Raw genomic sequence first — 114239 nt, 5'->3', positions numbered from 1 at the left:
CACCCGCCGTCGGTGCTCGACCGCAACCCCGCTGCAACCGGCGACTCACCCGCCAACGAGTCTGGCTCCGCCGATCGTTGATCCTGCGATCCGGGCGAAGTCATGGAAACGCTACGGGGGAGCATCGCCGGTGAAGAGACGTGCGATCGTCTCAGCCTCCGGCTGTTGTTGTTGAGACAATTATGCGTCGGCCCGCCGGGCCGCGACAAGCGGTGCAGTCATCCGACTTTCGGCGCTGATCGCGCGCATGTGCAGCGCCGTGATCGCGATGCGTGCGCCGCGGCGGCGCGCCTGCCGGAACGAGTGTGGGGTTGGCGCATTAGATGTGGGCTCTGGCGCGGGAATGTTAACGGCATGATCGATCGGCAGAATTTCGAACTTCCCGAAACCGGGACGGACGCATCGGTCGGTTCGGTCGGCGAGCCGGGGAGCGTTGCCGAGCTTGCCGAAGACCTCGGTCTGCATCTTGGCGAAGTCGATCATCTGACGATCCGCCGCATCAAGCGCGGCAAGCGATGGCAATATCTGCGCGCCGATGGTTCGCAGGTGAAACAGCAAAGCACCATTCGCCGGCTGAATGCGCTGGCGGTGCCGCCGGCCTACCAGGATGTCCGCTACGCCGCCGATCCGGCCTCGCATCTGCAGGCGGTCGGCCGTGATGCTGCCGGTCGGCTGCAATACCGTTACCACTCGGATTGGGAGAAGGTTAGAGAAGCCCGCAAGGCGCATCGGTTGGCGCAGCTTGTCGGAGCGCTGCCGAAGATCCGTCGCGCCGTTGGCAAGCACCTGTCGGGAGATGAGCCGACCCGGGAGTTTGCGCTTGCTGCGGTCATCGAACTGATCGCCCGCACTGCGATCCGTCCGGGCAGCGAGTCCTACGCGCGGCTCAACGGCACCCGCGGCGCTGCGACTCTGCTGAAGTCCAACGTGGCGATCGATGACGACTGCGTGACGCTGTCGTTCAAAGCCAAGGGCGGCAAAGCGGTGCGCAAGGAATGCGGCGCGGCCAGGCTGGTGCGGGCTATCGGCATCTTGCGCAAGCTGCCGGGCAAACGGCTGTTTCAATACGTCGGCGCCGACGGCGCGGTGCATCCGGTTTCGACCTCTCAGGTCAACGTCTTCCTGCGCGAACTCGCCGGCATCCGGATTTCGCTGAAGGACTTTCGCACCCTGATGGCATCGGCGGTGGTGCTGGAATCGCTGGCGCGGATCGAGCCCGCGACGAGCGCCCGTGGCCGCCGCAAGCAGGTGCTGGAGGCGGTGCGGATGGCCGCCGACGAGCTCGCCAACACCCCTCGATCTGCCGCAAAAGCTATGTGCACACCACCATCGTGACCGCGTTCGAGGACGGCATTCTCGAACGGTTCGCTTCGACCCTGAAGGGCACCCGCTCCCAGGCCAAGCGCGAACAGCTGCTGGCCCAGGTGGTGATGGCGGCCGCGGCCTGAGGCCGCGCGTCAGCTCGGTGTCCAGCCGCAGGCAGCGAGCCGCGGGTGCATATGCGCGGGCGGCGGCGCGGTGACCACCACCGGCGGTTTGTTACGCGACAGCGGGATGACGATCTCGCGGGCATGCAGATGCAGCCGCGGTTCGCCGAACCGCGGCCCGTTGCCGTAGATGTTGTCGCCGAAGATCGGCCAGCCCATCGCGGCGCAATGCACCCGGAGCTGATGGGTCCGGCCGGTGATGGGCTCGAGCGCCAGCCAGGTGAGGTGCGTCGGGGGAGTCACACCGGATTTGGCGCCCGGCTTTCGAGACAGATCGTCACTCTCTCCGCCAGCACTGAGGGCTCCCTCTCCCGCTTGCGGGAGAGGGTTGGGGTGAGGGCGCCCCGAAGTGAGGCTGCCGCTGTGGACCCCCACCCCCGACCCCTCCCCGCAAGGGGGAGGGGCGAGAAGCGCCGTCTCCTGCGCGGAGGAAACATCGGGTGCAGTGAGCCTGACCGCCGACCGCCCCATCACCCGCCATTTCGTCAGCGACGGCAGCCCTTCCGGATCGACCTTCTGCCACCAGCCGCGTTCGGCGTTGAGCTTGGCGATTGGCAGGTGGATGCTGCCTTCGTCTTCGGCCGGGCCGCCTTCGACGATCGCCCAATAGGTCTTGGAAATCCGCGAATGCTTGAACAGCAGCCCCAGCGTGGCGGTGGCCTTGCGATGGCGGCCGAGCACCAGGCAGCCGGAGGTGTCGCGGTCGAGCCGATGTGCCAGCACCGGCGGGCGCGGCAAACCGTAGCGGAGCGCGTCGAACGATGCCTCCAGGTTCGGGCCGCCTTTGGGCCCGCGATGCACCGGCAGACCCGGCGGTTTGTCGATCACCAGCATCAGCCCGTCGCGGTACAGCACGCGCGCCTGGATCTCCTCGGGGGTCAGTTCCGGCGGCTCGAATTGATCTGGGTGGCTTTCGTTCATGGCGCGAAACGGCTAACACAGCGCCCTGATGAGCGACACTCCGGAAAATTCGAAACAGAGCTGGTGGCGACGGCTGTCCAGCGGACTGAAGCGCACCTCGAGCTCGATCGGGACCGCGCTGTCGGAATTCGTTTCCAAGCGCAAGCTCGATCGGGCAATGCTCGAAGAGATCGAAGACGTGCTGCTGCGCGCCGACCTCGGCACCGAAGTGGCGGCACGGATCGCCAAGGCGGTCGGCGAGGGCCGCTACGACAAGATGATCTCGGCCAGCGACGTCAAAGAGATCGTGGCCGCTGAGGTCGAGAAGGTGCTGGCGCCCGTGGCGCAGCCGCTCGACGTCGACGCCGGCAAGAAGCCATTCGTGATCCTGATGGTCGGGGTCAACGGCTCCGGCAAGACCACCACGATCGGCAAATTGTCGGCGCGCTTCGCTTCCGAGGGCCACAAGGTGATGCTGGCTGCCGGCGACACCTTCCGGGCCGCGGCGATCGATCAGCTCAAGGTCTGGGGCGATCGCACCGGCACCCCGGTGGTGGCCGGCGCTCAGGGCTCGGACGCCGCAGGCCTCGCCTTCAACGCGCTCACCGAAGCCAAGCAGCAGGGTCGTGACGTGCTGCTGATCGACACCGCCGGCCGGCTGCAGAACCGCACCGAGCTGATGAACGAGCTCGAGAAGGTGGTGCGGGTGATCAAGAAGGTTGACGCCACCGCGCCTCATGCGGTGCTGCTGGTGCTCGACGCCACCGTCGGCCAGAACGCGCTGTCGCAGGTCGAAGCCTTCACCAAGACCGCCGGCGTCACCGGCCTGGTGATGACCAAGCTCGACGGCACCGCCCGCGGCGGCATCCTGGTGGCGATCGCCGAGAAGCACAAACTGCCGGTGCACTTCATCGGCGTCGGCGAAGGCGTCGACGATCTGTCGCCGTTCACGGCGCGGGATTTCGCCAAGGCGATCGCCGGCACGGAGGCGGCATGACGGACGACCTGCTGAAGCCCAACCGGCCGCACCCGCTGTTCAAGCTGGCGACCGAGCTCGGGCCGCTGCTGGTGTTCTTCATCGTCAACGCCAAGTTTCATCTGTTCGCCGCGACCGGCGCCTTCATGGTGGCGGTGGTCGCTGCCGTGATCGCGTCCTACGTCGTCACCCGGCACGTACCGGTGATGGCGCTGGTCACCGCCGTGGTGGTGCTGGTGTTCGGCACCCTGACGCTGGTGCTGCACGACGAGACCTTCATCAAGATGAAGCCGACCATCGTGTACGCGCTGTTCGGCGCGGTGCTCGGCGGCGGGCTGCTGTTCGGCCGCAGCTTCATTGCCATCATGTTCGATCAGGTGTTCAACCTGACGGCGGAAGGCTGGCGCAAGCTGACGCTGCGCTGGGCGCTGTTCTTCTTCGCGATGGCGGTGCTGAACGAAGCGGTGTGGCGGACGCAGTCGACTGACTTCTGGGTCAACTTCAAGGTGTTCGGCGCGGTGCCGCTCACCATGCTGTTCGCGCTGCTGCAGATGCCGCTCACCAAGCGCTACGCGGCCGAGCCCGCCACGCTCGAACAGAGCGCCGCCGACGAAGGCGACGTGTCGGGGCGCTGAGTCTGCTTGGCCCCAGGTCGTCATTGCCGGGCTCGACCCGGCAATCCATCTTGTTGTGAAGGGATGGATGCCCGGGTCAAGCCCGGGCATGACGTGTTACTTCGGGGCAGGCGCCCCGGCCTCACCTCGATTATTTCTGCTTGGCGATGATCTTGTCCTTGATGCCGTCGTAGGTCTTCTGCGGCACGATCTTCTTCTGCACCAGCTCGTCCTTGCCCTTGTAGGGCCGGCCCTTGATGATAGCAGCGGAGTAAGCCTTGCCGACGCCGGGGAGCGCGTCGAGCTGTTCGGCGGTCGCCGAGTTGATATCGAGGAGCTCGACCTTCTCCGACTTCGCCGGCGCAGCCGCCTTGGTGTCGGCTTTCGGCGGAGGGGCCATCTTGTCGGATTTGGCGGTCGGCGGCGTGGCCGGCTGCGGTGCCTGCGCCATCGCGGGCGCGGAGACGAGCAGGCCGAGCGCGACGGCGGCGGCGAGCGGGGCGAGCGTGAGACGACGGAAAGTCGAGGTACCCATCGGATGTCCCTCCAAAGGACGTTGTTAGTAACGCCCGAAGCTCATCCGGGATTCATGGCGCCGCAATGGCGGTGCGATGAACGGCTGATAAACGATCCGATTTATTTTCGAGGGGTTTTTAGCGGTGCTAACAGGTCGGTCAGCTCTGCGGCGCGGCCAGCGCCTTGCTGATTTCCGGCTTCAGCACCTTCTCGATGTTGTCCGGGGTGATCGGCCCGACCAGCTTGTAGACGATCTTGCCGTCGCGGCCGATCACGAAGGTCTCCGGCACGCCGTACACGCCCCATTCGATCGCGGCACGCCCTGAGGCATCGACACCGACGGCCGCGAACGGATTGCCATACCGGCCGAGGAAGCGGCGGGCGTTGTCGGGCTTGTCCTTGTAGTCGATCCCGACGAGCTGGATGCGGGTGTCCCGCGCCAGCGTCATCAGCAGCGGCGCTTCATCGTGGCAAGGCACGCACCACGACGCCCAGACGTTGACGACGCTGACCTTGCCTTTGAACATCGCCGGATCGAGTCCCGCGACCTGGTTGCCGTCGCGGCTCAAGCCTTCCAGCGGCGGCAGCGGCGTCTGCGGCGCCGGCCGACCGATCAGGGCCGAGGGGATCCGCGACACGTCGCTGTCGCCGAGCCGAAACCAGAACAACACCGCGAGCCCGGCGAACAGCAGCGCCGGCAGCACCACCAGCCAAGAGCGGCGCTTCGGCGAGGCGGGATCGAAGGTGTCGCTCATGATGATCCGTCGGTTGTCAGTGGTCGGTCGCGCTGCGGCCGGAGCGGCGGACGGCGCCGCGGGCTTCGAGATCGCGCAGCCGCGCCTTCTGCTTGCGATAATCCAGCACGACCCAGCCGATCAGCAGCAGCACCACGATCGCGGTCGCGGCGTAGGACGAGACGATGAAGTCCGCGTATTTGCCGAACATCACGCCGCCTCGGCCCGGCTGGCCTGCATCATCTGCAGCGAGCGCACCCGCCGGCGCAGGATCTCGTTCCGCATCGCCGCCAGATGCAGCGTGAGAAACAGCAGCGAAAACCCGATCGCGGTGACCAGGAGCGGGATCAGGAACGCCTTGTCGAGCGTCGATCCGCCCATCCGCACCACCGAGGCCGGCTGGTGCAGCGTATTCCACCAATCGACCGAGAACTTGATGATCGGCAGGTTGATGGCGCCGACTAAGGTCAGCACGGCGGCGGCGCGGGCGGCCCGGGACGGGTCCTCGACCGCGCGCCACAGCGCGATCAGGCCTAGATACATCAGAAACAGCACCAGCATCGAGGTCAGCCGGGCGTCCCATTCCCAATAGGTGCCCCACATCGGCCGGCCCCACAGCGAGCCGGTGACCAGCGCCAGGAAGGTGAAGGCCGCGCCGATCGGCGCCGCGGTCTTGGCTGCGACGTCGGCAAGCGGATGCCGCCACACCAGCGTGCCGAGCGAGGCGACGCTCATCACCCCCCAGACGAACATCGCCAGCCAGGCGTTCGGCACGTGCACGAACATGATCTTGACGGTGGCGCCCTGCTGGTAGTCGTCCGGCGCCAGCATGCCCTGGGTCAGCCCCGCCGCCAGCGCCAATGCGGTCGCGGCCGCCAACCAGGGCAGCAGGCGCCCCGCGAGCGTCAGGAACCGGGTCGGATTGGCGAGTTCGGTCAGCTTCATCGCGTTCCTGATATCGGGGCTGAGGGCCGCAGGCAATGACGCCGCGTAAGGGTTGCTGCGGAGTTGATCGGGGCAGCCCCACAGGTGATCGCTGTCGCAGTGCAGCAAACTAGCCGCTGCGGGTGCGCGGCGGCATTCGGGCCAAACCGGAGATGCGGCCGATCGCGATCGCGCATCAGCGGTTCCAGAGTAAGCCGTGCATTCGCGGATCGGCGTCGAATGCGTCCCGGCCGAAGGCGAGCGAGCCGCGTGGTGCTTCGCAGAAGGCGCGCGCCCCGTTGCGGTCGAGATGGATGCGCCAGCTTTGGCGTTCCACCGGCGCCGTGCTGCGGAACGCGCGCGGTGACAGTACCGCGACGTTGGCGCCATGCTGCGGGTCGCGGACCGAGGGATATTTGATGATCTCCGCGCCGGCGGCGCGCGCCGCTTCGCTGAACGCTTGTCCGGCGGCGTAGTCCTGCGTGTTCAGGATCGCCGCCAGGTCATCCGACGGCCGTGTTGTGAGATCGAGCACACGCTCCGAACCGAGGTTGATCGAGAAGGCGGTGTATTCCGCGGGGTTCTGCGGCCACGGCGTGCCGGGCGATTCGGCGAAGAAGAGCAGGCGATGAAACACCGCCTCGGCGATCGCCGTCGAGGGCTGCGCGGCGGCATAGAACACGCCCGCTTCGGCATTGGGCCGCCGAAACCGCGAGCCCCACGGGTTGGTCGCGCTGTAGCGGAACGGCGTCATCAGCAGAAAGTCGAGGCCCTCGCAATCCGCCGGGACCGGCGGCTTGGTGTCCTCGATGATGTCTTCCAGCAGCGCCTGCTCCTCGAGCGAGTCGGTCAGCTTCATCGTCGCTGATTGATGCTGCGCCTCGACGATGCGCCAGAACCGTCCTGAGAGCCTCGCCGATTCAGATCGGAGCGCGTCGCGTATCCAGGTACTGGACAACATGAAACAGCCCCGGAATTTTCTGGATCAGCTCGATCGGCGTACCCCGCAGCGCGAGGTTGTCGCTCTTCATCCATGCGCGCGCGGCGGTCTCGTCGCCGGCCACGATGGCGTCCAGCGAGCGGTACAGCCGGACGAACAGCGCGGCGAGTTCATAGGCCTTGCCGCCGTCGAGCACGTAGTCGCCGCTCTTCATCCGCGACACCACGGACTCCGACAGGCCGATGACGTTGCTCAACACCTTCTGCGACAGGCCGAGGCGCTCGGCCGCCTTGAGGGTGGCCTTGGTCAGCACCTGCCCCTTATCGAGGGCGGCCGGGGATCGATTCAGAACAGCGACCACGTTGCGCTCCTCTTTCTAAAGAAAGAATATAATATAATCTTCTCTCACACAAGAGAAGTGGGTCACGCGGAGGTGGTTCCCGCTAGTCGGCTAATCCAGCCCCTGGCGTAGGCTGGCGGCGGCGGCGAACGGGCCGATCACCAGGCTGAGCAGCGAGATCGCGCACAGGATCGAGAACGGGGTGCCGAACGACACCGGGCCGACGATCGCCGCCTGGGAGGCGGAAACGCCGAAGATCAGCACCGGGATCGACAGCGGCAGCACCAGCACGGCCAGCAGGAGGCCGCCGCGGCGTAGCGTCACCGCCAGCGCGGCGCCGATCATGCCGGTGAAGGTCAGCGCCGGGGTGCCGGCCAGCAGCGTCGCCATCACGGCCAGCGAGGCGCTGCCGTCGAGGTTGAGCAATAGGCCCAGCACCGGCGTCGCGACGATCAGCGGCAGCCCTGCCGCCAGCCAATGCGCCAGCGCCTTGGCGGCGCAGGTCAGCTCCAGCGGGGTCCGGCTCATCACGATCAGGTCGAGCGAGCCGTCCTCGGCGTCGGCGGTGAACAGCCGGTCGAGTGTCAGCAGGCTGGCGAGCAGCGCGCCGAGCCATAGGATCGCCGGCCCGAGCCGCTTCAAAAGCGCAAGGTCGGGGCCGACCGCGAACGGCATCAGCACCACCACGGTGAGGAAGAATAATACGCCGATCAGCGCGCCGCCGCCGACGCGGAGTGCGATCTTGATATCGCGGCGAATGATGGCGCCGAGCGCGGTCATGACGCGGTTCCGATCCGCTGCTCGCGCACCGGAATGCCGAGCGGCGTGTGAGTGGCGGCGACGATGATGCCGCCGCGGGCGAGGTGATCCTGCATCAGCCCGACGAACAGCTCCTGGCCTTTGATGTCGAGCGCGGAGGTCGGCTCGTCCAGTAGCCAGATCGGCCGCCGTACCACCAGCAGGCGGGCGATCGAGAGCCGCCGGCGCTGGCCGGCCGACAGATACGCCGCCGGCAGTTCGGCGGCGTGGCCGAGCCCGACCGCCTTGATGGAGGCGCTCAGATCGGTGCGCTCGCCGCCGAGAAAGTCGCGCCAGAAGCCGAGATTTTCAGCGACGCTGAGCGACGGCTTGAGCGCGTCGCGGTGGCCGAGATAGTGCGCCTGTTCGGCGACCGGCGTATCGGGTTCCCCGCCGTCGAGCGTGACGGTTCCGTCCTCAGGTGTCAGCAGCCCGGCGATCAGCCGCAGCAGCGACGTCTTGCCGGCGCCGTTATGTCCGATCAGCGCCAACGCCTCGCCGGCGCTTGCCTCGAAGGCCAGTCCGGCGAATACCTCGCGGCCACCTCGTACACACCGTAAGTCGCGCCCCGACAGCCGCATGCATCCCAACCTGTTCCGCTCCGGGATCGGAACGGCCTGCTCACAAATCGATGCGCTCGCCTGTCATTGTCGAACTGGCGGCGCAATTGGAAAGGTTCTATAAGCCGGAACTTGATGCAGCACACGATCGGCGCCTGCAAGCCGGACGGCCTGCCCCTCCGGAGCCAGCATACAAGCTCGCCCAATCGAAAACGATAATCTGGGACCCGCCTTACATGACCTCGCTCGACAGCTTCAAATGCCGGAAGATCCTCAAGGTCGGCAGCAAGTCTTACGTCTATTACAGCCTGCCCACCGCCGAGAAGAACGGCCTGAAGGGGATTTCCCGTCTGCCCTACTCGATGAAGGTGCTGCTGGAGAACCTGCTGCGCAACGAGGACGACCGCACCGTCAAGAAGGCGGACATCATGGCGGTCGCCAAGTGGATGCGGAAGAAGGCGCTGGAGCACGAAATCGCATTCCGCCCGGCGCGCGTGCTGATGCAGGACTTCACCGGCGTGCCGGCGGTGGTCGATCTCGCGGCGATGCGCAACGCGATGCAGAAGCTCGGTGGCGATGCCGAGAAGATCAATCCGCTGGTGCCGGTCGACCTCGTCATCGACCACTCGGTGATCGTCAACTTCTTCGGTAACAACCAGGCGTTCAAGAAGAACGTTGCCGAGGAGTACAAGCAGAACCAGGAGCGCTATGAGTTCCTGAAGTGGGGCCAGAAGGCGTTCTCGAACTTCTCGGTGGTGCCGCCCGGCACCGGCATCTGCCACCAGGTCAATCTCGAGTACTTGGCGCAGACGGTCTGGACCAAGAAGGAGAAGATGACGATCGGCCGCAAGACCGGCACTTTCGAAGTCGCCTATCCGGACACGCTGGTCGGTACCGACTCGCACACCACCATGGTCAACGGTCTCGCCGTGCTCGGCTGGGGCGTCGGCGGCATCGAGGCGGAAGCTGCGATGCTCGGCCAGCCGCTGTCGATGCTGCTGCCGGAAGTGGTCGGCTTCAAGCTCAAGGGCGCGCTCAAGGAAGGCGTCACCGCCACCGACCTGGTGCTCACCGTCACCCAGATGCTGCGTAAGCAGGGTGTGGTCGGCAAGTTCGTCGAATTCTTCGGCCCGGGCCTCGACAATCTCTCGGTCGCCGACAAGGCCACCATCGCCAACATGGCGCCGGAATACGGCGCGACCTGCGGCTTCTTCCCGGTCGACGGCGAAACCATCGATTACTTGAAGACCTCGGGCCGTGCCTCGGCGCGGGTCGCGCTGGTCGAGAAGTACAGCAAGGTGCAGGGCCTGTTCCGCACCTCCAAGTCGCCGGACCCGGTGTTCACCGTGACGCTGACGCTGGACCTCGCCACCGTCGAGCCGTCGATGGCCGGCCCGAAGCGCCCCGAGGGCCGCATCGCGCTGTCGTCGGTGTCGGAAGGCTTCGCCACCGCGATGGCCAACGAGTACAAGAAGGCGCTTGACGGCGCGCGCTACAAGGTGGAAGGCCGCAACTTCGATCTCGGCCACGGCGACGTGGTGATCGCGGCGATCACCTCGTGCACCAACACCTCAAACCCGAGCGTGCTGATCGGCGCCGGCCTGTTGGCGCGTAACGCCGCGGCCAAGGGCCTCAAGGCGGCGCCGTGGGTGAAGACCTCGCTGGCCCCGGGCTCGCAGGTCGTCGCCGAGTATCTGGCGAATTCGGGTCTGCAGAAGGATCTCGACAAGGTCGGTTTCAACCTCGTCGGCTTCGGCTGCACCACCTGCATCGGCAACTCCGGGCCGCTGCCGGAAGAGATCTCGAAGTCGATCAACGACAACGGCATCGTCGCCGCGGCCGTGCTGTCGGGCAATCGCAACTTCGAAGGCCGCGTCTCGCCGGACGTGCAGGCCAACTACCTGGCCTCGCCGCCGCTGGTGGTCGCCTATGCGCTCGCCGGCTCGGTGACCAAGAACCTCGCGGTCGATCCGATCGGCACCGGCAAGGACGGCAAGCCGGTGTACCTGAAGGACATCTGGCCGAGCACCAAGGAGATCAACGCCTTCGTCAAGAAGTACGTGACCTCCAAGATCTTCAAGGCGCGCTACGCCGACGTATTCAAGGGCGACACCAACTGGCGCAAGATCAAGACGGTCGAGTCCGAGACCTACAAGTGGAACATGTCGTCGACCTACGTGCAGAACCCGCCGTACTTCGAAGGCATGACCAAGCAGCCGGAGCCGATCACCGACATCGTCGACGCCCGCGTCCTGGCGCTGTTCGGCGACAAGATCACCACCGACCACATCTCGCCGGCCGGTTCGATCAAGCTGACGTCGCCTGCTGGTAAGTACCTGACCGAGCGTCAGGTGCGCCCGGCCGACTTCAATCAGTACGGCACCCGCCGCGGCAACCACGAAGTGATGATGCGCGGCACCTTCGCCAACATCCGCATCAAGAACCACATGCTGAAGGGCGCCGACGGCAATATTCCGGAAGGCGGCCTGACCAAGCACTGGCCGGACGGCGAGCAGATGTCGATCTACGACGCCGCCATGAAGTACCAGGAAGAGAAGGTGCCGCTGGTGGTGTTCGCCGGTGCCGAATACGGCAACGGCTCGTCGCGCGACTGGGCCGCGAAGGGCACCCGTCTGCTCGGCGTCCGTGCCGTGATCTGCCAGAGCTTCGAGCGCATCCATCGCTCGAACCTGGTCGGCATGGGCGTGCTGCCGCTGACCTTCGAAGAGGGCACCTCGTGGGCCTCGCTCGGCCTCAAGGGCGACGAGAAGGTCACGATCCGCGGCCTCGAAGGCGACCTCAAGCCGCGGCAGATGCTGGAAGCCGAGATCACCTCGGCCGAGGGCAAGCGCAAGCGCGTGCCGCTGCTGTGCCGCATCGATACGCTCGACGAGCTCGATTACTACCGCAACGGCGGTATTCTGCACTACGTGCTGCGCAAGCTCGCGGCCTAACAGTCGCGATCTTCGTCGATAGGCTCAGAATGCCTCACTGCGAAGTGAGTGGCAGGTGAACGGAAGGCGGCCTATGCAAATGGCCGCCTTTTCGTTTTAAGGCTCCTCGATGGATGGCGGCGTGCCGCCGTCCCGAAGCATTCGGCAAAGGCGGTTCGGCAAACGACGATGAATGGTGTTGGTGGATTTTCGCGGTGGTCCGGCGCACTCGGCCTGTGCGTGACGATCGCGACGGCCGATCTTGCTGCCGCCGAGCCCCGCGCCGTGGTCGAGCTGTTCACCTCGCAAGGCTGCTCGTCCTGTCCGCCGGCGGACAAAATCATCGGCGAACTCGCCCGCGATCCGTCGGTGATCGCCCTCAGCCTTCCGATCGACTACTGGGACTATCTCGGCTGGAAGGACACGCTGGCCGACTCCCGTTTTACCGCTCGCCAGAAAGCTTACTCGCAAGTGCGAGGCGATCGGGACGTGTTCACCCCGCAGGTGATCGTCAATGGGTCGGCGCACCTTGTCGGCAGCAACCGCGCCGGCATCGAGGGCGCGATCAAGACCACCGACAAGACCGCCGGGGTGATGACCGTGCCGGTCTCGGTGGCGGTCGAAGGCAAAGAGATCAAAGTCTCGGTCGCCGCGGCGCCTCAGGGCGAGACGACCAAGAGCGGCGAAGTCTGGATCTGCGCGGTGTCCAAAGCGATCCCGATCGAGATCGGACGTGGCGAGAACCGCGGCCGGCACGTCACCTACCACAACGTGGTGCGCAATCTGCTGAAGGTCGGCGATTGGACCGGTGCGGCGGAGCACTGGACGGTGCCGCTGGAGAACGTTGTCGGCGACGGCGTCGATGCGGCGGCGGTCTATGTGCAAAACGGCAGCCGTGAGAAGCCCGGCGCGATGCTCGGGGCCGCGTTCACGTCGCTGAACTGACCGTCTGCCGGGTGAGATTTAGCGGACAATCGTCGGAGCTGATTTGCGCGCCTTGGCTGCGGGCTTCACGATCGGAAGCGAGCCGGCCCCTCAAAACAAAAAAGGACCAACTTGCGTCGGCCCAGGAGGGGGATCGAGGTTCTGCGTACAGGCCCGATCCCGACTGCTTCGGGGGGCTGGGGGCTGAGGAATCCGAAGCCGAAGGGACCGGGCCAACGCAGTGATAGCGTTATCGCAAGCGGGCTTGGCGGGCGCTGGGCGAAAATCGGGCGGCAATAAGAATTCGGCTAACGAAGGCGTGAGCCGCGTGCGCAAGGGCGCTGTTTCGGCGCCTGCTGCTTTCGGTCCCCTTGCGGCCCGTCGCCGGCGGCGCAATCATGTCAGCGTCGTGACAGGAGGCGCCGATGGATATGATTTCCGGGGAGGCTGACCCCAGCGAGAGCCGCGCAGCGGAGCGCCCAGGCACCGCACCGCTGCAGGGACTGGTCACTTTCAACCGCCTGGAGCTTAATCGCATCCTCAATCTCTATGGCCGGATGGTCGCGGCCGGCGAGTGGCGCGATTACGCCATCGACTTCCTGAAAGACACCGCGGTGTTCTCGATCTTCCGCCGCGCCTCGGAAGTCCCGATCTATCGCATCGTCAAGGATCCGCGGCTCGCCCGTAAACAGGGCGCGTATTGCGTCATCGGCGCTTCCGGCCAGATCCTGCGCCGCGGCCATGAACTCGAACGTGTGCTGCTGGTGATCGACCGCAAGCTGGCGCTGGTCTGACCTCAACGCGGCGGAGCTGGGTCGGGGCGAAGCGTCTCGATGGCCCCCGTCTTGTCCGGGCGCCCCAATATCCCAGAGCGCCAGGGATCAGCGTCAATTGTCTGGAATACTGGGCCCTCCGCTTTCGCGGAGAGTTACGGCATTATGCGCTGTTCGGCCGTGCTTCTGCTTCGGGCACCGTCTGTCCGCCGTCGCCCAGCGTCCGCTGCATCAGCACCGAGTCCAGCCAGCGACCAAACTTGAAGCCGACGTCGGTATGGGTGCCGATCGGCGCGAAGCCGGCCTTGCGGTGCAGGGCGATCGAGGCGGCGTTGGCGGAATCGCCGATCACCGCGATCATCTGCCGGAAGCCGCGCTCGGTGCATGCGGCGATCAGGTCGTGCAGCAGCGCGCTGCCGATGCCGCGGCGGTGCGCCGCCGGATCGAGATAGATCGAGTTCTCGACCGTGAACCGATAGGCCGGCCGTGGCCGGTAGGGGCCCGCATAGGCGTAGCCGGCAATCGCCCCGTCCGCCTCCGCGACCAGATACGGAAAGCCGGCTTCGGTCAGAGTGCTGAACCGCCGCGTCATCTCGGCAAGGTCGGGCGGGGTCAGCTCGAAGGTCGCGGTGCCGAAGCGCACCGCCTGCTCGTAGATCGCGGTGATGGCCGGCAGGTCGGCGGTGGTCGCCGGGTGGATCAGGTGGTCGGACATACGGAATTCGGACTCGGAGCGGATCGCCAATCTCAGCGGCACCTCATACGCGGGCTTGACCCGCGTATCCATCCTCTTCGCCATGACGCTTGGCTGGCTTGCAGGAGGCTGCCTGCAGCAGGATGGATCGCCGGGGCGAGCCCGGCAAGGACGGGCGGTTGCTGTGAGGCGCTTTGCGCGAGTCCCTTGGTTCGGGACGTTTGGTCCGCCCAAAACAAAAGCCCCGGCGCTGGGCCGGGGCTTCGAGCTGTCAGGTCTGGGAGGAGACCGTTATTCCTTCTGTCCGAGCAGCTGGAGCAGCAGCGTGAACAGGTTGATGAAGTTCAGGTAGAGCGACAGAGCGCCGGTAATGGCGGCCCGCTCGGCGACGTCGCCGCCCATCGAGCCGTAGCCGTAGATGTAGTCGTTCTTCAGGCGCTGGGTGTCCCAGGCGGTCAGGCCGGCGAACACCAGCACGCCCACCACCGAGACGATGAACTGCAGCATCGACGAGGCGACGAACAGGTTCACCAGGCTGGCGATCACGACGCCGAACAGGCCCATGATCAGGAACGAACCCATCCCGGTCATGTCACGCTTGGTGGTGTAGCCGTAAAGGCTCAGCGCACCGAACGCGGCCGCGGTGATGAAGAACACCCGGACGATCGAGGTGTGGGTGTAGACCAGAAAGATCGACGACAGCGAGATGCCCATCAGCGCCGAGAACGCCCAGAACAGAAGCTGTGCGGTCGCCGGCTTCAGGCGGTTGATGCCAAAGGAGATGACAAACACCATCGCCAGCGGGGCGAGGATGAAGACCCACTTCAGCGGGCTGACGAACATCGCCACGCCGAACGAGGTCAGCATGGTGTTGCCGACCCGAGCCGCAGCCGCGCCGGCGTCCGTGGTCACGGCGCCCATATAGACGCCGAGCGCCGCCAGGCCGGTGATGGCCAGGCCGATCGTCATGTAGTTGTAGATGCGCAGCATGTAGGCGCGCAGCCCGGCGTCGACGGTCGCGGTTTCGACGCGTCCGGCGGCCCGGCCGAAGGGAGAAGTGTAGTTGCGGTCCAAGTCCGACATGGTCGAGATCCCGAGTTGGTCTGGCCGGTCGCGAAGGGTGGCGAAAGCCAGTACTAATTTATCCGGACGGTGGCGAAGAATGTGCGCTTAAAGTTGAGCCAAGATCCTAGTCAGGACCCAAAATTAACGTCTGTTCATCGAGCCGTCCGACCCATGCTGATATGTGGGAAACTAACACGGACGGGGCAAGCTTTAATGCGCGGCTGAATGTCGCTCCGCTCTGAAGGGTAAAGAAATCGGCGTCCGACCTTGGTCGAAAATGGCCATTTCCCAGTCCTAACAGGACCCGCCAGAGCGGTGCGCCAGCGCGCCGCGCCGCCCGTTCCGCCGGCGCTGCATACTATAAATTTCGCAAAACGGAAGCTGGTTTCTGGTTGAGCGCCAGCCACGTGCCGATCAGTCCGAGGCCGACCGTGACCACCAGGGCGGCCACCACCACGCCGGCCGCCGAGCCGGCCTGCCAGGCGAAACTCAGCGTCATTAATCGTGTGACAATCAGCCACGCGGCGGCCGAGCCGGCCAGCACGGCGAACGCCGCGGTGGCGAGACCAATCAGCGCATATTCGAGCGCGAAGGCCCCGATCAGCCGTGCCCGGGTGGCGCCCAGCGTCTTCAGGATCACCGCGTCATAGACCCGGTGGCGATGGCCGGCCGCGAGCGCGCCGCCCAGCACCAGGATGGCGGAGATGAGCGTCACCGCGCTGGCGCCGCGCACCGCCAGCACCAGGTTCGACACCACGCCGCCGACCGTCTCCAGCGCCTCCCGCACCCGGACCGAGGTCACCATCGGAAACCGGTCGGCGACCTGCTTGATCACCGCGGCGTCGCTCTGCGGCGTGCTGCCGCTCTCGGTCAGCGTGGCGATATGGGTGTGCGGCGCGCCGCGGAAGGTGTCCGGTGAAAACACCAGGACGAAATTGATCCCGAGGCTCTGCCAATCGATGCTGCGCAGGTTCGAGATCGTGGCGGTGATCTCGCGGCCGAGCACATTGACGGTGACCTTGTCGCCGATCGACAGGCCAAGTCCCTGTGCCAGCTTCTTGTCGAACGACACCAGCGGCGGTCCGCTGTAGTCCTTGGGCCACCACCGCCCCTCGACCACCTTGGAACCGGCCGGGACATCGGCCGCATAGGTCAGGCCGCGATCGCTCTGCAGCACCCACTCGGCGTCCGGCGCCGGCTTGAGGTCTTCGGCGCGAACGCCGCGCGCGGCGACGATCCGGCCGCGCAGCATCGGCACGTCTTCCAGGGTGGCGTTCGGCGCGATCTGGCGCAGGAATGTGCCGAATTGATCAGTCTCGCTGGAGGGGATGTCGATGAAGAAGAAGGTCGGTGCCTTCTCGGGCAGTGCGGCGCTGAACTGCCGCCTCAGGTTACCGTCGATCTGCGAGACGGTAACCAGGACCGCGAGGCCGAGACCCAGCGACAGGACGACTGATGGTGTCAGCGCGCCGGGGCGGTGAATGTTGGCGACGGCGAGCCGCAGCATGGTGATGCGCGACCGCGGCAGCCGGCGCGCGATCGCCATCAGTCCGGCGGCGACGCCGCGCAGCAGCACGAAGATCGCCAGGGTGGCGCCGATCACCGCCAGCGCGACGCGCTTGTCGTAGGCGAGCCCGATCACCACCGCGAGCAGCACCGCGACGACCGCGGCGATCAAGGCGATGTGCTTCAGCCGGGGTCGGTGGCCGTCGGCGGTCGCGGCCTCGCGAAACAGCGCCGCCACCGGCACGTCGCGCACCTGCGCCAGCGGCCATAATCCGAACGCCAGCGCGGTGAGCAGGCCGTACACCAGCGACAGCGCCAGTTCGCCGGGATGCAGCGCCGCCACCACCGGCAGCGGGAGTAACTGCCCGAACAGCCCGACCAGCGCGAACGGCATCGCGGCACCGAGCGCCAGCCCGATCGCCGCGCCGATCAGCGCGAGCACGATCACCTGGGTGAGATAGATCGCAAACACGTCGCGCCCGGTGGCGCCGACCGCCTTCAGCGTCGCGATCACGTCGCGGCGGCGATCGATATGGCTCTTCACCGCATTGGCGACGCCGACGCCGCCGACCACCAGCGCGGCGAGGCCGACCAGGGTCAGAAATTGAGTGAAACGGGTAATGGTGCGTTCGAGCTGCGGCGAGGCGTTGCCGCGGGTGCGGATTTCCCAGCCGGCCTGCGGCAGTGCCGCGCGGGTGTCATCGACCAGCCGCTGCGCTGCGCGATCGTCGGTGCCGTTGTCCGGCAGCCGGACCCGGTAGGTCCAGCGCACCAGGCTGCCGGGCTGCAGCAACTGGGTCGCGCGCAAGCCGTCGTCGCTGATCAAGAAGCGAGGACCGAAGCCGATGTTGCCGGACAGCTTGTCCGGCTCGGCCGCCACTGCGCTGCGGATCTGGAAGGTGGCACTGCCGATCGTGACCTTGTCGCCGATCTTCAGATCGAGCCGCGCCAGCAGGGCTGGGTCGGCGGCGGCCCCAAAGGCATCGTCCCGCCGGGCGAGCAGGTCGGCAACCGGCATCGGCGGTTCGAGTTTGAGCTCGCCGAGCAGCGGATAGGCGCCGTCGACCGCCTTCAGCTCGACCAGAGCCGAGCGGCCGTCGTCGGTCCGTACCATGCCGCGCATTGTGGTCGCGACCGAGACATCGCCGCGGCTGCGCAGGAACGCCACTTCGTTCGGCGTTGCTTCGCGCTGGATCAGCGAAAACGCGGCGTCACCGCCGAGCAGCGTGCGGCCCTCGCGGGCGAGCCCGTCGCCGAGGCTGGCTGCGACCGAACCGACGCCGGCGATCGCCATCACGCCGAGCGCGATGCAGGCGATGAAGACGTAGAAGCCGTTCAGCCCACCGCGCATCTCGCGCAGCGCGTAGCGCTGCGGCAGCGACCACGAACGGATGCGGGGCGACGTCTCGGTCAGGACCGTCATCGATCAAGCCGACCGTGCGCGTGCCGCGGAGCCCGGCTGCGTGGTGTCGATCCGCCCCGAGCGCAGCCGCACCACTCTGTCGCAGCGCTGCGCCAGTCCGGAATCGTGCGTGACCAACACCAGCGTCATGCCGCGTTCAGCATGTTTGGCGAACAACAGGTCGACGATCTGCTTGCCGGTGGTCTCGTCGAGATTGCCGGTCGGCTCGTCGGCCACCAGGATCGCCGGGTCGGGCGCCAGCGCGCGGGCGAGCGCGACGCGCTGCTGCTCGCCGCCGGAGAGCTGCGAGGGGTAATGGTGCAGCCGTTCGCCGAGACCGACCGAGGCCAGCTCGCGGGCCGCGCGGTCCGCAGCACCGGCCTGACCGGCCAGCTCCAGCGGCACCGCGACGTTTTCGAGCGCCGTCATGGTCGGGATTAGATGGAAGGACTGAAACACGATTCCGATCTGGCGGCCGCGGAAGCGGGCCAGCGCGTCCTCGTCCAAACCATTGAATGAGGTGCCGTCGACCACCACCTGACCGCTGTCGGGCCGCTCCAGCCCGGCCATCACCATCAGCAGGGTGGACTTGCCGGAGCCGGACGGGCCGATCAGCCCGATCGTCTCGCCGGTGCCGACGCGCAGGCTGATATCCTTGAGGATGTGCACCCGCGCGGCGCCGCTGCCCAGCGATAGGTTGACGTTGGAGATCGCGATGCTGTCCGGCGCGCCGCCGGCCAATGACGAGGGTTCAATGAGACTGTCCATGGCTGCCTCATATGGCTATTCAATCGTGGCGGTCGAGGGGTGGGCGCGCACGATCGCGCTGGTCCTGGGACTTGGAATGATGGCGGCGTTGCCTGGACAAAGTGCGCGGGCCGAGACCGCCGCAAAGCCGCTGAAGGTGGTGGTGCTCGGGGACTCGCTGACCGCCGGCTATGGCCTGCCGGCTGCCGATGCGTTTCCGGCCAAGCTGCAAAAGGCGCTCAAAGCCAAGGGCATCGAGACCGAGATGGTGAATGCCGGCGTGTCGGGTGATACCGCCAGCGGCGGCCTGGAGCGGCTCGACTGGTCGGTGCCGCCCGATGCCGATGCGGTGATCGTCGAGCTTGGCGCCAACGATGCGCTGCGCGGCACCGATCCGAAGGTCCCGCGCAAGGCGCTCGACGAGATCCTGAAGCGGTTGAAAGCGCGCAATCTGCCGGTGCTGCTCGCCGGCATGCTGGCGCCGCCGAATTACGGCAAGGACTACGCCGCGCAGTTCGACGCGATCTATCCGGACCTCGCCAAGCAATATGACGTGCCGCTGTATCCGTTCTTCCTCGATGGCGTCGCGGCAGTCTCGAACCTCAATCAGGCCGACGGCATTCATCCGACCGCGGCGGGCGTCGACATCATCGTCGAGCGGATTTTGCCCAAGGTCGAGGCGCTGCTCCGCCCGCTCCTGGTGCAAAGCCGCTGAGAAAGTGGCAGTTCCGCCTTAAGGGCCGGATTGCCCTCAGCTTTCTGGGCCCCGCGAGGGCTGCGCTGTAGCGCTGTTACACAAACGCGCTACACAATCGTATCGTTGATTCGCCGGACGTTTTGCGGACTGCCGTGCCCCACGCGGGACGGTCCCCACGATCGGGATAGGCAGCCGCAATCGGCCTCAGGTTCGAGGGTGTGCCGATGCCGCGTTTGTTTACGGGACTGGAGATTCCGGCTGAGATCGGCCAGACCCTGTCGAGTTTACGTGGCGGACTACCGGGGGCGCGCTGGGTCGACCCGGACGATTATCATCTCACCTTGCGGTTCATCGGCGATATCGACGGCGTCACCGCCAACGAGATCGCCTCGACGCTGTTTCGGGTCAATCGCAAGCCGTTCGAAGTCACCCTGCAGGGACTGTCGAGCTTCGGCGGCAAGAAGCCCCGCGCGGTGGTCGCCTCGGTGGTGCCGTCGAAGCCGCTGATCGAGCTGCAGGCCGAACTCGAGCGGTTGATGCAGCGGGTCGGGCTCGATCCCGAGGGACGGAAGTTCACCCCGCACGTCACCTTGGCGCGACTGCGCGGCGACGTCTCCAGCCGCGATGTCGCCGACTATCTGTCGATCCGCGGCTACTTCCCGTCCAAGGTGTTCAAGGCCGAGCGGTTCGTGCTGTATTCGGCCCGCGCCTCGACGGGTGGCGGTCCGTATATCGTCGAGGCGCCATACGAGCTGACCGCCTGACGAGGCACCTCGTTATCGCGCATAGCTCTCCGACCGATTCCCGGCTTGCATTTTGCCGCCCGATCAGGCGGTAAAAGGCCGCATGTCCTCGCCGCACTCGCTCCGCCAGCAATATCAATCCCTGATCGCCTCCGGCAGCATCGAAGCCGATCCGGCGCAGGCTCGCGCGGTGCAGGCCTTCACGCTCCTCAACGAGACGCTCGACGGCTATAAGCCACCGAAGAAACAAGGCTTTTTCGGCCGGTTGTTCGGCGGCGGCGATGCCGGCCAGGCCCCCCCGCAGGGGCTCTACATCCATGGCGAGGTCGGCCGCGGCAAGACCATGCTGATGGATCTGTTCTTCGACGCCAGTCCGATCGCATTGAAGCGGCGGTCGCATTTTCACGAGTTCATGGCCGAGACCCATGACCGCATCAACGGCTTCCGCCAGGCGATCAAGCGCGGCGATATTCCGGATGCCGACGTGATGGAGCTGACGGCGGCCTCGATCCTCGACGAAGCCTGGCTGCTCTGCTTCGACGAATTTCACGTCACCGACATCGCCGACGCGATGATCCTCGGCCGGCTGTTCACCAAATTGTTCGAACTCGGCACCGTGGTGGTGGCGACTTCGAACGTTGCGCCCGATGATCTCTACAAGGGTGGCCTCAACCGCTCGCTGTTCATGCCGTTCATCGGCCAGGTGAAGCGGCATATGCGGGTGATCCGGCTCGACGCGCGAACCGATTACCGTCTGGAGAAATTCGCCGGCATGAAGGTCTGGCTGACGCCGGACGATGCCGAGGCGACCGCGACGATTGACCGGGCGTGGCACCGGATCACCGGGACGACGAAGGGTGAGCCGCGCGATATCTCGATCAAGGGCCGCATCCTGCATGTGCCGCAGGCCGACCATCACGTCGCGCGCTTCTCGTTCGCCGATCTGTGCCAGAAACCGCTGGGCGCCAGCGATTACCTGCGCCTCGCACATGAATATCACACGCTGATGATCGATCATGTGCCGGTGATGGACTACGCCGATCGCAATGCCGCCAAGCGGTTCATCGCGCTGATCGATACTTTGTACGACAACTCGGTGAAGCTGATGGCCTCAGCCGCTGCGGAGCCCGCCCGGCTTTACCGCGCCACGGAAGGCTTCGAGGCGCTGGAATTCAACCGCACCGTCTCCCGTCTCACAGAAATGGGATCGGAATCGTATCTGGCGCTGCCGCACGGCCGGCGCGACTCCACTGCGACCGGCGAAACCACTGGACTGGTCGAAACCTAGGTGTGTTCCGAGCCTCCCGCAGTTTGCAGGGCGGCTGGCGCAACAAATGGGCGCTCGCCGACTTGAACGCATGGGACGAAAGCGATAACCACCCAAGCGGATTTCCCACCCTCCCCACCCACGGGCTCAAAGGACTGCTTTCCCATGGCGCGCGATAAGATTGCTTTGATTGGCTCCGGCCAGATCGGCGGTACGCTGGCACATTTGATCGGGCTGAAACAGCTCGGCGACGTGGTGCTGTTCGACATCGCCGAGGGCGTGCCGCAGGGCAAGGCGCTCGACATCGCAGAGTCTTCGCCGGTGGACGGTTTCGACTCCAAGCTGACCGGCGCCAACTCCTACGAGGCAATCGAAGGTGCCCGCGTGGTGATCGTCACCGCCGGCGTGCCGCGCAAGCCGGGCATGAGCCGTGACGATCTGCTCAGCATCAACCTCAAGGTGATGGAGCAGGTCGGTGCCGGCATCAAGAAGTACGCGCCCGACGCGTTCGTGATCTGCATCACCAATCCGCTCGACGCGATGGTGTGGGCGCTGCAGAAGGCCTCGGGCCTGCCGGCCAAGAAGGTCGTCGGCATGGCCGGCGTACTCGACTCGGCGCGGTTCCGTTACTTCCTGGCCGACGAGTTCAACGTCTCGGTCGAAGACGTCACCGCCTTCGTGCTCGGCGGCCATGGTGATACCATGGTGCCGCTCGTGAAGTACTCGACCGTCGCCGGCATCCCGCTGCCCGACCTGGTCAAGATGGGCTGGACCTCGCAGGCGCGCCTCGACGAAATCGTCGACCGCACCCGCAACGGCGGTGCCGAGATCGTCAACCTGCTGAAGACCGGCTCGGCGTTCTACGCCCCGGCGTCGTCGGCGATCGCGATGGCCGAGAGCTATCTGAAGGACAAGAAGCGGGTGGTGCCGGTTGCGGCTCACCTCAACGGCGAATACGGCGTCAAGGACATGTATGTCGGCGTTCCGGTGGTGATCGGCGACAAGGGTGTCGAGCGCATCGTCGAGATCGAACTGGCCGGCAAGGACAAGGAAGCGTTCGACAAGTCGGTCGCTGCCGTTCAGGGTCTTGTCGAGGCCTGCAAGAAGATTGCGCCCGATCTGCTCGGTCGCTGAGGAACGTCTAACCAAACTGACTGCGCCGGCTCATTGAGGGCCGGCGCAGCGTCGCGGTTCAACCGGCTGGATGCGATCTGGCGAGGGGCAATTCCATGAATATTCACGAATACCAGGCCAAGGCGGTGCTGCGCGAGTTCGGCGTGCCGGTGGGGCACGGCTTCCCGATCTTCAAGGCGTCCGAGGCGGAAGCCGCTGCCAAGCAGCTCGGCGGCCCGGTCTGGGTGGTGAAGAGCCAGATCCACGCCGGCGGCCGCGGCAAGGGCAAATTCAAGGAGGCTTCGGCCGGCGATAAGGGCGGTGTCCGCCTCGCCAAGTCGATCGACGAGGTCAAGGAATTCGCCAAGCAGATGCTCGGCGCCACGCTGGTGACGGTGCAGACCGGCGCCGACGGCAAGCAGGTCAACCGCCTCTACATCGAGGAAGGCTCCGAGATCGACAAGGAGTTCTACCTGTCGCTGCTGGTCGATCGCGCTACCTCGCGGATTTCGTTCGTGGTTTCGACCGAAGGCGGCATGTCGATCGAAGACGTCGCCCATGAGACCCCTGAGAAGATCGTGTCGTTCACGGTCGATCCGGCGACCGGCATCATGGGCCACCACGGCCGCACCGTCGCCAAGGCGCTGAACCTCAAGGGCGATCAGGCCAAGCAGGCCGAAGCGCTGGTGGCCAAGCTGTACGCCGCGTTCGTCGCCAAAGACATGGACATGCTGGAGATCAACCCGCTGGTGCTGACCAAGCAGGGCGATCTGAAATGCCTCGACGCCAAGATTTCGTTCGACGGTAACGCGCTGTACCGCCACACCGACATCCAGGCGCTGCGTGACGAGACCGAGGAAGACGCCAAGGAAATCGAGGCGTCGAAGTACGACCTCAACTACGTCACTCTCGACGGCACCATCGGCTGCATGGTCAACGGCGCCGGCCTCGCGATGGCGACGATGGACATCATCAAGCTGTACGGCATGTCTCCGGCCAACTTCCTCGACGTCGGTGGCGGTGCCAGCAAGGAGAAGGTGACGGCGGCGTTCAAGATCATCACCGCCGATCCCAACGTGAAGGGCATCCTGATCAACATCTTCGGCGGCATCATGAAGTGCGACGTGATCGCCGAGGGTGTGGTCGCTGCGGTCAAGGAAGTCGGTCTCGACGTGCCGCTGGTGGTCCGCCTCGAAGGCACCAATGTCGAAGCCGGCAAGAAGATCATCAAGCATTCCGGCCTCAACGTGCTGCCCGCCGACAACCTCGACGACGCCGCGCAGAAGATCGTCGCCGCCGTGAAGGGAGCCTGAGGCCGCTTCTCGGCCTCTCCGCTGCCTCTGACCATTCCGTTCGACCGCGAAAGCATCACCGACCATGTCCATTCTGATCGACAGCAACACCCGCGTTATCTGCCAGGGCTTCACCGGCAAGAACGGCACGTTCCATTCCGAGGCGGCGATCGCCTACGGCACCAAGATGGTCGGCGGCACCTCGCCGGGCAAAGGCGGTTCGACCCACCTCGGCCTGCCGGTTTTCGACACCGTCCGTGAGGCGCGCGACAAGACCGGGGCGGACGCGTCGGTGATCTACGTGCCGCCGCCGGGCGCCGCGGATGCGATCTGCGAGGCGATCGACGCCGAGATCCCGTTGATCGTCTGCATCACCGAGGGCATTCCGGTGCTCGACATGGTGCGGGTGAAGCGGTCGCTGAACGGTTCGAAGTCGCGCCTGATCGGGCCGAACTGCCCGGGCGTGATGACCGCCGGCGAGTGCAAGATCGGCATCATGCCGGCCAACATCTTCAAGCCGGGTTCGGTCGGCATCGTGTCGCGCTCCGGCACCCTGACCTATGAGGCGGTGTTCCAGACCTCGGCCGAGGGCCTCGGCCAGACCACTGCGGTCGGCATCGGCGGGGACCCGGTTAAGGGCACCGAGTTCATCGACGTGCTGGAGATGTTCCTGGCCGACGACAAGACCGAGTCGATCATCATGATCGGCGAGATCGGCGGCTCCGCCGAAGAAGACGCCGCCCAGTTCCTGATCGACGAGGCCAAGCGCGGCCGCAAGAAGCCGATGGTTGGATTCATCGCCGGCGTCACCGCCCCTCCCGGCCGCCGCATGGGCCACGCCGGTGCGATCATTTCGGGCGGCAAGGGCGATGCGGCCTCGAAGACTGCCGCCATGGAAGCGGCTGGCATTACGGTGTCGCCGTCGCCGGCACGGCTTGGCAAAACGCTTGCCGAAAAATTGAAGTCCTAATTCAAACCTTGTGTCGTTCCGAGCTTACATTTCCCTAGAATAGGATAAAAGGTGCACTATGTTGCTGATCCGGTAACCGGATCAGCTTATCGCGATTAAGTCGCGATCTCATAATCAGGAAGCAATCATGTCTCGCCAGGACGCGAATGCCGCTTTCGCCCTATCTTCGTTTCTGCAGGGCGCCAACGCCACCTACATCGACGACCTTTACTCCCGGTATGAAAGCGATCCGTCCTCGGTCGATGCCGACTGGCAGGCATTCTTCCAGAGCCTCAAAGACGCCCCCGGCGACATCCAGAAGAACGCCGAGGGCCCGTCCTGGGAGCAGGCGAACTGGCCGCTGACCCCGCGGGACGAACTAACCTCTGCGCTCGACGGTAACTGGAATCAGGTCGAAAAGGCCGTTGGCCAGAAGATCCAGGCCAAGGCCCAGAGCCGCGGCGTCGAGCTGTCCTCCGCCGACGTGCTGCAGGCCACCCGGGACTCGGTCCGGGCCCTGATGCTGATCCGCGCCTACCGGATGCGCGGCCATTTCCACGCCAAGCTCGATCCGCTCGGCCTGTCGCCGGCGAAGGATCACGAGGAGCTCGACATCCGCTCCTACGGCTTCACCGAGGCCGATCTCGACCGCAAGATCTTCCTCGATCACGTTCTTGGCCTCGAATACGGCTCGCTCCGCGAGATCGTCGCGATCTGCGAGCGCACCTACTGCCAGACCATGGGCATCGAGTTTCTGCACATCTCCAATGGTGCGCAGAAGGCCTGGATCCAGGAGCGGATCGAAGGTCCGGATAAGGAAATCAGCTTCACCCGCGAGGGCCGGCGCGCGATCCTGATGAAGCTGATCGAGGCCGAAGGCTTCGAGAAGTTCTGCGATCTGAAGTTCACCGGCACCAAGCGGTTCGGTCTCGACGGCGGCGAAGCGCTGATCCCGGCGCTGGAGCAGATCATCAAGCGCGGCGGCAATCTCGGCGTCCGCGAAATCGTGCTCGGCATGCCGCATCGCGGCCGTCTCAACGTCCTGACCCAGGTGATGGCCAAGGCCCATCGGGCGCTGTTCCACGAGTTCAAGGGCGGCTCCGCCAACCCGGACGAGGTCGAAGGCTCGGGCGACGTCAAATATCACCTCGGCGCGTCGTCGGACCGTGAGTTCGACCACAACAAGGTCCACCTGTCGCTGACCGCCAACCCGTCGCACCTCGAGATCGTCGACCCTGTGGTGCTCGGCAAGGTGCGCGCCAAGCAGGACCAGCACGGCGATCTGCCCGAGGAGCGCATCTCGGTGCTGCCGCTGTTGATGCACGGCGACGCTGCGTTCGCCGGCCAGGGCGTGGTTGCCGAGTGCTTCGCGCTGTCCGACCTGAAGGGCTATCGCACCGGCGGTTCGATCCACTTCATCGTCAACAACCAGATCGGCTTCACCACCTATCCGCGCTATTCGCGCTCCTCGCCGTATCCGTCGGATGTGGCGAAGATGATCGACGCGCCGATCTTCCACGTCAACGGCGACGATCCGGAAGCGGTGGTGTTCGCCGCCAAGATCGCGGTCGAGTACCGGCAGAAGTTCCACAAGCCGGTCGTCATCGACATGTTCTGCTACCGGCGGCACGGCCACAACGAAGGCGATGAGCCGTCGTTCACCCAGCCGCTGATGTATCGCAAGATCGCCGGTCACCCGACGACGCTGGAGATTTACTCCAAGCGCCTGATCGCCGATGGCGTCATCACCGAGGGCGAGGTCGAGAAGGCGCGGGCCGATTGGCGTGCCCGGCTCGACGCCGAGTTCGAGGCCGCGTCCAGCTATCGCCCGAATAAGGCCGACTGGCTCGACGGCAAGTGGGCCGGCTTCAAGTCGGCCGACCAGGACGAAGAACCGCGCCGCGGCATCACCGGCGTTGATCTTCCGACCCTGAAGGAGATCGGCCGCAGGATCACCAAGGTGCCGGAGGGCTTCCGCCTGCACCGCACCGTGCAGCGCTTCCTCGAAAACCGCGCTCGCGCGATTGACTCTGGCAATGGACTCGACTGGGCGACCGGCGAAGCGCTGGCGTTCTGCACCATGCTGCTGGAAGGCCATCGCATCCGCCTCTCTGGTCAGGACTCCGAGCGCGGTACGTTCTCGCAGCGCCATTCGGTGCTGATCGATCAGGAAGACGAGACCCGCTACACCCCGTTCAATCACCTCTCGCCCGACCAGGGGCACTATGAGGTGATCAACTCGCTGCTGTCAGAAGAAGCGGTGCTCGGCTTCGAATACGGCTACTCGCTGGCCGAGCCGAACGCGCTGACGCTGTGGGAAGCCCAGTTCGGCGACTTCGCCAACGGCGCTCAGGTGTTGTTCGACCAGTTCATCTCGTCGGGCGAGCGCAAGTGGCTGCGGATGTCGGGCCTGGTCTGCCTGCTGCCCCATGGCTACGAGGGTCAGGGCCCCGAGCATTCGTCGGCCCGTCTGGAGCGCTATCTGCAGATGTGCGCCGAAGACAACATGCAGGTGGTGTATCCGACCACGCCGGCGAACTACTTCCATGCGCTCCGTCGTCAGCTCAAGCGCGAGATCCGCAAGCCGTTGATCCTGATGACGCCGAAGTCGCTGCTTCGCCACAAGCGGGCGGTCTCGCGGCTCGAAGAGCTCGGCCCCGATACCAGCTTCCACCGCGTGCTGCTTGACGACGCGCAGACGCAGTCGGACGACAAGACCAAGCTGGTGGCGGACGCCAAGATCCGCCGCGTCGTGGTGTGCTCCGGCAAGGTCTATTACGACCTCTACGACGAGCGCGAAAAGCGCGGCATCGACGACGTCTATCTGCTGCGCGTCGAGCAGCTCTATCCGGTGCCGGTCAAGACGCTGGTGCACGAGCTGTCGCGCTTCAAGGATGCGGAGCTGGTGTGGTGTCAGGAAGAGCCGCGCAACATGGGCGGCTGGCACTTCATCGAGCCGTATCTGGAGTGGGTGCAGAACCAGATCGAAGCCAAGCATCGTCGGCCGCGTTACGTCGGCCGCCCCGCTTCTGCGGCGACTGCGACCGGCTTGATGTCGAAGCACCTGGCGCAGCTCAAGGCGTTCCTCGACGAAGCGTTGCGTTGACGCATCGGGCCGCCGCCTGACGGCGGCCCTTCGGTTTTTCCTGAGTTTGGATCACGGGGCGGGCGCCGGCGCGACAGCCGCGACGCTGCAAAAGGACGAAGACGATGACTGAAATTCGCGTTCCGACGCTCGGTGAATCGGTGACCGAGGCGACCATCGGCCGCTGGTTCAAGAAGCCGGGCGAGGCGGTGGCTGTCGATGAGCCGCTCGTCGAGCTCGAAACCGACAAGGTGACGATCGAAGTGCCGGCCCCGTCGGCCGGTACGCTCGGCGAAATCGTCGCCAAGGACGGCGAGACTGTCGCGGTCGGCGCCCTGCTCGGCCAGATCACCGATGGCGCCGCCCCGGCCAAGCCGGCCGCCGCGGCTCCGGCGAAGGCCGCTGCCCCCGCTGCTGCGCCTGCTCCGGCCCCTGTGGCTGCTCCCGCCGCCAAGGCTCCGCCATCCGACGCGCCGCTGGCCCCGTCGGTGCGCCGGCTGTCGACCGAGAGCGGCGTCGACGCCTCGACCGTGCCGGGCTCCGGCAAGGACGGCCGCGTCACCAAGGGCGACATGCTGGCGGCGATCGAGAAGGCGGCCTCCGCGCCGACCCCGGTCAGCCAGCCCGCCGCCGCCGTGCAGGTCCGTGCGCCATCGCCGGCCGACGATGCCGCGCGTGAAGAGCGCGTCAAGATGACCCGGCTGCGCCAGACCATCGCGCGCCGGCTCAAGGAAGTTCAGAACACCGCCGCGATGCTGACGACCTTCAACGAGGTCGACATGACCAACGTCATGGCGCTGCGCGCGCAATACAAGGACGTGTTCGAGAAGAAGCACGGCGCCAAGCTCGGCTTCATGGGCTTCTTCACCAAGGCCTGCGTTCAGGCCCTGAAGGACATCCCGGCGGTGAACGCCGAGATGGACGGCACCGACCTGATCTACAAGAACTACTACCACATCGGTGTTGCTGTCGGCACCGACAAGGGCCTCGTCGTGCCGGTGGTGCGCGACTGCGACGAGAAATCGATCGCCGACATCGAGAAGAGCATCGTCGATTACGGCAAGCGTGCCCGCGACGGTCAGCTCAAGATCGACGAAATGCAGGGCGGCACTTTCACGATCACCAATGGCGGCATCTACGGTTCGCTGATGTCGACCCCGATCCTGAACGCGCCGCAGTCCGGCATTCTCGGCATGCACAAGATCCAGGAACGTCCGGTGGTGATCGGCGGCAAGATCGAAGTCCGCCCGATGATGTATCTGGCGCTGAGCTACGATCACCGCGTGATCGACGGCAAGGAAGCGGTGACCTTCCTGGTCCGCGTCAAGGAGAGCCTGGAAGATCCCGCGCGTCTCGTGCTGGATCTCTGAGACTGGAGTAAGTGCCGGCGGCGCGTCCCTGCGCGCCGCCGCTGACCTTGGGGGAAACGATGCCGCCGATGCCGACCGAGATCACGGTGCTGGGCTGGAGCGTGGTGCTGCTGATCGTGCAGATGTTCCTGGCTTCGATCCCGACGACCATGGAGCTCGGCGGCGACTATCAAGCGGGGCCCCGGGACGAGCCGCGAACGCCGAAAGGCCGCTTCGCCGGCCGCGCCAACCGCGCCTTCCGCAATCTGCTCGAAACCTATCCGGCGTTCGTTGGTCTGGCGCTGGCGTTGGCGGTCACCGGCAAGACCGGCGGCTACGCCGCCACGGCTTCGGTCGTCTGGCTGATCGCCCGCGCATTGTATGCGCCGCTGTACATCATCGAAATCCCGTTCGCCCGCAGCATTGTGTGGTTCGTGTCGCTGCTGGCGCTGATCGCGATGCTGGTCCGGCTGCTGAGCTGAGGCGCCCATGAACGATCGCGTCGTCATCATCACCGGAGGCAGCCGCGGCATCGGCCGCGCCACGGCGCTGGGTTGTGCGAAGCGCGGCTTCAAGGTCGTGATTGGCTACGCCAGCAATTCCGCCGCGGCCGACGAGGTGGTGGCCGAGATTGCGGCCAGCAACGGAAAGGCGATCGCGGTGAAATGCGACGTCGGGCACGAAGAGGACATCCTGGCGCTGTTCGCAGCAGCGGACGCCTTCGGTCCGCTCGGCGCGCTGGTCAACAATGCGGGCATCGTCGGCCCGACCGCGCGGGTCGACGAAATGTCGGCCGAACGCATCCAGCGCATCATGGCGGTCAACGTCACCGGCAGCATTCTGTGCGCCCGCGAGGCGGTGAAGCGGATGTCGACCCGGCACGGCGGCCAGGGTGGCGTGATCATCAATCTGTCGTCGGTCGCGGCGAAGCTCGGCTCGCCGAACACCTATGTGGACTACGCAGCCTCCAAGGGTGCTGTCGACTCGTTCACGGTCGGTCTCGGTCACGAAGTCGCCGGCGAGGGGATTCGTGTGGCGGCGATCCGGCCCGGCCTGATTGACACCGAGATCCACGCGTCCGGCGGCGATCCGGAACGCGCCCACCGGCTGAGCGTCAACGTGCCGATGAAGCGCGTCGGCCGCGCCGAAGAAATCGCCAACGCCGTCGTCTGGCTGCTGTCGGACGAGGCTTCCTATGTCACCAGCGCCATCTTCGACGTGTCGGGGGGACGATAGTCGCTCCGGCGCCAACTCACAGGATTGATCTATGGCCACCTACGATCTCGTCGTCATCGGTACCGGCCCCGGCGGCTACGTCTGCGCGATCCGCGCGGCTCAGCTCGGCCTCAAGGTGGCGGTGGTGGAAAAGAACCCGACGCTCGGCGGCACCTGCCTCAATGTCGGCTGCATGCCGTCGAAGGCGCTGCTGCACGCCTCCGAGCTGTTCGAGGAAGCCGGGCATTCGTTCGCCAAGATGGGCATCGGCGTGTCGGCCCCGAAGCTCGATCTGCCGGCGATGATGAACTTCAAGCAGCAGGGAATCGACGGCAACGTCAAAGGCGTCGAATACCTGATGAAGAAGAACAAGATCGACGTGCTGGCCGGCAAGGGCAAGATTCTCGGCACCGGCAAGGTCGAGGTGACGGGTGCCGACGGCAAGGCCACCAGCGTCGAGACCAAGTCGATCGTGATCGCTTCCGGATCGGCAGTGGCTCAGCTCAAGGGCATCGAGATCGACGAGAAGCGCGTGGTGTCGTCGACCGGCGCGCTGTCGCTCGACAAGGTGCCGGGCAAGCTGATTGTGGTCGGTGCCGGCGTGATCGGACTCGAGCTCGGCTCGGTGTGGCGCCGTCTCGGCGCCGAGGTCACCGTGGTCGAATTCCTCGACCGCATCTTGCCGGGCATGGACGGCGAGGTGGTCAAGCAGTTCCAGCGCATCCTCGAAAAGCAGGGCTTTGCATTCAAGCTCGGCGCCAAGGTCACCGGCGTCGACACCTCGGGCGCTAAGCTCGCCGTGAAGGTCGAGGCGGCGGCCGGCGGCAATCCGGAGACGCTGGAAGCCGACGTCGTGCTGGTTGCGATCGGCCGCGTTCCCTACACCGAAGGCCTCGGCCTGAAGGAAGCCGGCGTTGCGCTCGACGAGCGCGGCCGGGTGGTGATCGACGATCACTTCGCCACCAGCCTGAAGGGCGTGTATGCGATCGGCGACGTGGTGCGCGGCCCGATGCTGGCCCACAAGGCCGAGGACGAAGGCGTCGCGGTCGCCGAGCTGATCGCCGGCAAGGCCGGCCACGTCAATTACGATGTCATTCCCGGCGTGGTGTACACGACGCCGGAAGTCTCGAGCGTCGGCAAGACCGAAGAGGACCTCAAGCAGGCCGGCGTCGCCTATACGGTCGGCAAATTCCCGTTCACCGCCAACGGACGCTCCAAGGTCAACCAGACCACCGACGGCTTCGTGAAGATCCTGGCCGACGCCAAGACCGACCGCGTCCTCGGCGTTCACATCATCGGCCGCGAGGCCGGCGAGATGATCCACGAAGCGGCCGTGCTGATGGAGTTCGGCGGCTCGGCCGAGGATCTGGCCCGCACCTGCCACGCCCATCCGACCCGCTCGGAGGCCATCAAGGAAGCCGCCCTTACGGTCGGCAAGCGCGCCATCCATATGTGACGGAGAGCCGGCGGTGGCCGGCGCGGCGGATGGTGGCGTGATGAAAGGTCGATTGTGGCAGCCCCTGTGGGTGCTGCTGGCGGTTCTGTTCCTGATCGAGGCGTGGTTCTGGGACCACGTCGAGCCGCTGATCGCGCGCATCGTCGCGCTGATTCCACTGCGCGAGCTCAAAGAGCGGCTGGCGCGCTGGGTCGATCATCTGTCGCCTGCGATGACGCTGCCGGTGTTTCTGGTCCCGGTGGCTCCCCTTTATCCGCTGAAGCTGTTCGCGCTGGCGCTGCTTGCCCAAGGCCACTGGATCGCCGGCCTCGGCATCTTTGCGGCCGCACAGGTGTTCGGCCTCGGTGTCGCCGCCTTCATCTTCGACGTCACCAAGCCGAAGCTGCTGCAGCTTCGCTGGTTCGCCGCCACCTATCGCTGGGTGATCGAACTGCGCGCCAAGGCGCATGCCATTGTGGCGCCGATCATGGCCCAGATCCGGGCCAAGCTCGCCGAGCTGCTGAAGGGTGACGGCGACGGCTGGGGATCGAAGGCGCTGCGCCGCATCGGCGCGCTCCGCCGGCGCATTCGCACGGCGCGGTAGTTTCAGAATTCAAATGGTTTCATTGCGCGAACCGAGGCTCGGTCCGCGCGATGTTCTGTTTGGCTCACATCAGATGCACGGCGTGCGGCGCGAACAGGCCGATCGCCATGAAGCCGAGGCCGCCGATTGCCAAGAGGCCCGACAGCCAAGCCAGCACCATCATGCCGGTGATGATCGTCGCCGACGCCAGCACGATGCCGATCTGGAAGGCCGCCGAGGCGACCTCGTAGTGATGGTAGCGAGCCATCGCCAGGTCGCGATCATGTTCGGCGTGCTTGGCGCGTTCGGCGAGCTGTTCGGAGCCTTCGCCGGTCTCCGGTTCGGAGCGATAGCGCGCCGCGGTCTTCTGCCAATCGTCGATTTGCTTTTGCAGCGCCGCCTTGGTGGCCTCGTCCGGCACGGTGCCGAGGCTGAGTCGCGCGTGTTCGGATACCGCCTGCACCGTGGTGCGACGGATACTCTTGGCCTGGAAGAACGCCCACAAGTTCGAGGCTTCGACGTTCTTGGCGAGAGCTTCGGTCTGCGCACCTTTGCCGAGCGTTTCTGAGAACGCCAGGAACAGCGCGATCACTGAAATCAGCAGCGCGATGCCCTTGTTGGAGCCCGATGCATGCTCGGCATGCTCCGCGTGCTCCATGCTTTCGTGCGCCCCCATCGTCCGGAATCTCCTGTCACAGCAATCATTGCGCCTGCGTCGAGCAGGCCTTGTAGCACCGCGATCTTGTCAGTTGGATAAATGGCAGGGTCAAGGCCGCCGGCACCGGACTAACAGCTTAGCCGAGGCGCGTCCGCTGCTCAGGCCCGGGGATGGGCGCTATTATAGACTTCCAGCAGCCGCTCGGTATCGATCCCGGTATAGACCTGCGTGGTCGACAGCGAGGCATGACCGAGTAATTCCTGGATGGCGCGCAGGTCGCCGCCGCGACTAAGCAAATGCGTCGCAAACGAATGCCGAAGCGCGTGGGGCGTCGCGCTGTCGGGCAGCCCGAGTCCGCCGCGCAGCCGCTCCATCGCCAACTGAATGATTCGCGGGCTGAGCGGGCCGCCGCGGGCGCCGACGAACATCGGCCCATCGGGCGGCAGGTTGTAGGGGCAGGCCGCTGCATACTCGGCGATCTGCTCGAGCACGTTTTGCAGCACCGGCACCATCCGGGTCTTGTTGCCTTTGCCGTGCACGATCAGGGTGTCGCCCTTGCCGGGCGCTGGCACGTCACGACGCTTCAGGCCGAGCGCTTCGGAGATACGCAGGCCGGATCCGTACAGCAGCGCCATCACGGCGGCGTCGCGAATCAGCACCCAGGTCTCGCGCTCCTCGCCGGCGCGCTCGTCGGCGTCGGCAAGCCGCTTGGCGGCGGCGATCGGCAACGGCTTCGGCAGGCTCTTCTTGATCTTCGGCGCCCGCACCGAGGTTAACGCTCCGACCTGGCCCTTGCCTTCGCGTTCGAGAAAACGCCCGAATGAACGCAGCCCCGCCAGCGCGCGCATCAGCGAGCGGCCGGCGATCGCATCCGACCGCCGCGCCGCCATGAAGGCGCGGACGTCGGTCGCCTCCAGCCGCGCGAACCGGCCGAGCGTGACTTCGCCGCCCCAATGCTCGGCCAGGAATTGCAGAAACTGCCGGACGTCGCGCGCGTAGGCTTCCAGCGTCTTGCCGGACAGCCGCCGCTCGGCCCGCAGGTGCGACAGCCATTTCGCCATCTCGGCGGTGAGATCGGCGGCCGCACAGGAGAGTTCGAGCGGCGCAGGCGCGGGGTGGGTTTTGGGCATGTGTCTTGTTGCCGACCAGAACGGATCCTCTCCGTTATTGCGAGCGAAGCGAAGCAGTCCAGCTCAGTGCAGTGGACGTTTGGATTGCTTCGTCGGCTCGCCTCCTCGCAATGACGGGGATAGCGTTTCCGAATCATAGCCGATTTCCTTTCCCATTGATGAAACCGGGCTTTGGCGGCACACCGGGCCGATGGATGATTTGCCGACCAGCAGTCCGGCCTCCCACGCGCCTGCCAGCGTTGTCGACGTGCTGGTGCCGGTCGCGATCGACCAGGCCTATTCGTACCGGGTGCCGCGCGGCCTTTCGCTGAAGCCCGGCGACGTCGTGGCGGTGCCGCTGGGCGCCCGCGAAGTGCTCGGGGTGGTCTGGGCGGAGAATCCGAATCCAGACCCGCGGCTGCACAACCGCCTCAAGGATGTGGCTGAAAAGCTCGACGTGCCGCCGCTGCGCGACGAGCTGCGGCGGATGGTCGACTGGGTTTCGACCTACACGCTGTCGGCGCGCGGGATGGTGCTGCGGATGTGCTTGCGGATGGGCGAGCATCTCGGCCCGGAGCGGCAGCGCCTGGGGGTACGGCTGGTCGGCTCGCCGCCGCAGCGGATGACGCCGGCACGCCGGCGCCTGCTGGAGATCCTGTCGGACGGGCTGCTGCACGGTAAATCCGATGTCGCGAAGGAGGCCGGCGTCAGCCCCGGCGTGATCGACGGACTGGTCGACGAGGGTACCCTGCAGGTCGAGCCGATGCCGCGTGAGAACCCTGCACCGGAGCCCGATCCAGATTTCGCGCCGGCTGACTTTTCACCCGAGCAGGCCCGCGCTGCCGAAACCATGCGCGGCCTGGTGACCGCCGGCGGCTTTCAGGCGGCGCTGATCGACGGCGTCACCGGCTCCGGCAAGACCGAAGTGTATTTCGAGGCGGTCGCCGAGGTGATCCGGCAGGGCCGGCAAAGCCTTATCCTGATGCCGGAGATCGCGCTCACCGGGCAGTTTCTCGAGCGTTTCGCCCAGCGCTTCGGCGTGCGGCCGCTGGAGTGGCACTCCGAACTGACCCCGCGGACTCGCGCCCGAAATTGGGCGGCGATTGCGGCGGGCGAAGCGCGTGTCGTGGTCGGCGCGCGATCGGCGCTGTTTCTGCCTTACGCCGATCTCGGGCTGATCATCGTCGATGAGGAGCACGACCAAGCCTACAAGCAGGAAGACGGCGCGCACTATCACGCCCGCGACATGGCGGTGGTGCGGGCGTCGATCGCGAAAATTCCGATCGTGCTGGCGTCGGCGACGCCATCGGTCGAGACCGAGGTCAACGCCCGCAAGGGCCGCTACACGCGGATTCCGCTGCCGTCACGGTTCGGCGGACAGCACATGCCGCAGATCGAAGCGATCGATCTGCGGCGCGAGCCGCCGATGCGCGGCCGCTTCATTTCGCCGCGGCTCGCCGAGCAGATCGGCTTCGCGATCGAGCGACGCGAACAGGCGCTGCTGTTTCTCAATCGCCGCGGCTACGCGCCGCTGACGCTGTGCCGCGCCTGCGGGCATCGCTTTGCCTGTACCATCTGCGACGCCTGGCTCGTCGATCATCGCTTCCGGCAGCGCCTTGTGTGCCACCATTGCGGGTTCTCAATGCCGCGGCCGCCGGCCTGTCCGCATTGCGGCGCCGAGGGCTCGCTGGTTGCGGTCGGGCCCGGCGTGGAGCGGCTGCAGGAAGAGGCTGCGAGCCTGTTTCCCAACGCCCGCACCATGGTGCTGTCGAGCGATCTGATCACCTCGATCGAGACCATGCGGGCCGAGCTGAACGAGATCGCGGAGGGCCGTGTCGACATCATCATCGGCACCCAGCTCGTCGCCAAGGGCCACAACTTCCCGCGGCTCAATCTGGTCGGGGTCGTCGATGCCGACCTCGGCCTGTCCAACGGCGATCCGCGCGCCGCCGAGCGCACCTTCCAGCTGCTCAATCAGGTGATCGGCCGCGCCGGCCGCGATCAGGGGCGCGGCTTCGGCTTCCTGCAGACGCATCAGCCCGAGCATCCGGTGATGAAAGCGCTGGTCGCCTGCGACCGCGAGGCGTTCTACGCCAGCGAAATCGATATCCGCGAGCGCACGCTGTACCCGCCGTTCGGCCGGCTCGCGAGCCTGATCATCTCGGCCGGGGACCGGCCGACCGCGGAAGGCTTCGGCCGTCAGCTCGCCAGCGCTGCGCCGCTCGATGAGCGGGTGCAGGTGCTGGGCCCTGCCGAAGCGCCGCTCGCGGTGATCAAGGGGCGCTATCGATTCCGGCTGCTGGTGAAATCGGTGCGCGGCTTCGATCTGTCGAACTACTTGCGCTCTTGGCTCGCCAAAGGACCCAAGACCAAAGGTAATCTGAAGCTAGAAGTCGACGTCGATCCGCAAAGCTTTCTGTGATCTTCAGCGCCGCCTGGACGACAAAAGAAAAGCCTGCCGTCATTGTCGACGGCAGGCTTTTGTCACGTGACGTCAGCGCGGCGTGCGGCTTGTTGCCGAACCAATCCGGACGTCAGGTGTTGTATCTGCAGAGGAAGGATAACCGCTTCGCGGTTACATCACTTCCGCAACGACCCGGCCGACTCCCCGGCTGGTCAGGCCGATCGCGCGCGCAGCGCCGGTCGACAGGTCGAGAACACGGCCGCGAATGAATGGCCCGCGATCGTTGATGGTGACGACGACGCTACGGCCGCCATGGGTGACGCGCAGCTTGGTACCGAACGGCAGCGTGCGGTGCGCGGCGGTCATCGCGTTGGCATTCATGCGCTGGCCCGACGCGGTGCGGCTGCCGGACTCATTGCCGTAGTACGAAGCCATACCGGAGAAGCTGCGGCCACCGCCGCTCTCCACCGACGCATTGGCCGAGCGCCAGTCGCTGTGGTGGCTATGGTGGTGGTGGCGGTGATGCCGGCTCTTCGCCGAGGCCTCGCCTACCGATCCGCCAAGGAAGACAGAGGCGACGATCATCGCCGCGGCCGCAGCCGGCCCGGTGGTGAGCAGCGCCGGTGTTTTCTTTCGAACCATATCCTATCCTTAAGTCGAGTATTGCCCCATATGCGGCAAGTGGAACCCCCGTCCCTATGTTCGCGGTCGAACGAGTGGCCTTGTAATGAGGCTGAATATAGGCGGTCAATCCTCCATATTTCGCGCTGCAATATTTGGTGATCCTTCGCAGTACAACGCGGTACTCTGATATTAACAACTATTTTACTTCTCGAATACTTCGAGTGCTTGTCGGATACTGAATTACGAAGTTTTCATGAACGCTGATGGCGAATCGCACAAGTAATCGATCGTTAAGGCTGAGTGCGTGCGTCGACGGCGGTACTGCAACCCCAAATAGAGAAGTTGCGACCGGCGGGATTAGCCCCATGCGTGGCGCGAAGGGGCTCCGAGCCCGTGCTTGGCGCCTGCGAGGTTCCTCTCCGGCTTAGTGGGGAGGCTTAGCGGGCAGGTCTTTCCGCCCTCGCGGCACATCCAGTCCCAGGTCCGTTCTGTCGTCGAACGGTGTGCTCACGACTGATGTGATGCGTTCTGTCGGGCGCCTCGACGATTGATCTGCAACAAGGCGCCGCGGGCTCGTGCCATCGTGTTGCACCTGCGCGCGCGCTATGTTAGCAAAGCCGCGATTTTAAAGGCCGCCGGACCATCGTGCCGGTCAGAAATCGAAGTCCAGCTTGAATTCCAAGGGCTTAAATCGGGGGCGCCGCTTCGTGGCGACGGTTTTTTCCTTGGCCATTTGACAGCAAGAAGAGCGCGCTCGTGGCATCTGAAGATCCATCGGTTTCCGGAGTCTCCGGTCGTTACGCGACCGCTTTGTTTGAACTGGCCCGCGACGAGAAATCCATCGATGCGGTGTTGGCCGATCTGGACAAGTTCAGTGCCATGATGGCGGGCAGCCCGGATCTCGTCCGTCTCGTCCGTAGCCCGGTGTTCGCCTCCGAGGTGCAGGGCAAGGCGCTGGCCGCGGTGCTCGACAAGGCGGGCATCACCGGCATCAGCGCCAATTTTCTGAAAGTGCTCGCTGCCAACCGTCGGCTGTTCGTGGTCGCCGATGTGATCCGCGCCTATCGCGCGCTGGTCGCCAAGTTCAAGGGCGAGGCGACCGCCGACGTGACCGTGGCCGAGAAGCTCAGCGACAAGAATCTCGAAGCGCTGAAGGCGGCGCTGAAGTCGGTGACCGGCAAGGACGTCGCCCTCAATATCAACGTCGATCCGGCGATTATCGGCGGGCTTGTCGTCAAGCTCGGTAGCCGCATGGTCGACAGTTCGCTCCGCACCAAACTCAATTCGATCAAGCACGCGATGAAAGAGGCAGGCTGATGGACATCCGCGCCGCGGAAATTTCCGCGATCCTCAAGGACCAGATCAAGAATTTCGGCCAGGAAGCCGAAGTCTCCGAGGTTGGACAGGTGTTGTCCGTCGGCGACGGTATCGCCCGCGTTTATGGCCTGGACAACGTGCTCGCCGGTGAAATGGTCGAGTTCGAGAACGGCACGCGCGGCATGGCGCTCAATCTCGAAACCGACAACGTCGGTGTCGTGATCTTCGGTGCCGACCGCGAGATTAAGGAAGGCCAGACCGTCAAGCGCACCCGTTCGATCGTGGACGCGCCGGTCGGCAAGGGTCTGCTCGGCCGCGTGGTCGACGCTCTGGGCAATCCGATCGACGGCAAGGGTCCGATCCAGGCGGTCGAGCGCAAGCGCGTCGACGTCAAGGCGCCCGGCATCATTCCGCGGAAGTCGGTGCACGAGCCGATGGCGACCGGCCTGAAGTCGATCGACGCGCTGATCCCGATCGGCCGCGGCCAGCGCGAGCTGATCATCGGCGACCGTCAGACCGGCAAGACCGCGATCGCGCTCGACGCCATTCTGAACCAGAAGTCGCTGAACGTCGAAGGCGCGCCGGAGAGCCAGAAGCTGTACTGCGTTTACGTCGCGGTCGGTCAGAAGCGCTCCACCGTCGCCCAGTTCGTGAAGGTTCTGGAAGAGCAGGGCGCGCTGGAATACTCGGTCGTCGTCGCCGCCACCGCGTCGGACCCGGCTCCGATGCAGTACATCGCGCCGTTTACCGGCTGCACCATCGGCGAGTACTTCCGCGATAACGGCATGCACGCCGTGATCATCTATGACGACTTGTCCAAGCAGGCCGTCGCTTACCGCCAGATGTCGTTGCTGCTGCGACGTCCGCCGGGCCGCGAAGCGTATCCGGGCGACGTGTTCTATCTGCACTCCCGCCTGCTGGAACGCGCCGCGAAGCTGAACGACGAGAAGGGCGCCGGTTCGCTCACCGCTCTGCCGGTGATCGAAACCCAGGCCAACGACGTGTCGGCCTACATTCCGACCAACGTTATCTCGATTACCGACGGCCAGATCTTCCTGGAAACCGACCTGTTCTTCCAGGGCATCCGCCCGGCCGTGAACGTCGGTCTGTCGGTGTCGCGCGTCGGTTCGTCGGCTCAGACCAAGGCGATGAAGAAGGTCGCCGGCAAGATCAAGGGCGAGCTTGCGCAGTACCGCGAAATGGCAGCGTTCGCACAGTTCGGCTCCGACCTCGACGCCGCGACCCAGCGCCTGCTGAACCGCGGTTCGCGTCTGACCGAACTCCTGAAGCAGCCGCAGTTCTCGCCGCTGAAGATGGAAGAGCAGGTCTGCGTGATCTGGGCCGGCACCAACGGCTATCTCGATGCGCTGCCGCTCAACAAGGTGCGCGCGTTCGAAGACGGCCTGCTGGCGCTGCTGCGCGGCAAGGAGTCGAGCATCCTGGAAGCGATCCGCACCAGCCGCGATCTCAGCGACGACACCGCTGCGAAGCTCAAGGCGGTGGTCGAGAGCTACGCCAAGACGTTCGCTTGATGCTGTCATGGCCGGGGTCTTCCCCGGCCATCCACGTCCTCGACGTGGCTATTCGACATCGTGGATGCCCGGGGCGAGCCCGGGCATGACGAATGTGAGGTTCGCGGTCGGATCACAGGTCAGATCGCCGGGGTGGACTGAGAATGGCTTCACTTAAAGACATGCGCGTCCGCATCGCCTCGACGAAGGCGACGCAGAAGATCACCAAGGCGATGCAGATGGTGGCCGCCTCGAAGCTGCGCCGCGCCCAGATGGCGGCGGAAGCAGCGCGGCCCTACGCCGAGAAGATGGAAGCGGTGATCTCGAATATTGCCGGTGCCGCAGCGGGCTCGCCCGGCGCGCCGGTGCTTCTGGCCGGCAACGGCAAGGACCAGGTTCACCTGCTGCTGGTGTGCACCGGCGAACGCGGCCTGTCCGGTGCGTTCAACTCCTCGATCGTCCGCCTCGCTCGCGAGCGCGCGCTCGAGCTGATGAGCCAAGGCAAGACCGTCAAGTTCTTCTGCGTCGGCCGCAAGGGGTACGAGCAGCTGCGCCGCAACTTCGAGAAGCAGATCATCGACAATGTCGAGCTGCGCTCGGTGCGTCAGATCGGCTTCGTCAACGCTGAGGACATCGCCCAGAAGGTGATCGCCCGCTTCAACGCCGGCGAGTTCGACGTCTGCACGCTGTTCTACTCGCGCTTCAAGTCGGTGATCTCGCAGATCCCGACCGCCCAGCGATTGATCCCGCTGGAAGTGGCGGCGCCCGCTGCAGGCGCGGTGGCGACCTCTTACGAATACGAGCCGGAAGAGGACGAGATCCTCTCGGGTCTCCTGCCGCGCAATCTCGCGGTGCAAATCTTCCGCGCTCTGCTCGAGAACAACGCGTCGTTCTACGGCGCGCAGATGAGCGCGATGGACAACGCCACCCGCAACGCCGGCGAGATGATCCGCAAGCAGACGCTGGTCTACAACCGTACCCGGCAGGCGATGATCACCAAGGAACTGATCGAGATCATCTCGGGCGCCGAGGCGATCTGACGCGACTTCACAAGGTTTTACGTCCGGTCGATCGACCGTGGACGGGTTTTCGGACTTCAGGGAGACAGTTGAAATGGCTACACCCGCCAATCAGACCGGACGCATCACGCAGGTGATCGGCGCCGTCGTCGACGTTCAGTTCGAAGGGCATCTGCCGGCCATTCTGAACGCCATCGAAACCAAGAACGGCGACAACCGCCTGGTGCTCGAAGTTGCGCAGCACCTCGGCGAATCGACCGTCCGCACCATCGCGATGGACACCACCGAAGGTCTGGTTCGCGGCCAGGAAGTCACCGACACCGGCGCGCCGATCTCGGTGCCGGTCGGCGACGGCACGCTCGGCCGCATCATGAACGTGATCGGTGAGCCGGTCGACGAGCAGGGCCCGATCAAGTCGGAAGGCCTCCGCGCCATCCACCAGGAAGCCCCGGCCTACACCGACCAGTCGACCGAAGCCGAAATTCTCGTCACCGGCATCAAGGTCGTCGACCTGCTCGCGCCCTACGCCAAGGGCGGCAAGATCGGCCTGTTCGGCGGCGCCGGCGTCGGCAAGACTGTGCTGATCCAGGAACTGATCAACAACGTCGCCCGCGCCCACGGCGGTTACTCGGTGTTCGCCGGCGTCGGCGAGCGCACCCGCGAAGGCAACGACCTCTATCACGAGTTCATCGAATCCGGCGTCAACAAGAAGGGCGGCGGCGAAGGCTCCAAGTGCGCCCTGGTGTACGGCCAGATGAACGAACCGCCGGGCGCCCGCGCCCGCGTCGGCCTGACCGGTCTGACCGTCGCCGAGCACTTCCGCGACCAGGGCCAGGACGTGCTGTTCTTCGTCGACAACATCTTCCGCTTCACCCAGGCCGGCTCGGAAGTGTCGGCGCTGCTCGGCCGTATCCCGTCGGCGGTGGGTTATCAGCCGACGCTCGCGACCGACATGGGCGCGCTGCAGGAGCGCATCACCACCACCACCAAGGGTTCGATCACTTCGGTGCAAGCGATCTACGTTCCGGCCGACGACTTGACCGACCCGGCGCCGGCGACCTCGTTCGCCCACTTGGACGCCACCACCGTGCTCAACCGTGCGATCTCGGAAAAGGGCATCTATCCGGCGGTGGACCCGCTCGACTCGACCTCGCGCATGCTGTCCGCCTCGATCGTCGGTGAAGAGCACTACACCACCGCGCGCATGGTTCAGCAGATCCTGCAGAAGTATAAGTCGCTGCAGGACATCATCGCCATCCTGGGCATGGACGAACTGTCCGAAGAGGACAAGCTGACCGTGGCCCGCGCCCGTAAGATCGAGCGCTTCCTGTCGCAGCCGTTCTTCGTCGCCGAAGTGTTCACCGGCTCGCCGGGCAAGTTCGTCGACCTCGTCGACACCATCAAGGGCTTCCGCGCGATCTGCGAAGGCAAGTACGACCACCTGCCGGAAGCGGCGTTCTACATGGTCGGCACCATCGAAGAAGCGGTCGAGAAGGGCAAGAAGCTCGCCGCCGAGGCGGCCTGAGCCGAGAGAGCACGTCATGGCCGGGCTTGACCCGGCCATCCATCGACTCAAATCGTTTCCTGATGGACCCGCGGGTCGAGCCCGCGGGTGACCGCAGAGAGAGCAGCGAGCATGTCCACCTTCCACTTCGATCTGGTTTCGCCCGAAAAGATCGCCTTCTCCGGCGAAGTCGATCAGGTCGACATTCCGGGCGCCGAGGGTGACTTCGGCGTTCTCGCCGGTCACGCGCCGGTGGTGGCGGTAATCCGTCCCGGCATCCTCACCGTGACGGCGGGCGCCAACAAGCAGAAGATCGTGGTCCTCGGCGGCATAGCCGAAGTGTCCGACAAGGGCCTCACCGTCCTGGCTGATGTCGCCACTGCGGCGCCGGACGTGGATCTGCAGGACTTCGCGGCGACCATCCAGACGATGGAGCAGCAGATCCCCGGCAAGGTCGGCGACGAGCTGGACCGCGCGATCGAGCGCCTGGACCACTTCAAGAGCATCCAGCACGAGCTCAACACCACCGCGATGCACTAACGTCGCGACCGAGTGTTCTGAAGTTTCGAATGGCCGGGCATCGTCCCGGCCATTTGCTTTTTAAGTCTCCGCAGTCATTCCGGGGCGCTCGCGAAGCGAGCGAACCCGGCGACTGTCTCATGTGTCAAGGGTCTTACCTTGATATGGCGTGTCGGCTTTGACGAGTGCGTTGGCTGTGACGAGCAGTTTTCGGGCGATTGCGATGAGCGCGACCTTTCCGGGTTTTCCTTGCAGGCGAAGGGCGTTGTAGTCGTCGCGGAGCTTGGGGTGGTGGCGGGCGGCGACCAGGGCGGCCATGTAGAGGGCGGCGCGAACGCAAGGACGTCCGCCGGCGATGGCGGCGCGAGGCGGCGCTGCGCCGGATTGGCTGACGTGGGGCGCGAGCCCTGCGAGGCTGGCGATGGCCTTGCGATCGCGCTGGCCGAGTTCGGGTAGGTCGGTGATGAGGAGCGTAGCCACCCGTTCGCCGATGCCGGGGATCGATTTGAGGATGTGAAGGACGCGGCGGAGTTCGGCGTCGTCGCCGATGCGCCTGGCGAGTTCGGCCTCGATGGCTTGGCACTGCGCCGACAACGCGGCGATCGCGGCCCGATGACTATCGAGCAGGAGCGTGCCGCGGACCTGCTTCATCCGGGTCTTCTCCATCGCGATCATCTCGGTGAGCTGGCGGCGTCGGAGCGACAACGCCTTCAGCTCGAGTTGGGTGTCGGTCGGCAGGGGGCGCAGGGTCTCGGGCATAGTGAGAGCGAAGCGCGCAATCAGTCGCGCGTCCAGCCTGTCGGTCTTGGCGCGACCGCCTTCGGCCTCGCGGAACGCCTTGATCCGGCGCGGATTGACGATGCCGACTTCGAAGCCGGCGACCGAAAGCGCTTTGACCAGCGGTTCGGCATAGGGACCGATCGCCTCCAGAACCACCCGCCTGACGCCGGAGCGTTCGAGGCGGGCGATGATCTCGGCGATGCCATCGGCCAGATTAGGCATCCGGAAGGTCTGGCCCGACGGAGCCAGCGCGACATCGAGGAAACGTTGGCCGGCATCGACGCCGGCCGCAACCGCAAGCGGCACTGCAATCGTCATGGGCATCGGTCCTGTATGCGGGCGATCACCGCAACGGCAATGCCCGTGCGACTGTTCGATCAAGCAACACCGACAGAGGCGCCCGCACCGGGTTACGGCGAGATGATCGGCCGGGAATCTACCGAGCGGCCTCCGTCGTGCTGACTATGCACCAGCACCTCGCAGATACAGGAATCTCGAGGTTGCCGAGCTCTCGAAATGTGGGGGTCTCGACGTTGATGAAATCTCGGGGCGGCCGGACTTTCGCCGCTTCCGGGGGCCGCTCGCTCGATCACGTCGGGATTCCGGGTTCGCTCACTTCGTGAGCGCCCCGGAATGACGGGGGAGAGGACAATCGCTCGTCTACACGAACCGCGAAAAACTCCGCGCAACCTCGCGATACACCTCGCGGCGGAACGGTACGACGAGATCGGCGACGCGATCGAGGCGCTCCCAGCGCCAGGCGTCAAATTCCGGCGGCATACCGTTGCGGACGGCGAGCGGATCGATCTCGGCCTCGCTGCCGGTGAAGCGCAGCGCGAACCATTTCTGGCGCTGACCGCGAAACACGGCGAGGCGGTGGGCTGGGCCGTCGTAAGGCGGGAAGTCGTAGCTGACCCAATCTGTCTCGCCGAGGATCTTGGCGTTGGTCACGCCGGTCTCTTCCCAGAGTTCGCGCATCACAGCGATCCGCGGCTCCTCGCCTTCGTCGATGCCGCCTTGCGGCATCTGCCATTCGAGGCCCGGCAGAATGATCTCCGGGCCGTCGTCGCGAAACCGTCGCCCGATCAGAACGCGGCCGTCGCTGCCAAACAGCGCGATGCCGACGTTGCGGCGATACGGGAGAGACTCGACGGGCGGGCGCTTGGTCACGACGCCATCAGGGCGCGGAAGTAGCCGATGGTCTCCTTGAGGCCGTCGGCGAGCGGCACCTTCGGCTCCCATCCCAGCTCGCGGCGGGCCAGCGAGATGTCGGGCTGGCGCTGGCGCGGATCGTCCGACGGCAGCGGCATCATCACCAGCTTCGACTTCGAGTCGGTCATTTCGATCACCATCTCGGCGAGCTGCCGAATGGTGAACTCGACCGGATTGCCGAGATTCACCGGTCCGATGAACTCATCGCCGCTCGCCATCAGCCTGGCGAAGCCGTCGAGCAGGTCGGTGACGTAGCAGAACGATCGCGTCTGGCTGCCGTCGCCGTAGATGGTGATGTCGTTGCCGGACAGCGCTTGGACGATGAAGTTCGACACCACGCGACCGTCGTTGGGATGCATCCGCGGCCCGTAGGTATTGAAGATTCGCGCGACCTTGATCTTCACCTTGTGCTGACGGTGATAGTCGAAGAACAGCGTCTCGGCCGCGCGCTTGCCCTCGTCGTAACAGGCGCGGATGCCGAGCGGATTGACGTGGCCCCAATAGCTCTCGGGCTGCGGGTGCACGTTGGGGTCGCCGTAAACCTCGCTGGTCGAGGCCTGGAAAATCTTGGCGCGGGTACGCTTGGCGAGGCCCAGCATGTTGATGGCGCCGTGCACCGACGTCTTCAACGTCTGCACCGGATCGTGCTGGTAGTGCACGGGCGAAGCCGGGCACGCGAGATTGTAGATGTCGTCGACCTCGACATAGAGCGGGAAGGTGACGTCGTGGCGCATCACCTCGAATCGGGGCGTACCGACCAGGTGTTCGATGTTGCGCCGCCAGCCGGTGAAATAATTGTCGACGCACAGAACTTCATGGCCTTCGGCCAACAGCTTGTCGCACAGGTGCGAGCCGATGAAGCCGGCGCCGCCGCTCACGAGAATTCGTCGGGACAATCGCATCGCTGGGTCCTGGACAGGGGCGGGTTCGGACGCGCCTCAGTCGCGGGAACGGGTGCCCATTTGGCTCGAAACGCCCGGCCGGACGCGGTCGCGTCGGCCGTTTTCCGCCGCATTGAATGGCAAGAAACCCCATGCTAGGCAAGCGCCGAAACCGTGGCTCGCTGCTGCGAGCGGCTGCCACCGGCTGCGGCGACCGCCGTCCCGGCGGTGTCGCCGACCCACGCGGGCGGCGCGGCGCCTGCTGCGACTTGCGCCAGGCGAATTCAATTCATGACCACGCCCGTCGATACCTCCAAGCTCCGCATTCTCGAAATCGGCGGCGGCTATTTCAAACTGCAATATCCAGAGCGCACCACCTGCCTGTGGACCTGGACCAAGCTGACCGATGATTTCGGCAAGCTCGACGGCTTCTCGACGCCGGACCGCGTGCTGCGCGAACTGCGCGCCGCCGGCCGCGGCGAATACGACGTCGTGGTGGTGAACAGCCTGCGCTATTCGCCCTGGCATCCGCGCTATTGGGCGCGCGGCATCTTCTACACCCCGACCAATCCGTGGGCCGCGCTGACCCGCCAATTCGGCCCCAGCGTGTTCCGCTGGGTGAAGTCGCCCGTGCCGGTGGTTGCGGTCGAGATGGACGATCACTTCGCGATCTCGAAGAGCAGCGTCTTCCTGCTCGACAAGGCGCAGGCGTATTTCAAACGCGAGCTGCCGTGCGACAAATGGCAGGCGCTGGCCGGCACCGTGCATCCGCATCTGCCGACGCTGCGCTATCGCCGCAGCGAGAAGTGGCAGCGCCGGATCGACAAGCTACAGCCGATCGCACTGCCACAATTCCGGTTCGACGCACGTTGGCGGGACGCGCCGTTTCCGGAGAAGACACACGACATTTTCTTCATCGGCTCGGTCGACGGCAATTCCACGGTGCGGCGCGACGGTCTGCCGGAGCTGGAGCGGCTGCGGGCGGCGGGCGTACGGATCGATCAGCCGACCGAGCGACTGCCCTACGACGCCTTCATGGAGCGGATGTCGCATTCCTGGCTGGCGTGGTCGCCGGAGGGCATGGGGTGGGACTGCTACCGGCACTATGAAGCGCCGATCGTGCAGTCGGTGCCGCTGATGAACAACCCGACCATCCTGCGCTACGCACCGCTGCTGTCCGGTCAGCACGGCGTGTACTACGACATCGAACCCGGCGGGCTGGAGCGCGCCGTCACCTCAGCGCTGGCGGACAAGGACAAGCTGCGCCGCATGGCGCTGGCTGCGCGCGACCACGTCTTCGCCCACCACACGGTGAAGGCGCACTGCGATCATATCCTGCAGACCGCGCTGGCGGCGCGGTGATCGATTGAGCTCACCTCGTCATGCCAGGGCTTGTCCCGGGCATCCCGCGCCTTGCGGCGTTCGCGCGCTCCGAAGATGTGAATGGCCGGGACGAGCCCGGCCATGACGGCGAGTTGCGAGTTTCGTAGACTTGAAGCCTACACCGCCGCAGCGAGCTGCGAGAATTCCTTGACGACGCGCTCGTAGACCGGGCGCTTGAATGGCACGATCAGCTCCGGAAGATTGTGCATCGGCTCCCAGCGCCAGCTGGTGAACTCCGCCTTGTGGCCGCCGCCGGGGTGGACGACGTTGATCTCGGAGTCCGCGCCGGTGAAGCGGGCCGCGAACCATTTCTGGCGCTGGCCGCGATAGCGACCCTTCCAGGCGCGGCCTGCCACGGTGCGGGGGATATCGTAGATCAGCCAGTCCGGCACCTCGGCGAGCTTCTCGACCGAGTGGACGCTGGTCTCTTCATAAAGCTCGCGCTTGGCGGCTTCCCAGGTGTCTTCGCCGGGATCGACGCCGCCTTGCGGCATCTGCCAGACGTGGGTGTCGTCGACATGTTCGATGCCGCCGGTGCGGCGCCCGATGAAGACGAGACCCTCCCGGTTGATCAGCATCACGCCGACGCAGGTTCGATAGGGCAGGTCTTCGTAGCGGGCCATTCCGTCAGTGCCTTCCGCATCCCCGAGGTTGGGGTGACTCAACTTGATTTTGATTTCAGCATCGCCGTTGTCAATGGCGCCAGGAGGATCCCGCGACTCTCCAAGCTCTTGCTCCAGTTGACAATTCGTTCAATCGTCACCGGAAGCGCAGAAGCCATGCCGATAGCGCTGCCCCGCTCCTTGGCGATGCTCTCCAGCCGCGCCAGCGCCTTGTCGATATCGGCGCCGGCCGGCACCTGATCGATCGTGAGATCGGCCCGTGCGAATGGGATCGCCAGCGATTTCGCCAGCGTTCCGGCGACGCTGCGCGGCGCGGTGCCATCATCGAGATAGCCGAGCCCGCGCTTGGCGGCGTCGCGGATCACCGCCTGCATCGCCGGCTCGGTGGCGACGAACCGCGCGCCCATGAAGTTCGACAGCCCGACATAGCCCTGGATCCGGCTGAGATGCCAATTCAGGCGGTCGAGATTCTGCTCCGGTGCGCTGGAGGTCAGCAGCGTCTGCGGTCCGGGGTCGTTGTCCGGATAATCGAACGGCTCCATCGGAATCTGCAGAATGACTTCGTGGCGCTTGGTCCGCGCTTCGGTCGCAAGCTTGCCCGGGTCCGATCCGTAGGGCGTGAACGCCAGCGCCACCGCGGCCGGCAGCTTCATCACTGCATCGTTGGTGCGGGCCGCGCCGATGCCGAGCCCTCCGACCACGATCGTCACGGTCGGCATCCGCTCAGCCTTGGCGCGATCGGCATCGGTTGTCATCGCGTAGGCCGAGAACGGCTTCAGCCCGCCGGCCATCACCGGGATCATGCCGTAGCGCGACTGCTCCAGCAGTTTCGGATTGATGCCGTCTGAGGTCGCTGGTCCTGCCGGAGGCTCGCCCTTGTCGGCGCTGTCGGTCCCGACCACGACGTCTTGACGCGTGCCCTTGGAGCCGTCGATGATGGTGATGGTCTTCTGACCGGCGGCCGCATCTTTCGGCTCAGCGGCATCCTTCTTCTCGGCGGCAGCCAGCGGAGCATTCTCCGGCTTGCCGCTTTGATCCTTGCCGGCCTCGGCGGTGGCTTGCTTGGCGTCTTCGGGGCTTGGTTTGATCTCGACCCGCACCACCGGCTCGCCGCCAAATGGATCATTGCCGAACAGCGCGAAGCCGAGGAACACCAGCACGAACAGGCCGAGCAGCGCCGCCACCCCTTGGGTGGCGTTGAACGGCAGCCGGTAATGGCGCAGCCGCTGCAACCGGTTCCGCTTCTGACCCAGCGGGGTGCTTAGTTCGTCCGCCGCCACTGCCAACGATCTCCCGAATCAGTCGCAGGCGACGATAGCACGACACAGCCGGAGACCGCCGAGGGACGCCGTGTCAGGAAGGGCCGCGCAGCAAAAAGGGCGGCCCGCAGGCCGCCCTTTCAGCAGATATATCAATCTTGAGACGAACGATCAGTTCGCCGCCTTGTTGCCGGCTGGCTTGTCGATCGCAGCCTTGTCGCCGGTGGTCTGCTTGTCGGCCGGAGCCGAAGCGTTGACCTTGATGCCGTGCAGCAGATCGGCGGCGGCCTTCAGCGCCTTGTCGTCCTTGGCTTCCGGCGGCACGTAGGACTGCGAGCCGGTCTTCTCGTCGCCGTCGGCGCCCTTCAGATGGCCGCGCAGCGAGGCTTCGCCCTTGGTGTCGGTCCGGGCCTTGAGGTCGGCCGGCACGTCCTGCATCACTTCGATATCCGGAGTGATGCCCTTGGCCTGAATCGACTTGCCCGACGGCGTGTAGTAGCGCGCCGTCGTCAGCCGCAGTGCGCCGTTGCCGGAGCCGAGCGGGATGATGGTCTGCACAGAGCCCTTGCCGAACGAACGGGTGCCGACCACGGTGGCGCGCTTGTGATCCTGCAGCGCACCGGCGACGATTTCCGACGCCGAGGCCGAGCCGCCGTTGACCAGAACGATCACCGGCTTGCCCTTGGTGAGGTCGCCCGCATGGGCGGAGCGGCGCTGGGTCTCTTCGGCATTGCGACCGCGGGTCGAGACGATTTCGCCGCGATCCAGGAACGCGTCCGACACCGTCACGGCTTCCTCAAGCAGGCCGCCCGGGTTGTTGCGCAGATCGAGGATGAAGCCCTTCAGCTTGTCGGCGCCGATCTGGTTGGTGAGGTTCGCAATCTCCTTCTTGAGCCCTTCGGTGGTCTGCTCGTTGAAGGTGGTGATGCGGATGTAGCCGATGTCGCTGTCTTCGACGCGCGCGCGCACCGAGCGGACGCGGATGTTATCGCGCACCAGCGTGACTTCGATCGGGTTGTCCTGGCCCTTGCGGACGATCTTCAGCCGGATCTTGGTATTGACCGGGCCGCGCATCTTCTCGACCGCCTGGTTCAGGGTCAGGCCCTGCACCGCCTCGTCATCGAGATTGGTGATGATGTCGTTGGCCAGGATGCCGGCCTTCGACGCCGGGGTATCGTCAATCGGCGACACCACCTTGATCAGGCCGTCTTCCATCGTGACTTCGATGCCGAGACCGCCGAATTCGCCGCGGGTCTGCACCTGCATGTCACGGAAGCTCTTGGCATCCATGTAGCTGGAGTGCGGATCTAGACCGGCCAGCATGCCGCTGATGGCGGATTCGATCAGCTTGGAATCGTCGGGCTTCTCGACGTAGTCGCTGCGCACCCGCTCGAACACGTCGCCGAACAGGTTGAGCTGGCGGTAGGTGTCGGAGGTGGCGGCGCGGGCGGTGGCGCCCATCAGCATCGTGCGAGGTTGGGTGACGAAAAGTGTCAGCGCGGCACCGGTGACGGCGCTGAGGAGGATTACCGAAGTCTTGCGCATCATCCGCGAACCTTCTCGCCTTCATTTGCGGCCCACCATGGGCCTGGATCGATGGGAGTGCCGTCTTTACGGAACTCGACGTAGAGCACGGGCTGACTGGCGTTGGCCGCGAGGATCGAGGCGACCCGCGAGGTCGAACCCATAGTCGCGACCGGCTCTCCCGTGAGCACGAACTGCCCGATATTGACTGAAATGCGCTCCATCCCGGCGATCAGGACATGATACCCGCCACCGGCATTGAGGATCAAGAGTTGTCCATAGGAGCGGAACGGGCCGGCATAGACCACCCAGCCATCGCAAGGTGTTGTAATCTGGGCGCCAGCGCGCGTCGCCAGTGAGATGCCGCGCTCGACGCCGCCAACCCCGTCGGGGCGCCCGAATTCGCGGATCTTGGTGCCATTGACCGGCAGCGGCAGCATGCCCTTGGCGGAAGCGAACGCGATCGCCGGGCTCAGCCGGCCGGGATCCTTCAGCGCCGCCAGGTTGGCCTTGCCGGCAGCCGGAGCGCCCTTCTGATCGGCGGCGGCCGCAGCCTTCGCGGCGCTCTTGAGGTCCTGCTCCATCTTGGCGATCAGACCCTGGAGGCTATCGACCTGGCGCGACAGAGACAGCGCCCGGCCGCGCTCGGCCTCCATGTCCTTTTCGACCGTACTTTGTTGCCGCTGCCGCTCTTCGACCAAGGCGGCGAGCCGGGTCTGGTCGGTGGTCAGGTTGTTGCGGTCGGCGGCGAGCTGGTCGCGCTCGGCGGCGATCTTCTGGCGCACCGCGATCAGTTCGCCGAGATCGATGGCGAGACGCTCCGCGCGGGTCCGCAGCTCTGGTACCACGGCGCCGAGCAGGATCGCGGTGCGCAGCGACTCCAGTGCGTCTTCGGGGCGCACTAGCAGTGCGGGCGGGGCGCGGCGCCCGGCGCGCTGAAGGGCGGCCAGCACCTCGCCGATCTCGCCGCGGCGGGCGTCCAGCGATGTGCGGATTTCAGTCTCGCGCGCGTCGAGCGGGCGCAGGCGCGCTTCGGCGTCGCTGATGCGGGTTTCGACTGCCCTTACCTTGGCGGCGACGTCGATCAGTTCCTGATTCAGCTTCGTGCGGTCGGCGCCGATCGCCGCCAGATCGGCCTTGAGCTTGTCCTGCTGCTCGGCGGCGTTCTTCTGCTGCGCCCGCGCCGCTTCCAGCTCCTGCTCATGCTGCTTGATCAGGTCCGCCATCGACGGCGCCGCCGTCGGGGCGGCCGGGGCGGTCTGGGCCTTCGCCGAGGAGATCAGCGCCCCGTTCGGGCGCGCCAAGTCGCCTGCCCACAGGCCTGCAGCGAGCCCGGCGGACAATAGCACCGCTGGCCGCCAGGAGCCGGCAGACGCAGTGTGCCTCGCAGCCGTGTTGCGCGGTGCATGCATCGGTTCGCTACGGCGTTGGTTACGCACGATGGTAAGGATGTCCCGCCAAAATCGTCGCGGCCCGATAGATCTGCTCCAGCAGCATCACGCGAACCATTTGGTGCGGCCATGTCGCCCCCCGAACGACATGCTCAACTTTGCCTTGCGCCGCAATTCAGGCAAAAGTCCGTCTGCTCCGCCGATCACGAAAATAGTACCGGGCACCTGCTCGTCCCGCCAGCGGCCGAGCTGAGCGGCGAAGGCGGTGCTGCCGAGGCTCTGGCCACGCTCGTCAAGCGTGACCAACACAGCGCCATCCGGTACCTGAGCGATAATCGCGGCGGCTTCTTCCGCCATCCGGGCCGGCGCCTCGCGGGCGCGGCTTTCGGCAATTTCATGGACATCGAGGCCGCGGAAGCCGAGCTTGCGGCCGAGGTCGTCAAACCGCGCACGATAACGCTCGGCGAGCTCGCGCTCCGGCCCCTGTTTCAGCTTCCCGACAGCCAGAATCAATAGTCGCATCGGCTCACGCGCCCTTTGCGCGAGAGCCGCGCTACTCATCCGTCAGACACGCGTCATCAGCCGCGCCGACGCCACACGGACTACGATGACTACAGCGTCTTCGCCGGCGCCGGACCTTGGGTCCACAACCGTTCGAGGTTGTAGAACTCGCGGACTTCGGGACGGAAGACGTGCAACACGACGTCGCCGGCGTCGATCAGCACCCAATCGCAGTTCGGCAAGCCTTCGACGTGCGGCGCGGCGATGCCGGCCTGCTTCAGGGCCTTGACGACGTTCTCGGCGATCGCGCCAACGTGACGGTTCACCCGTCCGGTGGTGACGACCACGTAGTCGAACATCGCTGATTTGCCGCGGAGGTCGATGGTCACCGTCTCCTCCGCCTTCATGTCGTCGAGGCGGGAGAGGATCAGTTGCAGCGTCGCTTCCGCATCCGGCGCAGCCTTGAACTGCGATGCATCCGGCGCGATCGCCTCAGGGGTCGGTACTGGCGCAGTCCTGGTTGACGCGGACCGCGAAGCCTTTGCCGCGACCGATTTCGGCAAAGCCGACGTAGACAATACAGAAGTGGTCAGGGACCTTTCCTTTCACTGTATCGTGGGCGCCGACTCCCGGCGCCCACAGGCCATTCTAAAGCAATTTCCAGCAAAGTGGAATCCAGGCCGCCTTGCAGGAGCCGTAAACGCCGCCGCGCCGTCTCGCAAAAGTCACACATCCGATGTGGGGAGCGCCGCGCCGAGAGTCCAGCGAACGCGACCATCATGTCTTCCAGCTTCCGTCAGGGTTCCGCAAAGCGGTCGACGACACCGGCGATTTCAGCCCGGTGAGAAACACCCAGGCGGGCGGCTGGCGATCGGCCAGGGTCGCCGCTTCGTTAGCAGGAATTCGCATTCGCATCAGACGCTGCGCGGCGGGAGCCGCGAGCGCGCGGAGGCTCGTGGGGGGACGGTCGATCACAGCGATCGGGACCTCGGCCGCGATCTGCTGCCACTGCTGCCAGCGATGGAACTGAGCCAGATTGTCGGCGCCCATGATCCAGACGAAGCGAGCGCCAGGACAATGCCGGCGCAGATAGCGGAGAGTGTCTGCAGTGTAGCGGGTGCCGATGACGGCTTCGAGACGACTGACCTGGATGCGCGGATCATCCGCGATCGCCTGAGCCGCGGCAACCCGGGCGTCGATTTCGCGCAGGCTGGAGATATCTTTCAGCGGATTGCCCGGTGATACCAGCCACCACACCCGATCGAGCTTCAGCCGTTTGAGCGCGAACTGACTGATCGCGCGATGGGCCAGATGCGGCGGATTGAACGAGCCGCCGAGCAGGCCGATCCGCATTCCCGGCGTAAACGGCGGAATCGCGCGGCGGGCTGCGGCGAGGTCCGTCGTCACCTCAGCCTCGGCGGCACGGCTGCATCACGGCCGGGTCTGTCCGCTGCCATGGATGCGATACTTGAACGTCGTCAGCTGTTCGGCACCGACCGGGCCGCGGGCGTGGAATTTGCCGGTGGCGATTCCGATCTCGGCGCCAAAGCCGAACTCACCGCCGTCGGCGAACTGCGTCGATGCGTTGTGCAGCACGATCGCGGAATCGACTTCGCTGAGAAACTTCTGCGCCGCTTGCGCATCCTCGGCGACGATCGCATCGGTGTGATGCGATCCGTGGTCGTGAATATGTGCGATCGCCGCGTCGACACCATCGACCAGCTTGGCGGCGATGACTGCGTCGAGATACTCAGTATCCCAATCCTCATCGCTCGCCGGCTTTACCCGGGGATCGACCTGTTGCACGGCCTGATCGCCGCGCACTTCGCACCCCGAGTCGATCAGCATCGTCACCAGCGGGGCGAGATGCGTCGCAGCGGCCGCGCGATCGATCAGTAGCGTTTCGGCTGCACCGCAGACGCCCGTGCGGCGCATCTTGGCGTTCAGCACGATCGACTTGGCCATCTCGAGATCAGCGCTGCGATCGACATAGACGTGATTGACGCCTTCCAGATGCGCGAACACCGGCACCCGCGCTTCGCTTTCGACGCGGGCCACCAGGCTCTTGCCGCCGCGCGGCACGATGACGTCGACCGTTCCATCGAGGCCCGAAAGCAACAAGCCCACCGCCGCCCTGTCGCGGGTCGGCACCAAAGTAATCGCCGCATCCGGCAGCCCGGCCTCGCGCAGACCCTGCACCAGGCAGTCATGGATCGCACGGCACGAGCGAAAACTCTCCGAGCCGCCACGCAGGATCACGGCGTTGCCGGACTTCAGGCACAGCACGCCGGCGTCAGCCGCAACGTTGGGGCGGCTTTCGAAGATCACCGCCACGACTCCGAGCGGCACGCGGACGCGCTCGATGGTCATGCCATTCGGCCGCTGCCAGCTTTCGGTCACGGTGCCGACCGGGTCGGCGATGCCACGCACTACCGCGATGCCTTCGGCCATCGCTTCAACGCGCGCAGGCGTCAGCGTCAAACGGTCCAAGAATGCCGACGTGGTACCGCCCGCTTTCGCATCGGCGACATCCTCGGCGTTCGCCGCCAGGATCTTGTCGGCGCCGGCGCGGATAGCCCGCTCCATCGCTTCCAGTGCGCGGTTCTTCTGCTCCGGTGGCGCCAGCGCCAGGATCCGCGCAGCAGCGCGGGCCTGCCGACCCAAGTCGGTCATCAGCGTCGTCAGTTCGGCGCTGCCGTCGATGGCTTTGAGCGAGGCGGTCATAGCGTTTGAGCCTGAAAAATCCGTGGTAGGTCATGTAAATAGGGGGAAAAGACCGCTACGCCAAGCCGGTTGCGGGGAAACCGGGTGATCCCGGTCCTGTCGGCGATCGACGAGATTGCCGCGATTGGGCGGTTCATTGCTAACTGCGCGTCCGCGAAACCCCTGCTTGCTAACACGCGGCAGGGGCACCAAGGACTGCGCGTCAGGCCGGCGCTGTCCCGACCACAAGATCGTCGCGATGGATCATCTCGGCCCGGCCGGTGATCCCGAGGATCATCATCACGTCCGGCGACGACCGGCCCTTGATCTTCTCGGCATCCTCGGCGTCGTAAGCGACGAGGCCACGGCCGATCTCATGGGTGTCTGGGCCGCGCACGATCACGGCGTCGCCGCGGGAGAACTGGCCGTCGACCCGGATCACGCCGGCCGGCAGCAGGCTCTTGCCGGCGCGCAGCGCGCTGACGGCACCGGCATCGATCGTCAGCGTGCCCTTCGGCTCGAGCGTACCGGCAATCCAGCGCTTTCGCGCCGTCACGGGATTGGCCGGCGTCAGGAACCAGGTGCATTTGCCACCTTCGGCGATCGCCTTGAGCGGATGATCGATCTTGCCGGAGGCAATCAGCATGTGGGTGCCGGCGGAGGTCGCGATCTTGGCCGCTTCGATCTTGGTGCGCATGCCGCCGCGCGAAAGCTCCGAGCCCGCTGCGCCCGCCATGCCCTCGATTTCGGCGGTGATCGCTTCGACCACGGGAATCAGCGTGGCGTCCGGATTGCTGCCGGGCGGTGCAGTGTACAGCCCGTCGATGTCGGACAGCAGGATCAGCAGATCAGCGCTCGCCATGGTGGCGACCCGCGCCGCGAGCCGGTCGTTATCGCCGTAGCGGATCTCGGTGGTGGCGACGGTGTCGTTCTCGTTGATCACCGGCACCGCGCGCCATTCCAGCAGTTTGGCGATGGTCGAGCGGGCGTTGAGATAGCGCCGCCGTTCTTCGGTGTCCTGAAACGTCACCAGGATTTGGCCGGCGCCGATGCCATGGGCGCCAAGCACCTCGGACCAGGTCCGCGCCAATTCGATTTGCCCGACTGCAGCGGCCGCCTGACTTTCCTCGAGCTTGAGCGGGCCACGCGGCAGCTTCAGCCGGCTGCGCCCGAGCGCGATCGAGCCGGATGACACCACCATCACGTCGCGGCCGCCACGATGCAGCTCGGCAATGTCGGCCGCGAGCGCCGTCAGCCACCCGGCCCGCACCTCGCCGGCAACCGAGTCGATCAGCAGCGACGAGCCGACCTTGACGACGATGTGGCGGAAATCGTGAAGCTTGGGGCTGGCCATGGAAGATATCGATCACAACGTCGCGGTGCGCAAAGCGGTGCGACTGGCAGGAAGAGGCTCGTTTTGCAGCACCAGCACGGGCCGCGCAAGCTGTGCGAACGGATCAGCAGACCTGCCGCGATCGAGGCCGGACGCGAGGATTCAGGCGTCCTGCGGTGCCCACGGCTTGGCTTCGGCCGGATTATCGGCGGTGCCGATCGCCTTGTCCGAGACCGGCGCTTCGCCGATCACCGCAACCAAAGCCCGCAGCGCCTCAGGCACGCCCTGACCGGTCACGCCCGACAGCAGCAGCGGTGTCTTCTTGGCGGCGCGCTTCAGCCGGTCCTTCTGCTTCTTGAGTTCGTCCGGTTCGACCGCGTCGATTTTATTCAGCGCGACGATTTCGATCTTGTCGACCAGCGTCTCGGCATAAGCTTCGAGTTCGCCGCGCACCGTCTTGTACGCCTTGCCGGCATGTTCGCAGGTGGCGTCGATCAGGTGCAGCAGCACCCGGCAGCGCTCGATATGGCCGAGGAAGCGGTCGCCGAGGCCGGCGCCTTCATGGGCGCCTTCGATCAGACCGGGAATATCGGCGAGAACGAATTCGCGGCCATCGCTGTTCACCACCCCGAGCTGCGGATGCAGCGTCGTGAACGGATAGTCCGCGATCTTCGGCTTGGCGGCGCTGACCTTGGACAGGAAGGTCGATTTGCCGGCGTTCGGCAGCCCGACCAAGCCTGCGTCGGCGATCAGTTTCAGCCGCAGCCAGATCCAGCGCTCTTCGCCCGGCAGGCCGGGGTTGGCGTGGCGTGGCGCCCGGTTGGTCGAAGATTTGAAATGGGCGTTACCGAAGCCGCCATTGCCACCCTTGGCCAGCACGAAACGCTCGCCGACTTTGGTGAAGTCGTGGATCAGCGTTTCCTTGTCCTCATCGAAGATCTGTGTGCCGACCGGCACCTTCATCACGATGTCTTTGCCGCCCGCGCCATGGCGGTCGCTGCCCATGCCGTTGCCGCCCTTCTGCGCCTTGAAGTGCTGCTGGTAGCGGTAATCGATCAGCGTGTTCAGGCCGTCGGCGGCTTCGACGATGATGTCGCCGCCGCGGCCGCCATTGCCGCCATTGGGGCCGCCGAACTCGATGAACTTCTCGCGGCGGAACGCCACGCAGCCGTTCCCGCCGTCGCCGGAGCGGATGTAAACCTTAGCTTCATCGAGGAATTTCATGGGTCATCCGTATCGTAAGGTCGGGGGCGCGGCAACACTTCGATTACCGTCCGCCGCTGCCGAGGTCTGAAAGTCGAAGCGACCCTCCGCCGCCTTGCACCAGCCCGAGTCCCGGGGCGATAAGCGGCGGTCACAACCGTCCGGGCCAAATATGGGGCTGTTCGCCAAAATCACCACCGCGTCCGACCCGCGTACCGCCCGGATCGCCGGCATTTTGCTGATGCTGCTGGCGATGCTGGCGTTTTCGTTCTCCGATGCGGCCGGCAAGACGGTGGTGGCGACCTATTCGGTCGGGCAATTGCTGTTGCTGCGGGCGCTGGCCGGCTTGTTCGTGCTGTCGCCGCTGATCTGGCGCCAGCGCAAAGCGTTTGTGCGGTTGGAGCGGCCGGGGGTGCAACTGGCGCGGATGGTGATCGCGGCCTGCGAAGTCGCGGTGTTCTATCTGGCGGCCGCCTATCTGCCGCTCGCCGACGTCATCACCTTCTATCTTGCCTCGTCGCTGTTCGTCTCGGTCGGCGCTGCATTGTTTCTGGGTGAGACCATCGACCGGGCGCGCGGAATCGCGATCGTCGTCGGCTTTGTCGGCGTGCTGATCGCGCTGCAGCCGTCGGCCCAGACGATGAGCTGGCCGGCGCTGATTGCGATCCTCGCCAGCGTGCTGTTCGCCGGCCTGCTGCTACTGACGCGGTTTCTGCGCCAGACTCCCGACATGGTGCTGGCCTCGCAGCAATTCGCCGGAACGCTGCTGCTCGGCCTCGTTCTGGCGCCGTCCGGCTGGATCACGCCGTCCGCGACCGATCTGGTGTGGTTTGCGATCTCGGGCGCGGTGTCGGCGGTCGGTCTGCTGTGCGTCAACCGTTCGCTGCGGCTCGCGCCAGCCAGCGTCGTGGTGCCGTATCAGTACACGATGATCATTTTCGCCGCGGCGTTCGGCTGGCTGCTGTTCGGCGACGTGCCGTCGCGGGCGACGGTGGCCGGCGTCGCGATCATTATCGCGGCCGGGCTGTATCTCGGCTGGCGCGAGCGCAGCGCGCCGCGGCCGTCCGAAGGCGGTTGACTACTCGCCGACCCGCAGTGCCAATCCGTTAAATCGTTCGCTGAGCACACGCGCGCGTTCGCGGCGCTCCTCGATCAGCAGCTTGCGCTCGGTCGCCTCGAACGCGTCGAGGTCGGCACGGAATTCATCACGCACGTCGCGGACGGCGACGCTTTGTTCGGTCGAATCGGACATCGGGACCTCCCTGGTCGAACTGACGCCTAACTACACGTGGTTGATGAAGATCGCGTATGCGCGAAGTTGCAGGCGGCGCGATCAGCCGGCGATGGTTAAGCGCCGATTGAACGCGCCTGCTCGCACATCAGATGCCGAAGCGGCGGTCGAGATCGACGAAGCGGAAGCTGAGCTGCTCGGTCCGTTCGCGGTGCTGCTCGGCTTCGGCCGCGCGGTCGGCGGTGAGTTCGACCTTCTCGATCGTCGCGGGCGCGAGCGGCTTGATTTCTTCGGCGAGGTCGCGGGCGAGGACGGCTTGGATGTAGCGATGAGCGGACATGTCGGAACTCCCTGTTTGGAAGTCCGTCCTACGCAGCCTGGGCCGCGCGCTGAACTCGGTTCCCACCGAGGCTGACGGTTCGTCCTCCGGCCGTGGTTAAGCGGTGGGTAACGGCGCGGGCGCGGCTTGATACGTCTGTCCCGAAACAACATCGGCCGGGTCACAACCCGGCCGATCCGTTCGCTTCAATGATGGTGTGTCGAGATGCTGATCAGCAGCGCCGCTTGGTGGTGCCCCACTTCTTCAGCGACGACCACACCCCGCGGGTGAGGCGGAAGCAGTCGACCGGGGTCGACGATCCAATCGACTCGAAGCGGTGCAGCTCGACGCCGGTCCATTGGAAGCCGCACTTCTCCAGCACGTTGCGCGACGCCGGATTGATCACACGGGCGGCCGAGATCATCTGCTTGGCGCTGTGCACCTCGAAGGCGAAGTCGATCACCGCCCGCGCGGCTTCGGTGGCGTAGCCGTTGCCCCAATGCTGCACGCCGAGCCAGTAACCGAGCTCCGGGGCGTCGCGGTCGCTCCAGTCGACGCCGACCAGTCCGATCGGCTCGAAATCCTCGGCCTCGATCAGAAACACGCTGTCGCTGCTCTTGGGCAGCGCGGTCACGAAGCGCGCGGCGTCGTCGCGCGTGTAGGGAAACGGCATCCGCCGGGTCATCTCGACGACGCGGCGATCGTTGGCGAGCGAAGCGATGGCCTGGACGTCCGCGAGAACCGGTTTACGCAGCGTCAGCCGCTCGGTCTCGAGGACGCAAGGTCTCGCCTCGCGCAACGAGGGCGTGGTGGTCGGGATCTCCTGCAACATGGCGGGCTCCTGAAGGTGCGCCGTGAAAGGTACGCAAAGAAAAAGGGGAGGCCGGTTTTCCCGCCTCCCCTGGAGCCCTTAGGTGTGCTCCGCCGGTTTGACAGGACCCGGCGGACACATATTTTTGTCCACCGTCTATTCGGCCGCCTGCATCGCAATCGGGAGTACCGATACGTAGGTGCGGCCGTTGGCTTTGGCGCGGAATTCGACACGGCCTTCCACCTTGGCGAACAAGGTGTGATCAGTGCCCATGCCGACGTTGAGGCCGGGATGCCACTGAGTGCCGCGCTGACGCGCAATGATGTTGCCGGGAATCACGTGCTCGCCGCCAAACGCCTTCACGCCGAGGCGCTTGCCTGCGGAATCACGTCCGTTGCGCGAGGAACCGCCCGCCTTTTTATGAGCCATGGCTCGTCTCCAAAATCCGAAATACCTTTTAGATGAATCCCGTTACGGAATCATCCCGCTTTTTTGTCACGTCTGCTGCGCGCGCCGACTTACTCGGCGGCTTCCGCAGCCGGGGCCGCCTTCGCGCGCTTGGCGCGGGGGCCGACCGAAGGCTTCTTGCCGTCGGCGAGGATCTCGGTGATCCGCAGCACGGTGATTTCATCGCGGTAGCCGCGCTTGCGCTTGGAGTGCTTGCGACGACGCTTCTTGAACGCGATCACCTTCGGGCCGCGCTTGTGGTCCAGCACTTCGGCCGCCACGGTAGCGCCAGCCACGGTGGGCGCGCCGAGAACCGGGGTGTCGCCGCCCAGCACGAGCACTTCGCCGAGCTGGATAATGCTGCCGACGTCGCCGTCGAGCTTGCCTACTTCGAGCACATCTTCCGGAACGACGCGGTATTGCCGGCCGCCGGTTTTGATGACTGCGAACATCTTTTTCTTCCTTCGTGTTCGATCCCGGCCTCGGTTAACCCGGGCCGGCTTTTTGGTCAGTCGATGACGGGGTGCGACGACGAAGCGCCGCGGCTTTGGTGCGGATGGACTTGAGCCGGGCGAAAGCTTCGCCTCTGGCCGCACAAAACAAATCGGCGCGAGACCTGCCCGCGCCGGTGCGTGACTTATACCCGCCGTGCCGCGTCCGTCAAGGCGGAAGCCGGCAAAATGCGGCTGCGCGCGGGCCGGACGCTAGAATCAGCCGTTGCGAACGCGATGCAACCAACCGGTTCCCGGATCGTTGTCGTTCGGTTTTGAACGGGGGTACTTTGATGGCTGAGGACAGTCTGACCACCACCAACGCCGGCATCGCCGCACACGGCGCCACCCGGCTGCCTTCAGTCGAGATCGACAGCTACAATATCGAAATCAAGGACGAGGACGGCTTTCTCGGCGACCGCGCCTCCAAGGGGGCGTTTCAGCGCCTGCTCGACGATTGGCGCAAGGCGTTGCGCGAGACCGGTGACGATCCGTTCGGGCGGCGCGACACCAAGAAGATCGCCAAAAGCGCGCTCGACGAAGCGCTGGCCGGCGACGACGTCGCCGCCGCCGCGGTGGTTCACAGCGCGATCGAGGATTTCGCCCAGGAGCTCGCTCACGTCACCAAGCGCTTCCTGCGCACCAAGGCCTGGGCCGAGACCGAGTGCATCGTGGTCGGCGGTGGCTTTCGCCAGAGCCGGGTCGGCGAGCTCGCGATCGCCCGCACCGACATTTTGCTCAAGGCGGAAGGCCACGCTGTCGATTTGGTACCGATCCGGTTTCACCCCGACGAAGCGGGCCTGCTCGGGTGCCTGCATCTGGCGCCGTCCTGGATCTTCGAGGGCCACGACAGCATCCTGGCGGTCGATATCGGCGGCTCCAACATCCGCTGCGGCGTGGTCGAGACCGCCTGGAAGAAGGCGCCCGACCTGTCCAAAGCCTCGGTGTGGAAGTCCGATCTGTGGCGTCACGCCGACGACGAGCCGACCCGGGAAGGCGCCGTGAAGCGGCTGACCCGCATGCTCAAGGACCTGATTTCGGAGGCCGAGGACGAGGGCTTCAAGCTGGCGCCGTTTATCGGGATCTCGTGTCCCGGCGTGATCAACCCCGATGGTTCGATCGAGAAGGGCGCCCAGAATCTGCCGGGCAATTGGGAGAGTAGCAAATTCCATCTGCCGCGCAGCCTGCTCGAAGGCATCCCGATGATCGGAAGCCACGACACCGCGATCCTGATGCACAATGACGGCGTCGCCCAGGGCCTCAGCGAAGTGCCGTTCATGCAGGAATTCGAGCGCTGGGGCGTGCTGACGATCGGCACCGGCCTCGGCAACGCCCGCTTCACCAACCGCCGCGACAAGGACAAGGCCAAGAAGGACCGCGAGAAGGATAAGGAAAAAGACAAAGAGAAGGACAAGGAGAAGGGTAAAAAAGACAAGGATAGCAAGGAGAAGGCCTGAGCCGGTTTGGCTGCCGGTCCTGTGCGGTTGGCGATGTGGGGGCCTTCGGATCAATTCTGGCGAGAAATCCGCCGTACCCCGCCTTGTCTATCTGTCGCTCCTCGCCTAGAACACGCCCCGACCACCGGGCGTGAATCGCCCGCTTTGGCACCAGGAGAGGTGGCAGAGTGGTTGAATGCACCGCACTCGAAATGCGGCATAGGTGCAAGCCTATCGGGGGTTCGAATCCCTCCCTCTCCGCCATTAGCCGGACGACAAGTCCCATCTTCCACCTGCCAGGATGCATAGCTGCGTCGGCCGGCTTGGCCGTGCGGGCGGTACCCTTCGTGCATCGCAAGCTCCAAGCGCCGGCTTGCCTGCTCGTCGGCGTTTGCGTCTTTTTAAGGTTAACGAGTCGTTAACCCTTTCCGCGCCAGGAAGGAGATCGGGCTGGATGCGTAACACCGGCTCTTTTCGGAGAGTGTGTGAATGAACCAATTCAAGCTTGGCGACGAAGTCTGCAAGGACAACGGACGGCGCGGCGTCGTCCGCGCGATCTTCGTGAACCGGGATGCCGCCCGGATGTGTGCGGTCGAGATCAATGGCGCGCTGGATTTCGTCGAGGAATCCAAATTGTTGCCGCAGCTGCGGGCCGACCTCGCGGCCTGACGCTCGCACTTGGCCCGCCTCGGTGATGCGTCAGCGAGGCGGCTATTCTGAGCTCCCCCTAGATCGACGTCTGCAAAGTTCGAGCTCGCCAGCGTGAGCGAGTGATCGCCGGATCGCGCGACGAACGCGCTCGGCCAGTTCTGCTGCCGTTGTGATCTCACTAGCGGCCCAAACTCTTTCGCTCGATCGTTGGCGCCTGCGCATCCACGCGCGATGAGTGCCGCTTTCCCTTTATCGGAGCACGGCCCTCACGTTCCCGGCTTCGCCGGGCGTCGTGACGGCAGGCCCGGCGCGTGGCGATTTGCCGCCGGCTTCCGCTAGCATCCCTCCTCGCACCTGCACGTTGCCTCCCGCGAATCCGCTGAGCGGCGCCCGCCATCGATCGCGCTGGCCGATGCTGTCGGCGCCGCTCGCAAGACAGTGCTCGCGATCCTGGGGAAGACGCGATGATCGAGCCGTATTGCGGATTGGCGCCGCTGCCTGCGGAGCTGATCGCCCGATGGAATCTTGATCCGGCGCTGATCGCTGCCCTGGTGGTCGGAAGCTCGGGTCATCTTGGGATGGTGGCTCGATCGTCGCAGGCTACGAGTCGTAAGGCGTACGTGGCGCCCCTGCTTGGATGGGCGCTCCTGGCCGTGCTTTTTGTCTCGCCACTATGCGCGCTGACATCGGCGCTGTTCTCGGCGCGCGTCACTCATCACGTTGTCCTGGTCGCCGTAGCTGCCCCGCTGCTCGCGCTGCCGTGGAGGCGAACCAAGCTGGCGCACCTGCTGGCGCGGGGGGCGGCCGCCGTTTTCATTCTCCATATGGTGTTGCTGTGGCTATGGCACGCGCCGGCGCCCTACGCGGCCGCGTTAGCTGACCCGGTGGTGTTCTGGGTGATGGAGCTCAGCCTGCTCGGCAGCGCCATGGCGCTGTGGCTGGTGATTCTGTCGCCGGTCGCGCCGATCGGACGAACACTCGGGCTGCTGTTAGGATCGGTCGTGCAGATGGGGATGCTGGGCGCGGTCATCACGTTTGCGCGGACGCCGCTGTACGACGCGCATTTCGGCGTCACCACGGTGTGGGGGCTGTCGGCGCTGCAGGATCAGCAGCTTGCCGGTCTGATCATGTGGGTGCCGGCTTCGCTGCCCTATCTTGCGGTCGCGCTGGTTCTGCTGGCGCGGCGGCTCGACCGCCCGATGATCGCCCATGAACCGGCCCGATGATCGCGTGGCTGAAAGTCGTTCATGTCCTGGCGCTGATGGTGTGGTGCGCCGGGCTGCTGGCGCTCCCCGGTCTGTTCGTGCACCGCAGTCGGCTTTCGGACATCGCGGCGGCCGAACTGCACCGGCTGACCCGAACGCTGTTCATCAAGATCACGTCGCCGGCGGCATTCGTGGCCGTGGTGGCGGGCACTTGGCTCCTGTTCCTCCGCGAGGCGTTCACGGCCTGGATGATGCTGAAGCTCGTCGTGGTCGGGCTGCTGGTGGTGATCCACATTCGCAGCGGCTACCTGATCCTCAATCTATTCGGCGCACATGGGCACTACGCGGCCTGGCGGCGCTGGATCATGACGACTGCGACGCTGGCGACGATCACCGGCATCCTGACGCTGGTCCTCGCCAAGCCCGAGTTGTCGCCGAACGGCCTGCCAACCTGGCTGACGCAGCCCGGCGGACTTCAGTCGTTGGTCGAGACCATCAGGCCGACGCCGTGATCGAAAACCAACTTGCCGCCGTGCCATCCAGCGAGGCCGACGAAGACGGTGCCGAGCGCCGAGATCATCAACCCGACCGGCAGCACCGGGTCCTCGTTCACCAACCGCCATCCCCAATTCGCGCCGGCGATCGACACCAGCGTGACGCCTGCGACTGCATGGGTCCAGCTCGTGGTTCGCTGGCGGATGCCCTTGACCAGCAACAGCTCGGCGGTGCCGGCGATGCTGGCCGCGGCGCCGAGCCAGAAAGCGAAGCCGCTCGCCCACAGTCCGGCTCGGGCCCAGAACGGATCGGCGCTCCACCAATAGAAGACGTCGCAGCCCAAGGTCGAGATCACCAGCGCGATCGGAAATGCCACCAGCATCGCGTGGACCGGGTGGCCGGCGAACGCCACCACCGAACTGGTGTCGTATTCGCTGATCTCCTCGACGACGGATTTGGGCATCGCTCACCTCTTCGTTCGGTAATGCGGCGAGGACGCGCCGGTTGCATCGTTGCCGCCGCCACGATGCCGCTGGCCGGATGCGGCGGTCCGCTGTCGACGCTGGACCCCGCCGGTCCATCGGCGGCGGCGATCGCGCAGTTGTGGTGGCTGATGCTCGCCGGCGCGGTGGTGCTGTTCGGTTTGGTGATCGTGCTGCTGCTGTGGGGGTTCGTTCGGCGCAGCGCTGCGCCGGACAGGCCGAAGCTGTGGCTCGCGGGTGGCGGCCTGGTGCTGCCGGCAATGGTGTTGATGCCGTTGCTCGGCTTCGGATTGCTGACCGGCGAACGGCTGCTGGCGCATCCGCGTGCCGCCGAGGTGATGCGGATCGAGGTCGAAGCGCGGCAGTGGCAGTGGACCTTCCGCTATCCGGCGACAGCCGGCGGAACGCGCGTGTCCGTCAACGAACTGCATCTGCCGGTCGGGCGTCCGGTCGACCTGCACGTTACCAGCCCCGACGTGATCCACGGCTTCTGGATCCCGCGGCTTGGCGGCAAGATCGACGCGATCCCCGGCCACATCAATGTCATCCGGCTCAGCGCCGATCGGCCCGGCAGCTATCACGGCGTCTGCGCCGAGTTCTGTGGCGGCGGCCACACCGCGATGGATTTCCGCGTCACGGCGCATGCCGATGACAATTACGAAGGCCGCTTGGCCGAACTGCCGCGGGATCGCCGATGACGGACGGCATCGATCATCGGCCCCGGCCTCCGATCGCTGCGATCCGGCTGCACAAGCAGCTCGAAGCGGTGTGGGGCACGCCGCCTGGCTGGGCTCGCCTGTCGGCAGTGAACCACAACATCGTCGGCCGACGCTTCATCCTGACCGCCTTCGTGTTCTTCGGCATCGGCGGCGTGCTGGCGATGCTGATCCGGGCGCAGCTGGCGACGCCGCGCAGCGCGTTTCTCGGCCCGGACGTCTACAACCAGATATTCACCATGCACGGCACGGTGATGATGTTTCTATTCGCGATCCCGATGTTCGAAGGATTTGCGATCTACCTGCTGCCGAAGCTGCTCGGCGCCCGCGACATGGCGTTCCCTCGGCTCGGCGCCTACGGCTATTGGTGCTACCTGTTCGGCGGATCGATCCTGGTGATCGCGCTCGCGATCGGGCTGGCGCCAGATGGCGGCTGGTTCATGTACACGCCGCTGACATCGAAGACCTACAGCCCAGGCATCAACGCCGACATCTGGCTGATCGGTGTCACCTTCGTGGAGATCTCGGCAATCTCGGCGGCGATCGAGACCATCGCCACGATACTGAAGCTGCGCGCGCCCGGCATGTCGATCGACAAGATGCCGCTGCTTGCCTGGTATCTGCTGGTCACCGCCTTCATGATGCTGGTCGGGTTTCCGCCGCTGATCCTGGGCTCCGTGCTGCTGGAGCTGGAGCGCGCATTCGGTCTGCCGTTTTTCGATCCGACCCGCGGCGGCGATGCGCTGCTCTGGCAGCATCTGTTCTGGCTGTTCGGCCATCCCGAGGTCTACATTATCTTCCTGCCGGCCGCCGGCATGGTGTCGACCATGCTACCGACCTTCGCCCGACGGGAAATCATCGGCTACGGCTGGATCGTGGTCAGCGTGGTGGCGCTGGCGTTCCTCAGCTTCGGGCTGTGGGTCCACCACATGTTCACGGTCGGGATTCCGCATCTGGCCCTGGCGTTCTTCTCCTCGGCCAGCACCGCGGTGGCGGTACCAACAGCGGTGCAGATCTTCGCCTGGCTCGGCACGCTGGCAGCGGGGCGGCCGCAGCTCAAACTGCCGATGCTGTATCTGCTCGGCTTCTTCTCGGTATTCGTGATCGGCGGCCTCACCGGCGTGATGCTGGCGATCGTGCCGTTCAACTGGCAGGCGCACGACACCCACTTCGTGGTCGCGCATCTGCACTACGTGCTGGTCGGCGGCTTCGTGTTTCCGATCCTGGCGGCGACCTATTATTGGCTGCCGCACCTTACCGGGCGTGTGCCGCGCCATAGCCTCGGCGCACCTGCGTTCTGGCTGATCCTGATCGGCTTCAACCTGACCTTTCTGGTGATGCACTGGACCGGCCTGCTCGGCATGCCACGCCGGGTCACCAGCTATGGCGCGGAGACCGGATGGGAGTGGCCGAACCTGCTGTCGTCAATCGGCGGCTTCATCATGGCGATCGGGTTTGCGCTGTTCACGGTCGATGTGCTGATGCATTGGCGGCACGGCAGACGCTGCAATCGTAACCCGTGGGGCGCCGGCACCCTGGAATGGGCGACCGCGACTCCGCCGCCGAGCTACAATTTTGCGTCTCTTCCGCTGGTGGCGTCGCGCCTCCCGCTTGCTGAGCAGCCTGAGCTGGGTGCCAGGCTGGCGGCTGGCACTGGTTATCTCGGCTTCGTGCGTGATCAGGCGCTGGAGACGCTCGGGGTCGACGCGATCTCGGGCCGCATCGAGCAGATTGTCCGCCTGCCGAACCGTAGCTTTCTCCCGTTGGTCAGCGCGGTCGCGACCGGAGCCTTCTTCCTGGCAGTTCTGTTCAAACTCTATCTGGTGGCGGTCGGTGCGCTGGTTGGAGTGATTGCGACGCTGCTGCTTTGGACGCCCTCGTCCGGCGGGCGCTGCGATCGCGGGCCGCTGCCGGTCGGCAATGGCGAGACTGCGGTGCTGCATAGCGAGGCGGCCTCGCCACCCGCGCTGTGGGCGCTTTGGTTGGCGCTCGCCGCGGACGCCACGGCTTTTGCGTCCCTCGGGTTCGGGTTGCTGTTCTTGTGGGTCGTCGCCCCCAACTGGCCGCCGCCGGAGCTATTGCCCTGGTCACTATGGGGGACGGCGCTGGTCATCGCCGGGCTCGCGGTCGCACTGGTCGCCAGCCATTTGGCGACGACGCGGCGGATACTTGGGCGCGCCAACCGGCGCGAGGCCGCGCTTGTGTTCGCCGGCCTCGGGCAGATTGCCGGGCTGGTCGGCTGTGCTGTCATTATATCCGCCGTGCCGGATCCGACGCGGCACGCCTATGCGGCCGTCACCCTGGTGATGCTGCTGTATGCCGGCCTGCACGCTGCGGTCGGGCTGATGTTTTCTGGCTTCGGCCTGTGGCGGAGCCGTGCCGGTTTCGTATCGCTGGCCCGCAGCCTCGATCTCAGGCTCGGTGCGATCTGGGCAGGCTTCACCGCCGCCATTGCCGTCACGGTGGTGCTGATGGTGTACGGCTTGCCGCTGCTGATGCGAACAACATCATGAAGCCGCGGCTTCCGCTGCTGCTGATCCCCGCCGGCTTCGTGATCTGGGCGTCAGCCTTCACGCTGCTGTATGCGGCGCTATCGCTTGGCTGTGCGTTCAGCTGGCAAAACGATGCTATCGGCGGCGTCACGCCGTTGCGGCTGATGCTGCTTGCGATTTGGCTAGTCCATCTGGCGGTACTGGCCGGCCTGCTGATCTATTGCGTGCGGTTGCCATCGGACGCGAGCGCTCGGACGTCCAGATTCTTGCGGCAGGCCGCGATCGGATCGGCCGCGGCGGCCATCGCCACAACGGTCTGGACCGGGGTCGTGATTCTGGTGGCGACGCCCTGCCTATAAAGAAAGAGATGCGTCCGACGTCGCGGCGCCGGACAACAGTCAGGTTGCTACGGTGTAGGTCACTTCCGGCGTCGGCAATGTGATGGTCGGCTCCTGCGCGTCGGGGGTGAGTGACGGCTGCAGCGAAGCGCCGTCTCTTGGATGAAGCTTCAGCCGCTTGGTGGCGATTGCCACCACCTCGTCCCAGCGCGTCAGGAAGACGTCGACGCACGCCGGGTCGAAGTGCTGGCCGCGGCCGTTTTCGAGGTGCTGCCGCGCCACCGGCAGCGGCATCGCCTCTTTATATGGGCGGGCGGTTGCCAGCGCGTCGAACACGTCGGCGACCGCGACGATCCGCGCCGCGATCGGAATTTCGTCGCCCTTCAGTTTGTTCGGGTAGCCTTTGCCGTCCCAGCGCTCGTGATGACCGACCGCGATGTCGGCGGCGAGCTGAATCAGTTCGCACCGGCTGCCGGCCAGGATCGATGCGCCGATCGTGGTGTGGGTCTGCATCACGGCGATCTCGTCCGGCGTCAGCTTGCCCGGCTTCAGCAGAATATGGTCGGGGGTGGCGACCTTGCCGACATCGTGCAGCGGCGCGGCCAGATAGATGTCGCGGCACAGCCGTTCGGGTAGCCCCAATCCTTCCGCGATCATCCGGCTGTACTTTGCAACCCTGAGGGTGTGATCACCGGTGTCGTTGTCGCGATACTCGACCGACAGCGCCAGCCGAAGAATGATCTCTTCTTCACGTTCCTGCAGCGCGTGGGTGGCGCGCGCCACCTCGCTCGCCAGCAGCGCGGCGCGGTCGTTCAGCTTTCGAACCGCAGAGCCCAGCCGGATCATATTGCGCAGCCGGACCTGGGTCTCCAGGCTCTTCGGCCGCTTCGGCAGGAAGTCGGTCGCGCCGGCGTCCAGCGCCTGCAGCCGCACCTCGTCGCTCTCGATCGAGGTGATCATCACGATCGGAATGTCGGAGAATTTGGGGAGCGAGCGCAGCCGCCGGATCAGGCTGATGCCGTCCATATTCGGCATCTCATAGTCGGCGAAGACGATGTCGATGTCGAGATTGCGGGCGGAGGCCAGAGCCAGCACCGGATCGGTGAAGCCGATCACCTGAACCTGGCCGTCGGCTTCGATCGTCCGCTTCAAGTAGTCCAACGCGGACCGACTGTCGTCAACAACCAGTGCTTGAATGAGCATATTGTGCAACTCACAGTACGTGCGTCGAAATTCAACCTAACAGTTATCCGTTAAGTCCGAACTAAGCGTCCGTAACCTGCGTATCTTTTGATCTAATACTAAAATCGGGAATTGCCTCGTAGTTCACCGTGTCTCCAGGCCGAAGCTATGCGTCGGTCGCCATGAGGTTTGCACGAATGCAGTTTAGCGGTGCGTAGTACACTATCTTAATAATTAGACGTCACGCTTTCCTGTATCGACAAAGTAATCGCAGAGACGATGAGTCGTCTCGCGGCTGGGGATAGCAATGACGTTCAATCCCACCGAAGCGGGAGCCGCGCTTCGGCTTCCTTCCGACTGTAGTATCTCTTCCATCCGAAGTATCCACGAGACGATCCAGGAAGCGCTCGGCCGCCAAGGTCCGCTCGAGATCGACTGTTCAAAAGTGAACAGGGCCGATCTCACCTCGATCCAGCTTCTGCTGTCGACCGCCAAGACCGGAGAGGCCCAGGGCCGCCCGGTGGTGCTGACAGAGCTCTCCGAGGTCCTCCTCAACACCATTCAGCGTGCCGGCTTCGCCGGCGACGAAATAATCGACAAGCATTTCCCGCAAAAGAAAGGTGGCTCGTAATGGCCACGATCCTGACCGTCGACGATTCCCCCAGCATCCGCCAGATGATCAAGGTGACGCTCGAGCCGGCCGGCCACAGCGTCGTCGAAGCCGGCGACGGCGCCCAGGGCCTGTCGAAGGCGCAGGCCACCAAGGTCGACCTCGTCATCACCGACCTCAACATGCCGGTGATGAATGGCCTCGAACTGATCAAGGCGCTTCGCAAGCAGCCCAACCTGGTCGGCCTGCCGATCGTGTTCCTCACCACCGAGTCAAATGACGCGGTCAAGCAGGAGGCCAAGAGCTGCGGCGCCACCGGCTGGATCACCAAGCCGTTCAAGCCGGAGCAACTGCTCTCCGTGGTGAGCAAGCTGGTGCGGTCATGACCACGATCGATCCGGCAGCCGTCTTCCGCCAAGAGGCGGCCGAGCTGTTCGAGGTGCTGGAAGCGGCGCTGCTCGATCTCGGCCAGAATCCCGACGACCGCGAACTGGTCGACTCCGCGTTTCGCGCCCTGCACACCATCAAGGGCTCGGGCGCGATGTTCGGGTTCGACAAGGTCGCCACCTTCACCCACGAATTCGAGACCGCGTTCGAGCGCGTCCGCAAGGGCGAGATCAAGCCAACTCAGGATCTTGTCTCGGTCGCGCTGGCCGCCAAGGATTTCATCCGCGCGCTGATCGAAACGCCGGACGAGACCGATGCGATCATCGGCGACGCGATCCTCGCCGATCTCAGCCGGTTCGTTTCGCCCGCCGAAGCCGTCGAAGCCGCGGCGTCGTCGCCCGTTTCGTCGCCGGCCCCGACCCCGGTGTCGGAGCGCCGCCAGGTCGGCTGGCATCTTCGCTTCGAATTCGACTCTCAGATCCTGCGTAACGGGTCCAACCCGCTCGATCTGCTCGACGACCTCAGCAAGCTCGGCTCTTGCTTCGCGATGCCGCTGACCGACGGCATTCCGTTCCTCGACGAGCTGGTGCCCGAGGATTGCTATCTGAAGTGGGACGTCTCGCTGCATTCGGATTGCGACAAGGCGGCAATCGACGACGTCTTCATGTTCGTTCAGGACGAGATGCAGCTGTCGCTGGAGCCGTTGTTCGAAGGCGAAGCCGCGCAGCCGGTGCCGATGCTCGAGCTGCCGGACGTGTCCATTCTGCCGCCGGAGCCGCCGCAAGCTGTGGAGGAGGCGAAGCCCGCGCCGCAGGCCGCAACGGCCGCTCCCGCCGCGCCGGCTGTGGAGCGCCGCAGCGGCGAGCCCCGCCGCGCCGACGATCGCGGCATCGCCACCGTCCGGGTTCAGGCCGAACGGCTCGACGAGCTGATGGATCGGGTCGGCGAGCTGGTGATCGCGCAGGCGCGCCTGACCCAACTCGCAGCCTCCGGCAACGACATCTCGATCAAGTTGATCGCCGAAGAGATCGAACGCCTCGCCTCGAGCCTGCGCGACACCACGATGGGCGCCCGTATGGTGCCGATCGGCTCGCTGTTCGGCCGCTTCCGCCGCCTCGTGCACGATCTGTCGCGCGATCTCGGCAAGCCGGTGGAATTCATCACCTCGGGTGAGGACACCGAACTCGATAAGACGATGATCGAGTGCTTGGCCGATCCGCTGGTCCATCTGATCCGCAACGCGATCGATCACGGCATCGAAGCGCCGGCCGCGCGGGTCGCCGCCGGTAAGCCGGAGCAGGGCCGGATCGAACTCGCCGCCGTGCATGCCGGCGCCCAGGTCCTCGTGACCGTGAAGGACAATGGCGGCGGGCTGAACACCGCGCGCATCCGCGCCAAGGCGGAAGAGCAGGGACTGATCGCGCCGGGGGCTACCGCCTCCGACCAGGAAATCCATCAGTTCCTGTTCCACCCCGGCTTCTCGACGGCGCAGACCGTTTCGGCGCTGTCGGGGCGCGGCGTCGGCATGGACGTCGTCAAGCGCACCATCGAGAACATGCGCGGGTCGATCGACCTGTCGACGGTCCCGGGTGACGGCACCACCGTCACGCTGCGCCTGCCGCTGACGCTGGCGATCATCGAAGGTCTGCTGATCCGCGTCGGCAGCGGCCGCTACATCATTCCGCTGTCCGCGGTCGAAGAGTGCGTCGAACTCACCGCCGAGGACGAGCGCTCGCGCAGCCGCAACTTCCTCAACGTCCGCGGCAATCTCGTGCCGTTCCTGCGCCTCCGCCAAATCTTCGACGCGGACGGCGAACCGGACCAGCACCAGAAGACGATCATCATTTCGACCGGCGAGACCCGCGTCGGTCTGGTCGCCGATCAGATCATCGGCAACCACCAGACCGTCATCAAGTCACTGTCGAAGCTGCACTCCGACGTCACGATGTTCTCCGGCGCCACCATCCTGGGTGACGGAACGGCAGCGCTGATCCTCGACGTCGTGCAACTCGTCGGCCTCGCCCAAGCCCAGTCCGAAAAGCAGATCAGCGAGGCCGCCTGATGAGTAACGATCGGGTTCAAAGCGCAACCGACGGCGATGCCGACGCGATGCAGGTGGTGATGATCGGACTCGGCGACGAGAAGTTCGCGATCGACGCCGGCCTCGTCCGCGAGATCATCGATCCGATCCCTGCCACCAAGGTCGCCGGCGCAAAGGCGTTCGTGCCGGGGGTGATCAACGTCCGCGGCAACGTCATTCCGTTCGCCGACCTACGCATCCGCTTCGGCATGCCGGTGCAGACCCACACCGCCGACAGCCGCATCGTGGTGCTCGAAGTCCGCCTCGACAACGAGGCGGTGCTGGTCGGCGTCAGTGCCGACCGCGTCTACGAAGTCACCGAGATTTCGCGCACCGACGTGCAGCAGACCCCGCGCGTCGGCATGCATTGGAAGCCGGAATACATCCGCTTCATCACCAAGTGGCGCGATGAATTCGTCGTCGTGCCGAACATGGAACGGATCCTGAATTGAGCGCCCTCGGTCAGACATCCGGCAGTACGTGCCGCCAACCAGCGTTGAAGTGAGGAAGACATGGCCGAAACCGCGCAATATCTGACGCTCGGACTCGCCGGAGAAACGTTCGGAATGGCGATCCGCAACGTTCGCGAAATCCTCGACATGCGGCCGATCTCCCGGCTGCCGCACGCGCCGGAATTCATGCTCGGCATGATCGACGTACGCGGGACCGGCTATCCGATCCTCGATCTTCGACTGAAGCTCGATCTGCCGGCGGTGCCGCCGACCGAGGCGACCCGCATCATCATTCTCGACGTGCCCGTCGCCGGCCGCGTCGTCGGCGTCGGCTTCGTCGCCGACTGTGTCTACGAAGTCACCGACATCGAGGAGAGCTCGCTGGAGCAGGTCCCCGACGTCGGCGGCAAGTGGAAGTCGGACTACATCGCCGGCATCGGTCGCAAAGGCGATCGCTTCGTCATCATCTTCGATCTGGCGCGCCTGATGGCCGGCACCGACGTGTCGGCCGGCGGCGCCGAGCCCCCCTCTAACGATCTGGCAGCCTGAGCCGCCGGTTCGGATCTGTTGTTGCGTGAGTTTGACCCAAACCTTCGACCCTAAGGAATCTCGAAATGAGACTGACTGTTAAAGCAAAGCTGGCCGGCGCCTTTGGCGTCGTGATCCTGCTGTCCGCCATCACCGGCGGAATCGCCTACGTCAAGCTGACGCAACTGGCTGAGACCTCGGAAGGCCTGGTGTCGCGCTCGCAGCGGATCGACAAGGCCGGCGAACTGCAGAACAACATTCTGTACCAGACCCGTGCCCAGCGCGACATCATCATCGCCTCGACCGACGCAGAGCTGCAGAAGGTTGCCGAGGAGGTGAAGCAGTATCGCAAGGATGCGCTGCGCATCCGCGACGAGATCGCTGCGGTCGCGACCGAGACCGGCAAGCGGATGCTCGAGAAGTTTTCGGGCGCGTACGAGAAGATGAACGCGACCGAAGATCAGATCATTAAGTTCGGCACGCTCAATTCCAACAACCGCGGTGCCCAGCTCTGGACCTCCGAAGGTTTGCCGGTCGTCAAGGACTGGAACGAGGCGGTCGATTCCTCGCTCGCGGAAGCCCGCAAGCTGCCGGTGTCGGCTGAGCGCGCGAATGCGCTGATCTCGATCCTGTCGATTCGCGCGGACGGTGAGGCGGTCCAGAAGGATCTGGCGCTGTCGTTCTACTCGTCGAACCTCGAAGACCTGTCCTCCACCATCAAGGCGCTCGGCGACGCTACCGAGCGTCTGCGGTCGAGCGCGCAGCAGAGCGTCGCGGCACTGTCGGCGGTCGGCCTGTCCTCGTCGGCCATCACCAGCCAGTCTGAACGCTTCGCCAAGATCGCCGGCCGCGTTTCCGACATCGTCAAGGAGGGCGGCAACATCCGCGCCGCGACGCTCGCCGGGACCGAAGGACGCGCGACCTCGGCGGTCGCGATCCAGGCTGCGACCGACTACGTCAACTACGTCAAGAAGGCGATGGCGGAGATGAGCGAACAGGCGGCGTCGGACGCTGCCAACGCCAAGCTGCTGCTGATCAGCATCGTGATTGCCTCGCTGCTGGCCGCAGTCGCCTCCGCGCTTTGGATCGCCATCAACATCAGCCGCGGCCTGACGCAGGCAGTGGGGCTCGCCAACGCCGTTGCGATCGGCGATCTCAGCAAGAAGATCGACGTCTCCAGCAACGACGAAGTCGGCGATCTGGTGAAGTCGCTGAACGCGATGACCGCCAACCTCAATGCCACCGCCAGCGTCGCGGACGAGATTGCCCGCGGCAACCTCACGATCGAAGCCAAGCGGTTGTCGGAGAAGGACACCCTGGGCATCGCGCTGGAGCAGATGGTCGAGAAGCTCCGCCAGATCGTGTCGGAAGCGCTCACTGCGGCCCAGAACGTCTCTGCCGGCAGCCAGGAACTGTCGGCCAGCGCCGAGCAGCTGTCGCAGGGCGCGACCGAACAGGCGTCGTCGGCCGAAGAAGCTTCCTCGTCGATGGAAGAGATGGCGGCGAACATCAAGCAGAACGCCGAGAACGCCAGCCAGACCGAGAAGATCGCCGCGCAGTCCGCCAAGGATGCCGAAGCCAGCGGCGCCGCCGTCGGCCGGGCCGTCGACGCGATGCAGACGATCGCCGAGAAGATCACCATCGTGCAGGAGATCGCTCGCCAGACCGACCTTCTGGCCCTCAACGCCGCGGTCGAAGCCGCCCGCGCCGGCGAACACGGCAAGGGCTTCGCGGTGGTCGCTTCGGAAGTCCGCAAGCTCGCCGAACGCAGCCAGGCCTCGGCGACTGAAATCGGCGAACTGTCCGGCGAGACCGTGAAGGTCGCGCAGGAAGCCGGCGAAATGCTCGCCAAGCTGGTGCCGGACATCAAGAAGACCTCGGAGCTGGTGCAGGAGATCTCCTCGGCTTGCCGCGAACAGGATGTCGGTTCGTCGCAGATCAACCAGGCGATCCAGCAGCTCGACAAGGTCGGCCAGCAGAACGCCAGCGCGTCCGAGCAGGTCTCTTCGACCTCGGAAGAACTCGCTTCGCAGGCCGAGCAGCTGCAGTCGACCATCGCGTTCTTCCGTATCGACCAGGACAAGTCGAAGGCGCATGGCGGGACGATCGACAAGGCCGTCAACCAGCTCCGTGCCAAGGCGGCCCATATGGCTTCGGTCGACCGCGGCACCAAGAAGCCGACGGTTGCCAAGCCGCAGCGTCAGCTCAAGGCCGCGGGCGGTGGTGGCTTCGCCTTCGCGCTCGGTGACGGCGAAGACGATCGCGACGCTGACTTCCAGCGCTAAGGGACAGTCGGGACCAAGGTCCCGCGATCCCGGACGAAACAACGGTGAACGCCCCGGGTCGGGCGTTCACTTTCGAGGAACTCCGGCAGGCCGTCGTGCCACGACGGAGCCGGTGTTGAATGCGAGACGAACGGTCGCTGGACCGAATTGACGAGTAGCTTGATGGTCCACGCCAAACGCCAGCTTTCCGACAGGCAATTCCGGTCCCTTGCCGAGCTGATCGAAGACCAGGTCGGCATCAAGATGCCGAACGCCAAGCGTCTGATGCTCGAGGGACGGCTGCACAAACGGGTGCGGGCACTGAACTATTCGGGCGTCAGCGAGTATGTCGATAACCTGTTCGACAAGTCGGTGCTCGACGATGAACTGACGCATCTGATCGATGTCGTCACGACCAACAAGACCGACTTCTTCCGCGAGCCACAGCATTTCGACTTCCTGAGAACCGTCGCGGTGCCGGATCTCTTGAAGCTGCCGAACCGCAAGTCCAACGATCTGAAGGTCTGGAGTGCGGCCTGTTCGACCGGCATGGAGGCCTACACCACCGCGATGGTGCTGGACGACATGGTGCGGGCCGGGTCGCGGTTTCAGTTCCGGATTCTCGGCACGGATATTTCGACCGCCGTTCTGCGCGTCGCCACCGCGGCGATCTACAATCGCGAAGTCACCGCACCGGTGCCGCCGCAGTTCGTCGAGCGTTACTTCCTGAGCTCGCGCGACCGCAGCCGCGATGAAGTGCGGGTGGTGCCCGAGCTGCGCCGGCTGACCAATTTCACGCGGATGAACCTGATGGATACGTCCTACCCGGTAGACCGGGACGTCGACGTCATCTTCTGCCGCAACGTACTGATCTATTTCGACCGCGCGACCCAGCGCAAAGTCGTCGAGCAGCTGTGCTCACATCTGCGACCCGGCGGCTACCTTCTGGTCGGCCATTCCGAGTCGATGATTCACAGCGCCCTGCCGAAGTTAAGGCAGGTTCAACCAACCGTCTTTAAACTGTAGGATGATTGGAGCGCATCAGATGGCGAAGCAGAAGATCCGGGTCCTGATCGTCGACGACTCCGCCTCGGTGCGACAGGTCCTCGGCACCATCCTGGCCGAAGACCCCGAAATCGAAGTGATCGGGACCGCGTCCGATCCGTTCGTCGCGGCCAAGCGGCTGCAGAACGAACTCCCCGACGTCATCCTGCTCGATATCGAGATGCCGCGGATGGACGGCATGACGTTCCTCCGCAAGATCATGGCGCAGCATCCGATCCCGGTGGTGATCTGCTCGTCGCTGACACCCGAAGGCTCTGACCTGATGTTCGAGGCGCTCGAGGCGGGCGCCGTCGATATTGTACCCAAGCCGCGGATCGATACCCGCCAGGCGCTGATGGAGAGCTCCGGCCGCCTACGCGAAGCGATCAAGTCTGCGGCCCGCGCCCGCGTCCGCCCCCGCGCCGCCCGCAAAGTCATCGAACAGAAGCTGACGGCGGATGCGATCATCCCGCCGCCGGTCGCCGGGCGGTCGCGCCCGACCACCGAACGGATCGTGTGCATCGGCGTCTCCACCGGCGGCACCGAGGCGCTGTACGACGTGCTCGAAGTGCTGCCGCCGAACTGCCCCGGCATTCTGATCGTGCAGCACATGCCGCAGGGCTTCACCGCGGCGTTCGCCAAGCGGCTCAACGCCGGCTGCCAGATCAACGTCAAGGAAGCCGAAGACGGCGATCCGGTGCTGCCGGGCTGGGCCTATATCGCCCCCGGCGCCCGGCACATGCTGCTGGTCCGCAGCGGGCTGCGCTATCAGATCGCCATCAAGGATGGTCCGCCGGTGTCGCGGCATCGTCCCTCGGCGGACGTGCTGTTTCGATCGGCTGCCCAATATGCCGGCGCCAACGCGCTCGGCATCATCATGACCGGCATGGGTGACGATGGCGCCCGCGGCCTGCTCGAGATGCGCAAACTGGGCGCCTACACCTGCGCGCAGGACGAAGAGAGCTGCGTAGTGTTCGGCATGCCGAAGGAGGCGATTGCCTGCGGCGCTGTCGAGAAGGTGGTGTCGCTGAACCAGATCCCGCGCGAGATCATGGCCTGGCAGCAAGCCAAGCAGCCTGCCTCAGCGGATTGAAGTTGTGTCCCGATTGAAACATCCGATTGCCGACGCCGTTGCGTCGATCGAACTCGTTGCGTCTCGAATTGAGACTACCTTCGCCCAGGTCGGCGGGCAGCTCGGCGAAGGTCATGGCATCTTTCAGGGGCTCAATGAGGCCCTGACCGACCTCGCGCGTGAACTGTCGTCGGCGCAGATTGAAGGCGCGTCCGGCGCGCTGCGCGACATCGCGGGCCGCCTGAAGAGCCTCGCCGATACGCTGCCGGCGGAAAGTGCGCTGCTCGATCAGCTGCGTCGCAGCGTGGCCGAGGCGGGCTCGCTGCTGAAACAACTACTCAAACACGTTGAGATGATCACCACGATCGCGCGCAGCGCCAAGATCGAGTCGGCCTCGCTCGAGGGCGATCGCGAAGGCTTCATTGCGTTCACCCGCGAGGCGTACGATCTCGGCAAGGCCGTGCAGTCGTCGATCGAGGCCTGCGTCAAGGATCAGCAACTGCTGGCTGCGGCGGTGGAAACCACCTGGGGCCGGCAAAGCGAATTCGAGCGGCGCTACCGGCCGCAGCTCGGTGCCTCCGGCGGCGAATTGATGTCGGCGTTTGCCGATCTCGGCCGCCAGCGCAACGACAGCGTCGGTGTCGCCGAGCTGGCGGGCAGCAGTGCGCGCACCATCAGCGAGGTGGTCGGACGCTCGATCATCTCGCTGCAAGCCGGCGATAGTACGCGTCAGCGCCTGGAGCACGTTTGCGAAGGCCTGCGGCGCGCCGCCGACCCGGAGCCGACCTTGGTGCCGGACATGACCGAGGTTCAGCCGCTGCCCCGGCTGCTGGTCAATCTCGAAGCGGTGCAGCTCCACGACACCCAACAGGAATTCGACGCCGGCATCGGCGACATCGTCCGGGCACTTTCGACGATTCTGACTGAAGTCGCGACACTGGTCGAAAAGGGCCGGTCGCTGCACGGCGGCCGGGAGGGCGGTTCGGCCTCGTTCCTATCGCGGGTGCGGCAGACTCTCGCCCAGGCTTCCAGCCTGATCGCGATGTGCGAAGACGGCGGCCGCTCGATCGACGAGGCGCTCAGCGTAGTCGAAAACACGCTGGAGAAGTTTCGCGAGGCGATCGCCAATCTGTCGGACTCGGTGGTCGACATCTCGCTGATCGGCATGAATGCCGGGCTTCGCGCCGGGCATCTTGGCGCCAAAGGCCGCGCCTTCGTGGTGATCGCGCATGAAATGAAGTTGACCGCCGACCAGATGACTGGGGCGGCGGCCCGGCTGAGGCCTCTGCTGAGCGAGATCGCCAAGGTCGGCGACGACCTTCGCAAGTCCCGCGTGAGCAGCGATCAGACCAAGCTGACCAGTATGGAGAATGCCATTCTCCAAACCCTGCACGACGTCGAGGCCGGCAATGACCGTCTCGGCGGACTGATCGGCCGGCTGATCGAGGAAGGTGCCAAGTTCGACGCGGTGATGAACGGCGCCCGCGAACAGATGACATCGCTCGCCTCCAGCGCCTCGACGCTGCCGGCGGTAGCAAAATGCCTTGAAGAAGCCGGGGGCGATCTGGGCCGGGCTTCCTTCAGCCATCAGGACGAAGCCGTGCTCGATGAACTCTACGTTCGCTACACGATGGAGCGCGAGCGCGACGTCCATCGCCAATTCCTGCTGCCGTTCGGAATCGCCACCAAACAGGCGGCGCCCGCCGCAACGGATTGCGATTTCGAGTTGTTTTAGCGGTTAGCGCTTCCTCTTTGCTCCGCCCCGACGGCCCCACCTTGCTAATATGACACTCTGTCCCGTCTCCCGTCGGGCCGGATCGGTTATTTCTGATCTGTGTCATCACGGTTTCAGCGCAAATCAGCTTTGATTAGCTGATCGATGCGGGCGGTACCCTGGGGCGGGGTCGGGATGACGCAGGTAGTTTACGGGGTCTGGGACGGTGTTGCCTACGACGCACGAGCCGGCGCGGCCGAGGCGCGGGCGGCGGACTACGAGCTGGCGAACTTCGATGAGTTCGACGAGGGTAACGCGATCCGCGCCTTCATCGCCGACCGCGGGTTCTTCGTGTTCGATCCCACGGTTTCGCTGGTCGATGCGTTATTTCATTACCTGAAAGCCGCCGCCGAACAATCCTGCGGTGCCTGCACACCCTGCCGGATCGGGACGGTGCTGATCCGCGATGGCCTCGATCAGATGCGCCGCGGGCTGGATGCCGCGCTGACGCTCGACGACATCGTGATGCTCGGCGAGCAGATCCGCCAGACCTCGCTGTGCGGGCTCGGGCAGACCTGCGCGGTCGCGCTGCTGGCGGCGCTGCGGGATTTTCGCGAACGGATCGAACAGGAGCTGGCGCAGCACCGGCCGATCCCGGCTCAGCACGGCATGGCATATGTGACGGCGCCGTGTATCGAGGCCTGTCCCTCCAAGGTCAACGTGCCGCGCTACATCGACTACATCCGCGACGGCAAGCCGGAGAATTCGCTCGGCGTGCTGCTGCAGAAATACCCGATGGCGGCGACCTGCGGCCGGGTCTGCGTCCGCTATTGCGAGCAGGCGTGCCGGCGCAAATTCGTCGACGAAGCCGTCGGCATCAAGACGCTGAAGCGCTACGTCGCCGACCAGCAGAGCGGCCCGCACGCGCTGAAGTTCACCCGCGACATGATCCGCAAGCCGCTCGCCGACGGCATGCGGGTGGCGGTGGTCGGCGCCGGCCCGGCCGGCATCTCTTGCGCCTATCACCTATTGCTACGCGGCTATCACGTCGACGTCTTCGACAAGGCCAGCCAGGCCGGCGGCATGGCGCAGATCGGCATCCCGAGCTACCGGCTGCCCAAGGATACGTTGGCGCTGGAGACCGACATCATTGTCGACCTCGGCGGCCGGTTCCTGTTCGATCAACGGCTCGGCCGTGACTTCTCGATCGATGATTTGTTCGCGCGCGGCTACCGCGCGGTGTTCCTGGGGCTCGGCTGTCAGCAAGGCGCCCGGCTCGGCGTTACGGGCGAAGACAATGCCCACGCCGGCTACTTCAGCGGCATCGACTTCCTGCTCAAGGTTCACGACCACGTCGACGGCATAGCGCCATTGGTGCTGAGCGGCGAAGTGGTGGTGGTCGGCGGCGGCAATGTCGCGATGGACTGCGTGCGGTCGGCGATCCGCCTCGGCGCCGAGAAGGTCCACGTCGTCTATCGCCGCACCCTCGCCGACATGCCGGCCGATCCGGCAGAGATCGAGGCCGCCCGCGCCGAAGGCGTCGAGTTTCACGTCCTCAGCGCGCCGGCCGAGATCGTCATCGAGCACGGCAAGGTCACCGGCGTGGTGCTGACCAGGATGCAGGCGAGTGAGCCCGATGCCGGCGGGCGGCGCTCGGTGAAGCCGATCCCGGGCAGCGAGACGGCGATGCACTGCGACGTGCTGATCGCCGCGATCGGCCAGCAGGTCGAGGACGGTCCGCTGATCGAGAGCGACGGCATCGCGTTCGACCGCTGGCGCTGCGTCGCGACCGATCGGGTGCTCGCCACCTCGCGGCCGGGCGTGTTCGCCGGCGGCGATTGCGTCACCGGTCCGTCGACGCTGGTCTATGCGATGGCCGCCGGCCTGAAGGCGGCGCGCAACATCGATGACTGGATCCAGCGCGGCTCGGTGCGGTTCTTCAAGCGGTCGCGGATGCGCAAGCTGATCGCCGACAATCATATGCTTGCCAACGAGATCGTCGAGGCGCCGGTTCGCAACGCCTACCGGGTGCACAATCCCGAAATCGATCCCGAGCTGCGCAAGCACATGTTCGGCGAGGTCGAGCAGACCATCGACGCCCGCGCCGCCTATGCCGAGACCCAGCGCTGCATGCGCTGCTATCGCGTCTACTCCGTCGTCACCAAGCATCCGATCCCGGAAGGAGCGGCTTGAAGCGATGTGCACGCCCGATCAGGCCAGCCAGTCCGCCCGCGATCCCGCCGAGGCGACGATCACGCTCTCGATCAACGGCGTCGCCTGCGCCGGCTTTGCCAACGAGACCATCCTGTCCTGCGCGCGGCGCTACGACGTCTACATCCCGACGCTGTGCGAATTGGAAGACATCGATCACGCCCCCGGCGCCTGCCGGGTGTGCCTGGTCGAGATTCTGCAGGCCGGCAAGGACACGCCGCAGATCGTCACCGCCTGCAATACGCCGGTGCGCGACGGCATGGAGGTGCAGACCCGCTCCAAGAAGGCGCGCGACATGCAGCGCCTGCAGGTCGAACTGCTGATGGCCGATCATCTGCAGGATTGCGCCACCTGCATCCGCCACGGCAGCTGCGAGCTGCAGGATCTGGCGCAGTTCGTCGGGCTGCAGCAGAACCGGTTCTTCGATCGCGAGCGGACCGAGGCGCGCCCGGTCGATCAAAGCTCGCCCGCGATGGTGCGCGATATGCGGCGCTGCGTCCGCTGCCAGCGTTGCGTCGCGATCTGCCGTTATCACCAGAAGATCGACGCGCTGGCGATCGAAGGCAGCGGGCTGGAGCGGATGGTGGCGCTGCGCGACGCCGACGGCTACCCGAATTCGGTGTGCGTCTCCTGCGGCCAATGCGTGCTGGTGTGCCCGACCGGTGCGCTCGGCGAGCGCGACGAGACCGACCGGGCGCTCGACTACATCTGCGATCCGGACGTCGTCACCGTGGTGCAGTTCGCCCCCGCCGTGCGGGTGGCGTTCGGCGAAGAATTCGGCCTGCCGGCCGGCACCAATGTCGAAGGCCAGATCATCGCCGCCTGCCGCAAGCTCGGCGTCGATGTTGTGCTCGACACCAACTTCGCGGCCGACGTGGTGATCATGGAGGAGGGCGCCGAGCTGCTGGCGCGGCTGAAGCAGGGGCGGCGGCCGACCTTCACCTCATGCTGTCCGGCCTGGATCAACTTCGCCGAGATCCACTATCCGGACGTGCTGCCGCTGTTGTCCTCGACCAAGTCACCGCAGCAGGTGCTGTCGACGATCGCCAAGAGCTATCTGCCCGAACAGCTCGGCGTGCCGGCCGAGCGCATCCGGGTGATCTCGATCATGCCGTGCATCGCCAAGAAGGACGAGGCGGTGCGGCCGCAGATGGTTCATGACGGGCAGCCCGAGACCGACCTGGTGCTGACCACACGCGAATTCGCTCGTCTGCTGCGCCGCGAGGGCATCGACCTGAAGGACCTGCCGTCGTCGCAGTTCGATCGTCCGTTCCTCAGCGCCTATTCCGGCGCTGGCGCGATCTTCGGCACCACCGGCGGTGTGATGGAAGCGGCGGTGCGGACTATCTACGCGCTGGTCAACGGCCGCGAACTGGACCGGATCGAGCTGACGCAGCTTCGCGGCTTTGAAGGCCTGCGCGAGGCCGTTGTCGATCTCGGCGGCCCGGTCGGCGAGGTCAAGGTCGCGATGGTTCACGGCCTCGGCGACACGCGCCGGCTGGTGGAATCGGTGCTGAGCGGGCAAGCCAATTATGACTTCATCGAAGTGATGGCCTGTCCGGGCGGCTGCGTTGACGGCGGCGGGTCGCTGCGGTCGAAGAAAGCGTATCTGCCGCTCGCGCTGAAACGGCGCGAGACCATCTACAATGTCGACCGGGCTGCCACGGTCCGGCAGTCGCACAACAATCCCCAGGTGCAGGCGCTGTATCGCGAACTGCTGCAGGCGCCGAATTCCGAGATCGCGCACCGGCTGCTGCACACCCACTACGCCTCGCGCAAACGAGAGCTGCAGCACACCGTCAAGGAGATCTGGGACGATCTCACCATGAGCACGATCCTGTACTAACGGGGAGCGCAAAGGATGTCGCCGCCACAGCACCTGGTCCCCAATCGACGTGATGTGGTGCGCGGCCTCGCGGCACTGCCGGCTCTGGGGCTGACAAGGACGTTCGCCGCGGAGCCGCTGACGCTGTGGGGGATTCCGGCGACCCCATCGGCGCTGTTCGTTCGCGCCGTCGCGTCGGAGCGGCTGCAGCAGGCCGCGCCGGGGATACGGTTTCAGCTCTGGAAGAGCACCGACCAGATGCGCGCCGGGATTGCGTCGGGACAGTTCCGGCTGTTCGCGACCTCGACCTACGCGGCCGCCAATTTCTTCAATCGCGGCGCCGGGACGCGGATGCTGAACGTCGTCACCTGGGGTGTGCTCTACGTGATGGCGCGCGATCCGGCGATCAGGTCGGTCGCCGACCTCGCCGGCCGCAGCATTTTGCTGTCGAACAAGAATGAAGCGCCCGATCTGTTGTTTCGGCTGGTGCTGCGCTGGGCTGGGCTTGATCCGGACCGCGACGTCCGCTGCGAATATGTCGGCTCGCCCGGCGAGGCGGTGCCGCTGTTTCTCGCCGGCCGTAGCGACGTCGCCGTGTTGCACGAGCCTGCCGCCACCACTGCGCTGCTCCGCGGCCAGCAGGAGGGCAAGCCGGTGTACCGGGTGTTGGATATCGCGGAGCTGTACGGCCGCCACACCGGGCGGGGACCGCGGATTCCGCAGGTCGGGCTCGCGGTCAGCGCCGAGCTGCTGAACACCCAGCCCGAGGTCGTCGCTGCGGTCCAGGCCGCCTGCGTCGAAGCGAGTAGCTGGATTGCGGCACATCCGCGCGAGGCCGCCGAGCTGGCCGCGCCGGCGCTCGGCCTGCCGGCCGCAGTGATCGCCGCGTCATTGCCGCATGTCCGCCTCGATGTCGTTGCCGCGCGGCAGGCGCGTGACGACATCGAAGTGTACTTCAAGAATTTGATGGAACTTGATCCCGGCATCGTCGGCGGCCGGCTGCCGGACGTGGCATTCTATGGGGGGTAGCGCGCGGATCTCGTGGGCCTGGAGCCTCGTCGGCCTCGCGCTGCTGCTGGCGCTGTGGGAGATTGGCCATCGGGTGTATGGGCCGCTGGTCCTTCCGGGGCTCGGCGACACGGCGCTAACGCTGTGGCGGATGATCCGGGCCGGACAGGTCGGGCCGGCGCTGCTCGAGACCGCCGGCAATGCCGGGCTTGGCTGGATCATCGGCGTTTTGCTTGGCTCGTGTGCCGGGATGCTTGCCGGCCTGCGCGAAGAAGCGCAGCGCGCGCTGCAGCCGGTTGCGATCATTCTGCTCGGGGTACCGGCGATCGCCTGGGTGGTGATGGCGCTGCTGTGGTTCGGCGGCCGCTGGGCGGTGGTGGTGACGGTCGCGGCCGCCACCGGGCCGATGCTGTTCGCCGCGGCGCTCGAGGGCGTGCGCAGCCTCGACGGCATGCTGGCCCGGATGGCGCGGGTCTACCAGGTGCCGCTGTCGGCGCGGCTGACCGAGGTGTACGGACCGCAGTTACTGAGCCATCTGTTCCCCGCGCTGGTGACGACGCTGGCGATGTCCTGGAAGGTCGCGGTGATGGCCGAGCTGCTCGCCGGCGCCGGCGGGATCGGCGATGGTCTGGCCACCGCGCGCGCTCATGTCGACACCGCCGAAACCATGGCCTGGGTGGTGGTCGTGGTCGGCGTGCTGATCGTGGTCGATGCCGGCGTGTTGCAGCCGCTGCAGCGCCGGCTGTGGCTATGGCGCGACGACGAGCGGAGTGGCGACCGATGAGGGGGCCGCTGCTGCAGTTCCGCGGTGTGCGGTTCGGCTATCAGGCGCCGGTGCTGCGCGGCATCGATCTCGACGTCGAGGCAGGTTCGATCACCGCGGTGATGGGGCCGTCCGGAAGCGGCAAGAGTACGCTGCTGGCGCTCGCCGGCGGACTCATCATTCCGGACGCCGGCGCCGTGCACCGCCGCAGCACGCGGGTCGGCATGGTGTTTCAGGATCCTGCGTTGCTGCCGTGGCGCAGCGCGCTCGACAACGTGGCGTTTCCGCTGATCGCGCTTGGCCCACCCAAGCGCGAGCGCCGCGAGCGTGCACGGGCGATGCTCGCGAACGTCGGCCTCTCAGGCGACGATGCCGGCAAATATCCGCGCCAGCTCTCCGGCGGGATGCGGCAGCGGGTGGCGCTGGCGCGCGCGTTGGTGATCGAACCGGATCTGCTGCTCTGCGACGAGCCGTTCAGCGCACTCGACGCGCTGGTGCGCGCCGAGCTGTGGCGGATCGTGCGGGACATCCATGCGCGCAGCGGACTGACGATGCTGATCGTCACCCATGACGGCCTGGAGGCGATGCAATGCGATCGCCTCGCCATCCTGTCGGCAGGCCGCCTCGAACAAGTCGGTGCGCCAGCCGAGATCCTGCGTCATCCGGCCAGCGACGTGGTGCGAACTTTCGTGGCGGCCGCCACCGGCAACTGACCGCCTCACTCACGCGGCGGCGAATGCGCGCCGTTGGCGAGGAAGAACAGTTCGACCAGCCGTCCCTTCTTGCCGGACAGCGCGAAGATACACTCCGGCGATTCGGCGTCGAGTTCGGCAATCGGCACCTTGGCGATGCGGTCGACCCGGCTGGAGCCGTGCTCCCACATGAAGCCGACGCCGAGATGGTTGGCGACCGCCTCCAGCATGCCTTCGCGGGTGTTGACCACGATCGACGGGATCGGCCGCAGGCCGGCGGTGCGGAATGCGCGATCGACCGCGCGCTGCGTTGAAGAATCGCGGGTGCGGAACACCAGCGGATAGCGCATCAGCTCGGCGATCGAGACCTGCGGTTTCTTCTTCAGCGGATGGGTCGGATGGCACAGCGCCACGACGCGCTGCTCCAGACAGATCTCGCGGCGGAAGCGCCGGTCGGCCGGCACGTCCGGTAGCACGCCGATATCGACGCGCTGATCGACCACTGCGGCGACGATCGCCGACCAGCTTCCGATTTCGATCGCGACCTGCACCTTGGGGTACATCTGCTTGAAGGTTGCGATCAGCGCCATGCCGGGCATCGAGTTGCCGAGCCCGACGCGCAGTTCGCCGCCGGCCAGCTCCTCGCGCTGCGACAGGATCGACAGCGCATCGGTCTCGACCGCCTGCATCCGGCTGGTGGCACCGTAGAGTTGCCGGCACAGCGAGGTCGGAATCAGATTGGCGCCATGGCGCTCGAACAGCGTCACGCCGAACTCACCTTCGAGCTCGCGCACCGATTGCGCCACCGCCGATTGCGTCACGCCGATCCGCCGCGCCGCGGCTGCAAAGCTGCCGGCATCGAACACGGCGTTGACGGCGCGCACCCGCGCCGACGTCAGAGCCATCCTGCTCACGTCTCCGCATCACCAGGAAACCTGGTGAGGGTCATAAGCCAAGCTGCTGACCGTTATGTGACTGTCAGACGCTGCCCTTAACCCTGTGCCGCATCGCAACGAGGCCAGGGGACAGGTGATGGCGAAGATCGAGCTCAGCGCGATCCGCAAATCGTTTGGCGACACCGAAGTCCTCAAGGGCGTCGATCTGTCGATCCACGACGGTGAGTTCGTGTCGCTGGTCGGCCCGAGCGGATGCGGCAAGTCGACACTGCTGCGGGTGATCGCCGGCTTGGAGCCGCAGAGCTCCGGCGAAGTGAAGATCGGCGGCATTGCGGTCGATCACGTCCGGCCGAGCGCGCGCAACCTCGCGATGGTGTTTCAATCCTACGCGCTGTACCCGCATCTGTCGGTGTTCGACAACATCGCGGTGCCGCTGCGGATGAAGCGGTTGTCGGCGCTGGAGCGGGCCCCGCTGCTCGGCCGGCTGATCCCGAACCGCTACCGCGTCGAGCGCGGCATTCGGGCCGATGTCGAGCGCGTCGCGTCACAACTCGAGATCTCGCCGCTGCTGACGCGCAAGCCCGGACAGCTCTCCGGCGGTCAGCGCCAGCGGGTTGCGGTCGGCCGCGCTTTGGTGCGCGAGCCGGTCGGCTTCCTGTTCGACGAGCCGCTCTCCAATCTCGACGCCAAGCTTCGCGTGCACATGCGCGCCGAGATCGCGCAGCTGCATCGCCGGCTCAAAGCGACTTTTGTCTACGTCACGCACGATCAGGCCGAGGCGATGACGATGTCCGGCCGGATCGCCGTGATGATCGGCGGCGAACTGGTTCAGGTCGGCACGCCGAGCGACGTCTACGACAATCCGCGCGATATCCGCGTCGCCGAATTCATCGGCAGCCCCAAGATCAACGTGCTGCCGGGTGCGGTGCAAGCCGACGGCCGCATCGTGATATTCGATCGCGTGCTGGCGGCCCGCGCCGCGGCGAGCGCCGGTCCCTGCCGTGTTGCGATCCGGCCGGAGCGTCTGAGCCTCGGCGGCGGCGATTTGTCCGGCGTCGTGGCGCATGTCGAGAACATGGGGGCCGAAGCGTTCGTGCATCTCGGCTGTGACGGACTGACCGATCCGGTGGTGATCCGGCTCGACGATCCGCTGCGGCTGCCGGCGATCGGCAGCACCCAGCGGTTCGGCTTTGCGCCCGAGGCGATCCGGCTATTCGATGCCGCCGGCAAGCGCATTGCGATCCGCACAGAAGCCTCGGTCGAGATGATCCGGGAGGCGGCTCATGTCTGAGGTCACCATGTCCGATGCCGCCGTCGCGCTGCGCGATCTCGGTGTCCCGGCGACTGCGCGCGCTTCGGCCAAGCCGCGTCGCCGTAGTCGCGGCGCCGTCGCCTACGGTCTGGTCGCGCCGGCGTTCACGCTGATGCTGCTGATGCTGCTCGGTCCGCTCGCCGGCGTCATCGCGCTGTCGTTCACCGATTATCAGCTCGGCGCGCCGTCGTTCGCCTGGATCGGCCTTGCCAATTATCAGCAGCTGTTCGCCGATCGGGTGTTCTGGATCTCGCTGACCAATACGCTGACCTATGCGGTGATCGTGGTGCCGGGCTCGGTCGCCCTCGGCCTCGGCGTGGCGATGCTGATCGAGAGCGGCACGCATCTCCGTGCCTTCTATCGCACCATCTACTTCCTGCCGGTGATGGCCACCCTGATCGCGATGGCGATCGTGTGGGAGTTCATGCTGCATCCGCAGTTCGGTCTGGTGAACGGGCTGATCAAGATGGTCGGCCTCGCGCCGCATCCGTGGCTGCAGGATCGCGGCACGGCGCTGTACGCGCTCTGCGTGATCGGGATCTGGCAGGCGGTCGGCTTCAACATGGTGCTGTTCCTTGCCGGGCTGATGTCGATCCCCAAGCATCTCTATGACGCCGCCGAGATCGATGGCGCCGCGAGTGCGTGGTCGCGGTTCCGGCTGGTGACGTGGCCGATGCTCGGACCGGTGACGCTGTTCGTGGTGGTGATCACCGGCATCCGGTCGTTTCAGGTGTTCGACACCGTCCACGTCCTCACCAAGGGCGGGCCGTCGAAATCCACCGAGGTGCTGATCCACACCATGTACATGGAGGGCTTTGAGTTCTTCCGCTCCGGCTACGCCGCCGCGGTGACCGTGGTGTTTCTCGGCCTGGTGCTGCTGCTGACCCTGGTGAAGTCGCGGCTCGCCGCCAAGCAGGTGCACTACGCATGAGCGCCGCGCGACGAAGCCTGATCCGCTCGAGCTTTCGCCACGCCGCTCTGATGTGTGGCGCCGTGCTGATGCTGGCGCCGTTCGTCTGGATGCTGTCGACCGCGTCGAAGCCGCCGGACGAAATCTACTCCAGCGATCTGCATCTGATCCCGCGCCATTTCGCGCTGTGGGACAATCTCCGCACCGCGTTCGGCAAGGCCGATCTCGGTCGCTTCCTGCTCAACGGCGTGATCGTCACGGTGGCGATCTTCACCTGCCAGGTGCTGATCGCGCTGCCGGCCGCCTATGCGCTCGCCAAGCTGCGCTTTCTCGGGCGCAAGGCGCTGTTCGCGCTGGTGCTGTTCGGCATCCTGATCCCGCCGCAGGCAACCGCGATTCCGGTGTTCCTGCTGCTGCATCAGCTCAGTGCGCTCGACAGCTACGCGGCGCTGGTATTGCCGTTCACCATCTCGGTGTTCGGCATCTTTCTGATGCGCCAGTTCTTCATGACCGTGCCGGACGATCTGCTCGACGCCGCGCGGATGGACGGGATGTCGGAGTTCGCGATCGTCTGGCGGGTGATGCTGCCGACCGCGATCCCGGCCGTCACGGCGTTCGGCATCTTCTCCGTGGTGGCGCACTGGAACGATTATTTCTGGCCGCTGATCGTGCTCAACAGCCAGCAATATTACACGCCGCCGCTGGCAGTGGCGCATTTCCGCAACGCCGAGGCGGGCACGAGCTACGGCCCGCTGATGGCGGCCGCGATCGTGATCATCACCCCGCTCGTCGTCGCGTTCCTGCTGGCGCAGCGCCGCTTCATCGAAGGCATCACGCTGACCGGACTGAAATAACCCGCATCGACCCGAACAGGAGACTTGCATGATGAAGAGATGGATTGCCGCAGCCGCGCTGTCGCTGGTTGCCGGCTTCGCCCACGCCCAGCAGCAGACCGAAGTGGTGCTGCAGTTCCCCTATCCGGAGCTGTTCACCGAGACCCACAAGCGGATCGCCGAAGAATTCGCCAAGGTGCATCCGGAGATCAAGGTGACGTTCCGGGCGCCTTACGAGTCGTACGAAGAGGCCACCCAGAAGGTGCTGCGCGAGGCGGTGACCAATCAGCTGCCCGACGTCACCTTCCAGGGCCTGAACCGCATCCGCGTTCTGGTCGACAAGAATATCCCGGCGCCACTCGACGGCTACATCGCGGCCGAGAAGGATTTCGACAAGCAGGGCTTCCATCAGGCGATGTACGACATCGGCACCGCCAGCGGCAAAGTCTATGCGCTGCCGTTCGCGATCTCGCTGCCGATCGTTTACGTCAATCTCGATCTGGTGAAGCAGGCCGGCGGCGACGTGAACAACCTGCCGACCACCTGGGACGGCCTGTTGGATCTGGCCAAGAAGGTCAAGGCGCTCGGCCCCGACACCAACGGCATCACCTATGCCTGGGACATCACCGGCAACTGGCTGTGGCAGGCGCCGGTGTTCGCCCGCGGCGGCTCGATGCTGAATGCGGACGAGACCAAGGTGGCGTTCGACGGCCCCGAAGGCCAGTTCGCGATGCGCACCATCGCCCGCCTGGTCACCGAAGGCGGCATGCCGAACCTCGACCAGCCGTCGATGCGCGCCACCTTCGCGGCGGGCAAGACCGGCATCCACATCACCTCGACCTCGGACCTGAAGAAGACCACCGATATGATCGGCGGCAAGTTCGCGCTGAAGACCATCGCGTTCCCCGACGTGGTCAAGCCGAACGGACGTCTGCCGGCCGGCGGCAACGTCGTGCTGATCACCGCCAAGGACAAGGCCAAGCGCGACGCCGCCTGGGAAGTGGTGAAGTTCTGGACCGGCCCGAAGGGCGCGGCGATCATGGCCGAGACCACCGGCTACATGCCGCCCAACAAGGTCGCCAACGACGTCTATCTGAAGGACTTCTACGAGAAGAACCCGAACAACTACACCGCGGTCAGCCAGCTCGGCCTGCTGACCAAGTGGTACGCCTTCCCCGGCGACAACGGCCTGAAGATCACCGATGTGATCAAGGACCACCTCAACTCGATCGTCTCCGGCGCGCGCGCCAAGGAGCCGGACGTGGTGCTGGCGGACATGAGCCGCGACGTCCAGGCCCTGCTGCCGAAGACCGTCGGCGCCGCCAAGTAACGCGCGGACAAACTCGCGACGGAGTGCATCCTGCGCTCCGTCGCGTCTCGTTTTGGAGCGGGCCATGAAACTGATCCATCTCAGCGACATCCACCTCACCACGCCGGGTGCGACGATCGGCGGACGCAATCCACGGCTGAATTTCGAGAAGGCGCTGACCCATATCCTGCGCGACCATCACGATGCCGAGCTGATGGTGATCACCGGCGATCTGTCCGACTGGGGCGACGCCGACGATTATCGCTGGCTGAAGGCGCAGCTGGGTGCGTTCCCGATTCCGGTACGGTTGTGCATCGGCAATCACGATCGCCGCGAGACTTTCCTGAGCGTGTTTCCGGAAGCTGCGGACGACGACGGCCTGGTGCAGGCCGTGGTCGATACGCCGGCCGGCCGCTGCCTGCTGCTCGACACGGCCGAAGCCGGCACCCATGCGGGGTGCTATTGCGACACGCGCAGGGCGTGGCTGACCCGGCAGCTCGCCGAACATCCCGGGCCGTTCCTGCTGTTCATGCATCACAATCCGATGCCGACGCATCTCGGCCCGATGGACCAGATCGGGCTGCTGGACGATGGCGCGTTTCGCCAGATCGTCGGCCGGCACCGCGACCGCATCCGCCACATCTTCTTCGGCCATTGCCATCTGCCGCTCGCCGGCTCGGTCGCCGGCGTGCCGGTAAGTTCACTGCGCGGCACCAACCATGCCAGCTATCCGCTGTTCTCGGAGCGCCGGATGCTGAGCGCCTCCGACCTGCCGGAGTCCTACGGCGTGGTGTTCTTCGGCGACGACTACGTCACCGTTCACATGGTCGAGTTCGGCTACACCGGCGAGATCCGGGTCGAGGGCTCGCCCGACTACAACGCCTGGAACAGGGAGACCATGCTGCGATGAAGTTCGTCGTTCTCACCGATACGCATTTCGTCGCGCGCGGCCGCCGCATCTACGGGCTCGATCCGGCCGAGCGGCTCACCGCCGCGGTGGCGCGGATCAACCGCGAGCATCCCGACATCGCTTTCGTGATCGTCACAGGCGATCTGGCGCATTGGGGCGAGGAGCCGGCCTACGACAATCTGGCTTCGGTGCTGGCGGGATTGCGCGCGCCGACCATCCTGATGATGGGCAATCACGACAAGCGCGACGCCTTTGCCAAATTCTTCCCCGGCGTGCCGCGCGATGCGAGCGGCTTCGTGCAGGCCATGCAGGTGTTCGAGGCGGCGACGATCGTCACGCTGGACACGCTGAATGAAGCCGCGCCCGATCATTCCGGACTGCTGTGCGATGCGCGGCTGGCGTTCCTCGAACACGCACTGGCGGAAGCGCCGGCCGACCGGCCGCTGCTGCTGTTCCAGCATCACCCGCCGTTCGACACCGGGCTGCGCTATATGGATACGATCCGGCTCGCCAATCCGGATGCGGAGTGGGAGGTGATCGCCCGCACCCGCAAGCCGGACTATCTGTTCATGGGCCATCTACACCGGCCGATCTCGGGCGTGTGGCGTGGCATCCCGTATCACATCCAACGCGGGCTGGCGCATCAGGTCGCGTTCGATCTCGTTGCTGAAGGCCATATTCCGGGCTCGCACGAGCCGCCGGACTACGCCCATGTCAGCGTCGAGGCGGATCGCATCGTGATCCACCAGTGCTCGTTTATGTACGACGGGCCGCTGTTCTCGCTGCACGACAGCGTCGCGCTGCATCGCGTCTCGTTCTGACGCGCCTCAGCGGCCTCCGAGCCGCCGCTGCTGTGTTGAACGGACGGCTGCGGAGCCGACGCACAGCAGCGTATCGCCCGGCTGCAGCACGGCATCGTCTGCGGGCGTCTCGATCGTGCTGTCGGCTCGGATCAGCCGTAGCACGATCGCACGCCGCCGCAGCGGGTGCGCGGCGTCCTGGTGCTCCGGATCCACGCAAAGCTCCGCCACCGTCACCGGCTGTTTCAGCGCGCCATCGCTGCCGACGAGATTCGGTGCGTGGTCGGCGTAGAGCATCGTGCTCCAGAACTGCGGCGTCTCGTTGCCGAGCGCGGCGCGCAGCCGCTCCGACAGTGTGAACGCCCAGAACGCATCCTGGTGACGTGCGGCTTCGAGGAAGTCCGCCAGCAGCGGCGTGCGCAGCGCGGCCAGACACTGATTGGCGATGATCTCGCTCGGCACCATGGTGATGTCGGCGCCGAGCTTGGCGAACAGCATCCGGCTGGCGCGCTGGTTCTGCCGGGCGATCACGAAGATCTCGGGCTTGAGCCGCCGCGCTGCCAGCGCAATCGCCAGATTCTCGGCGTCATCGTCGGTGCCGGCGACGATGCCCGACGCATGGCCGATGCCGGCCTCGTGCAGCGCCGCAACATCGGCGCCGCGGCCGTGGACGGCGTGATGACCGTCGATCCGTGAGCCGACCGGGTCGATCACCGCCGCGGTGAAGCCGCCGCGCTGCACGGCGGCCACGACTTCGCGGCCGAACCGGCCGTAGCCGCAGACGATCCAATGGCCCGGCGCCGCCGGCATCCGCGCCGGCGCGCTTGGAAACAGATAGGCGCCGGGTGCGCTGGTCAGCCAGGCGATCAGCCGATAGACGTCCGGCGCCCGCATCGCCAGCGTGAGGTGTTCGGCGAACTCGCGGAACGGATTGATCACCCGGTGCGTGCCGAGCGAACTCATCGACGCCGCGGTCGCTTGCGTATCGGCGCGGCCGATCACCGGCAGGCCCGGCCGCAGGATCGAAGCCGCGATCGCGACTGCGAGGTTGACCTCGTCGTCGTTGCACAGCGTCAGCACGCCGCTGCATTCGGGTTTCATCAGGCCGGCGGCAGTCAGAGTTTCGGGCGAACGGGCATCGGCGACCAGCGCCGGAGCTTTGCCGTTCAGCCCCTCGATCTCGAGCTGCTGTACCGAGCGTTCGTCCTTGTCGATCGCGATCAGCCGGCAGCCGAGCTGGCGCAGCGCGTGCACCACGGTCATGCCGGTGTCGCCGAGCCCGCACACCAGATAGAACGGCTGATCGAGCTTCTCGACCGCGCGGCGAAACCGGCGATCGACCAGCGCCTGCTGAAACGCCTTCTCCTGAACCAGGCTGAGCAGCGAACCGAGCAGCCACGCCCAGCCGATCACCGACAGATAGATGATGATGGTGACGAAGCCGCGCTGCTGATCGGTGAACGGATGCGGCAGCTCGCCGAAGCCGATCGTCGTCGCCGTATAAGTGACGAAGTAGAACGCCTCGAACAGCGTCATCCGCCACGGCTGACCTTGGGCGTCCACCCCGGGAATCAGCATCAGGCCGAGAGTCGACAGCGTAAACACCAGCGCCAGCAGGATCAGCGGCGGGCGCAGCCGCGACAGACCGAGGCGGACGATGCTACGCATCGCCGTGCTCCGCCTCGGGGGCGAGGGTGAAGTAGAACGTCGAGCCTTCGCCGGGGCGGGACTGCACCCAGATCCGCCCGCCGTGATGCGCCACGATCCGGCGTGTCATCGCGAGGCCAGCGCCGGCGCCGTCCGCCCGTTGCTCCGGCTGATCGACGCGGTGAAACATCTGGAAGATCAATTGCTGGTCGGCGTCGGCGATCCCAACGCCGTTGTCGCGCACATAGTAGCGCGGCGGCGGGCCGGCCTCGACGCCGATTTCGATCCAGCGCTCCGGCTTGTCGTTGTAGCGGATCGCATTGCCGATCAGATTGGTGAAGACTTCGCCGATCCATTCGCGGTGGCCTTGCGCCGTGCCGAGCCGCATCGGCCGACGCACGTCGATGCGGTCTTCGGCGATGCGGCGCGCGAACGGCGCCAGGGCGTCATCAAGCACGGCGTCGAGGTCGACCGTCTCGGAGGCTGCTTCGCTGCCGCCTCGGCTGCGGTCGAGCAGCGCATCGACCAGCGCGTCCATCCGCTGCGTCAGTTTCAGGATGGTGGCGACCTGCTGGCGCCCTTCCTCATCCAGCACCTCGCCCTGGCGACGGCGCAGCGAGGTGGTGAGATGGTGGATGCCGCGCAGATGCTCCTTGAGTTCGGCGGAGGCAACGTCGGTGTAGCGGCTCAGCTCCGAGTGCGACGCATCCAGCGCCCGGTTGATCCGCTCGATCCGTCCCTTGCGGGTCGCGACGATCTCGGCGATGGCGGCGGCGAGCCGCGTGGCGGCATCCTTGTCGTCGTCGCGCCACGGCACCGCGCGGCCCTGCACGCTCTCCTTCCACAGCGCGAAGGAGTTGCGCGGCCGCAGCCGTTGCATGCCGTCGGCCTCGCTGATCTCGACCGGCTTGCGCGGATCGCCGGCCCATTGCACGTCCTCGATCTGCTCGGGCCGCAGCCAGGCGATCAGCATCGGATGGTCGGGCAGCGGCCGCACCGCCAGCACCCCGCTTGCTTGGTTAGCGACGGCTTGCGCGGCGGAATCGAGGCCCGGCAGCCGATCAGTGGCGAACACCGGTGTGGCGCGATCGAGCAGCCAGGTCGTCAGTTCGCGCAGCGGCCCGGGGGTAGGTGTGTCGCCGCGGGTTGCTAAGTCGCCGCCGGACAGCACCACAACGCCGCCGGCATCGATCATCGCATTCAGCAAATCGAGCGAGCCCGAGGTGCGTAACGCTGCGCCGACGTCGGCCTCGTTGGTCAGCAGGCGGGTGAGTTCGTCTGCGGTTGCCTTACGGACGCTGATCCGTTCGAACTGCTCGGCGTCTTCCTTGGCCGACATCAGCAGCGACAGCGTGTGGGCGAGAAATTCCGCCGCCATCCGCATCTGGTGCGAGATGTGGCGGGGAGCTGCATGATGCATCGCCGAGATCAGGCCCCAAAGCCGGCCTTCCTTCACCAGCGGCATCACCAGCGTCGACTGCACGCCCATGTTCTTCAGATAGCCGGTGTACATCACCGAGACGCTGCGCAGGCTCGCAAAGCTCATGTCGACCGGACCGGTGACCAGCGGTGAATTGGCGGCGAGCAGCGGCACCGGCGTGTAGCCGACATCCGGCAGATGCCGCACCCAGCTCAGTGCGAACAGCCGCCGCGCCGGCGCCGGGATGTCGGTCGCGGGATAATGCAGCCCGAGATACGGTTCGAGATCGTCGCGCCTTGCCTCCGCGATCACCTGGCCGCTGCCGTCTTCGGCAAAGCGATAGGCCATCACCCGGTCGTAGCCGGTGAAGGCGCGGATCCGCTCGACGGCGAGATCGAAGAATGCCTGCACGCCCTCGGTCGCCTGCAGCGCGGCGAGGTCGGCGCGGACCTCCGAATACAGGTTTGATGTCGTGCCGGCGGCCTCCGGTTCGGCTTTCTCGAATTCGAGAATGATCAGGCCGCCGCAGCGGTGGGCGAACAGATGCCAGCCCTGGTCCGAGCCGACGAAGGACTCCCGGGCGATGTTGACCGGTCCGCTGTCGAGCGGCATCCGGTGCAGCGAGCCGATCAGCTCGCGCCAGCCCGGCCCGAGCACGGAAGCGATCGGGGCGCCGATCACCGCTTCCGGCGGCTTGCCGATGAACGCCGCGCAATTGGCGCTGGCATGCAGCACGCGGTCGGACTGCTCGTCGACCGTGAGCATTGCGCCATGCGGCTGGATCGCTTCCGGATATTGCACCAGCTCGCGGTCGCAGCTCGACAGATCGACGTTCCTGGCGGTGACGATGCCGCCGCTGTCGGCCTCAGCCATCACGTCCTCGCTCGGCCTCTCGCCATCCGCTCCAGCATCCGTCTGACGCCACAGCTTGTGATGTTGCCGTGGCGGATGCTTTGACCCGGATCAGCGCGGCGGCAGGTTTCGCGCAGCTTCGAGATGCGGCGTCAGCAGGTCAACGACCACCCGGCGCTTGTCGCGCATGATCTCCGGCTCTCCCATCTGGCCGACTTCGTGCAGCCAGCTGCCGCACCATTGAAACGGCCCGTCATAGGTGGCGAGACCTTCCCGGTACGGCACGAAGCGCGACGGTGATTGCTGCAGCTTGGCAAGGTCGAGCTTGCTGTACAGCGGACCCCAGTTGCCGCCGCCGGTATCCAGGCCGAGGAACCAGTCCTGGCCGAAGTCGAGCGGCAGGTCGCGCACCGCGGAGAACCGCATCATGGTGAAGCCGGCCCACAGAAACCAGCGCTCGCTCGGTGGCTCGGTGGTGCGGACGTAGCCATAGACGTCCTGGGTGGCGAGCGGCGCGAACGGATCGTCCGGCGCGGTCGGAAACAGATCGTGGTCGAGCAGGCCGAACAGCTCCGGCGCGCCCGGCCGGATGATGTTGTGCCAGATCCAGTTCAGGACGATGCCATGCGAGCGGCTGCTCTTCTGCCACGGATTATCGGGCGCGCGCAGATAGGGGACGCCGTGAGTCTCGGCGATCCGTTCGATCTCGGCGGCGCGGTCGTCGTCGGGCGAATTGTCGACCACGATATAAACGGCATCGGGCACGAACAGCCGGATCAGCGGTATCTGCAGGTCGATCGCCTGCGGGTCCTGATACGCCACCGTGAACAGCGCGCGCCGGCCGGTAATCATCTTCGCCACCGCGGCGGGATCTCCCACCTTGGCGGGTTGCTGCCGATAGCGCCGATCGATCCGATTATACCGCGCGGTCTTCAGGCCCTGCGACAGCGGGCGCAGCCGCTTCCAGTCGGCGAGGGTGTAGTCGGAGAGCTTCTTCGGCACGGCTAAGTCTCTGTTCTGTCGGGGGCGGCGCGCCCGCTGTCCTCAGCAGCTTCGCTCCGCCGGGGCAAGTCCGGATGCGCGGCTTGCGCCGCTCACGGGTTCGCCGCCAGCTTGAGCAGGTAGCCGCCGTAATTGCTCTTGGCGAGCGGCTGCGCCAGACGTTCGAGCTGGCGCGCATCGATCCATCCGAACCGGAAGGCGATCTCCTCGGGGCAGCAGATCTTGAAGCCTTGGCGTTTCTCGAGCACGCGCACGAACTCGCTGGCGTCGAGCAGGCTATCGGGCGTGCCGGTGTCGAGCCAGGCGAACCCCCGGCCCATCTTCTCGACCCGCAGCTTGCGGCGTTCCAAGTAGGTACGATTGACGTCGGTGATCTCGAGCTCGCCGCGTGCGGAGGGCTTCAGGTTCGCTGCGATCTCGACGACGTTCTGGTCGTAGAAATAAAGCCCCGTGACCGCCCAGTTCGAGCGGGGCTGTGACGGCTTCTCCTCGATCGAACGCGCGACCTGATCGGTATCGAACTCGACCACGCCGTAGCGTTCCGGATCGCTGACCTGATAAGCGAACACCGTGGCGCCCTCCGGATGCTGCGCAGCATTCTGCAGCAGAGGGATCAGGTCGTGGCCGTAGAACAAATTGTCGCCGAGCACCAAAGCGGACGGCTGGCCGGCGACGAAGTCGGCGCCGATGATGAACGCCTGCGCCAGCCCTTCGGGTTTCGGCTGTTCGGCATAGCTGAACGACATGCCCCACGAGGCGCCGTCGCCGAGCAGTTGCTGGAATCGCGGCAAATCGGCCGGCGTCGAGATCACCAGGATATCGCGGATGCCGGCCATCATCAGCGTCGCCAGCGGATAATAGATCAGCGGCTTATCGTAGATCGGCATCAACTGCTTCGACACCGCAGCCGTCATCGGATGCAGCCTTGTTCCGCTGCCACCGGCCAGAATGATGCCTTTGGTGATCATGTCAGTTCGCGTCCTGCGCTAGCAGCCGCTCGATACACGGCTGCAGCGATTGCCGCCAGTGCGGCAGGCGAATGCCGTGAGCGGCGGCGAGTGCCGAGCCGTCGAGCCTGGAATTCGCCGGCCGCCTGGCGGGGGTCGGATACTCCGTGGTCGGAATCGGGATCACTTTCGCGGATGGTCCGCCGGCTGCTCGTGATGCGGCGAAAATCGCTTCGGCGAACTCGGCCCAGGTGGCGGTTCCGTCCGCAGTCATGTGGAAGATGCCGCGCAAATCGGAACGTGTTGGCTCCGCCAGCAGATTCCGGACGACGCCCAGCACCCCGTCGGCGATATCGAGTGCGCTGGTCGGGGAGCCGACCTGATCGCAGACCACCCGCACCTCATCGCGCTGCCGGGCCAGGGCCAGCATGGTGCGGACGAAATTCTTGCCGAACGGGCCATACACCCAGGAGGTCCGCAACACCGCGTAATCAGCAGCTGCTTCCGCCACGGCGCGCTCGCCGGCGAGCTTGCTGGCGCCATAGACGCTGAGCGGGTTGGTCGGATCGGTTTCGCGATACGGTCGCTCGCCGGTGCCGTCGAACACGTAGTCGGTCGACAGCTGCACGATCGGCACGCCGAGCTTTGTGGCCGCGCGAGCGACGGCGCCTACGCCTTCCGCATTGATCGCATAAGCGAGGTCGGGCTCGCTTTCGGCCTGATCAACGGCCGTATAGGCTGCAGCATTGACGATCGCGTCCGGCTTGCGTGCGATCAATGCAGCTTCGATCTCGCTCGGGCGCGTCAGGTCAATCTCCGGCCGGGCCAGCAGGATGATCTCGGCATTCGTGCCCGCGGCGCGCTCGTGGAGCGCCTGCGCGACTTGCCCGTGACGACCGGTGACGACGATCCGCATTGCGCTACTCGAAGTAGTTCGGCAGTGATGCGAAAGATGGCAATTTCAGATCCTTGTCCGACAGAACCGCCTGATCGGCCGAGACAGGCCAACTCACGGCGAGATCGGGATCGTTCCAGGCGATGCCGAGATCGTGCGGCGGCGAATAGTAGTTGGTCACCTTGTAGGCCACCACCGTGTCGGGCTCGAGCGTGCAGAAGCCGTGGGCGAAGCCGATCGGAATCAGCAATTGCTTGCCGTCCTCGGCGGATAATTCCTCGGAGACCCACCGGCCATAGGTCGGCGAGGACCGGCGCAAATCGACTGCAACGTCCAGGATGCGGCCCTTCGCGACCCGCACCAGCTTGTCCTGCGCAAACGGCGCGCTCTGGAAATGCAGCCCGCGAACGGTGCCGACTGCCGCCGAAATCGATTGGTTGTCCTGGACGAATTCGAGCGCAATGCCGTGATCGACGAAGCGCTGCCTGTTGTAGGTTTCGGAAAACGTGCCCCGCGAATCCGCGAATGCTCTTGGCGTGATAATCTTCACCGCCTCGATCGCGGTGGACGTCACTGTCAGCATGACCCTGTTGTTGCTCCGTTCGCCGTTAGACCGCTACGCCGAGGCGCTCGCCGCGGTACACCCCTGAACGGACCCGCTCCCACCACGTCCGATTGTCGAGATACCACTGCACGGTCTGACGCAGGCCGTCGTCGAAAGTGTAGCGCGCACGCCATCCGAGCTCGCGCTCGACCTTGCTGGCGTCGATCGCGTAGCGGGCGTCGTGACCGGGGCGGTCGGTGACGAAGCTGATCAGCTTCGCACGTGATCCGATCGCCGCATCAGGTGCGAGTTCGTCGAGCAGGCGGCAGATCGCCTGCACGACTTCGAGGTTGGTGCGCTCGTTGCGTCCGCCGATATTGTAGCTTTCGCCGATCCCGCCCCGCTCGGCGGCGAGCAGCAGCGCATCGGCGTGATCCTCGACGTGCAGCCAGTCGCGAACGTTGGCGCCCGTGCCGTACACCGGGATCGCTTCGCCGTGCAGCGCCTTGATGATCGCCAGCGGGATCAGCTTCTCGGGAAAATGATAGGGGCCGTAATTGTTGGAGCAGTTGGTGATGACCACCGGCAGGCCGTAGGTGTGGTGCCAGGCCCGCACCAGATGGTCCGACCCCGCCTTCGAGGCTGAGTAGGGCGACTTCGGCTGATACGGCGTGTCTTCCCGGAACAGCCCTTCGGCGCCTAGTGAACCGAACACCTCGTCGGTGGAGATGTGGTGAAAGCGGAAGCCGGACTTGCGGGCCGGTGGCAGGGAGCGCCAATGCGCCAGCGCCGCCTGCAGCAGCGAATAGGTGCCGACGATGTTGGTTTGGATGAAGTCGCCGGGACCGTCGATCGAGCGGTCGACATGGCTCTCCGCGGCAAGATGCATCACCACGTCGGGCGAAAATTCCTCGAGCAGCAGCCGCATGGTGCCCTGTTCGACAATGTCGGCCCGGACGAACCGGAAGCGCGGATCGTCCGACACCGGCGCCAGCGAGTCGAGATTGCCCGCATAGGTCAGCTTGTCGACCACCAGCACCTCGTGCGGGGTGGTCCCGATCAGCCGCCGGACCACCGCAGAGCCGATGAAGCCGGCTCCGCCGGTGACGAGAAAGCGCTTTGTCATCAATATCCTGGAGCGTCGTTGCGGGCGCAATCTAGCCTTGGACCAGAACCTTGTCATTGGCCGGTTGGGCAGCAGATCCGCTCAAGACCGCTTCCGATGCCTACCGCCCAGGGTCTGTTCGTACCTACACCGCGAGCTGGTCACCCAGATGGCCATTCTCTGGGGCTGAACTTCTGTCTGTTGCGGCACGGTATGTTCACGGGAAAGTTGCCGATTTCATGGTTCCAAGCGGGCACCTGATGCAAATCCGTCGCATTCGTGATTGACAATTTCTGCATTGCGATAGACTAAAGTTTGCAGTGCCACGCCCCTCGCTGCGGGGCCGCCACGGGAGCCGCGAATGCTCACGTTCAGATGGCAGCGGTCCAGGCAGAGGAGCAGCGCCTTGAGTTTCCTGAAGAAAGCCTTCTACCAAATCCCCGTCATCGGCTGGCTGGTGAAGGATGCCGCGCATGGCAGCCCGGAGGCGCCGTACTTCTTCCTGTTCAATGCCGTCGTGGTCGGCGCCGCGCTGATCTACACCTTCGGCTATCCGCTGGTGATCACCGTCGCGGTGGCCGGCGCGTTCGCCGGGATCGCTGGCCTGGTGGTGCTGACCGCTGGCGATGCTTTCGACAAGCGCGCCAAGCAGCCCGCGAACGACGTCCGCCGCGCCAAGACGGCGACGGTTCGGCCGCTCAAGAAGGCTGCCTGATCGGCATCTTGTCTCACCGGCGGCTTTCGTCGGTGCAGCTTCCGAAATTCAAAAACCCGGCAGGTCAACCTGCCGGGTTTTTTCATGGTCGCATCTGTTCGGTTCAGGTCTGCCCTTGCGAGGTTTACGCCGCCTCGTCGCGGTAGTGATACCAGCGATACAGCATGCGCTGGCCGATCCGGCGGAACGGCGAGAAGCTGTGGGTCGGCAGCGGCGAGGTGAAGATCGGCAGGTCCTGGCCCTTGAAGCGCTGTCCGGCGATCATCTGCGCCATGCGACGCCCGGCCTGGGCCGAATACGACACGCCGTTGCCACCATAGCCGAGTGCGTAGACCAGCTTCTGCGCCGGATCGGGCTGGAAGATCCGCGGCATCATGTCGTGGCTGACGTCGACCCAGCCCCACCACGAGTAATCGATTTCGATGCCTTGCAGCGCCGGGAATTTGCGATGCAGGCCGTCGATCAGGAGCTGCAGGTGCTTGGGATGATCGGCGTCGGCGCCGGTGATCGAGGAGCGGCTGCCGATCTGGATGCGGTTGTCCGGCAGCAGCCGGTAGTAATAACGCAGCGTGCGGGTATCGGTCAGCACCAGCTTGGTCTTGAAGCCGGTGGCTTCGAGCTCGTCCAGAGTCAGCGGCCGGGTGACGATCGAGTTCGACAGGATCGGCATGCAGCGGCCGCGCAGCAGAGGCGTCAGTCCAGGCGCCGTGTAGGCGCCGGTGGCGATGCCGACCGCGCGCGCCTTCACGGTGCCGCCCGGAGTGCGGAGATAGAACGCGCCGCCGCGGTGTTCGATTTCGATCACCGGACTGCCCGGATGCACGGTGGCGCCGAGGTCGCGGGCCATCTGCTGATAGCCGAAGGCGAGCTTGGCCGGATGCACGCCGGTGCCGCGGGGCTCCAGCGTCGCGCCGACCGCCTCGGCCTCGTTGACGTAGTCGCGGCGCAGCTCCTCGGCGGAGATCACCTTGGTGGGCTCGCCGAACACCTCGCTCAGCACCTTGGCTTCGGCCGCGATTTTCTCGAAGTTGCGCGGGCGATGCGCAATGTAGAGATGGCCGCCGCGCTGCGGCTCGCTGTCGATCGGGCTCTGGCGGATCAGCTCTTCGAACGTCTCGAAGCCGTCGCTGACTTCGGCGTGCAGCTTCAGCGCGACATCGCGGCCCCAACGCGCAATCCATTGCGAGCGCGTCAACCGGCCGGCGGCGTTCTGGCCTTGGCCGCCATTGCGCGTGCTGCAGCCCCACGCGACACGGTTGGCTTCGAGGACAGCAGCCTTGATGCCGTGCTCGCGCGCCAGGAACACCGCAGACGCGAGCCCCGTGAAACCCGAGCCGACGATGGCGACATCGACGTCGGTGTCACGACTGATCGGACCGTCGTCTTCAGGGAGCGCACCGCAATTCGCAGTCCAATAGGTCGGCGCGTAGTCGCGGTTGCGGCCGGGGCCTTCGCTGACCAAGGGATCGTAGTGCGGATCGTAGGCGGCGAGCGGTGGGGTCTTTACGGGCTTGTTCATGCCGATGCCCCCGCGGCCCGCAGCACCGGGCGATCCTTGCGGAAGGCGCTCTTGCTGAAGATCTTGTCGCCGCGGAAGCCGAACAGATCGACGCCCTCGGCCTCGATCTTGCCGCCCTCCTTGGTGGTGGCGCGGAAGATCCACTCGGAGATGCCGCGATCGCCGAACACGGCGTGGCGGGTGCACTCCCAGCTCACATCCGGAAACGTCGCGAAGGTCGTCTCGAACGCAGCGCGGACATCGGCGGTGCCGGTGATGCGGCGACCGCAGGCCTCGGGTCCGGCCGCGGCATCGAACACGATGTCGTCGGTCATCGCGGCCATCACCGCGGCGCCGTCGTGGCGGTTGAACGCGTCGAAGAGCTGATGCAGCGTCTGCAATCGCTGAGTATCGAGATCGGACATGTCGATTCCATCGTGGTGGGCGCGCGAGCGTTTCCGTGATTGATGCGGACCCGCCGGCAGCTTCGTGCAAAGCGTGTCACGAGCCGCCGCAGGTGCCTTAGAACCAGATGGCGCGGTCTCGGCGGACCAGACGCGAAGCGCTGGCGTCTGGCCCAATGGCTTGGAGCGCGCTGGACCTTCGCGGCGGACGGCGGATCGCCAAGGTGATGCGATGATCAACATCGCCACCCGCATCAATCCCGCCATCGCCCCCGCCGTGACGGAGGTGATCTCACAACTTCAAGCCCGTCACCTGATCGGCAACACGCTGGTGCCGTCCGTCGGCGGCGCCACGCTCGACGTCATCGATCCTGCAACCGGGCAAGTGATCGGCAAGGCGCCGGCCGCGACCGGGGACGATGTCGCGCGCGCGGTGGAAGCTGCATCGGCAGCATTTCCGGGATGGGCAGCGACGCCGGCGCGCCAGCGCGGCAAGCTGATAGCGGCTGCGGCGGGCGCAATCGCTGAACGGAGCGACGTGATCGCCACCGTGCTGGCGCTCGAAACCGGCAAGGCGATCCGCACCGAATGCCGCGGCGAGGTTGCGACCGCGATCGATATCACCATGATGTATGCAGGCCTCGCGTCGGAGCTGAAGGGCGAGACGTTGCCGTTCGATCCGCAGATCCTCACCTATACCAGCCGCGAGCCGCTCGGCGTCGTCGCCGCGATCCTGCCGTGGAACGTGCCGCTGGTGCTGATGATGTTGAAGATCGCCCCGGCGCTGGTGGCGGGCAACACCGTGGTGGTGAAAGCCTCCGAAGAAGCGCCGTATGCGACCATCGAAATGGCCCGGCTGATGGCGAAGTTGCTGCCGGATGGCGTGCTCAACGTGATCTGCGGCACCGGCCACGACTGCGGCGCGGCGCTGGTCGAGCATCCCGCCGTCGCCAAGGTGACGTTCACCGGTTCGCAGGCGGTCGGCGAGCTGATCTATCAGATGGCGGCCAAGAAGATCATTCCGGTCAGCCTGGAACTCGGCGGCAAGAGCCCGATGATCGTCTATCCCGACGCCGACATGGCGCGGGTCGTAGCCGGTGCGATCGCCGGCATGCGGTTCACCCGCCAGGGCCAGAGCTGCACCGCGGCGAGCCGGATCTACGTTCACACCAAGCTCATCGATGCCTTCGTGGCGGCGCTGCGTGACGCGGTCAGCAAGCTGAAGATCGGCGATCCGCTGGACGAGGCGACCGATATCGGCACCGTGATCTCGCAGCGGCAGAAGGCCAAGGTCGAATCCTACATCGATCTCGGCGCGCGCACCGCCGGCGCCAAAGTGGATCGCTGCGGCGAACTGCCGGCCGCGAGCCATCTCAAGGACGGCCTGTTCCTGCAGCCGATCATCATCACCGGCGTGCCGGAGGATTCGCCGCTGATGCGCGAGGAGATCTTCGGGCCGGTGGTCTGCGTGCAGCCGTGGGATGACGAGGACGATGTCATCACCCGCGCCAACGACAGCGACTTCGGCCTCGCCGCGACGGTGTGGACCAATGATCTGCGCAGTGCGCTGCGCACCGTACAGCGGCTCGATGCCGGCTACGTTCAGGTCAACCAGAACCTCACCATCCAGCCGAACCTGAGCTACGGCGGCTTCCGCAAGTCGGGCCTCGGCAAGGAAGCATCGCTGGAGGCGATGCTCGAGCACTTCACCAAGAAGAAGACCGTCGTCATCGATATGCGGTGACGATGGTGATGCATGAGCTGATCGCCGAGGCATCCGCCAGCTTCTGGTCGACGCTGCCGTCGCCGATGGCGATCGCCGGCGTGCTGAGCGCGGTATTGGCGGCGGCTCTGTTGCGCGGCTTCACCGGGTTCGGCTTTGCGCTCGCGGCGGTGCCGCTGATGGGCATGTTCATGGCACCGGCCAAAGCCGTGCCGGTGGCCGTGTTGCTACAACTACTCGGCGGCCTGAACGATCTCCGCCGCAACCATCGTGATGCCCACTGGGCGTCGCTGCGCTGGCTGATCGTCGGCGCGGTGATCGGTTCGCCGCTCGGGGCGCTGGCGCTCAGCGTCGCTCCGGCACCGGTAGCGCGGATCGTAATCGCCACCATCACGGCCGCCGCGGTGGTCGTGCTTGGCCGCGGCTTCGCGATCGAGGCGATCCCATCGCGGCCGGTCACGACCGGCGTCGGCATGCTGTGCGGCCTGTTCAACGGCCTCGCCGCGATGCCGAGCCCGCCGGCGATCGTCTACTACATGTCGGGGCCGTTTCCCGCCGTGGTAGTGCGGGCGTCGCTATTGGTGTTCTTCCTCGCCACGTCAATCGCCGGCTTCACCAGCATTGCGCTGGTGGGGCTCGCGACCGTGAATGTGTTCTGGCTGGCCGCGATGGCGTTGCCGGTGATGATGTTCGGCACCTGGATCGGCGAGCAGGGCTTCCGCCGCGGCAGCGAGCGGCTGCACCGCCACGTCTCGATCGCCAGCCTCGGCGGCGTCGCGCTGCTCAGCGCCGCGAAGGGAATCTCTGAGCTGATGTGAGGGCGCCGCCTATCCCGTCATTGCGAGCGAAGCGAAGCAATCCAGAGCTCCGTGCATTGAGCTGGATTGCGCCGTCGCTTCGCTCCTCGCAATGACGCAGAGACGCGGCGACGTCTGATCAGCCCTCGAGCTGCTTCGCCAGCACCTTGCCGAGTCGCTCGATGCCGACCTCGATGCGGTCGGTGCGGATCGAGGAGAAGCCGAGCCGGAAGCAATGCCGGCTCGCGGTTTCGTCCATCGAGAACACGGCGCCGGGTTCGATCACGACGCCCTGTTCGAGCGCAGCTGCGGCCAGCGCGGTGGCGTCGATCGAGGTCGGGCAGGTCACCCAGAAATTGGTCGAGCCGGGACCGCGCGAGAAGCTGCAGCTTGGCAGATGCTTCGGCAGCAGCTGGTCGAGCAGCTTGGCGCGTTCGAGCAGCACGCGGCCGACCTGGGCGAGATGCGCCCGGTAGTGGCCGAGGCCGATGAACAGCGCGGCGACGCGCTGATTGTTGAGCGGCGGATGCCGCAGCATCAGCCGGCGCAGCGCGCGCAGTTCGCGGATCACCGGGGCGGGAGCGACGACGTAGCCGAGCCGCAGACCGGGGGCCAGCGCCTTCGACAGGCTGCCGACATAGAGCACGTTGCTGGCGCGATCGAGGCTCTTCAGCGGCGGCAGCGTCGCCGTCTCCGGCATCAGCTCGCCTTCGTAATCGTCTTCCACCACCACCACATCGCCGGCCGCGGCGGCTTTCAAAAGCTCGACGCGGCGGGGCAGCGGCATCGTCACGGCGGTGGGGCACTGATGACTGGCGGTGACATAGGCCAGCGCGCAGCTCTGGAACGTCGCGTCCGGCACCAGCCCTTCGCCATCGACGGAAAGCGGCACCACGTTGGGCGTCAGCATCCGGAAGATATTGCGGGCGTCCGGATAGCCCGGCTCTTCGATGCCGACCTTGGTCTGGCCGTTGATGAACAGCGTCGCGATCAGATACAGCGCGTGCTGCGCGCCGATCGTCATCATGATCTCGTCGGCGCGGGCGTGAATGCCGCGGCGCGGCAGCACCTGTAGCTGCAACTGCTCGATCAGTGCCGGATCGTCGCCGTCGATCAGGTCGCGGGCCCAGTTGTTGATTTCCGGAACGCTGAGTGCGGCGCGGGCGCTTTCGCGCCAGTCGTTGGTCGGAAACAGACTCGGATCGAACTGACCGAAGATGAACGGGTAGGGATGCGTCTGCCAGTCGAGCGGCTTGACGATGTTGCGATGCGCCGACGGCATTACCGTGAAGCGATCTGCCCAGTGTTCGTCGCCGCGGCTGGTGACCTCGGTGAGGCCGGGTGTTTCGGTGGCGAACTTCTTCGGCAGGCCGGCGACGAAGTAACCGCTGCGCTGCCGTGAAACCAGAAAGTTCTGATCGACGAGCTGCTCGTAAGCGATCACCACGGTGTTACGTGACACCTTGAGCACGGTGGCGAGATCGCGGCTGGACGGCATCTTCATGCCGAGCGGCAGCCGGCCATCCTCGATCGCCGTCACGATGATCTGGCGAATCTGCAATTGCAGGAAAGAGCCGCCGCGGTTGAGGCCCCGAAACAACGCGCCCCAGAATAACTCGTCTTTGCCTAATGCGGCGGCATCTGAAGAGGCAATTGCACCGCCGTTAGGCGTGCGTGCCACAGTGGACTCCCGGAATGTGAGCTGTGCTAGCTTTCCCAAGACGCGATACCCTGACTGACACGACGACGCGAAACGGCTGTCATTGCGAGAATGAAGCTTTTACAAACCGTCTGCAAGAAGCGAGCCATGGGAGGCGGCAGCTGGCGCATAGCCCTGGCTCCATTCGTGCTCGGCATCTGGCGCTAGTGCCACGGGGACGATCGCTTCACGCTCGCAATCGCAAGCCTGGAGACTAAGCGTGCCGTCTGACACCGTCGTTTATTCCGCCCGCAAGATTATCACCATGAACCCGTCGCGGCCGAGCGCGACGCATGTTGCGGTGCGAGACGGGCGGATCGTTGCGACCGGTAGCGCTGACGAGCTGATGTTAAGTGGCGCGCGGCTCGATACCCGCTTCGCCGACAAGGTGCTGATGCCTGGCTTCGTCGAAGGCCACAGCCACATCATGGAAGGCCTGATGTGGAAGCAGCCTTATGTGGGCGCGTTCGACCGCCGTTCGCCGGAAGGCAAAGTAGTGGCCGGTGTGCCGGACATCGAAGCGATCGTAACGCGGCTGCAGCAGGCCGAAGCCGCGCTGCCCGACGATGGTTCGCCGCTCTACGCCTGGGGCTTCGATCCGCTGCATATCGGCGGCAAGATGCTGACTCGGCAGGATCTCGACCGGGTGTCGACCAAGCGTCCGGTCCTCGTCGTCCACGCCTCGTTCCATATCAACAACGTCAACACGCTGACGCTCGAGCGCGCCGAGCTGCTGCATGCCACCAACATATCGGGCGTCGTCGCCGGCGCCGACGGCTTGGCGAGCGGCGAGCTGCAGGGCATTCCGGCGCGGATGCGGCTGTTCCGTGCGCTCGGCCACAATCCGCTCGCTGGTACCATCACCGAGGCGGACGTGCGGCGCTATGCGGCGTCGTGCTGCGTGCAGGGCGTCACTACGATTACCGACCTGCATAACGATCTCGCCGATCCGACCATCGAGGTCTATCGCGCCGCGACCAGCCAGGCTGATTTCGGCGTTCGCTTGGTGCCGGCGCTGGCCGCGGTCTCGCATACGCCCGAACAGGCGATCGCCAAGTTGGAGACGCTGCGCGGCCACGCCAGCGACAAGCTGCATTACGGCATCGTCAAGCTGGTGGTTGATGGCTCGATCCAGGGCTTCACCGCGCGGCTGCGCTGGCCCGGCTATCACAACGGTGCCGCCAACGGCCTGTGGTACATCGCGCCCGAAGAACTGCCGCGGCTGGTCGAGGCGTATCACCGTGCCGGCGTGCAGCTTCACGTTCACACCAACGGCGACGAGGCTACCGAAGTGGCGCTCGATGCGATCGAGGCCGCGCAGACCGTCGCGCCTCGTCCCGATCATCGCCACACCTTGCAGCACTGCCAGATGGCCAGCGCCGCGCAGTTCCGGCGGATGAAGAATCTCGGCGTTTGCGCCAATCTGTTCGCCAACCACCTGTACTACTGGGGCGATGCGCACTACGAGCTGACGATGGGGCCGGAGCGTGCAGCGCGGCTCGACGCGACCGGGACCGCCCAGCGGATCGGGGTGCCGTTCGCGATCCACTCCGACGCACCGGTGACGCCGCTGGCGCCGCTGTTCACCGCATGGTGTGCGGTCAATCGTGTGTCGTCGAGCGGGCGTGTGCTGGGCCGGGATACCGAAGCACTCACCACCGAGCAGGCGCTTGCTGCAATCACCATCGGCGCAGCCTATACTTTGAAGATGGATCATCTGGTCGGCAGCATCGAAACCGGCAAATACGCCGACTTCGTCGTGCTCGATGAGGATCCGCTGGCCGTTCCGCCGGAACGGCTGAAGGAGATCGCGGTCTGGGGCACCGTGGTCGGCGGCATGATCAAGGAGGCGCCCCGCGCATGACGGCAGCATCCGCGACCATTTCAGTCACGGTGATCGGCGGCTTTCTCGGCGCGGGCAAAACCACCTTCGTCAACCATCTGCTACGCAGCGGCGGCCCTCGGACGGCCGTGCTGGTCAATGATTTCGGCGAGGTCAATGTCGACGCGACGCTGATCCAGAGCCACGACGGCACCACGATGAAGCTGACCAACGGCTGCATCTGCTGCAGCATCGGCACCAGCTTCATCGACACGATGTGCCAGGTCCTCGACGCCGCCGTGCCGTTCGAGCGGATCGTGATCGAAGCCTCCGGCGTCGGCGATCCGTGGAAGATTGCCGAGATTGCGCTGATCGAACCGTCGCTGCGGCTCGATCGGGTGATCGTGTTGGCCGACGCCAGCCGGATTGCGCAGCTGATCGACGATTCCAAGGTCGGCGACACCGTGCGCGGCCAGTTTGAGCGCTGCGACATTGTCCTCATGAACAAGACCGATCTGGTGAATGCGGATGCTCTGGCTGCCGCGCGCGCCGCGGTGCGCAGCCTGCGTCCGGACGTGCGCATCGTCGACACCGCGCAAGGCGCGATGCCGGCGCTGGCGGAGCTCGAGACGGCTGCGTCGTCGCGCGGTTTCCGGGCCGATGCGGTGGATGCCGCGGCGATCGATCATGGCGCGACCTTCAAGAGCTGGGCGTATCGCCGCGCCGGCCGGTTCGATCGCGCCCGGCTCGCCTGTGCGGTCGATAAGCTGCCGCCGCAGCTGCTGCGGCTGAAGGGCTCGTGCCGCCTCGCCGGCGAAGACGACGTCAAAGTGTTTCAGATGGTCGAGAGCGTCTGGAGCCTGTCGCCGGCCGATGCCGGACCGGCCGAGCCCGGCATCGTGCTGGTCGGCGTCGGCACCGCCGATCTGCCGCCGCCGTCCGAACTCGACGCCATCCTCGACCGCGCTTTGGCGCCGGCCGGAGCGCTGTCATGACGCCAGCCCTGCCAGTTTCTCCCCGCGAAAGCCGTGCGGCTTTCCATGTCCTGCCTCGCCCATCCTTTCTTGCAGCGGAGTTCTGACCGATGATGTTGACGAAGCGATCCTTTGTAGTCGGAGCCCTCGGCGGCATTGCGCTGATGGGACTGCCGCTCGAAACCAAAGCGGAAGGTGCGGGGAGCGGCGGAACGCTGGTGATCGGTTCGACTCAGGTGCCGCGGCACTTCAACGGTGCCGTCCAGTCCGGTATCGCCACCGCGCTGCCGAGCACGCAGATTTTCGCCAGCCCGCTGCGCTACGACGACAAATGGAATCCGCAGCCTTATCTCGCCGAGTCGTGGGAGGTCTCGAAGGACGGGCTGACGGTGACGCTGAAGCTGGTCAAGAACGCCACCTTCCACGACGGCAAGCCGGTGACCTCCGAGGACGTCGCGTTCTCGATCATGACCATCAAGGCCAACCATCCGTTCAAGACGATGCTGGCGGCGGTCGAGAGCGTCGATACGCCCGATCCGCACACGGCGGTGATCGAGCTGACGCATCCGCATCCGGCGCTGCTGCTGGCAATGTCGCCGGCGCTGATGCCAATCCTGCCGAAGCACGTCTATGGCGACGGCCAGGACGTCAAATCGCATCCGGCCAACCTGAAGCCGGTCGGCTCGGGCCCCTACAAGCTCACCGAATACAAGCAGGGCGACTACTACACGCTGGAGAAGTTCGACAAATTCTTCATCCCGGGCCGGCCGAAGCTCGACAAGATCGTGGTGCGGCTGATTTCGGATCCGAACGCCCTGATGGTGTCGGCCGAGCGCGGCGACGTTCATATGGTGCCCTATTTCACCGGCGTGCGCGACATCGAGCGGCTGGAGAAGGCGCCGAACGTCGTCGTCACCGACAAGGGCTTTGCCGGCATCGGTGCGCTCAACTGGCTTGCCTTCAATACCAAGAAGAAGCCGCTCGACGATGTGCGGGTTCGTCAGGCGATCGGCTATGCGGCCAACCGCGAGTTCATCGTCAAGAAGCTGATGGGCGGCAAAGCCTTGCCGTCGACCGGACCGATCGCGCCGGGCTCGCCGCTGGAAGAGAAGAGCGTCGAGCAGTACAAATTCGACATCGCCAAGGCCAACAAGCTGCTCGACGAGGCCGGGCTCAAGCCGGATGGTTCCGGCGTCCGCACCACGCTGACGATCGACTACATCCCCGGCAACGATGAGCAGCAGCGCAACGTCGCCGAATATCTACGTTCGGCGCTGAAGCGGGTCGGGATCAATCTCGAAGTCCGTGCCGCGCCCGACTTCCCGACCTGGGCCCAGCGCGTCGCCAATTTCGACTTCGATATGACCATGGATACGGTGTTCAACTGGGGCGACCCGGTGATCGGTGTCGACCGGACCTATCTCAGCTCGAACATCCGCAAGGGCATCATCTGGTCGAACACCCAGCAATACGCCAATCCGAAGGTCGACGAGATCCTCGGCCAGGCCGCCCAGGAAAGCTCGCCGGACAAGCGCAAGGCGCTGTATTCGGAGTTCCAGAAGATCGTCGTCGAAGACGCGCCGATCTTCTACATCAACGCCACTCCGTACCACACCTCGTTCGCCAAGGGACTCGGCAACCTGCCGACCACGGTGTGGGGCGTCGCCTCGCCGCTCGATGAGCTGTACTGGGCGACTCCGCCGAAGAACTGATCCGCCAATCTCGATCGACGAAGCATCAATGGCTCTCCTCACCCATCTGTTCGGAAAACTCGCCAACGCCGTCGCGCTGCTGCTGGCGGTGCTGGTGATGAATTTCTGCCTGATCCATCTTGCACCGGGCGATCCGGTGCAGGTGATCGCCGGCGAGATGGGTGGGGCGTCGCCCGAGGTGATCGCGGCGCTGCGGGCAAAATACGGGCTCGACCACAGCCTGCTCGAACAGATGTTCACCTATCTGGGCAAGGTGGCGCATGGCGACTTTGGCTATTCCTATTACTTCAATCAGCCGGTGCTCGGCCTGATCCTGCAGCGGCTGCCCGCCACGCTGTATCTGGCGGCGGCCTCGCTGGTGGTGGCGGTGTTGATCGGCACGGTGCTCGGCGTGATCAGCGCCCGGCGCCCGAACGGTTTGCTCAGCCACGGCGTCACCGTGCTGTCGCTCGCCGGCCACGCGGCGCCGATCTTCTGGACCGGCCTGCTGCTGCTGCTGCTGTTCGGCTCGGTTTGGCCGATCTTGCCGGTCAACGGCATGACCGACG

At 65.6% G+C, this 114239-nt stretch carries 105 protein-coding genes, 1 tRNA gene and 2 pseudogenes (1 of these 108 cut by a window edge); 61 read left to right on the top strand and 47 right to left on the bottom strand.

The window, feature by feature from the left end; translation table 11 throughout:
* Nucleotides 1-429 precede the first annotated feature (429 nt).
* Nucleotides 430-1448, top strand: a pseudogene (locus tag LRC39_RS01065) (DNA topoisomerase IB); the annotation flags it as partial.
* Nucleotides 1449-1457: 9 nt separating this feature from the next.
* On the opposite strand, the gene LRC39_RS01060 reads toward LRC39_RS01065, so the two are convergent.
* The gene (locus LRC39_RS01060) at nt 1458-2408 is read right to left on the bottom strand and encodes an RluA family pseudouridine synthase (protein WP_346296061.1); all 951 of its coding nucleotides are present in this window, start codon (nt 2406-2408) and stop codon (nt 1458-1460) included.
* Nucleotides 2409-2436: 28 nt separating this feature from the next.
* Here LRC39_RS01060 and ftsY point away from each other — a divergent pair, with 28 nt between their 5' ends.
* Together ftsY and LRC39_RS01050 are read left to right on the top strand one after the other, a co-directional pair.
* Entirely contained in the window at nt 2437-3384 is a 948-nt protein-coding gene (gene ftsY / locus LRC39_RS01055; protein WP_346296060.1) for a signal recognition particle-docking protein FtsY, read from the top strand.
* The gene (locus LRC39_RS01050; RefSeq protein ID WP_408018094.1) at nt 3381-3998 is read left to right on the top strand and encodes a septation protein A; all 618 of its coding nucleotides are present in this window, start codon (nt 3381-3383) and stop codon (nt 3996-3998) included. Before ftsY ends, LRC39_RS01050 begins: the two co-directional genes overlap by 4 nt.
* A 130-nt stretch (nt 3999-4128) precedes the next feature.
* Here LRC39_RS01050 and LRC39_RS01045 read toward each other — a convergent pair whose 3' ends face one another.
* The 8 genes from LRC39_RS01045 to ccmA form a co-directional block, all read right to left on the bottom strand.
* Entirely contained in the window at nt 4129-4512 is a 384-nt protein-coding gene (locus tag LRC39_RS01045; RefSeq protein WP_346296059.1) for a ComEA family DNA-binding protein, read from the bottom strand.
* A gap of 139 nt (nt 4513-4651) precedes the next feature.
* Nucleotides 4652-5248 (bottom strand): DsbE family thiol:disulfide interchange protein, encoded by a 597-nt coding sequence (locus LRC39_RS01040; protein WP_346296058.1) that lies wholly within the window; start codon nt 5246-5248, stop codon nt 4652-4654.
* Between the two features lie 16 nt (nt 5249-5264).
* Nucleotides 5265-5438 (bottom strand): heme exporter protein CcmD, encoded by a 174-nt coding sequence (gene ccmD, locus LRC39_RS01035; RefSeq protein WP_013500270.1) that lies wholly within the window; start codon nt 5436-5438, stop codon nt 5265-5267.
* Complete coding sequence (locus tag LRC39_RS01030) at nt 5438-6172, bottom strand: heme ABC transporter permease (RefSeq protein ID WP_107353813.1); 735 nt, start codon at nt 6170-6172, stop codon at nt 5438-5440. The genes ccmD and LRC39_RS01030 overlap by 1 nt, the downstream gene beginning before the upstream one ends.
* 175 nt (nt 6173-6347) lie before the next feature.
* Nucleotides 6348-7010, bottom strand: coding sequence for an RES family NAD+ phosphorylase (locus LRC39_RS01025; protein ID WP_346296057.1), 663 nt, complete (start codon nt 7008-7010; stop codon nt 6348-6350).
* Nucleotides 7011-7071: 61 nt separating this feature from the next.
* A complete protein-coding gene (locus LRC39_RS01020; protein ID WP_346296056.1) occupies nt 7072-7452 on the bottom strand; it encodes an antitoxin Xre/MbcA/ParS toxin-binding domain-containing protein in 381 nt (126 codons plus the stop codon).
* A 90-nt stretch (nt 7453-7542) separates the two neighbouring features.
* Nucleotides 7543-8211 (bottom strand): heme exporter protein CcmB, encoded by a 669-nt coding sequence (ccmB, locus tag LRC39_RS01015; protein ID WP_107342453.1) that lies wholly within the window; start codon nt 8209-8211, stop codon nt 7543-7545.
* Nucleotides 8208-8810, bottom strand: a complete 603-nt coding sequence (gene ccmA, locus LRC39_RS01010; protein WP_346296055.1) for a heme ABC exporter ATP-binding protein CcmA — start codon at nt 8808-8810, stop codon at nt 8208-8210. Before ccmA ends, ccmB begins: the two co-directional genes overlap by 4 nt.
* Nucleotides 8811-9025: 215 nt before the next feature.
* Between ccmA and acnA the strand changes: the two genes are divergently transcribed.
* The 3 genes from acnA to LRC39_RS00995 all read left to right on the top strand — a co-directional run bounded on the left by acnA (nt 9026) and on the right by LRC39_RS00995 (nt 13440).
* Complete coding sequence (acnA, locus tag LRC39_RS01005) at nt 9026-11743, top strand: aconitate hydratase AcnA (RefSeq protein WP_346296054.1); 2718 nt, start codon at nt 9026-9028, stop codon at nt 11741-11743.
* A gap of 168 nt (nt 11744-11911) precedes the next feature.
* Nucleotides 11912-12667 (top strand): DUF1223 domain-containing protein, encoded by a 756-nt coding sequence (locus LRC39_RS01000; protein ID WP_107342450.1) that lies wholly within the window; start codon nt 11912-11914, stop codon nt 12665-12667.
* A 404-nt stretch (nt 12668-13071) separates the two neighbouring features.
* Nucleotides 13072-13440, top strand: coding sequence for a DUF2794 domain-containing protein (locus LRC39_RS00995; protein ID WP_107342449.1), 369 nt, complete (start codon nt 13072-13074; stop codon nt 13438-13440).
* Between the two features lie 142 nt (nt 13441-13582).
* Here the strand turns inward: LRC39_RS00995 and LRC39_RS00990 are convergent, their stop codons facing one another.
* The 4 genes from LRC39_RS00990 to LRC39_RS00975 all read right to left on the bottom strand — a co-directional run bounded on the left by LRC39_RS00990 (nt 13583) and on the right by LRC39_RS00975 (nt 18854).
* On the bottom strand, nt 13583-14134 hold the full coding sequence (locus LRC39_RS00990) for a GNAT family N-acetyltransferase (protein ID WP_346297561.1): 552 nt from the start codon (nt 14132-14134) through the stop codon (nt 13583-13585).
* 270 nt (nt 14135-14404) lie between these two features.
* The gene (locus LRC39_RS00985) at nt 14405-15196 is read right to left on the bottom strand and encodes a Bax inhibitor-1/YccA family protein (RefSeq protein ID WP_011155766.1); all 792 of its coding nucleotides are present in this window, start codon (nt 15194-15196) and stop codon (nt 14405-14407) included.
* A gap of 340 nt (nt 15197-15536) precedes the next feature.
* Nucleotides 15537-18107: an ABC transporter permease gene (locus tag LRC39_RS00980; RefSeq protein WP_346296053.1), complete on the bottom strand. Its 2571-nt coding sequence runs from the start codon at nt 18105-18107 to the stop codon at nt 15537-15539.
* A 3-nt stretch (nt 18108-18110) separates the two neighbouring features.
* Nucleotides 18111-18854, bottom strand: a complete 744-nt coding sequence (locus LRC39_RS00975) for an ABC transporter ATP-binding protein (RefSeq protein WP_264075077.1) — start codon at nt 18852-18854, stop codon at nt 18111-18113.
* On the opposite strand from LRC39_RS00975, the gene LRC39_RS00970 reads away from it, so the two are divergent.
* The 12 genes from LRC39_RS00970 to LRC39_RS00915 all read left to right on the top strand — a co-directional run bounded on the left by LRC39_RS00970 (nt 18853) and on the right by LRC39_RS00915 (nt 32582).
* Nucleotides 18853-19548, top strand: a complete 696-nt coding sequence (locus LRC39_RS00970) for an arylesterase (RefSeq protein ID WP_430624915.1) — start codon at nt 18853-18855, stop codon at nt 19546-19548. The genes LRC39_RS00975 and LRC39_RS00970 overlap by 2 nt on opposite strands.
* Before the next feature lie 206 nt (nt 19549-19754).
* Nucleotides 19755-20294 (top strand): RNA 2',3'-cyclic phosphodiesterase, encoded by a 540-nt coding sequence (thpR, locus tag LRC39_RS00965; protein WP_346296052.1) that lies wholly within the window; start codon nt 19755-19757, stop codon nt 20292-20294.
* Nucleotides 20295-20376: 82 nt separating this feature from the next.
* Nucleotides 20377-21561 carry a cell division protein ZapE gene (gene zapE / locus LRC39_RS00960; RefSeq protein ID WP_107353805.1) on the top strand — a complete coding sequence of 395 codons (1185 nt, stop codon included), beginning with the start codon at nt 20377-20379 and terminating at the stop codon, nt 21559-21561.
* A 144-nt stretch (nt 21562-21705) separates the two neighbouring features.
* Nucleotides 21706-22674, top strand: a complete 969-nt coding sequence (mdh, locus tag LRC39_RS00955) for a malate dehydrogenase (protein WP_107342444.1) — start codon at nt 21706-21708, stop codon at nt 22672-22674.
* Between the two features lie 95 nt (nt 22675-22769).
* Entirely contained in the window at nt 22770-23966 is a 1197-nt protein-coding gene (sucC, locus tag LRC39_RS00950) for an ADP-forming succinate--CoA ligase subunit beta (protein WP_107342443.1), read from the top strand.
* Nucleotides 23967-24030: 64 nt separating this feature from the next.
* A complete protein-coding gene (gene sucD / locus LRC39_RS00945; protein WP_012493972.1) occupies nt 24031-24915 on the top strand; it encodes a succinate--CoA ligase subunit alpha in 885 nt (294 codons plus the stop codon).
* 127 nt (nt 24916-25042) lie between these two features.
* Complete coding sequence (locus tag LRC39_RS00940) at nt 25043-28000, top strand: 2-oxoglutarate dehydrogenase E1 component (protein WP_107353803.1); 2958 nt, start codon at nt 25043-25045, stop codon at nt 27998-28000.
* Nucleotides 28001-28104: 104 nt separating this feature from the next.
* A complete protein-coding gene (gene odhB, locus LRC39_RS00935) occupies nt 28105-29349 on the top strand; it encodes a 2-oxoglutarate dehydrogenase complex dihydrolipoyllysine-residue succinyltransferase (RefSeq protein WP_346296051.1) in 1245 nt (414 codons plus the stop codon).
* A 59-nt stretch (nt 29350-29408) separates the two neighbouring features.
* Nucleotides 29409-29810 carry an MAPEG family protein gene (locus LRC39_RS00930; RefSeq protein ID WP_107346371.1) on the top strand — a complete coding sequence of 134 codons (402 nt, stop codon included), beginning with the start codon at nt 29409-29411 and terminating at the stop codon, nt 29808-29810.
* A 7-nt stretch (nt 29811-29817) separates the two neighbouring features.
* Entirely contained in the window at nt 29818-30564 is a 747-nt protein-coding gene (locus LRC39_RS00925; protein WP_346296050.1) for an SDR family oxidoreductase, read from the top strand.
* Between the two features lie 31 nt (nt 30565-30595).
* Nucleotides 30596-31999 carry a dihydrolipoyl dehydrogenase gene (gene lpdA, locus LRC39_RS00920; protein WP_346296049.1) on the top strand — a complete coding sequence of 468 codons (1404 nt, stop codon included), beginning with the start codon at nt 30596-30598 and terminating at the stop codon, nt 31997-31999.
* Between the two features lie 40 nt (nt 32000-32039).
* Nucleotides 32040-32582 carry a hypothetical protein gene (locus LRC39_RS00915; RefSeq protein WP_107346370.1) on the top strand — a complete coding sequence of 181 codons (543 nt, stop codon included), beginning with the start codon at nt 32040-32042 and terminating at the stop codon, nt 32580-32582.
* 64 nt (nt 32583-32646) lie between these two features.
* Here LRC39_RS00915 and LRC39_RS00910 read toward each other — a convergent pair whose 3' ends face one another.
* Together LRC39_RS00910 and LRC39_RS00905 are read right to left on the bottom strand one after the other, a co-directional pair.
* Nucleotides 32647-33237 carry a DUF4337 domain-containing protein gene (locus LRC39_RS00910; protein WP_107342438.1) on the bottom strand — a complete coding sequence of 197 codons (591 nt, stop codon included), beginning with the start codon at nt 33235-33237 and terminating at the stop codon, nt 32647-32649.
* Nucleotides 33238-33377: 140 nt separating this feature from the next.
* Nucleotides 33378-34349 carry a tyrosine recombinase XerC gene (locus tag LRC39_RS00905; RefSeq protein ID WP_346296048.1) on the bottom strand — a complete coding sequence of 324 codons (972 nt, stop codon included), beginning with the start codon at nt 34347-34349 and terminating at the stop codon, nt 33378-33380.
* A 190-nt stretch (nt 34350-34539) separates the two neighbouring features.
* Here LRC39_RS00905 and LRC39_RS00900 point away from each other — a divergent pair, with 190 nt between their 5' ends.
* Nucleotides 34540-36750 (top strand): primosomal protein N', encoded by a 2211-nt coding sequence (locus tag LRC39_RS00900; RefSeq protein WP_346296047.1) that lies wholly within the window; start codon nt 34540-34542, stop codon nt 36748-36750.
* Nucleotides 36751-36903: 153 nt separating this feature from the next.
* On the opposite strand, the gene LRC39_RS00895 is transcribed toward LRC39_RS00900, so the two are convergent.
* A complete protein-coding gene (locus LRC39_RS00895; protein ID WP_107353797.1) occupies nt 36904-37374 on the bottom strand; it encodes a septal ring lytic transglycosylase RlpA family protein in 471 nt (156 codons plus the stop codon).
* A 738-nt stretch (nt 37375-38112) separates the two neighbouring features.
* On the opposite strand from LRC39_RS00895, the gene LRC39_RS00890 reads away from it, so the two are divergent.
* The 5 genes from LRC39_RS00890 (at nt 38113) to LRC39_RS00870 (ending at nt 43247) form a co-directional block, all read left to right on the top strand.
* Complete coding sequence (locus LRC39_RS00890; protein WP_346296046.1) at nt 38113-38673, top strand: F0F1 ATP synthase subunit delta; 561 nt, start codon at nt 38113-38115, stop codon at nt 38671-38673.
* Nucleotides 38673-40205, top strand: coding sequence for a F0F1 ATP synthase subunit alpha (gene atpA / locus LRC39_RS00885; RefSeq protein WP_107353796.1), 1533 nt, complete (start codon nt 38673-38675; stop codon nt 40203-40205). The genes LRC39_RS00890 and atpA overlap by 1 nt, the downstream gene beginning before the upstream one ends.
* A 143-nt stretch (nt 40206-40348) precedes the next feature.
* A complete protein-coding gene (locus LRC39_RS00880) occupies nt 40349-41224 on the top strand; it encodes a F0F1 ATP synthase subunit gamma (RefSeq protein ID WP_263990155.1) in 876 nt (291 codons plus the stop codon).
* Between the two features lie 73 nt (nt 41225-41297).
* Nucleotides 41298-42728 carry a F0F1 ATP synthase subunit beta gene (gene atpD / locus LRC39_RS00875; protein ID WP_107342431.1) on the top strand — a complete coding sequence of 477 codons (1431 nt, stop codon included), beginning with the start codon at nt 41298-41300 and terminating at the stop codon, nt 42726-42728.
* A 111-nt stretch (nt 42729-42839) separates the two neighbouring features.
* On the top strand, nt 42840-43247 hold the full coding sequence (locus tag LRC39_RS00870; protein WP_107353794.1) for a F0F1 ATP synthase subunit epsilon: 408 nt from the start codon (nt 42840-42842) through the stop codon (nt 43245-43247).
* Nucleotides 43248-43364: 117 nt separating this feature from the next.
* Here the strand turns inward: LRC39_RS00870 and LRC39_RS00865 are convergent, their stop codons facing one another.
* The 3 genes from LRC39_RS00865 to LRC39_RS00855 form a co-directional block, all read right to left on the bottom strand.
* On the bottom strand, nt 43365-44324 hold the full coding sequence (locus LRC39_RS00865; protein WP_346295168.1) for an IS110 family transposase: 960 nt from the start codon (nt 44322-44324) through the stop codon (nt 43365-43367).
* A gap of 342 nt (nt 44325-44666) precedes the next feature.
* Nucleotides 44667-45176, bottom strand: coding sequence for an RNA pyrophosphohydrolase (locus LRC39_RS00860; RefSeq protein ID WP_346296045.1), 510 nt, complete (start codon nt 45174-45176; stop codon nt 44667-44669).
* Nucleotides 45173-46120, bottom strand: coding sequence for a UDP-glucuronic acid decarboxylase family protein (locus tag LRC39_RS00855; RefSeq protein WP_264075071.1), 948 nt, complete (start codon nt 46118-46120; stop codon nt 45173-45175). The genes LRC39_RS00860 and LRC39_RS00855 overlap by 4 nt, the downstream gene beginning before the upstream one ends.
* Nucleotides 46121-46390: 270 nt before the next feature.
* Between LRC39_RS00855 and LRC39_RS00850 the strand changes: the two genes are divergently transcribed.
* The gene (locus LRC39_RS00850) at nt 46391-47461 is read left to right on the top strand and encodes a glycosyltransferase (RefSeq protein ID WP_346296044.1); all 1071 of its coding nucleotides are present in this window, start codon (nt 46391-46393) and stop codon (nt 47459-47461) included.
* A gap of 137 nt (nt 47462-47598) precedes the next feature.
* Here the strand turns inward: LRC39_RS00850 and LRC39_RS00845 are convergent, their stop codons facing one another.
* The 10 genes and pseudogenes from LRC39_RS00845 to obgE all read right to left on the bottom strand — a co-directional run bounded on the left by LRC39_RS00845 (nt 47599) and on the right by obgE (nt 58040).
* Nucleotides 47599-48105 (bottom strand): RNA pyrophosphohydrolase, encoded by a 507-nt coding sequence (locus LRC39_RS00845; protein WP_107342426.1) that lies wholly within the window; start codon nt 48103-48105, stop codon nt 47599-47601.
* Between the two features lie 38 nt (nt 48106-48143).
* The gene (locus LRC39_RS00840; protein ID WP_346297559.1) at nt 48144-49385 is read right to left on the bottom strand and encodes a divergent polysaccharide deacetylase family protein; all 1242 of its coding nucleotides are present in this window, start codon (nt 49383-49385) and stop codon (nt 48144-48146) included.
* 150 nt (nt 49386-49535) lie between these two features.
* On the bottom strand, nt 49536-50912 hold the full coding sequence (locus LRC39_RS00835) for a S41 family peptidase (protein WP_107342424.1): 1377 nt from the start codon (nt 50910-50912) through the stop codon (nt 49536-49538).
* On the bottom strand, nt 50909-52300 hold the full coding sequence (locus LRC39_RS00830; protein ID WP_346296043.1) for a murein hydrolase activator EnvC family protein: 1392 nt from the start codon (nt 52298-52300) through the stop codon (nt 50909-50911). Before LRC39_RS00830 ends, LRC39_RS00835 begins: the two co-directional genes overlap by 4 nt.
* A gap of 19 nt (nt 52301-52319) precedes the next feature.
* Nucleotides 52320-52801 (bottom strand): annotated as a pseudogene (gene rlmH / locus LRC39_RS00825) (23S rRNA (pseudouridine(1915)-N(3))-methyltransferase RlmH).
* A gap of 89 nt (nt 52802-52890) precedes the next feature.
* On the bottom strand, nt 52891-53268 hold the full coding sequence (gene rsfS, locus LRC39_RS00820) for a ribosome silencing factor (RefSeq protein ID WP_107346369.1): 378 nt from the start codon (nt 53266-53268) through the stop codon (nt 52891-52893).
* A 289-nt stretch (nt 53269-53557) separates the two neighbouring features.
* Nucleotides 53558-54187, bottom strand: a complete 630-nt coding sequence (locus LRC39_RS00815; RefSeq protein WP_346296042.1) for a nicotinate-nucleotide adenylyltransferase — start codon at nt 54185-54187, stop codon at nt 53558-53560.
* A 24-nt stretch (nt 54188-54211) separates the two neighbouring features.
* On the bottom strand, nt 54212-55504 hold the full coding sequence (locus LRC39_RS00810) for a glutamate-5-semialdehyde dehydrogenase (RefSeq protein WP_346296041.1): 1293 nt from the start codon (nt 55502-55504) through the stop codon (nt 54212-54214).
* 202 nt (nt 55505-55706) lie between these two features.
* Entirely contained in the window at nt 55707-56837 is a 1131-nt protein-coding gene (gene proB, locus LRC39_RS00805; RefSeq protein ID WP_107346368.1) for a glutamate 5-kinase, read from the bottom strand.
* Between the two features lie 141 nt (nt 56838-56978).
* On the bottom strand, nt 56979-58040 hold the full coding sequence (gene obgE / locus LRC39_RS00800) for a GTPase ObgE (RefSeq protein ID WP_011155730.1): 1062 nt from the start codon (nt 58038-58040) through the stop codon (nt 56979-56981).
* A gap of 151 nt (nt 58041-58191) precedes the next feature.
* On the opposite strand from obgE, the gene LRC39_RS00795 reads away from it, so the two are divergent.
* Nucleotides 58192-59097 (top strand): DMT family transporter, encoded by a 906-nt coding sequence (locus LRC39_RS00795; RefSeq protein ID WP_264053854.1) that lies wholly within the window; start codon nt 58192-58194, stop codon nt 59095-59097.
* Here the strand turns inward: LRC39_RS00795 and LRC39_RS00790 are convergent, their stop codons facing one another.
* The 5 genes from LRC39_RS00790 to rplU all read right to left on the bottom strand — a co-directional run bounded on the left by LRC39_RS00790 (nt 59098) and on the right by rplU (nt 61279).
* Entirely contained in the window at nt 59098-59271 is a 174-nt protein-coding gene (locus LRC39_RS00790; RefSeq protein WP_263990146.1) for a hypothetical protein, read from the bottom strand.
* Nucleotides 59272-59398: 127 nt separating this feature from the next.
* A complete protein-coding gene (locus LRC39_RS00785; RefSeq protein WP_346296040.1) occupies nt 59399-59590 on the bottom strand; it encodes a hypothetical protein in 192 nt (63 codons plus the stop codon).
* Nucleotides 59591-59801: 211 nt separating this feature from the next.
* Nucleotides 59802-60401: a GNAT family N-acetyltransferase gene (locus LRC39_RS00780; RefSeq protein ID WP_346296039.1), complete on the bottom strand. Its 600-nt coding sequence runs from the start codon at nt 60399-60401 to the stop codon at nt 59802-59804.
* A gap of 135 nt (nt 60402-60536) precedes the next feature.
* Nucleotides 60537-60809, bottom strand: a complete 273-nt coding sequence (gene rpmA, locus LRC39_RS00775; protein WP_011155727.1) for a 50S ribosomal protein L27 — start codon at nt 60807-60809, stop codon at nt 60537-60539.
* 89 nt (nt 60810-60898) lie between these two features.
* Nucleotides 60899-61279: a 50S ribosomal protein L21 gene (rplU, locus tag LRC39_RS00770; RefSeq protein WP_107353781.1), complete on the bottom strand. Its 381-nt coding sequence runs from the start codon at nt 61277-61279 to the stop codon at nt 60899-60901.
* A 332-nt stretch (nt 61280-61611) separates the two neighbouring features.
* Between rplU and LRC39_RS00765 the strand changes: the two genes are divergently transcribed.
* The 5 genes from LRC39_RS00765 (at nt 61612) to LRC39_RS00745 (ending at nt 65122) form a co-directional block, all read left to right on the top strand.
* Nucleotides 61612-62775 carry an ROK family protein gene (locus LRC39_RS00765; RefSeq protein ID WP_164638472.1) on the top strand — a complete coding sequence of 388 codons (1164 nt, stop codon included), beginning with the start codon at nt 61612-61614 and terminating at the stop codon, nt 62773-62775.
* Between the two features lie 153 nt (nt 62776-62928).
* Nucleotides 62929-63018: transfer RNA gene (locus tag LRC39_RS00760), tRNA-Ser, on the top strand.
* Nucleotides 63019-63243: 225 nt separating this feature from the next.
* Complete coding sequence (locus LRC39_RS00755; RefSeq protein ID WP_107342404.1) at nt 63244-63423, top strand: hypothetical protein; 180 nt, start codon at nt 63244-63246, stop codon at nt 63421-63423.
* A gap of 446 nt (nt 63424-63869) precedes the next feature.
* A complete protein-coding gene (locus LRC39_RS00750; protein WP_346296038.1) occupies nt 63870-64631 on the top strand; it encodes a cytochrome c oxidase assembly protein in 762 nt (253 codons plus the stop codon).
* Nucleotides 64628-65122 carry a CopD family protein gene (locus tag LRC39_RS00745; RefSeq protein WP_107353768.1) on the top strand — a complete coding sequence of 165 codons (495 nt, stop codon included), beginning with the start codon at nt 64628-64630 and terminating at the stop codon, nt 65120-65122. The genes LRC39_RS00750 and LRC39_RS00745 overlap by 4 nt, the downstream gene beginning before the upstream one ends.
* On the opposite strand, the gene LRC39_RS00740 is transcribed toward LRC39_RS00745, so the two are convergent.
* A complete protein-coding gene (locus LRC39_RS00740; protein ID WP_346296037.1) occupies nt 65086-65568 on the bottom strand; it encodes a DUF2231 domain-containing protein in 483 nt (160 codons plus the stop codon). The two genes, LRC39_RS00745 and LRC39_RS00740, sit on opposite strands and share 37 nt — an antisense overlap.
* A 21-nt stretch (nt 65569-65589) precedes the next feature.
* On the opposite strand from LRC39_RS00740, the gene coxB reads away from it, so the two are divergent.
* The 3 genes from coxB to LRC39_RS00725 are packed head-to-tail and all read left to right on the top strand — an operon-like array spanning nt 65590 to nt 69154.
* On the top strand, nt 65590-66285 hold the full coding sequence (gene coxB / locus LRC39_RS00735; RefSeq protein ID WP_346296036.1) for a cytochrome c oxidase subunit II: 696 nt from the start codon (nt 65590-65592) through the stop codon (nt 66283-66285).
* On the top strand, nt 66282-68816 hold the full coding sequence (gene ctaD, locus LRC39_RS00730) for a cytochrome c oxidase subunit I (protein WP_346296035.1): 2535 nt from the start codon (nt 66282-66284) through the stop codon (nt 68814-68816). Before coxB ends, ctaD begins: the two co-directional genes overlap by 4 nt.
* Nucleotides 68813-69154: a hypothetical protein gene (locus tag LRC39_RS00725; protein WP_346296034.1), complete on the top strand. Its 342-nt coding sequence runs from the start codon at nt 68813-68815 to the stop codon at nt 69152-69154. The genes ctaD and LRC39_RS00725 overlap by 4 nt, the downstream gene beginning before the upstream one ends.
* A 39-nt stretch (nt 69155-69193) precedes the next feature.
* On the opposite strand, the gene LRC39_RS00720 is transcribed toward LRC39_RS00725, so the two are convergent.
* Entirely contained in the window at nt 69194-70336 is a 1143-nt protein-coding gene (locus LRC39_RS00720) for an HD domain-containing phosphohydrolase (protein WP_263990127.1), read from the bottom strand.
* A 286-nt stretch (nt 70337-70622) separates the two neighbouring features.
* Between LRC39_RS00720 and LRC39_RS00715 the strand changes: the two genes are divergently transcribed.
* From LRC39_RS00715 to LRC39_RS00650, 14 genes are all read left to right on the top strand, one after another.
* Nucleotides 70623-70946 (top strand): STAS domain-containing protein, encoded by a 324-nt coding sequence (locus LRC39_RS00715; RefSeq protein WP_164638505.1) that lies wholly within the window; start codon nt 70623-70625, stop codon nt 70944-70946.
* Nucleotides 70946-71311, top strand: a complete 366-nt coding sequence (locus LRC39_RS00710) for a response regulator (protein ID WP_011155711.1) — start codon at nt 70946-70948, stop codon at nt 71309-71311. The genes LRC39_RS00715 and LRC39_RS00710 overlap by 1 nt, the downstream gene beginning before the upstream one ends.
* Nucleotides 71308-73374: a chemotaxis protein CheA gene (locus LRC39_RS00705; protein WP_346296033.1), complete on the top strand. Its 2067-nt coding sequence runs from the start codon at nt 71308-71310 to the stop codon at nt 73372-73374. The genes LRC39_RS00710 and LRC39_RS00705 overlap by 4 nt, the downstream gene beginning before the upstream one ends.
* Nucleotides 73374-73844: a chemotaxis protein CheW gene (locus LRC39_RS00700; protein WP_107342395.1), complete on the top strand. Its 471-nt coding sequence runs from the start codon at nt 73374-73376 to the stop codon at nt 73842-73844. The genes LRC39_RS00705 and LRC39_RS00700 overlap by 1 nt, the downstream gene beginning before the upstream one ends.
* Before the next feature lie 60 nt (nt 73845-73904).
* Entirely contained in the window at nt 73905-74393 is a 489-nt protein-coding gene (locus LRC39_RS00695) for a chemotaxis protein CheW (RefSeq protein WP_264075052.1), read from the top strand.
* A gap of 65 nt (nt 74394-74458) precedes the next feature.
* A complete protein-coding gene (locus tag LRC39_RS00690) occupies nt 74459-76657 on the top strand; it encodes a HAMP domain-containing methyl-accepting chemotaxis protein (protein WP_346296032.1) in 2199 nt (732 codons plus the stop codon).
* A 162-nt stretch (nt 76658-76819) separates the two neighbouring features.
* Nucleotides 76820-77662, top strand: coding sequence for a CheR family methyltransferase (locus LRC39_RS00685; protein WP_107353758.1), 843 nt, complete (start codon nt 76820-76822; stop codon nt 77660-77662).
* A 19-nt stretch (nt 77663-77681) separates the two neighbouring features.
* Nucleotides 77682-78773 (top strand): protein-glutamate methylesterase/protein-glutamine glutaminase, encoded by a 1092-nt coding sequence (locus tag LRC39_RS00680; RefSeq protein WP_263990122.1) that lies wholly within the window; start codon nt 77682-77684, stop codon nt 78771-78773.
* Between the two features lie 4 nt (nt 78774-78777).
* Nucleotides 78778-80487, top strand: a complete 1710-nt coding sequence (locus LRC39_RS00675) for a chemotaxis protein (RefSeq protein ID WP_346296031.1) — start codon at nt 78778-78780, stop codon at nt 80485-80487.
* A gap of 174 nt (nt 80488-80661) precedes the next feature.
* Entirely contained in the window at nt 80662-82659 is a 1998-nt protein-coding gene (locus LRC39_RS00670) for an FAD-dependent oxidoreductase (RefSeq protein ID WP_346296030.1), read from the top strand.
* 4 nt (nt 82660-82663) lie between these two features.
* Nucleotides 82664-84523, top strand: coding sequence for a [FeFe] hydrogenase, group A (locus LRC39_RS00665; RefSeq protein WP_346296029.1), 1860 nt, complete (start codon nt 82664-82666; stop codon nt 84521-84523).
* Between the two features lie 15 nt (nt 84524-84538).
* Nucleotides 84539-85531, top strand: coding sequence for an ABC transporter substrate-binding protein (locus LRC39_RS00660; RefSeq protein ID WP_346296028.1), 993 nt, complete (start codon nt 84539-84541; stop codon nt 85529-85531).
* Nucleotides 85521-86294, top strand: coding sequence for an ABC transporter permease (locus LRC39_RS00655; RefSeq protein WP_346296027.1), 774 nt, complete (start codon nt 85521-85523; stop codon nt 86292-86294). The genes LRC39_RS00660 and LRC39_RS00655 overlap by 11 nt, the downstream gene beginning before the upstream one ends.
* A complete protein-coding gene (locus tag LRC39_RS00650) occupies nt 86291-86986 on the top strand; it encodes an ABC transporter ATP-binding protein (protein WP_346296026.1) in 696 nt (231 codons plus the stop codon). Before LRC39_RS00655 ends, LRC39_RS00650 begins: the two co-directional genes overlap by 4 nt.
* A 5-nt stretch (nt 86987-86991) precedes the next feature.
* Here LRC39_RS00650 and LRC39_RS00645 read toward each other — a convergent pair whose 3' ends face one another.
* Entirely contained in the window at nt 86992-87870 is an 879-nt protein-coding gene (locus tag LRC39_RS00645; protein ID WP_346296025.1) for a LysR family transcriptional regulator, read from the bottom strand.
* A gap of 127 nt (nt 87871-87997) precedes the next feature.
* On the opposite strand from LRC39_RS00645, the gene LRC39_RS00640 reads away from it, so the two are divergent.
* The 6 genes from LRC39_RS00640 to LRC39_RS00615 all read left to right on the top strand — a co-directional run bounded on the left by LRC39_RS00640 (nt 87998) and on the right by LRC39_RS00615 (nt 93956).
* Nucleotides 87998-89152 (top strand): ABC transporter ATP-binding protein, encoded by a 1155-nt coding sequence (locus LRC39_RS00640; protein WP_346296024.1) that lies wholly within the window; start codon nt 87998-88000, stop codon nt 89150-89152.
* Nucleotides 89145-90104 carry a carbohydrate ABC transporter permease gene (locus LRC39_RS00635; protein ID WP_346296023.1) on the top strand — a complete coding sequence of 320 codons (960 nt, stop codon included), beginning with the start codon at nt 89145-89147 and terminating at the stop codon, nt 90102-90104. The genes LRC39_RS00640 and LRC39_RS00635 overlap by 8 nt, the downstream gene beginning before the upstream one ends.
* Nucleotides 90101-90937, top strand: coding sequence for a carbohydrate ABC transporter permease (locus LRC39_RS00630; RefSeq protein ID WP_346296022.1), 837 nt, complete (start codon nt 90101-90103; stop codon nt 90935-90937). Before LRC39_RS00635 ends, LRC39_RS00630 begins: the two co-directional genes overlap by 4 nt.
* A gap of 28 nt (nt 90938-90965) precedes the next feature.
* Nucleotides 90966-92246: an ABC transporter substrate-binding protein gene (locus LRC39_RS00625; protein WP_346296021.1), complete on the top strand. Its 1281-nt coding sequence runs from the start codon at nt 90966-90968 to the stop codon at nt 92244-92246.
* Between the two features lie 64 nt (nt 92247-92310).
* Complete coding sequence (locus LRC39_RS00620) at nt 92311-93135, top strand: phosphodiesterase (RefSeq protein ID WP_346296020.1); 825 nt, start codon at nt 92311-92313, stop codon at nt 93133-93135.
* Entirely contained in the window at nt 93132-93956 is an 825-nt protein-coding gene (locus LRC39_RS00615; protein ID WP_346296019.1) for a phosphodiesterase, read from the top strand. Before LRC39_RS00620 ends, LRC39_RS00615 begins: the two co-directional genes overlap by 4 nt.
* A 6-nt stretch (nt 93957-93962) precedes the next feature.
* On the opposite strand, the gene LRC39_RS00610 is transcribed toward LRC39_RS00615, so the two are convergent.
* The 7 genes from LRC39_RS00610 to rfbB form a co-directional block, all read right to left on the bottom strand.
* On the bottom strand, nt 93963-95603 hold the full coding sequence (locus tag LRC39_RS00610; protein WP_346296018.1) for a potassium channel family protein: 1641 nt from the start codon (nt 95601-95603) through the stop codon (nt 93963-93965).
* Nucleotides 95596-97875 (bottom strand): ATP-binding protein, encoded by a 2280-nt coding sequence (locus LRC39_RS00605; protein ID WP_346296017.1) that lies wholly within the window; start codon nt 97873-97875, stop codon nt 95596-95598. Before LRC39_RS00605 ends, LRC39_RS00610 begins: the two co-directional genes overlap by 8 nt.
* 90 nt (nt 97876-97965) lie before the next feature.
* Nucleotides 97966-98856, bottom strand: a complete 891-nt coding sequence (locus LRC39_RS00600) for a hypothetical protein (protein WP_346296016.1) — start codon at nt 98854-98856, stop codon at nt 97966-97968.
* Nucleotides 98857-98948: 92 nt separating this feature from the next.
* Nucleotides 98949-99824, bottom strand: coding sequence for a glucose-1-phosphate thymidylyltransferase RfbA (gene rfbA / locus LRC39_RS00595; RefSeq protein WP_346296015.1), 876 nt, complete (start codon nt 99822-99824; stop codon nt 98949-98951).
* A 1-nt stretch (nt 99825) separates the two neighbouring features.
* Nucleotides 99826-100719 (bottom strand): dTDP-4-dehydrorhamnose reductase, encoded by an 894-nt coding sequence (rfbD, locus tag LRC39_RS00590; protein WP_346296014.1) that lies wholly within the window; start codon nt 100717-100719, stop codon nt 99826-99828.
* Nucleotides 100720-100723: 4 nt separating this feature from the next.
* On the bottom strand, nt 100724-101281 hold the full coding sequence (gene rfbC / locus LRC39_RS00585; RefSeq protein ID WP_346296013.1) for a dTDP-4-dehydrorhamnose 3,5-epimerase: 558 nt from the start codon (nt 101279-101281) through the stop codon (nt 100724-100726).
* A 25-nt stretch (nt 101282-101306) separates the two neighbouring features.
* Nucleotides 101307-102368, bottom strand: coding sequence for a dTDP-glucose 4,6-dehydratase (gene rfbB, locus LRC39_RS00580; protein WP_346296012.1), 1062 nt, complete (start codon nt 102366-102368; stop codon nt 101307-101309).
* A 385-nt stretch (nt 102369-102753) separates the two neighbouring features.
* Here rfbB and LRC39_RS00575 point away from each other — a divergent pair, with 385 nt between their 5' ends.
* The gene (locus LRC39_RS00575; protein ID WP_264053812.1) at nt 102754-103062 is read left to right on the top strand and encodes a hypothetical protein; all 309 of its coding nucleotides are present in this window, start codon (nt 102754-102756) and stop codon (nt 103060-103062) included.
* A 124-nt stretch (nt 103063-103186) separates the two neighbouring features.
* Here LRC39_RS00575 and LRC39_RS00570 read toward each other — a convergent pair whose 3' ends face one another.
* Nucleotides 103187-104581, bottom strand: coding sequence for an NAD(P)/FAD-dependent oxidoreductase (locus tag LRC39_RS00570; protein ID WP_346296011.1), 1395 nt, complete (start codon nt 104579-104581; stop codon nt 103187-103189).
* The gene (locus LRC39_RS00565) at nt 104578-104985 is read right to left on the bottom strand and encodes a nuclear transport factor 2 family protein (protein ID WP_346296010.1); all 408 of its coding nucleotides are present in this window, start codon (nt 104983-104985) and stop codon (nt 104578-104580) included. The genes LRC39_RS00570 and LRC39_RS00565 overlap by 4 nt, the downstream gene beginning before the upstream one ends.
* Nucleotides 104986-105196: 211 nt before the next feature.
* Between LRC39_RS00565 and LRC39_RS00560 the strand changes: the two genes are divergently transcribed.
* Nucleotides 105197-106708 carry an aldehyde dehydrogenase family protein gene (locus LRC39_RS00560; RefSeq protein ID WP_346296009.1) on the top strand — a complete coding sequence of 504 codons (1512 nt, stop codon included), beginning with the start codon at nt 105197-105199 and terminating at the stop codon, nt 106706-106708.
* Nucleotides 106709-106710: 2 nt separating this feature from the next.
* Nucleotides 106711-107505 (top strand): sulfite exporter TauE/SafE family protein, encoded by a 795-nt coding sequence (locus LRC39_RS00555; RefSeq protein WP_346297558.1) that lies wholly within the window; start codon nt 106711-106713, stop codon nt 107503-107505.
* 118 nt (nt 107506-107623) lie between these two features.
* Here LRC39_RS00555 and LRC39_RS00550 read toward each other — a convergent pair whose 3' ends face one another.
* The gene (locus LRC39_RS00550; RefSeq protein ID WP_430624914.1) at nt 107624-109165 is read right to left on the bottom strand and encodes a PLP-dependent aminotransferase family protein; all 1542 of its coding nucleotides are present in this window, start codon (nt 109163-109165) and stop codon (nt 107624-107626) included.
* 238 nt (nt 109166-109403) lie between these two features.
* On the opposite strand from LRC39_RS00550, the gene LRC39_RS00545 reads away from it, so the two are divergent.
* From LRC39_RS00545 to LRC39_RS00530, 4 genes are all read left to right on the top strand, one after another.
* On the top strand, nt 109404-111047 hold the full coding sequence (locus LRC39_RS00545; RefSeq protein WP_346296007.1) for an amidohydrolase: 1644 nt from the start codon (nt 109404-109406) through the stop codon (nt 111045-111047).
* A complete protein-coding gene (locus LRC39_RS00540) occupies nt 111044-112000 on the top strand; it encodes a CobW family GTP-binding protein (protein WP_346296006.1) in 957 nt (318 codons plus the stop codon). The genes LRC39_RS00545 and LRC39_RS00540 overlap by 4 nt, the downstream gene beginning before the upstream one ends.
* An 89-nt stretch (nt 112001-112089) precedes the next feature.
* Complete coding sequence (locus LRC39_RS00535) at nt 112090-113691, top strand: ABC transporter substrate-binding protein (protein WP_346296005.1); 1602 nt, start codon at nt 112090-112092, stop codon at nt 113689-113691.
* Nucleotides 113692-113719: 28 nt separating this feature from the next.
* Nucleotides 113720-114239, top strand: partial view of an ABC transporter permease gene (locus tag LRC39_RS00530; protein WP_346296004.1) — the 5' portion only. 461 nt of this gene lie beyond the right edge of the window; only the first 520 of its 981 coding nucleotides appear in the window; it begins with the start codon at nt 113720-113722; its stop codon lies off the right edge, out of view.

The sequence above is a fragment of the Rhodopseudomonas sp. P1 genome (assembly GCF_039642825.1).
Taxonomy (GTDB): domain Bacteria; phylum Pseudomonadota; class Alphaproteobacteria; order Rhizobiales; family Xanthobacteraceae; genus Rhodopseudomonas; species Rhodopseudomonas palustris_H.
This window is presented reverse-complemented; position numbering and strand designations above follow the sequence as displayed.

Coding starts and splice junctions, on each gene's coding strand:
- LRC39_RS01060 (WP_346296061.1), bottom strand. CDS start 2,408: ATGAACGAAAGCCACCCAGATCAATTCGAGCCGCCGGAACTGACCCCC.
- ftsY (WP_346296060.1), top strand. CDS start 2,437: ATGAGCGACACTCCGGAAAATTCGAAACAGAGCTGGTGGCGACGGCTG.
- LRC39_RS01050 (WP_408018094.1), top strand. CDS start 3,381: ATGACGGACGACCTGCTGAAGCCCAACCGGCCGCACCCGCTGTTCAAG.
- LRC39_RS01045 (WP_346296059.1), bottom strand. CDS start 4,512: ATGGGTACCTCGACTTTCCGTCGTCTCACGCTCGCCCCGCTCGCCGCC.
- LRC39_RS01040 (WP_346296058.1), bottom strand. CDS start 5,248: ATGAGCGACACCTTCGATCCCGCCTCGCCGAAGCGCCGCTCTTGGCTG.
- ccmD (WP_013500270.1), bottom strand. CDS start 5,438: ATGTTCGGCAAATACGCGGACTTCATCGTCTCGTCCTACGCCGCGACC.
- LRC39_RS01030 (WP_107353813.1), bottom strand. CDS start 6,172: ATGAAGCTGACCGAACTCGCCAATCCGACCCGGTTCCTGACGCTCGCG.
- LRC39_RS01025 (WP_346296057.1), bottom strand. CDS start 7,010: ATGAAGCTGACCGACTCGCTCGAGGAGCAGGCGCTGCTGGAAGACATC.
- ccmB (WP_107342453.1), bottom strand. CDS start 8,211: ATGACCGCGCTCGGCGCCATCATTCGCCGCGATATCAAGATCGCACTC.
- ccmA (WP_346296055.1), bottom strand. CDS start 8,810: ATGCGGCTGTCGGGGCGCGACTTACGGTGTGTACGAGGTGGCCGCGAG.
- acnA (WP_346296054.1), top strand. CDS start 9,026: ATGACCTCGCTCGACAGCTTCAAATGCCGGAAGATCCTCAAGGTCGGC.
- LRC39_RS01000 (WP_107342450.1), top strand. CDS start 11,912: ATGAATGGTGTTGGTGGATTTTCGCGGTGGTCCGGCGCACTCGGCCTG.
- LRC39_RS00995 (WP_107342449.1), top strand. CDS start 13,072: ATGGATATGATTTCCGGGGAGGCTGACCCCAGCGAGAGCCGCGCAGCG.
- LRC39_RS00990 (WP_346297561.1), bottom strand. CDS start 14,134: ATGTCCGACCACCTGATCCACCCGGCGACCACCGCCGACCTGCCGGCC.
- LRC39_RS00985 (WP_011155766.1), bottom strand. CDS start 15,196: ATGTCGGACTTGGACCGCAACTACACTTCTCCCTTCGGCCGGGCCGCC.
- LRC39_RS00980 (WP_346296053.1), bottom strand. CDS start 18,107: ATGACGGTCCTGACCGAGACGTCGCCCCGCATCCGTTCGTGGTCGCTG.
- LRC39_RS00970 (WP_430624915.1), top strand. CDS start 18,853: ATGGCTGCCTCATATGGCTATTCAATCGTGGCGGTCGAGGGGTGGGCG.
- LRC39_RS00975 (WP_264075077.1), bottom strand. CDS start 18,854: ATGGACAGTCTCATTGAACCCTCGTCATTGGCCGGCGGCGCGCCGGAC.
- thpR (WP_346296052.1), top strand. CDS start 19,755: ATGCCGCGTTTGTTTACGGGACTGGAGATTCCGGCTGAGATCGGCCAG.
- zapE (WP_107353805.1), top strand. CDS start 20,377: ATGTCCTCGCCGCACTCGCTCCGCCAGCAATATCAATCCCTGATCGCC.
- mdh (WP_107342444.1), top strand. CDS start 21,706: ATGGCGCGCGATAAGATTGCTTTGATTGGCTCCGGCCAGATCGGCGGT.
- sucC (WP_107342443.1), top strand. CDS start 22,770: ATGAATATTCACGAATACCAGGCCAAGGCGGTGCTGCGCGAGTTCGGC.
- sucD (WP_012493972.1), top strand. CDS start 24,031: ATGTCCATTCTGATCGACAGCAACACCCGCGTTATCTGCCAGGGCTTC.
- LRC39_RS00940 (WP_107353803.1), top strand. CDS start 25,043: ATGTCTCGCCAGGACGCGAATGCCGCTTTCGCCCTATCTTCGTTTCTG.
- odhB (WP_346296051.1), top strand. CDS start 28,105: ATGACTGAAATTCGCGTTCCGACGCTCGGTGAATCGGTGACCGAGGCG.
- LRC39_RS00930 (WP_107346371.1), top strand. CDS start 29,409: ATGCCGCCGATGCCGACCGAGATCACGGTGCTGGGCTGGAGCGTGGTG.
- LRC39_RS00925 (WP_346296050.1), top strand. CDS start 29,818: ATGAACGATCGCGTCGTCATCATCACCGGAGGCAGCCGCGGCATCGGC.
- lpdA (WP_346296049.1), top strand. CDS start 30,596: ATGGCCACCTACGATCTCGTCGTCATCGGTACCGGCCCCGGCGGCTAC.
- LRC39_RS00915 (WP_107346370.1), top strand. CDS start 32,040: ATGAAAGGTCGATTGTGGCAGCCCCTGTGGGTGCTGCTGGCGGTTCTG.
- LRC39_RS00910 (WP_107342438.1), bottom strand. CDS start 33,237: ATGGGGGCGCACGAAAGCATGGAGCACGCGGAGCATGCCGAGCATGCA.
- LRC39_RS00905 (WP_346296048.1), bottom strand. CDS start 34,349: ATGCCCAAAACCCACCCCGCGCCTGCGCCGCTCGAACTCTCCTGTGCG.
- LRC39_RS00900 (WP_346296047.1), top strand. CDS start 34,540: ATGGATGATTTGCCGACCAGCAGTCCGGCCTCCCACGCGCCTGCCAGC.
- LRC39_RS00895 (WP_107353797.1), bottom strand. CDS start 37,374: ATGGTTCGAAAGAAAACACCGGCGCTGCTCACCACCGGGCCGGCTGCG.
- atpA (WP_107353796.1), top strand. CDS start 38,673: ATGGACATCCGCGCCGCGGAAATTTCCGCGATCCTCAAGGACCAGATC.
- LRC39_RS00880 (WP_263990155.1), top strand. CDS start 40,349: ATGGCTTCACTTAAAGACATGCGCGTCCGCATCGCCTCGACGAAGGCG.
- atpD (WP_107342431.1), top strand. CDS start 41,298: ATGGCTACACCCGCCAATCAGACCGGACGCATCACGCAGGTGATCGGC.
- LRC39_RS00870 (WP_107353794.1), top strand. CDS start 42,840: ATGTCCACCTTCCACTTCGATCTGGTTTCGCCCGAAAAGATCGCCTTC.
- LRC39_RS00865 (WP_346295168.1), bottom strand. CDS start 44,324: ATGACGATTGCAGTGCCGCTTGCGGTTGCGGCCGGCGTCGATGCCGGC.
- LRC39_RS00855 (WP_264075071.1), bottom strand. CDS start 46,120: ATGCGATTGTCCCGACGAATTCTCGTGAGCGGCGGCGCCGGCTTCATC.
- LRC39_RS00850 (WP_346296044.1), top strand. CDS start 46,391: ATGACCACGCCCGTCGATACCTCCAAGCTCCGCATTCTCGAAATCGGC.
- LRC39_RS00845 (WP_107342426.1), bottom strand. CDS start 48,105: ATGGCCCGCTACGAAGACCTGCCCTATCGAACCTGCGTCGGCGTGATG.
- LRC39_RS00835 (WP_107342424.1), bottom strand. CDS start 50,912: ATGATGCGCAAGACTTCGGTAATCCTCCTCAGCGCCGTCACCGGTGCC.
- LRC39_RS00830 (WP_346296043.1), bottom strand. CDS start 52,300: ATGCATGCACCGCGCAACACGGCTGCGAGGCACACTGCGTCTGCCGGC.
- LRC39_RS00810 (WP_346296041.1), bottom strand. CDS start 55,504: ATGACCGCCTCGCTCAAAGCCATCGACGGCAGCGCCGAACTGACGACG.
- proB (WP_107346368.1), bottom strand. CDS start 56,837: ATGGCCAGCCCCAAGCTTCACGATTTCCGCCACATCGTCGTCAAGGTC.
- obgE (WP_011155730.1), bottom strand. CDS start 58,040: ATGAAATTCCTCGATGAAGCTAAGGTTTACATCCGCTCCGGCGACGGC.
- LRC39_RS00795 (WP_264053854.1), top strand. CDS start 58,192: ATGGGGCTGTTCGCCAAAATCACCACCGCGTCCGACCCGCGTACCGCC.
- LRC39_RS00790 (WP_263990146.1), bottom strand. CDS start 59,271: ATGTCCGATTCGACCGAACAAAGCGTCGCCGTCCGCGACGTGCGTGAT.
- LRC39_RS00785 (WP_346296040.1), bottom strand. CDS start 59,590: ATGTCCGCTCATCGCTACATCCAAGCCGTCCTCGCCCGCGACCTCGCC.
- LRC39_RS00780 (WP_346296039.1), bottom strand. CDS start 60,401: ATGTTGCAGGAGATCCCGACCACCACGCCCTCGTTGCGCGAGGCGAGA.
- rpmA (WP_011155727.1), bottom strand. CDS start 60,809: ATGGCTCATAAAAAGGCGGGCGGTTCCTCGCGCAACGGACGTGATTCC.
- rplU (WP_107353781.1), bottom strand. CDS start 61,279: ATGTTCGCAGTCATCAAAACCGGCGGCCGGCAATACCGCGTCGTTCCG.
- LRC39_RS00765 (WP_164638472.1), top strand. CDS start 61,612: ATGGCTGAGGACAGTCTGACCACCACCAACGCCGGCATCGCCGCACAC.
- LRC39_RS00755 (WP_107342404.1), top strand. CDS start 63,244: ATGAACCAATTCAAGCTTGGCGACGAAGTCTGCAAGGACAACGGACGG.
- LRC39_RS00750 (WP_346296038.1), top strand. CDS start 63,870: ATGATCGAGCCGTATTGCGGATTGGCGCCGCTGCCTGCGGAGCTGATC.
- LRC39_RS00745 (WP_107353768.1), top strand. CDS start 64,628: ATGATCGCGTGGCTGAAAGTCGTTCATGTCCTGGCGCTGATGGTGTGG.
- LRC39_RS00740 (WP_346296037.1), bottom strand. CDS start 65,568: ATGCCCAAATCCGTCGTCGAGGAGATCAGCGAATACGACACCAGTTCG.
- coxB (WP_346296036.1), top strand. CDS start 65,590: ATGCGGCGAGGACGCGCCGGTTGCATCGTTGCCGCCGCCACGATGCCG.
- ctaD (WP_346296035.1), top strand. CDS start 66,282: ATGACGGACGGCATCGATCATCGGCCCCGGCCTCCGATCGCTGCGATC.
- LRC39_RS00725 (WP_346296034.1), top strand. CDS start 68,813: ATGAAGCCGCGGCTTCCGCTGCTGCTGATCCCCGCCGGCTTCGTGATC.
- LRC39_RS00720 (WP_263990127.1), bottom strand. CDS start 70,336: ATGCTCATTCAAGCACTGGTTGTTGACGACAGTCGGTCCGCGTTGGAC.
- LRC39_RS00715 (WP_164638505.1), top strand. CDS start 70,623: ATGACGTTCAATCCCACCGAAGCGGGAGCCGCGCTTCGGCTTCCTTCC.
- LRC39_RS00710 (WP_011155711.1), top strand. CDS start 70,946: ATGGCCACGATCCTGACCGTCGACGATTCCCCCAGCATCCGCCAGATG.
- LRC39_RS00705 (WP_346296033.1), top strand. CDS start 71,308: ATGACCACGATCGATCCGGCAGCCGTCTTCCGCCAAGAGGCGGCCGAG.
- LRC39_RS00700 (WP_107342395.1), top strand. CDS start 73,374: ATGAGTAACGATCGGGTTCAAAGCGCAACCGACGGCGATGCCGACGCG.
- LRC39_RS00695 (WP_264075052.1), top strand. CDS start 73,905: ATGGCCGAAACCGCGCAATATCTGACGCTCGGACTCGCCGGAGAAACG.
- LRC39_RS00690 (WP_346296032.1), top strand. CDS start 74,459: ATGAGACTGACTGTTAAAGCAAAGCTGGCCGGCGCCTTTGGCGTCGTG.
- LRC39_RS00685 (WP_107353758.1), top strand. CDS start 76,820: ATGGTCCACGCCAAACGCCAGCTTTCCGACAGGCAATTCCGGTCCCTT.
- LRC39_RS00680 (WP_263990122.1), top strand. CDS start 77,682: ATGGCGAAGCAGAAGATCCGGGTCCTGATCGTCGACGACTCCGCCTCG.
- LRC39_RS00670 (WP_346296030.1), top strand. CDS start 80,662: ATGACGCAGGTAGTTTACGGGGTCTGGGACGGTGTTGCCTACGACGCA.
- LRC39_RS00665 (WP_346296029.1), top strand. CDS start 82,664: ATGTGCACGCCCGATCAGGCCAGCCAGTCCGCCCGCGATCCCGCCGAG.
- LRC39_RS00660 (WP_346296028.1), top strand. CDS start 84,539: ATGTCGCCGCCACAGCACCTGGTCCCCAATCGACGTGATGTGGTGCGC.
- LRC39_RS00655 (WP_346296027.1), top strand. CDS start 85,521: ATGGGGGGTAGCGCGCGGATCTCGTGGGCCTGGAGCCTCGTCGGCCTC.
- LRC39_RS00650 (WP_346296026.1), top strand. CDS start 86,291: ATGAGGGGGCCGCTGCTGCAGTTCCGCGGTGTGCGGTTCGGCTATCAG.
- LRC39_RS00645 (WP_346296025.1), bottom strand. CDS start 87,870: ATGGCTCTGACGTCGGCGCGGGTGCGCGCCGTCAACGCCGTGTTCGAT.
- LRC39_RS00640 (WP_346296024.1), top strand. CDS start 87,998: ATGGCGAAGATCGAGCTCAGCGCGATCCGCAAATCGTTTGGCGACACC.
- LRC39_RS00635 (WP_346296023.1), top strand. CDS start 89,145: ATGTCTGAGGTCACCATGTCCGATGCCGCCGTCGCGCTGCGCGATCTC.
- LRC39_RS00630 (WP_346296022.1), top strand. CDS start 90,101: ATGAGCGCCGCGCGACGAAGCCTGATCCGCTCGAGCTTTCGCCACGCC.
- LRC39_RS00625 (WP_346296021.1), top strand. CDS start 90,966: ATGATGAAGAGATGGATTGCCGCAGCCGCGCTGTCGCTGGTTGCCGGC.
- LRC39_RS00620 (WP_346296020.1), top strand. CDS start 92,311: ATGAAACTGATCCATCTCAGCGACATCCACCTCACCACGCCGGGTGCG.
- LRC39_RS00615 (WP_346296019.1), top strand. CDS start 93,132: ATGAAGTTCGTCGTTCTCACCGATACGCATTTCGTCGCGCGCGGCCGC.
- LRC39_RS00610 (WP_346296018.1), bottom strand. CDS start 95,603: ATGCGTAGCATCGTCCGCCTCGGTCTGTCGCGGCTGCGCCCGCCGCTG.
- LRC39_RS00605 (WP_346296017.1), bottom strand. CDS start 97,875: ATGGCTGAGGCCGACAGCGGCGGCATCGTCACCGCCAGGAACGTCGAT.
- rfbA (WP_346296015.1), bottom strand. CDS start 99,824: ATGATCACCAAAGGCATCATTCTGGCCGGTGGCAGCGGAACAAGGCTG.
- rfbD (WP_346296014.1), bottom strand. CDS start 100,719: ATGCGGATCGTCGTCACCGGTCGTCACGGGCAAGTCGCGCAGGCGCTC.
- rfbC (WP_346296013.1), bottom strand. CDS start 101,281: ATGCTGACAGTGACGTCCACCGCGATCGAGGCGGTGAAGATTATCACG.
- rfbB (WP_346296012.1), bottom strand. CDS start 102,368: ATGACAAAGCGCTTTCTCGTCACCGGCGGAGCCGGCTTCATCGGCTCT.
- LRC39_RS00570 (WP_346296011.1), bottom strand. CDS start 104,581: ATGAACAAGCCCGTAAAGACCCCACCGCTCGCCGCCTACGATCCGCAC.
- LRC39_RS00565 (WP_346296010.1), bottom strand. CDS start 104,985: ATGTCCGATCTCGATACTCAGCGATTGCAGACGCTGCATCAGCTCTTC.
- LRC39_RS00560 (WP_346296009.1), top strand. CDS start 105,197: ATGATCAACATCGCCACCCGCATCAATCCCGCCATCGCCCCCGCCGTG.
- LRC39_RS00555 (WP_346297558.1), top strand. CDS start 106,711: ATGGTGATGCATGAGCTGATCGCCGAGGCATCCGCCAGCTTCTGGTCG.
- LRC39_RS00540 (WP_346296006.1), top strand. CDS start 111,044: ATGACGGCAGCATCCGCGACCATTTCAGTCACGGTGATCGGCGGCTTT.
- LRC39_RS00535 (WP_346296005.1), top strand. CDS start 112,090: ATGATGTTGACGAAGCGATCCTTTGTAGTCGGAGCCCTCGGCGGCATT.